Source organism: Bradyrhizobium sp. SZCCHNGR1005, assembly GCF_032489995.1.
GTDB lineage: Bacteria > Pseudomonadota > Alphaproteobacteria > Rhizobiales > Xanthobacteraceae > Bradyrhizobium.
Map to the genome: position 1 here is coordinate 1,197,405 of NZ_JAUEZC010000002.1, position 115,343 is coordinate 1,312,747.

Annotated in this window: 96 protein-coding genes and 1 riboswitch (2 of these 97 cut by a window edge); of the genes, 60 read left to right on the plus strand and 36 right to left on the minus strand. The window is 64.8% G+C overall.

The window, feature by feature from the left end; all coding sequences use genetic code 11:
• Positions 1-1,294, plus strand: the 3' portion of a protein-coding gene (locus tag QXZ85_RS11615; protein ID WP_316174143.1) for a methyl-accepting chemotaxis protein. Its footprint begins 641 nt before the window's first position; only the last 1,294 of its 1,935 coding nucleotides appear in the window; its start codon lies beyond the left edge, outside the window; the stop codon is at positions 1,292-1,294.
• A gap of 89 nt (positions 1,295-1,383) precedes the next feature.
• Here QXZ85_RS11615 and QXZ85_RS11620 read toward each other — a convergent pair whose 3' ends face one another.
• A complete protein-coding gene (locus QXZ85_RS11620) occupies positions 1,384-3,285 on the minus strand; it encodes an alkaline phosphatase family protein (RefSeq protein WP_315728910.1) in 1,902 nt (633 codons plus the stop codon).
• Between the two features lie 309 nt (positions 3,286-3,594).
• Here QXZ85_RS11620 and QXZ85_RS11625 point away from each other — a divergent pair, with 309 nt between their 5' ends.
• From QXZ85_RS11625 to glgA, 10 genes are all read left to right on the plus strand, one after another.
• Positions 3,595-4,545 (plus strand): sugar-binding transcriptional regulator, encoded by a 951-nt coding sequence (locus QXZ85_RS11625; RefSeq protein ID WP_316174145.1) that lies wholly within the window; start codon positions 3,595-3,597, stop codon positions 4,543-4,545.
• 281 nt (positions 4,546-4,826) lie between these two features.
• Positions 4,827-6,158, plus strand: coding sequence for a sugar ABC transporter substrate-binding protein (locus tag QXZ85_RS11630; protein WP_316174147.1), 1,332 nt, complete (start codon positions 4,827-4,829; stop codon positions 6,156-6,158).
• A gap of 342 nt (positions 6,159-6,500) precedes the next feature.
• Positions 6,501-7,373, plus strand: a complete 873-nt coding sequence (locus QXZ85_RS11635; RefSeq protein ID WP_316174149.1) for a sugar ABC transporter permease — start codon at positions 6,501-6,503, stop codon at positions 7,371-7,373.
• 3 nt (positions 7,374-7,376) lie between these two features.
• Positions 7,377-8,207 (plus strand): carbohydrate ABC transporter permease, encoded by an 831-nt coding sequence (locus QXZ85_RS11640; RefSeq protein ID WP_315701726.1) that lies wholly within the window; start codon positions 7,377-7,379, stop codon positions 8,205-8,207.
• A 14-nt stretch (positions 8,208-8,221) separates the two neighbouring features.
• Complete coding sequence (locus QXZ85_RS11645; RefSeq protein ID WP_315701725.1) at positions 8,222-9,226, plus strand: ABC transporter ATP-binding protein; 1,005 nt, start codon at positions 8,222-8,224, stop codon at positions 9,224-9,226.
• A 47-nt stretch (positions 9,227-9,273) separates the two neighbouring features.
• Positions 9,274-10,047, plus strand: a complete 774-nt coding sequence (locus QXZ85_RS11650) for an SDR family NAD(P)-dependent oxidoreductase (RefSeq protein ID WP_315742445.1) — start codon at positions 9,274-9,276, stop codon at positions 10,045-10,047.
• Positions 10,048-10,078: 31 nt separating this feature from the next.
• Entirely contained in the window at positions 10,079-11,731 is a 1,653-nt protein-coding gene (locus QXZ85_RS11655; protein ID WP_316174152.1) for an FGGY-family carbohydrate kinase, read from the plus strand.
• Positions 11,728-12,675 (plus strand): carbohydrate kinase, encoded by a 948-nt coding sequence (locus QXZ85_RS11660; protein ID WP_315701722.1) that lies wholly within the window; start codon positions 11,728-11,730, stop codon positions 12,673-12,675. Before QXZ85_RS11655 ends, QXZ85_RS11660 begins: the two co-directional genes overlap by 4 nt.
• Before the next feature lie 152 nt (positions 12,676-12,827).
• The gene (gene glgC, locus QXZ85_RS11665) at positions 12,828-14,090 is read left to right on the plus strand and encodes a glucose-1-phosphate adenylyltransferase (protein ID WP_315742448.1); all 1,263 of its coding nucleotides are present in this window, start codon (positions 12,828-12,830) and stop codon (positions 14,088-14,090) included.
• Positions 14,087-15,547, plus strand: a complete 1,461-nt coding sequence (gene glgA / locus QXZ85_RS11670; RefSeq protein WP_315767538.1) for a glycogen synthase GlgA — start codon at positions 14,087-14,089, stop codon at positions 15,545-15,547. Before glgC ends, glgA begins: the two co-directional genes overlap by 4 nt.
• An 18-nt stretch (positions 15,548-15,565) precedes the next feature.
• On the opposite strand, the gene QXZ85_RS11675 is transcribed toward glgA, so the two are convergent.
• From QXZ85_RS11675 to QXZ85_RS11685, 3 genes are all read right to left on the minus strand, one after another.
• Positions 15,566-16,870 carry an MFS transporter gene (locus tag QXZ85_RS11675; protein ID WP_315767537.1) on the minus strand — a complete coding sequence of 435 codons (1,305 nt, stop codon included), beginning with the start codon at positions 16,868-16,870 and terminating at the stop codon, positions 15,566-15,568.
• 179 nt (positions 16,871-17,049) lie between these two features.
• Entirely contained in the window at positions 17,050-17,841 is a 792-nt protein-coding gene (locus QXZ85_RS11680) for a protein-L-isoaspartate O-methyltransferase family protein (protein ID WP_315703110.1), read from the minus strand.
• Positions 17,838-21,308, minus strand: a complete 3,471-nt coding sequence (locus QXZ85_RS11685; protein ID WP_315767536.1) for an adenylate/guanylate cyclase domain-containing protein — start codon at positions 21,306-21,308, stop codon at positions 17,838-17,840. Before QXZ85_RS11685 ends, QXZ85_RS11680 begins: the two co-directional genes overlap by 4 nt.
• Before the next feature lie 213 nt (positions 21,309-21,521).
• Between QXZ85_RS11685 and QXZ85_RS11690 the strand changes: the two genes are divergently transcribed.
• The 3 genes from QXZ85_RS11690 (at position 21,522) to QXZ85_RS11700 (ending at position 29,869) form a co-directional block, all read left to right on the plus strand.
• Complete coding sequence (locus tag QXZ85_RS11690) at positions 21,522-27,899, plus strand: non-ribosomal peptide synthetase (RefSeq protein WP_316174156.1); 6,378 nt, start codon at positions 21,522-21,524, stop codon at positions 27,897-27,899.
• Positions 27,900-27,959: 60 nt separating this feature from the next.
• Positions 27,960-28,223, plus strand: coding sequence for a hypothetical protein (locus QXZ85_RS11695; RefSeq protein ID WP_315701716.1), 264 nt, complete (start codon positions 27,960-27,962; stop codon positions 28,221-28,223).
• A 167-nt stretch (positions 28,224-28,390) separates the two neighbouring features.
• Complete coding sequence (locus tag QXZ85_RS11700; protein WP_315701715.1) at positions 28,391-29,869, plus strand: D-aminoacylase; 1,479 nt, start codon at positions 28,391-28,393, stop codon at positions 29,867-29,869.
• A gap of 12 nt (positions 29,870-29,881) precedes the next feature.
• Here QXZ85_RS11700 and QXZ85_RS11705 read toward each other — a convergent pair whose 3' ends face one another.
• Positions 29,882-30,949 carry a LacI family DNA-binding transcriptional regulator gene (locus QXZ85_RS11705; RefSeq protein WP_315701714.1) on the minus strand — a complete coding sequence of 356 codons (1,068 nt, stop codon included), beginning with the start codon at positions 30,947-30,949 and terminating at the stop codon, positions 29,882-29,884.
• Between the two features lie 116 nt (positions 30,950-31,065).
• Between QXZ85_RS11705 and QXZ85_RS11710 the strand changes: the two genes are divergently transcribed.
• Together QXZ85_RS11710 and QXZ85_RS11715 are read left to right on the plus strand one after the other, a co-directional pair.
• Positions 31,066-32,367, plus strand: coding sequence for a Xaa-Pro peptidase family protein (locus tag QXZ85_RS11710; RefSeq protein ID WP_315701713.1), 1,302 nt, complete (start codon positions 31,066-31,068; stop codon positions 32,365-32,367).
• A 153-nt stretch (positions 32,368-32,520) separates the two neighbouring features.
• A complete protein-coding gene (locus QXZ85_RS11715) occupies positions 32,521-33,486 on the plus strand; it encodes an NAD(P)-dependent oxidoreductase (protein ID WP_315701712.1) in 966 nt (321 codons plus the stop codon).
• A gap of 7 nt (positions 33,487-33,493) precedes the next feature.
• Here the strand turns inward: QXZ85_RS11715 and QXZ85_RS11720 are convergent, their stop codons facing one another.
• The 3 genes from QXZ85_RS11720 to QXZ85_RS11730 form a co-directional block, all read right to left on the minus strand.
• Positions 33,494-34,807, minus strand: a complete 1,314-nt coding sequence (locus tag QXZ85_RS11720; RefSeq protein ID WP_315767534.1) for a tetratricopeptide repeat protein — start codon at positions 34,805-34,807, stop codon at positions 33,494-33,496.
• A 1-nt stretch (position 34,808) separates the two neighbouring features.
• Complete coding sequence (locus QXZ85_RS11725) at positions 34,809-35,819, minus strand: aldo/keto reductase (RefSeq protein WP_315763165.1); 1,011 nt, start codon at positions 35,817-35,819, stop codon at positions 34,809-34,811.
• Between the two features lie 199 nt (positions 35,820-36,018).
• Positions 36,019-36,441 carry a PaaI family thioesterase gene (locus QXZ85_RS11730; RefSeq protein WP_315701709.1) on the minus strand — a complete coding sequence of 141 codons (423 nt, stop codon included), beginning with the start codon at positions 36,439-36,441 and terminating at the stop codon, positions 36,019-36,021.
• A 135-nt stretch (positions 36,442-36,576) separates the two neighbouring features.
• Between QXZ85_RS11730 and QXZ85_RS11735 the strand changes: the two genes are divergently transcribed.
• Positions 36,577-37,764 carry a hypothetical protein gene (locus tag QXZ85_RS11735; protein ID WP_315763163.1) on the plus strand — a complete coding sequence of 396 codons (1,188 nt, stop codon included), beginning with the start codon at positions 36,577-36,579 and terminating at the stop codon, positions 37,762-37,764.
• Positions 37,765-37,890: 126 nt separating this feature from the next.
• Here the strand turns inward: QXZ85_RS11735 and QXZ85_RS11740 are convergent, their stop codons facing one another.
• Positions 37,891-38,199, minus strand: coding sequence for a hypothetical protein (locus QXZ85_RS11740; protein WP_315701707.1), 309 nt, complete (start codon positions 38,197-38,199; stop codon positions 37,891-37,893).
• Between the two features lie 202 nt (positions 38,200-38,401).
• On the opposite strand from QXZ85_RS11740, the gene QXZ85_RS11745 reads away from it, so the two are divergent.
• The 9 genes from QXZ85_RS11745 (at position 38,402) to QXZ85_RS11785 (ending at position 47,854) form a co-directional block, all read left to right on the plus strand.
• Positions 38,402-38,875: a hypothetical protein gene (locus tag QXZ85_RS11745; protein ID WP_315701706.1), complete on the plus strand. Its 474-nt coding sequence runs from the start codon at positions 38,402-38,404 to the stop codon at positions 38,873-38,875.
• Between the two features lie 160 nt (positions 38,876-39,035).
• Positions 39,036-39,986: a TAXI family TRAP transporter solute-binding subunit gene (locus tag QXZ85_RS11750; RefSeq protein WP_316174159.1), complete on the plus strand. Its 951-nt coding sequence runs from the start codon at positions 39,036-39,038 to the stop codon at positions 39,984-39,986.
• 169 nt (positions 39,987-40,155) lie between these two features.
• The gene (locus QXZ85_RS11755; protein WP_315703109.1) at positions 40,156-42,249 is read left to right on the plus strand and encodes a TRAP transporter permease; all 2,094 of its coding nucleotides are present in this window, start codon (positions 40,156-40,158) and stop codon (positions 42,247-42,249) included.
• Positions 42,246-42,620: a DUF1850 domain-containing protein gene (locus QXZ85_RS11760; RefSeq protein WP_315703108.1), complete on the plus strand. Its 375-nt coding sequence runs from the start codon at positions 42,246-42,248 to the stop codon at positions 42,618-42,620. The genes QXZ85_RS11755 and QXZ85_RS11760 overlap by 4 nt, the downstream gene beginning before the upstream one ends.
• Positions 42,621-42,638: 18 nt before the next feature.
• The gene (locus QXZ85_RS11765; RefSeq protein WP_315767532.1) at positions 42,639-43,439 is read left to right on the plus strand and encodes an SDR family oxidoreductase; all 801 of its coding nucleotides are present in this window, start codon (positions 42,639-42,641) and stop codon (positions 43,437-43,439) included.
• Between the two features lie 237 nt (positions 43,440-43,676).
• Positions 43,677-44,462, plus strand: a complete 786-nt coding sequence (locus QXZ85_RS11770) for a tetratricopeptide repeat protein (protein WP_315701703.1) — start codon at positions 43,677-43,679, stop codon at positions 44,460-44,462.
• Between the two features lie 159 nt (positions 44,463-44,621).
• Positions 44,622-46,532, plus strand: a complete 1,911-nt coding sequence (locus QXZ85_RS11775) for a propionyl-CoA synthetase (protein ID WP_315701702.1) — start codon at positions 44,622-44,624, stop codon at positions 46,530-46,532.
• 103 nt (positions 46,533-46,635) lie between these two features.
• Complete coding sequence (locus QXZ85_RS11780; RefSeq protein ID WP_315701701.1) at positions 46,636-46,908, plus strand: hypothetical protein; 273 nt, start codon at positions 46,636-46,638, stop codon at positions 46,906-46,908.
• Between the two features lie 196 nt (positions 46,909-47,104).
• A complete protein-coding gene (locus QXZ85_RS11785) occupies positions 47,105-47,854 on the plus strand; it encodes an OmpW/AlkL family protein (protein ID WP_315701700.1) in 750 nt (249 codons plus the stop codon).
• A gap of 93 nt (positions 47,855-47,947) precedes the next feature.
• On the opposite strand, the gene QXZ85_RS11790 is transcribed toward QXZ85_RS11785, so the two are convergent.
• On the minus strand, positions 47,948-48,640 hold the full coding sequence (locus QXZ85_RS11790; RefSeq protein WP_315701699.1) for a DUF1013 domain-containing protein: 693 nt from the start codon (positions 48,638-48,640) through the stop codon (positions 47,948-47,950).
• Between the two features lie 240 nt (positions 48,641-48,880).
• Between QXZ85_RS11790 and ispH the strand changes: the two genes are divergently transcribed.
• Genes ispH through rnhA form a run of 3 tightly spaced genes read left to right on the plus strand, consistent with a single transcriptional unit; the run spans position 48,881 to position 51,297 of the window.
• Entirely contained in the window at positions 48,881-49,849 is a 969-nt protein-coding gene (gene ispH, locus QXZ85_RS11795) for a 4-hydroxy-3-methylbut-2-enyl diphosphate reductase (RefSeq protein ID WP_315701698.1), read from the plus strand.
• Between the two features lie 6 nt (positions 49,850-49,855).
• Positions 49,856-50,836, plus strand: coding sequence for a homoserine kinase (locus QXZ85_RS11800; RefSeq protein ID WP_315701697.1), 981 nt, complete (start codon positions 49,856-49,858; stop codon positions 50,834-50,836).
• A complete protein-coding gene (gene rnhA / locus QXZ85_RS11805) occupies positions 50,833-51,297 on the plus strand; it encodes a ribonuclease HI (RefSeq protein WP_315701696.1) in 465 nt (154 codons plus the stop codon). Before QXZ85_RS11800 ends, rnhA begins: the two co-directional genes overlap by 4 nt.
• 182 nt (positions 51,298-51,479) lie before the next feature.
• Here rnhA and QXZ85_RS11810 read toward each other — a convergent pair whose 3' ends face one another.
• The 5 genes from QXZ85_RS11810 to QXZ85_RS11830 all read right to left on the minus strand — a co-directional run bounded on the left by QXZ85_RS11810 (position 51,480) and on the right by QXZ85_RS11830 (position 58,554).
• On the minus strand, positions 51,480-51,965 hold the full coding sequence (locus QXZ85_RS11810) for a peroxiredoxin (protein WP_315701695.1): 486 nt from the start codon (positions 51,963-51,965) through the stop codon (positions 51,480-51,482).
• 124 nt (positions 51,966-52,089) lie between these two features.
• Complete coding sequence (locus QXZ85_RS11815; RefSeq protein ID WP_315701694.1) at positions 52,090-53,778, minus strand: long-chain fatty acid--CoA ligase; 1,689 nt, start codon at positions 53,776-53,778, stop codon at positions 52,090-52,092.
• 172 nt (positions 53,779-53,950) lie between these two features.
• Positions 53,951-55,444, minus strand: coding sequence for a D-alanyl-D-alanine carboxypeptidase family protein (locus QXZ85_RS11820; protein WP_315701693.1), 1,494 nt, complete (start codon positions 55,442-55,444; stop codon positions 53,951-53,953).
• A gap of 173 nt (positions 55,445-55,617) precedes the next feature.
• Positions 55,618-57,408 carry a glucan ABC transporter ATP-binding protein/ permease gene (locus tag QXZ85_RS11825; protein WP_316174162.1) on the minus strand — a complete coding sequence of 597 codons (1,791 nt, stop codon included), beginning with the start codon at positions 57,406-57,408 and terminating at the stop codon, positions 55,618-55,620.
• 96 nt (positions 57,409-57,504) lie between these two features.
• Positions 57,505-58,554, minus strand: a complete 1,050-nt coding sequence (locus QXZ85_RS11830) for an ABC transporter substrate-binding protein (RefSeq protein ID WP_315701691.1) — start codon at positions 58,552-58,554, stop codon at positions 57,505-57,507.
• A 244-nt stretch (positions 58,555-58,798) separates the two neighbouring features.
• On the opposite strand from QXZ85_RS11830, the gene QXZ85_RS11835 reads away from it, so the two are divergent.
• The 5 genes from QXZ85_RS11835 (at position 58,799) to QXZ85_RS11855 (ending at position 62,202) form a co-directional block, all read left to right on the plus strand.
• Positions 58,799-59,194, plus strand: coding sequence for a hypothetical protein (locus QXZ85_RS11835; RefSeq protein WP_316174164.1), 396 nt, complete (start codon positions 58,799-58,801; stop codon positions 59,192-59,194).
• Positions 59,195-59,299: 105 nt separating this feature from the next.
• A complete protein-coding gene (gene hisE, locus QXZ85_RS11840) occupies positions 59,300-59,701 on the plus strand; it encodes a phosphoribosyl-ATP diphosphatase (protein ID WP_315767741.1) in 402 nt (133 codons plus the stop codon).
• A gap of 87 nt (positions 59,702-59,788) precedes the next feature.
• The gene (locus QXZ85_RS11845; protein WP_315701689.1) at positions 59,789-60,370 is read left to right on the plus strand and encodes a YqaA family protein; all 582 of its coding nucleotides are present in this window, start codon (positions 59,789-59,791) and stop codon (positions 60,368-60,370) included.
• A 64-nt stretch (positions 60,371-60,434) separates the two neighbouring features.
• Positions 60,435-61,067: a hypothetical protein gene (locus QXZ85_RS11850; protein WP_315742464.1), complete on the plus strand. Its 633-nt coding sequence runs from the start codon at positions 60,435-60,437 to the stop codon at positions 61,065-61,067.
• Positions 61,068-61,233: 166 nt separating this feature from the next.
• On the plus strand, positions 61,234-62,202 hold the full coding sequence (locus tag QXZ85_RS11855) for a nitronate monooxygenase family protein (RefSeq protein ID WP_315701687.1): 969 nt from the start codon (positions 61,234-61,236) through the stop codon (positions 62,200-62,202).
• 80 nt (positions 62,203-62,282) lie between these two features.
• On the opposite strand, the gene QXZ85_RS11860 is transcribed toward QXZ85_RS11855, so the two are convergent.
• The 3 genes from QXZ85_RS11860 to QXZ85_RS11870 form a co-directional block, all read right to left on the minus strand.
• On the minus strand, positions 62,283-63,854 hold the full coding sequence (locus QXZ85_RS11860; RefSeq protein ID WP_315701686.1) for an ABC transporter substrate-binding protein: 1,572 nt from the start codon (positions 63,852-63,854) through the stop codon (positions 62,283-62,285).
• A 653-nt stretch (positions 63,855-64,507) separates the two neighbouring features.
• Positions 64,508-66,118, minus strand: coding sequence for an ABC transporter substrate-binding protein (locus tag QXZ85_RS11865; RefSeq protein WP_315703106.1), 1,611 nt, complete (start codon positions 66,116-66,118; stop codon positions 64,508-64,510).
• A gap of 217 nt (positions 66,119-66,335) precedes the next feature.
• Positions 66,336-66,986 (minus strand): hypothetical protein, encoded by a 651-nt coding sequence (locus tag QXZ85_RS11870; RefSeq protein WP_315701685.1) that lies wholly within the window; start codon positions 66,984-66,986, stop codon positions 66,336-66,338.
• Between the two features lie 529 nt (positions 66,987-67,515).
• Between QXZ85_RS11870 and minC the strand changes: the two genes are divergently transcribed.
• From minC to QXZ85_RS11945, 15 genes are all read left to right on the plus strand, one after another.
• Positions 67,516-68,205, plus strand: a complete 690-nt coding sequence (gene minC / locus QXZ85_RS11875) for a septum site-determining protein MinC (RefSeq protein ID WP_315701684.1) — start codon at positions 67,516-67,518, stop codon at positions 68,203-68,205.
• A 20-nt stretch (positions 68,206-68,225) separates the two neighbouring features.
• On the plus strand, positions 68,226-69,041 hold the full coding sequence (gene minD, locus QXZ85_RS11880) for a septum site-determining protein MinD (protein ID WP_315701683.1): 816 nt from the start codon (positions 68,226-68,228) through the stop codon (positions 69,039-69,041).
• Complete coding sequence (gene minE / locus QXZ85_RS11885; RefSeq protein ID WP_315701682.1) at positions 69,038-69,313, plus strand: cell division topological specificity factor MinE; 276 nt, start codon at positions 69,038-69,040, stop codon at positions 69,311-69,313. Before minD ends, minE begins: the two co-directional genes overlap by 4 nt.
• Before the next feature lie 74 nt (positions 69,314-69,387).
• Positions 69,388-70,161 carry a thioesterase family protein gene (locus QXZ85_RS11890; RefSeq protein WP_315742466.1) on the plus strand — a complete coding sequence of 258 codons (774 nt, stop codon included), beginning with the start codon at positions 69,388-69,390 and terminating at the stop codon, positions 70,159-70,161.
• Positions 70,162-70,291: 130 nt separating this feature from the next.
• The gene (locus QXZ85_RS11895; RefSeq protein WP_316174167.1) at positions 70,292-70,948 is read left to right on the plus strand and encodes a hypothetical protein; all 657 of its coding nucleotides are present in this window, start codon (positions 70,292-70,294) and stop codon (positions 70,946-70,948) included.
• 180 nt (positions 70,949-71,128) lie between these two features.
• The gene (locus QXZ85_RS11900) at positions 71,129-71,377 is read left to right on the plus strand and encodes a hypothetical protein (RefSeq protein WP_316174169.1); all 249 of its coding nucleotides are present in this window, start codon (positions 71,129-71,131) and stop codon (positions 71,375-71,377) included.
• 125 nt (positions 71,378-71,502) lie between these two features.
• Positions 71,503-72,195: a hypothetical protein gene (locus QXZ85_RS11905; protein ID WP_316174171.1), complete on the plus strand. Its 693-nt coding sequence runs from the start codon at positions 71,503-71,505 to the stop codon at positions 72,193-72,195.
• Between the two features lie 23 nt (positions 72,196-72,218).
• Complete coding sequence (locus QXZ85_RS11910; RefSeq protein WP_316174173.1) at positions 72,219-72,476, plus strand: hypothetical protein; 258 nt, start codon at positions 72,219-72,221, stop codon at positions 72,474-72,476.
• A gap of 88 nt (positions 72,477-72,564) precedes the next feature.
• A riboswitch (cobalamin riboswitch) is annotated at positions 72,565-72,783 on the plus strand.
• Between the two features lie 222 nt (positions 72,784-73,005).
• On the plus strand, positions 73,006-75,015 hold the full coding sequence (locus QXZ85_RS11915; protein WP_315767526.1) for a TonB-dependent receptor plug domain-containing protein: 2,010 nt from the start codon (positions 73,006-73,008) through the stop codon (positions 75,013-75,015).
• 94 nt (positions 75,016-75,109) lie between these two features.
• The gene (locus QXZ85_RS11920; RefSeq protein ID WP_315767525.1) at positions 75,110-75,688 is read left to right on the plus strand and encodes a hypothetical protein; all 579 of its coding nucleotides are present in this window, start codon (positions 75,110-75,112) and stop codon (positions 75,686-75,688) included.
• Between the two features lie 228 nt (positions 75,689-75,916).
• Positions 75,917-77,710, plus strand: coding sequence for a peptide ABC transporter substrate-binding protein (locus tag QXZ85_RS11925; protein ID WP_316174176.1), 1,794 nt, complete (start codon positions 75,917-75,919; stop codon positions 77,708-77,710).
• Between the two features lie 50 nt (positions 77,711-77,760).
• On the plus strand, positions 77,761-78,720 hold the full coding sequence (locus tag QXZ85_RS11930; RefSeq protein WP_315701673.1) for an ABC transporter permease: 960 nt from the start codon (positions 77,761-77,763) through the stop codon (positions 78,718-78,720).
• Positions 78,686-79,627, plus strand: a complete 942-nt coding sequence (locus QXZ85_RS11935; RefSeq protein ID WP_316174178.1) for an ABC transporter permease — start codon at positions 78,686-78,688, stop codon at positions 79,625-79,627. The genes QXZ85_RS11930 and QXZ85_RS11935 overlap by 35 nt, the downstream gene beginning before the upstream one ends.
• Positions 79,627-80,628 (plus strand): ABC transporter ATP-binding protein, encoded by a 1,002-nt coding sequence (locus QXZ85_RS11940; RefSeq protein WP_315767739.1) that lies wholly within the window; start codon positions 79,627-79,629, stop codon positions 80,626-80,628. Before QXZ85_RS11935 ends, QXZ85_RS11940 begins: the two co-directional genes overlap by 1 nt.
• Entirely contained in the window at positions 80,625-81,623 is a 999-nt protein-coding gene (locus QXZ85_RS11945) for a dipeptide ABC transporter ATP-binding protein (RefSeq protein WP_316174180.1), read from the plus strand. The genes QXZ85_RS11940 and QXZ85_RS11945 overlap by 4 nt, the downstream gene beginning before the upstream one ends.
• 27 nt (positions 81,624-81,650) lie before the next feature.
• Here QXZ85_RS11945 and QXZ85_RS11950 read toward each other — a convergent pair whose 3' ends face one another.
• Entirely contained in the window at positions 81,651-83,510 is a 1,860-nt protein-coding gene (locus QXZ85_RS11950) for a feruloyl-CoA synthase (RefSeq protein ID WP_315701670.1), read from the minus strand.
• A 233-nt stretch (positions 83,511-83,743) separates the two neighbouring features.
• Between QXZ85_RS11950 and QXZ85_RS11955 the strand changes: the two genes are divergently transcribed.
• Positions 83,744-84,229 (plus strand): MarR family winged helix-turn-helix transcriptional regulator, encoded by a 486-nt coding sequence (locus QXZ85_RS11955; RefSeq protein WP_315742477.1) that lies wholly within the window; start codon positions 83,744-83,746, stop codon positions 84,227-84,229.
• A gap of 23 nt (positions 84,230-84,252) precedes the next feature.
• Here the strand turns inward: QXZ85_RS11955 and QXZ85_RS11960 are convergent, their stop codons facing one another.
• The 3 genes from QXZ85_RS11960 to QXZ85_RS11970 all read right to left on the minus strand — a co-directional run bounded on the left by QXZ85_RS11960 (position 84,253) and on the right by QXZ85_RS11970 (position 91,174).
• Positions 84,253-86,238, minus strand: a complete 1,986-nt coding sequence (locus QXZ85_RS11960; protein WP_315767520.1) for a cache domain-containing protein — start codon at positions 86,236-86,238, stop codon at positions 84,253-84,255.
• Positions 86,239-87,142: 904 nt separating this feature from the next.
• Complete coding sequence (locus QXZ85_RS11965) at positions 87,143-90,019, minus strand: EAL domain-containing protein (RefSeq protein WP_315701667.1); 2,877 nt, start codon at positions 90,017-90,019, stop codon at positions 87,143-87,145.
• A gap of 156 nt (positions 90,020-90,175) precedes the next feature.
• Positions 90,176-91,174, minus strand: coding sequence for an NAD(P)H-quinone oxidoreductase (locus tag QXZ85_RS11970; RefSeq protein WP_315767519.1), 999 nt, complete (start codon positions 91,172-91,174; stop codon positions 90,176-90,178).
• Between the two features lie 86 nt (positions 91,175-91,260).
• Between QXZ85_RS11970 and QXZ85_RS11975 the strand changes: the two genes are divergently transcribed.
• The gene (locus QXZ85_RS11975) at positions 91,261-91,452 is read left to right on the plus strand and encodes a DUF1192 domain-containing protein (protein ID WP_315701665.1); all 192 of its coding nucleotides are present in this window, start codon (positions 91,261-91,263) and stop codon (positions 91,450-91,452) included.
• Positions 91,453-91,840: 388 nt separating this feature from the next.
• Positions 91,841-92,350 (plus strand): DUF1465 family protein, encoded by a 510-nt coding sequence (locus QXZ85_RS11980; RefSeq protein ID WP_315701664.1) that lies wholly within the window; start codon positions 91,841-91,843, stop codon positions 92,348-92,350.
• A 126-nt stretch (positions 92,351-92,476) separates the two neighbouring features.
• On the opposite strand, the gene rpmE is transcribed toward QXZ85_RS11980, so the two are convergent.
• Complete coding sequence (gene rpmE, locus QXZ85_RS11985) at positions 92,477-92,704, minus strand: 50S ribosomal protein L31 (protein ID WP_315701663.1); 228 nt, start codon at positions 92,702-92,704, stop codon at positions 92,477-92,479.
• Positions 92,705-92,961: 257 nt separating this feature from the next.
• On the opposite strand from rpmE, the gene QXZ85_RS11990 reads away from it, so the two are divergent.
• A complete protein-coding gene (locus tag QXZ85_RS11990; protein WP_316174182.1) occupies positions 92,962-94,815 on the plus strand; it encodes an ABC transporter transmembrane domain-containing protein in 1,854 nt (617 codons plus the stop codon).
• Positions 94,816-94,903: 88 nt separating this feature from the next.
• Here QXZ85_RS11990 and QXZ85_RS11995 read toward each other — a convergent pair whose 3' ends face one another.
• From QXZ85_RS11995 to QXZ85_RS12005, 3 genes are all read right to left on the minus strand, one after another.
• Positions 94,904-95,353: a GNAT family N-acetyltransferase gene (locus tag QXZ85_RS11995; protein ID WP_315767518.1), complete on the minus strand. Its 450-nt coding sequence runs from the start codon at positions 95,351-95,353 to the stop codon at positions 94,904-94,906.
• Complete coding sequence (locus QXZ85_RS12000; RefSeq protein ID WP_315701660.1) at positions 95,350-96,375, minus strand: peptidoglycan -binding protein; 1,026 nt, start codon at positions 96,373-96,375, stop codon at positions 95,350-95,352. The genes QXZ85_RS11995 and QXZ85_RS12000 overlap by 4 nt, the downstream gene beginning before the upstream one ends.
• 79 nt (positions 96,376-96,454) lie before the next feature.
• Positions 96,455-97,441: a flagellar motor protein MotA gene (locus tag QXZ85_RS12005; protein ID WP_315701659.1), complete on the minus strand. Its 987-nt coding sequence runs from the start codon at positions 97,439-97,441 to the stop codon at positions 96,455-96,457.
• A 175-nt stretch (positions 97,442-97,616) separates the two neighbouring features.
• Between QXZ85_RS12005 and QXZ85_RS12010 the strand changes: the two genes are divergently transcribed.
• From QXZ85_RS12010 to QXZ85_RS12025, 4 genes are all read left to right on the plus strand, one after another.
• Positions 97,617-98,432, plus strand: coding sequence for a DUF1295 domain-containing protein (locus QXZ85_RS12010; protein WP_315701658.1), 816 nt, complete (start codon positions 97,617-97,619; stop codon positions 98,430-98,432).
• A gap of 275 nt (positions 98,433-98,707) precedes the next feature.
• The gene (locus QXZ85_RS12015; RefSeq protein ID WP_315742481.1) at positions 98,708-99,907 is read left to right on the plus strand and encodes an efflux RND transporter periplasmic adaptor subunit; all 1,200 of its coding nucleotides are present in this window, start codon (positions 98,708-98,710) and stop codon (positions 99,905-99,907) included.
• A gap of 4 nt (positions 99,908-99,911) precedes the next feature.
• The gene (locus tag QXZ85_RS12020; protein ID WP_316174184.1) at positions 99,912-103,061 is read left to right on the plus strand and encodes an efflux RND transporter permease subunit; all 3,150 of its coding nucleotides are present in this window, start codon (positions 99,912-99,914) and stop codon (positions 103,059-103,061) included.
• Between the two features lie 196 nt (positions 103,062-103,257).
• Complete coding sequence (locus QXZ85_RS12025) at positions 103,258-103,833, plus strand: hypothetical protein (RefSeq protein ID WP_315789500.1); 576 nt, start codon at positions 103,258-103,260, stop codon at positions 103,831-103,833.
• A gap of 67 nt (positions 103,834-103,900) precedes the next feature.
• Here QXZ85_RS12025 and QXZ85_RS12030 read toward each other — a convergent pair whose 3' ends face one another.
• The 8 genes from QXZ85_RS12030 to tkt all read right to left on the minus strand — a co-directional run bounded on the left by QXZ85_RS12030 (position 103,901) and on the right by tkt (position 113,464).
• Positions 103,901-104,692, minus strand: a complete 792-nt coding sequence (locus QXZ85_RS12030; RefSeq protein ID WP_315701654.1) for an inositol monophosphatase family protein — start codon at positions 104,690-104,692, stop codon at positions 103,901-103,903.
• Positions 104,693-104,810: 118 nt separating this feature from the next.
• Positions 104,811-105,896, minus strand: a complete 1,086-nt coding sequence (locus QXZ85_RS12035; RefSeq protein WP_315767517.1) for a tetratricopeptide repeat protein — start codon at positions 105,894-105,896, stop codon at positions 104,811-104,813.
• 16 nt (positions 105,897-105,912) lie between these two features.
• Positions 105,913-106,584 (minus strand): thiamine phosphate synthase, encoded by a 672-nt coding sequence (locus QXZ85_RS12040; RefSeq protein ID WP_315701652.1) that lies wholly within the window; start codon positions 106,582-106,584, stop codon positions 105,913-105,915.
• A 1-nt stretch (position 106,585) separates the two neighbouring features.
• Positions 106,586-107,608: a class I fructose-bisphosphate aldolase gene (locus QXZ85_RS12045; protein ID WP_315767516.1), complete on the minus strand. Its 1,023-nt coding sequence runs from the start codon at positions 107,606-107,608 to the stop codon at positions 106,586-106,588.
• Between the two features lie 198 nt (positions 107,609-107,806).
• Complete coding sequence (gene fba, locus QXZ85_RS12050) at positions 107,807-108,874, minus strand: class II fructose-bisphosphate aldolase (protein WP_315701650.1); 1,068 nt, start codon at positions 108,872-108,874, stop codon at positions 107,807-107,809.
• A 60-nt stretch (positions 108,875-108,934) separates the two neighbouring features.
• Positions 108,935-110,128 (minus strand): phosphoglycerate kinase, encoded by a 1,194-nt coding sequence (locus QXZ85_RS12055; RefSeq protein ID WP_315767514.1) that lies wholly within the window; start codon positions 110,126-110,128, stop codon positions 108,935-108,937.
• A gap of 103 nt (positions 110,129-110,231) precedes the next feature.
• Positions 110,232-111,239 (minus strand): type I glyceraldehyde-3-phosphate dehydrogenase, encoded by a 1,008-nt coding sequence (gene gap, locus QXZ85_RS12060; RefSeq protein WP_315701648.1) that lies wholly within the window; start codon positions 111,237-111,239, stop codon positions 110,232-110,234.
• 239 nt (positions 111,240-111,478) lie between these two features.
• On the minus strand, positions 111,479-113,464 hold the full coding sequence (gene tkt / locus QXZ85_RS12065) for a transketolase (protein ID WP_315701647.1): 1,986 nt from the start codon (positions 113,462-113,464) through the stop codon (positions 111,479-111,481).
• A 325-nt stretch (positions 113,465-113,789) separates the two neighbouring features.
• Between tkt and QXZ85_RS12070 the strand changes: the two genes are divergently transcribed.
• Together QXZ85_RS12070 and QXZ85_RS12075 are read left to right on the plus strand one after the other, a co-directional pair.
• Positions 113,790-114,128: a DUF4164 domain-containing protein gene (locus QXZ85_RS12070; protein ID WP_315703104.1), complete on the plus strand. Its 339-nt coding sequence runs from the start codon at positions 113,790-113,792 to the stop codon at positions 114,126-114,128.
• Positions 114,125-114,508, plus strand: coding sequence for a cell division protein ZapA (locus QXZ85_RS12075; protein ID WP_315701646.1), 384 nt, complete (start codon positions 114,125-114,127; stop codon positions 114,506-114,508). The genes QXZ85_RS12070 and QXZ85_RS12075 overlap by 4 nt, the downstream gene beginning before the upstream one ends.
• A 54-nt stretch (positions 114,509-114,562) precedes the next feature.
• On the opposite strand, the gene QXZ85_RS12080 is transcribed toward QXZ85_RS12075, so the two are convergent.
• Positions 114,563-114,766, minus strand: coding sequence for a hypothetical protein (locus tag QXZ85_RS12080; protein ID WP_315701645.1), 204 nt, complete (start codon positions 114,764-114,766; stop codon positions 114,563-114,565).
• Between the two features lie 72 nt (positions 114,767-114,838).
• Entirely contained in the window at positions 114,839-115,114 is a 276-nt protein-coding gene (locus tag QXZ85_RS12085; RefSeq protein WP_315701644.1) for a DUF3551 domain-containing protein, read from the minus strand.
• Positions 115,115-115,233: 119 nt separating this feature from the next.
• Here QXZ85_RS12085 and QXZ85_RS12090 point away from each other — a divergent pair, with 119 nt between their 5' ends.
• Positions 115,234-115,343, plus strand: partial view of a LysR family transcriptional regulator gene (locus QXZ85_RS12090; RefSeq protein ID WP_315742488.1) — the beginning only. It continues 799 nt past the right edge of the window; 110 of the gene's 909 nt are visible here — the first part of the coding sequence; it begins with the start codon at positions 115,234-115,236; its stop codon lies off the right edge, out of view.

Consider the following 115,343-nt stretch of genomic DNA (forward strand, 5'->3'; position numbering starts at 1 on the left):
CGCCGTGAACCTTGCCAATGCGGTCGCAATCGGCGACCTCGGCCAGACCATTGAGGCCTCCAGCGACGACGAGGTCGGCGACCTGATCAAGGCGTTGACCGCGATGACTGCCAACCTCAACGCGACCGCCGCCGTGGCCGGCGAGGTCGCGCAGGGCAATCTGGATGTCGTGGCCAGGCCGCTCTCCGACAAGGACACGCTGGGCCTTGCGTTGCAGAAGATGCTGGCGAGCCTCAACGCCACCGCCGCGGTCGCCGATGAGATCGCGCAGGGCAATCTCACCGTCGAGGCCAAACGCATCACCGACAAGGATAAGCTCGGCATCGCGCTGGAGCGCATGGTCGAAAAGCTCCGCCAGGTGGTGTCCGAAGCGCTGACCGCGGCGCAGAACGTCTCCGCCGGCAGCCAGGAGCTTTCGGCCTCCGCCGAGCAGCTCTCGCAGGGCGCGACCGAGCAGGCGTCCTCCGCCGAAGAGGCTTCGTCCTCGATGGAGGAGATGGCGGCGAACGTGAAGCAGAACGCCGAGAACGCCAGCCAGACCGAGAAGATCGCCGCGCAATCCGCCAAGGACGCGGAGGCGAGCGGCGCCGCCGTCGGCCGCGCGGTGCAGGCGATGCAGACCATCGCCGAGAAGATCACCATCGTGCAGGAGATCGCGCGGCAGACTGATCTGCTCGCGCTCAACGCGGCGGTCGAAGCCGCCCGCGCCGGCGAGCACGGCAAGGGCTTCGCGGTGGTCGCCTCCGAAGTGCGCAAGCTCGCCGAGCGCAGCCAGGCGGCCGCGGCGGAGATCGGCACGCTCTCGACCGACACCGTGAAGGTGGCGCAGGAGGCCGGCTCCATGCTGGCCAAGCTGGTGCCAGATATCAAGAAGACGGCCGAGCTGGTCGAGGAGATCACCGCCGCCTGCCGCGAGCAGGATGTCGGTTCGGCGCAGATCAACCAGGCGATCCAGCAGCTCGACAAGGTCGGCCAGCAGAATGCCAGCGCCTCCGAGCAGGTGTCCTCCACCTCGGAAGAGCTGGCCTCGCAGGCCGAGCAGCTGCAGGCGACGATCTCCTACTTCCGTATCGAGCAGGGCCACGACCGCGCCTACGCGCCGGTCGATCACGCCGTCGAGCAGCTCCGCGCCAAGGCGTCCGCGATGGGTTCAAGCCCGGCCGCCGGCCGCGGCGCGCGCAAGCCGATCCCACCGGCAAAGCCGATGCGCGCGGCGAAGGTCGCGGCGGGCGGCGGCTTCGCCTTCGACATGAATGGCGGCGGCGATCAACGCGATGCTGATTTCGAGCGCTAGGCGCCCGACCGATCAACATCGACCGCAATGAGAAAGCCCGCAGCGGGTGACCGCTGCGGGCTCTTTGTTGTTGACGGCTGCTTTCGCGATCAGTCGCGCCAGCCCCAGTTCCAGGCCTGGTGGCCGCCGAAGACGCCGTGCTCGTTCCAGCCGTGATGATCGTCACCGTCATGATCGCCGTCGTCGTCGCGATCGCCGAAGGTGAAGAGGTTCATCAGGTCGCCGATCGCCGGACGGTTGAGCGGCTTGTAGCGGTGCTCGGACCGGTCGTGGATCGGGTTCGGCAGGTGGTCGCGGCTGAGCGAGGAGATCTTCGGCAGGCGCCAGTTGCGCTCGATGAATTTCAGCACCGAGACGTGATCATAATAGGTGTGATCGACATAACCCTGCTTGGCATAGGGCGACACCACGATGAAGGGGATGCGAGTGCCGTCGCCGAAGAAGTCGACCGGCTGCACATAGCCGGAGTCGTAGTAGCCGCCGCCTTCGTCGGTGGTGATGATGATCGCGGTCTTGGCCCACAGCTGCGGATTGGCCTTGACGCGATTGATCAGCTCCCCGAGGAACTTCTCATAGAGGTCGGTCGTGGAGTCGGCCGGATGCCCGGCCAGCGCCTCGAACGGACGCACGAACGACACCGCCGGCAGCGTGTTGTTCTGGACGTCGTTGAGGAAGGCGCCGTAGTTCTGCAGCTTGGCTTCCTCAGTCGGGTTCTTCATGATGCTGAGATAACCCGTCAGCGGATCGCAGATGCCGCAATAGGAGTGGAACAGCAGCGACACGCCGTCGACCGAGCTCGCGAAGGTGGTCGGATCGTTGCCGCGGTCGGCGCTGTAATACTTCCAGGAGATGCCGTGCTTGGTCATCACGTCGGCGATGGTCGGCGCCGACTGCGGCGGCAGCGTGAACTGGTCCGAGCCCAGCTTGCGCGTCGCGCTGGAGGTCTGGTTCCAGTACATGTTGTAGTTATTGACGAGGTAATAGGTATTCGACGCGCACTTGCCGTCGGCGACGCCGTGCTTGTAGAGCTGCTCGTTGACGGACGAGACGCCCGGCGCGCTCGGATCCGAGCAGTTGACGTAGGAGCCGCCGCTATAGCCGTCCTGCGTGTAGTAGTTGTTGGTGCCGGAAACCGGATCGGGATTCTCGATCTGGTTGGCGTAAGGCACCGCGGCCGAGCCGTCGAGCTTGTCCGGATTGGTGAAGAAGGCGGCGTGACCGTTCACCAGCGCCTGGAAGTTGGCGCCCGTGCCGCCCATGATCGCCTGGTGATAATTGTCGCTCATCGCATAGGTGTCGGCGAGCTGCTTGAAGAACGGCGCATCGCCGCTCTGCGCCTTGCCGGACGCGTCCGTGTAGGGATTCATGTTGTAGAATCCCATCGAGATCGCGCCTTCTTTCGGGTTGAAGCCGCCGGCGGGATAGGGCGCGCCGTTCGAGCCGGTGCCGATGGTCTGTTCGACCCAGACGAACTTGTCGTGCTTGCCGCCGTCGATGTCCTGCCACATCTGGAAGAAGCGGTGCACGGGGTCGCCGGAATAGGCGGCGTAAGGCACGTATTTGGAGATCTGGTACGGGCCGTTGGGCAGGTTGGCCGGGAAGCGGGTGTCCGGCACGTTCTGCGGCAGGCCGATGCCGTAGGTCGTGTAGGGCTGCGGCAGCGTCGTGTAGGCGCCGGTCGATGCGGTCTCGGCGTTGTAGCGGACCTCGTCGCGGCCGATGCGCTGCTCGGCCTTCTTGAAGTGCGGCCCCGGCGTGCCGTCCTCGTTGACGATCCCCTTGCTCAGGAGGTTGTCGATGGTCTGGCCGGCCTTCGGCTTGTAGGTGCCGAACAGGTTGTCGAACGTGTGGTTCTCGCCGACGATGATGATGACATGCTCGATCGGCGTGGTGGTCGCCGCGCCGGCAAAGGCCGGCATGACGCTCGTGGCGGTGAAGAGCACGGATGTGGCGAGGCAGAGCGCCTTGAACCGCCCTGTGGGCACTTTCATGAATCGTCTCCAATTGGGAAAGCTGAGGCGCGACGAAACGTCGCGAAGGTCCTCGCCGCCCTTATCGTGTCCCCACATTTCCGTGCGTTGTCAGTTGCGAGTCGGTTTGATGAAACCAATGTGACGCGGCGGTCATGAGCGCTCTTGCAACGCAATCGCAAATAGCCGCTGCCGTGCATGGCGGAGGACGCGGAGCGGCCGATCGGACGGGACAACGCGGTCGCCTCGCGGCGCGAGCTATTGCCCATATGAAGATCATATGTTCTGGTGCGCCGATGCCCGCCCCAGAGAGGGATTTTTAACGGCGCCATGGCCGCCAACGACAGCGACAAGTCCCGTCTCGACGACGCCGCGCGCGCCGGCTGGCTCTATTTCATCGCCGGCCATACCCAGGACGAGATCGCCAAGATGCTGCAGGTGTCGCGCGCCTCGGCGCAGCGGCTGGTCTCGCTCTGCCTCGCCGAGCGTCTCATCACCTTCCGGCTCGAACATCCCATCGCATCCTGCATGGAGCTCGCGGCGCAGCTCAAGAGCCGGTTCGATCTCGTGCATTGCGAGGTGGTGCCCACCGATCCGGCCGCGCCGGCAGCGGCTGCCGGCATCGCCGAGCGTTGCGCCAACCTTTTGGAATTGACCCTGCGCGCGGAGACGCCGGTCATCATCGCGCTCGGCACCGGGCGCGCGGTGCGCGCCGCGGTCGAGCGCGTTTCCCCGATCGATCGGCCCGAGCATCAGATCGTCTCGCTGGTCGGCAACATCCTGGCCGACGGCTCGGCAAGCTTCTTCGATACCGTCGGCCGGCTCGCGGACCGCACCGGCGCGCGGCACTACCCGATGCCGCTGCCGTTCCTGATGGCTTCCGAAGACGAGCGCGACCGCATGGTCCGGCTCGATGCGATCACCAAGGTCAAGGCGGTGGCCGACAAGGCGGACCTGAAGCTGATCGGCATCGGCCAGATAGACCAGAAGGCGCAGATGTATGTCGATGGCTTCGTCACCCGTGACGAGCTCACCGAGATGATGCGGCTGGGCGCGGTCGGCGAGATCACCGGCTGGGCCTATGATGCCAAGGGCCGGCTGATCCAGGGCGGCACCAACCGCCGCCTGACCAGCATTCCGCCGGACGTGCCGGCGAAAGCAATGACCATCGCCGCGGCGCTTGGGCCGGCAAAAATTCCGGCGATCCGCGCCGCGCTTGCCGGGCGCCTGATCAACGGCCTGATCACCGACGAGGCGACCGCGCGCGCCATTCTTGCGTGACGTGCTGCGACTGAGACCGCCGCGGCCGGTTGCGGACTGGCTGCAACCTCACTCCGCCAGGTGAGGGAACGCATCGCACTCGTCTTTGACCTGCCCGCACCCGCACAGCAGCAATCTTCCGCATTGCGCAACTACAAGGCGCCGGGCTGTCCTTGACAAAACCTGACTGCTGTAGTGAACATCAGCTCAACGCGTGAGCATATATTCAAAATGCGCGGGTAAGGGAGGATGCTGTGAGGAACGATGCTGCAAGGCACGCTGCTGTAAGGCACAGTTACAGTTTGAGGACCGGCTTCACTGCGACACGACTTCTGGGCGGCCTGTTCGGCGCCGCGGCGTTGCTCCTGGCAATGCCGGCGAAGGCCGAGACCACCCTGACCATCGCCACGGTCAATAACGGCGACATGATCCGCATGCAGGGTCTGACCGGCGAATTCACCAAGGCCAACCCCGATATCTCGGTCAAATGGGTGACGTTGGAGGAGAACGTGCTGCGCCAGCGCGTCACCACCGACATCGCCACCAAGGGCGGCCAGTTCGACATCCTCACCATCGGCACCTACGAGGTGCCGATCTGGGCCAAGAAGACCTGGCTGGTGCCGCTCGACAAGCTCGGTCCCGACTACGACGCCGGCGATCTGCTGCCGAAGATCAAGGATGCGGTCTCCGTCGACGGCAAGCTCTATGCCGCGCCGTTCTACGGCGAGAGCTCGATGACGATGTATCGCACCGACCTGTTCGACAAGGCCGGGCTGAAAATGCCGGAGAGCCCGACCTGGGACTTCGTGGTCGATGCCGCCAAGAAGCTGACCGACAAGCAGGCCGGTGTGTTCGGCATCTGCCTGCGCGGCAAGGCTGGCTGGGGCGAGAACATGGCCTTCCTGACCGCGATGTCGAATTCGTTCGGCGCGCGCTGGTTCGACGAAAAATGGCAGCCGCAGTTCAACACGCCGGAATGGAAGAAGACGCTGACGACTTACGTCGAGCTGATGAAGGAGGCTGGCCCTCCCGGCGCGAGCTCGAACGGCTTCAATGAAAATCTGGCGCTGTTCGACGCCGGCAAATGCGCGATGTGGATCGACGCCACCGTCGCTGCATCCTTCGTCACCAACCCGAAGGACTCCAAGGTCGCCGACAAGGTCGGCTTCGCGATGGCTCCGAATACCGGGCTCGGTAAGAGCGCGAACTGGCTCTGGGCTTGGAGCCTCGCAATCCCCGCGGGCTCGAAGAAGGTCGATGCGGCCGAGAAGTTCATCGCCTGGGCCACCGGCAAGGACTATCTCAAGCTGGTCGCCGCCAAGGAAGGCTGGGCCAACGTGCCGCCGGGCACCCGCACCTCGCTCTATCAGAACCCGGATTATCTGAAGGTCGCTCCGTTTGCGAAGCCGACGCTGGCCTCGATCAATGCCGCCGATCCGAACCATCCAACGGTGAAGCCGGTGCCTTACGTCGGCGTGCAATATGCGGCGATTCCGGAATTCCAGGGTATCGGTACGGCGGTCGGCCAGCAGTTCTCGTCGGCGCTCGCCGGCTCGACCACGGTCGATGCAGCGCTCGCCGCGGCGCAGTCGGCGACCGAACGGGAAATGAAGCGGGCCGGCTACATCAAATAGGCCGCGGTTTGTGTCAGCTCGTCAAAATTCCTCCCGAGCTGATCCTTGCGGCCATCCCTCGTACAGCTTGGGATGGCCGCCTTTTTTCTCTCTCTCTCTCTTCGTAGGCTGTCGTGCAGGGCGTAGGGTGGGCAAAGCGAAGCGTGCCCATCGAGAGATGATCAACTCGAACTGACGTGGGCACGGCGCACCGCGCCTTTGCCCAACCGACGCAAGCCATCGGTTCGTCATTGCGAGGAGCCGAAGGCGACGAAGCAATCCAGGATCTTTCCGTTCGACGATACTGGATTGCTTCGCTCCGCTCGCAATGACGACCTCTCATCGCGCGCAAGGAACGACGCTATGGCCACCAGACAGACGCAATTGCTGGCGCGGGCGCTGATGTCTCCGGCGGTGCTGCTGCTGTTCATCTGGATGATCGTGCCGCTGGCTCTGACGATCTACTTCTCGACCTTGCATTACAGCCTGCTCGATCCCGGCTCGGAAAGCTTCGTCGGGCTGGAGAATTACACCTACTTCCTCACCGATCCCGCCTTCCTTGCCTCGCTGCAGAACACGCTGGTGCTGGTCGGCTCGGTGCTGGCGCTGACGATCGGACTCGGCATCCCGCTGGCGATCCTGCTCGATCAGCCCGTGATCGGCCGCAATTTCGTGCGGCTGATGGTGATCGCACCGTTCTTCGTGATGCCCACGGTCAGCGCGCTGGTCTGGAAGAACCTGTTGATGCACCCGGTGTCCGGCCTGTTCGCCTGGATCGCGACCTCGCTGGGGTTGACGCCGATCGACTGGTTCACCGACGCGCCGCTTCTCGCCATCATCTTCATCGTCGCTTGGCAGTGGCTGCCCTTTGCCACGCTGATCCTGCTCACCGCGCTGCAGTCGCTCGACGAGGAGCAGAAGGAGGCGGCGGAGATGGACGGCGCCAGCGCGTCGTCGCGCTTCATCTATCTGACGCTGCCGCATCTGGCGCGTCCGATCACGGTGGTGATCCTGATCGAGACCATCTTCCTGCTTACGGTCTTCGCCGAGATCTTCGTCACGACGGGTGGCGGGCCGGGCCTGCAGACCACCAATATCGCCTTCCTGGTCTATTCGCAGGCGCTGATCCAGTTCGATGTCGGCAGCGCGTCGGCCGGCGGCCTGATCGCGGTCGTCATCGCCAATATCGTCGCCTTCTTCCTGGTGCGGATCGTCGGCCGCAATCTGGAGGCTTGATAAATGGCGCGCAAGGTCACCGGACGACACGTTGCGATCTCGACCATCGCCGCCTGGCTGGTCGGCTTCCTGATCTTCTTCCCGATCCTGTGGATGGTGCTGGCGAGCTTCAAGACCGAACTCGAAGCCTTCGCGACCCCGCCGTCCTTCCTGTTCTTCCACTGGACCACCGAGAACTATGCCACCGTGCAGGAGCGCAGTGACTATCTGCACCACGCGCTCAATTCGATCATCATCGCCGGCGGCTCGACGCTCATCGCGCTGTTGATCGCGATTCCCGCGGCGTGGTCGATGGCCTTCTCGCCGACCAAACGCACCAAGGACATCCTGCTCTGGATGCTCTCGACCAAGATGATGCCGCCCGTCGGCGTGCTGGTGCCGATCTATCTGATCTACAAGAATGCCGGGCTGCTCGACACCCGTGCCGGCCTCGTCTTCATCCTCTGCCTTGGCAATCTGCCGATCGTGATCTGGATGCTGTTCACCTATTTCAAGGAAATCCCGAAGGACATCCTGGAAGCGGCGCGGATGGACGGCGCCACGATCGGCCGCGAGCTGATCTATGTGTTGACGCCGATGGCGATCCCGGGGCTCGCCTCGACCCTCCTGCTCAACCTGATTCTCGCCTGGAACGAGGCATTCTGGACCTTGAACCTGTCCACCTCGGAGGCGGCGCCGCTGACCACCTTCATCGCCTCCTATTCAAGTCCGGAAGGCCTGTTCTGGGCGCGGCTGTCGGCGGCGTCCACGCTCGCGATTGCGCCGATCCTCATCATCGGCTGGTTCAGCCAGAAGCAGCTCGTGCGCGGGCTGACGTTCGGCGCAGTGAAATAACGAAAGGCCGGATCATGGGACGGATCACGTTGGAAGGAGTCCAGAAGTCGTTCGGGCCGGTCCACATCATCAAGGGCGCCGATCTCGACGTCGCCGACGGCTCGTTCGTCGTGTTCGTCGGGCCGTCCGGCTGCGGCAAGACCACGCTGCTCAGGCTGATTGCCGGCCTCGAAGACGTTTCGGACGGCAAGATCCTGATCGACGGCAAGAACGTCGTGAATGTGCCGCCGGCCAAGCGCGGGCTCTCGATGGTGTTCCAGTCCTACGCGCTCTATCCGCATATGAGCGTGCGCGGCAACATCGCCTTCGGCCTCAAGATGGCGGGCCTGCCGAAGGACGAGATCAACCGCAAGGTGGAGGCGGCCGCCGCCACCTTGAACCTGACGCCGTATCTCGACCGCAAGCCGCGCGAGCTTTCCGGCGGTCAGCGTCAGCGCGTCGCGATCGGCCGCGCCATCGTGCGCGAGCCGAAGGCGTTCCTGTTCGACGAGCCGCTGTCGAATCTCGATGCCGCGTTGCGGGTGCAGATGCGGCTCGAAGTGACGCGGCTGCAGAAGCAACTCGGCACCACGGCGATCTATGTCACTCACGACCAGGTCGAGGCCATGACCATGGCCGACAAGATCGTGGTGCTGAACGCCGGCAAGATCGAGCAATATGGCTCGCCGATCGAGCTGTACCAGAAGCCGGCCAACCTGTTCGTCGCCGGCTTCATCGGCTCCCCGAAGATGAATTTCATCACCGGCGCGGAAGCCGCTATGCGCGGTGCCGCCACCATCGGCGTGCGGCCGGAGCATTTCAACATCGTCAGCGACGGGCAGGGCTGGCCGGGCAAGGTCTTGGTGGCCGAGCATCTCGGCAGCGACACTTTTCTTTATGTCGACGCCGGAGCGCTCGGCACCTTGACCGTGCGCTGCGTCGGCGAGAAGAGCCTCAAGCCCGGCGACCAGATCGCGCTGCAGCCCGACCCCAATCGGATCTACCGCTTCGACGACAACGGCAACGCGATTGTTGCGTGAGAGGTGACGTCCCCTTTGGGCGTCAATGAGAAAGACGGACGACGACCATGTATCTGGAAAAATTCAGGCTCAACGGACAGATCGCGCTGGTGACCGGAGGCGGGCAGGGCATCGGGCTCGCCTGTGTCGAGGCGCTGGCGGAAGCCGGCGCCAAGGTCGTCATCGCCGACCGCGATCCCAAGGTTGCCATTGCGGCGCAGGCCGAGATGAAGGGCAAGGGCTTTGACACCGAAACCGTGATCATGGACGTGACCGACTCGGCGCGCGTCACCGAGGTTGCCGATGAACTGGCGGCGCGGTTCGGCAAGGTCGACGTTCTCGTCAACAATGCCGGCATCGCCCGGAGCGAGACGCCGGCGGAGACCGTCACCGATGAGCATTGGCTCAACGTGCTGGACGTGAACCTGAACGGCACCTTCTGGTGCTGCCGCGCGTTCGGCAAGCACATGTTGGCGGCGAAATCCGGCAACATCGTCAATATCGGCTCGATGTCCGGCTTCATCGTCAACAAGCCGCAGGAGCAGTGCTTCTACAACGCCTCCAAGGCTGCAGTGCACCATCTGACCAAGTCGCTGGCAGCCGAATGGGGTGCGCGCGGCGTACGCGTCAATGCGGTCGCGCCGACCTATATCGAGACGCCGCTGAACGCCTTCGTGAAGAACAATCCGCGCATGTATGATGCCTGGATTGGCGGCACGCCGATGGCGCGGATGGGGCGGGTCGACGAGATCGCGTCGGTCGTTTTGTTCCTCGCCTCCGAGGCGGCCAGCCTGATGACCGGCAGCGTCGTCGTGGTCGATGGCGGCTACACTTGCTGGTAAGCTCGCGTCAAATCATTGGCGGGAGTGGAACATGCGGCAGGCCTTTATCGGCGTCGATGTCGGAACGTCGAGCACACGCGCAGGGATATTCGACGAGGCCGGCCACCTGCTCGCGGCGGCGCGGCACCCGATCAGACTGTGGCAGGAGGCTGGCGACATCGTCGAGCAGTCGTCCGACGACATCTGGAGCGCTTGCTGCATCGCGGTGCGGGCGGCGCTGGCGGAGGCCGGCGTCACCCCTGATGCGGTCAAAGGCCTTGGCTTCGATGCGACCTGCTCGCTGGTGGTGCTGAACAAGCAGGGCGGGCCGCTCACCGTCAGCACATCGGGCGATCACGCGCGCAACGTGATCGTCTGGATGGATCACCGCGCCGTCCCGGAAGCGCGCGACATCAACACCGCTGGGCACGAGGTGCTGCGCTACGTTGGCGGGGTGATCTCGCCGGAAATGGAGATGCCGAAGCTGCTGTGGCTGAAACGGCATCTGCGCCAGAGCTTCGATGAAGCCGGTCATTTCTTCGATCTCGCCGATTATCTCACCTTTCGCGCGACCGGTTCGCCGGCGCGCTCCATGTGCACCGTCACCTGCAAGTGGAACTACCTCGCGCATGACGGGCGCTGGAGCGCCGACTATTTCCGGCGGATCGGGTTGCAAGACTTCGTCGAGGAGAACTATGCGCGGATCGGCACCGACATCGTGGCGCCAGGCACGCCGCTTGGCGCGGGGCTTTCGCGCGCCGCGGCGCAGGATCTCGGCCTCACTCCCGGCACGCCGGTCGGAGCTTCGCTGATCGACGCCCATGCCGGCGGCGTCGGCGCGATCGGCGGCCGCGAGGCCGATGGTGCCGAGGTCAATGTCTGCGAACGGCTCGCTTACATCATGGGGACGTCGGCCTGCATCATGGCAACCACGGTCGAGCCGTGCTTCGTGCCAGGTGTGTGGGGGCCTTATTACCAGGGCATGGTGCCGGGCTTCTGGCTCAACGAGGGCGGTCAATCGGCGGCGGGTGCGGCGATCGATCATCTGCTCCGTTCGCATCCCTGCTATGGGGAGGCCAGCGCCGCCGCGCGGGCTCAGGGCATCGACGTCATCGACTATCTGGAGCGGCGGATCATCGCGCGCGTGAAAGCTCCGGGTGCGGCCGCACTCCTTGCACGCGACATTCATGTCCTTCCCGAGTTTCTGGGCAATCGCTCACCTTACGCTGATCCGGATTCACGCGCGGTGATCGCCGGCCTCGACCTCGCGTCCGACATCGGCGCGATGGAGCGGCTGTTCGTCGCCGCCCTTTGCGGCCTCGCCTATGGTCTCGCCGACGTCATCGATGCGTTCGCAGCGAACGATGTGAAAAGCCGCATCGTGGTGATGGCGGGCGGCGCGTCGCGCAGTCCGCTGGTGCGACAGATCATGGCCGACACCACGGGGCTCGTGGTGGCGCTGCCGCGCACCCAGGAGCCGGTGCTGCTGGGGGCGTCCATGCTCGGTGCGGTCGCGAGCGGCACCTTCCGCTCGATCGGCGACACGATGGCGGCGATGTCGGCACTCGGGCGTTCGAGCGACCCGACCAACCCGAAGCTTGTCGCCTTTCATCGCAGGAAGCGTGAGGTGCACGGGCTGATGCGCAGGCTCGATCGCGACAGTCGCGCGATGATGCGCGACATCGTAACGGAGGGACGCGCATGATCCTGAGTTGTGGCGATGCGCTGATCGATTTCGTGCCGGCGGCTACGGCGGACGGACGGGCCGCTCTGCGGCCGGTCGTCGGTGGCTCCTGTCTCAATGTCGCGGTCGGGCTGGCACGGCTGGAGGTGCCGACCGGCTTTGTCGGCGGCATCTCGACCGACATGTTCGGCCGCATGATCGCCGAGCACGCGCAGAGTTCGCAGGTCGACCTGCGTTATGCGACCCGCAGCGCCGACCAGGCCACGCTCGCCTTCGTGCAGCACATCGCCGGCGAGGCGCAATATGCGTTCTATGACGCCGAGACCGCGGCGCGGAAGTGGACCTATCGGCCGGGCAGCATCCCGTTCGATACGGTGGAAGCGCTGCATGTCGGCTCGACCACCCTGGTCCACGACCACGGCGCGGCCGAGACGCGTGCGTTGATCGACGCGGCCCGTCATCATGCGACGATCTCGTTCGATCCGAACTGCCGGCCGAACCTGGTCACGGACAAGGCGGCCTATCGGGTGCGGATGGACGAATTCGCCAACCTGGCTGGCATGATCAAGATGTCGGATGTCGATTTCGAATACCTCTATGGCGGCGACGATTATGCCGCACGCGCCGAGATCCTGCTGAGAGGTGGCTGTCATCTTTTCGTCGTGACCTGCGGGCCGAAGGGGGCTTTGGCCTGGCACCGCAAGGCCGGTGCGGTCGAGGTCATGGCGCCCGCAATCGAGGTCGTTGACACGATCGGAGCCGGCGACAGCTTCCAGGCCGGCCTGTTGTTTGCACTGCGCGCATTGGGCCGAGTCGGGCGGGATGATCTGGCCGCGCTCAGTGCGGCGGAGCTCCGCCGGACGCTCTCCTTTGCTGCCGCCTGCGCGGCAGTGACCTGCACCCGGCCGGGGGCGGACCCGCCACGATGGCCTGAGATGGTGGCGACCTGGCATCGGCTCGGCTGACCGCGGCCTTGCACAGCGCAACGGGCATTGCATAGCGCAAACGGAACTGGTTGGCTGTTCCTCAGTCATATTAAGGTGGGCAACGGCCCGGTTGCATGCCGGTTCGGCATGCGGGCGGACCGATCGCACTGCCGACGCAAAAGGAGGAAACCATGGCACCCGCCGGAACTGAGCCGCTATCACGCCACGCGCTCGCCTTCGTGCTGGCAGGGGGACGCGGCAGCCGGCTCCTGGAGCTGACCGACCGCCGCGCCAAGCCCGCGGTCCATTTCGGCGGCAAGTCGCGCATCATCGATTTCGCGCTGTCAAACGCGGTCAATTCCGGCATCCGCCGCATCGCGGTCGCCACCCAATACAAGGCGCACAGCCTGATCCGCCATCTGCAGATGGGCTGGAATTTCTTCCGTCCCGAGCGCAACGAAAGCTTCGACATTCTCCCGGCAAGCCAACGTGTGTCCGAGACCATGTGGTACGTCGGCACGGCTGACGCAGTCTATCAGAACATCGACATTCTCGAGACCTACAACAGCAAGTACATCGTCGTGCTCGCCGGCGACCACGTCTACAAGATGGATTACGAACTGATGCTGCAGCAGCATGTCGACCAGCGCGCCGATGTCACTGTCGGTTGCCTGGAGACGCCGCGCGCGGAATCCTCGGGCTTCGGCATCATTCACATGAACGAGGATGAAACCATCCGCGATTTCATCGAGAAGCCGAAAGATCCGCCGCCGATCCCGGGTAAGCCCGACATGTCGCTCGCCAGCATGGGTATCTACGTGTTCGACGCGAAGTTCCTGTTCGACGAGCTCAAGCGCGATGCGGCCGATCCCAACTCGAACCATGATTTCGGCAGGGACATCATTCCCTATCTTGTCAAGAACGGCCGTGCGGTCGCACATCAGTTCAACCGCTCCTGCGTGCGCACCGACCACGATCCGCGCAGCTACTGGCGCGACGTCGGCACGGTCGACGCCTATTGGGCGGCCAATCTCGACCTGACCGACGTGACGCCCGAACTGGACCTTTATGACCGCACCTGGCCGATCTGGACCTATTCCGAGATCACGCCGCCGGCGAAATTCGTCCATGACGAGGATGGCCGCCGCGGTGAGGCGACCTGTTCGCTGGTGTCCGGCGGCTGCATCGTCTCCGGCGCCTGCGTGCAACGCTCGCTGTTGTTCACGGGCGTGCACCTGCACTCCTACTCCAGGCTGCACAATTCGGTGCTGCTGCCTTACGTCAATGTCGGCCGCCATGCACGGCTGCAGAACGTGGTGGTCGATCGCGGCGTGCAGATTCCGGAAGGATTGGTCGTGGGCGAAGACCCCGAATTCGACGCCAAGCGTTTCCGGACAACCGAGAACGGCGTCACTCTCATCACCCAGCCGATGATTGACGGGCTCAATCGATGACGCCCATGCGCGTGTTGTCGGTCGCGTCGGAGATCTATCCGATCGTGAAGACCGGCGGGCTTGCCGATGTGGCCGGTGCGCTGCCGATTGCGCTCAGGACCGAAGGCGTCGAGATGCGCACGCTGGTGCCGGGCTATCCTGCGGTGATGAAGGCGCTGGAGCAGACCAGCGAGATCAGCTCGCTGCCGAATTTCTTCGGCGGCAACGCGCGGCTGCTCGGCGGCTCGCATGGCGAGCTCGATCTGTTCGTGCTCGATGCGCCGCATCTCTACGCGCGCGAGGGCAATCCTTACGTCCAATCTGACGGCACGGACTGGCCGGACAATGCGTTCCGCTTTGCCGCGCTGGCGCGCGCCGCGGCCTATATCGGGCTTGGCTCCGCGCCCGGCTTCGTGCCGGATGTGGTCCACGGCCACGACTGGCAGGCCGGGCTGATGCCGGCCTATCTGCTCTACAGCCATCAGCCGCATCCGGTCACGGTCATGACCGTGCACAACATGGCGTTCCAGGGCCGCTTTCCCCGCGACCTGCTGGGCCCCCTTGGGCTGCCGCCGGAATCGTTCTCGATCTATGGGGTCGAATATTACGGCGACATCAGTTTCCTGAAGGCGGGCCTCCAGTTCGCCGATCGCATCACCACGGTGTCGCCGACCTACGCCGTCGAGATCCAGAGCGACGAATACGGCATGGGGCTGGCTGGTCTGCTGCGCCAGCGCGCGGGCGATCTGTCCGGCATCCTCAATGGCATCGACACGGCGGTATGGGATCCCGCGACCGATTCCGCGCTTCCCGCGAACTACAGCGTCGAGCGGCTCGAAGCGCGCGCCGCCAACAAGGCGGCGCTGCAAAGGCGCATGGGGCTCGAGGTCTCGCCGGATGCCTTCCTGCTCGGTGTGGTCAGCCGGCTGTCCTGGCAGAAGGGGCTCGATCTGTTGCTGGCGTGCCTGCCGACATTCGCGAGCGGCGGCATGCAGCTGGCGCTGCTTGGCGACGGCGATGCGGACCTGCGCGATGCGTTTCGCGCTGCCGCTGCCGGCGATCCCGGCCATATCGGCGTCGTCACCGGTTATGACGAAAAGCTGGCGCATCTGATCCAGGCCGGTTGCGACGCGCTGGTGGTGCCGTCGCGTTTCGAGCCCTGCGGCCTGACCCAGCTCTGTGCGCTCCGCTATGGCGCGATCCCGATCGTCGCGGCGGTCGGTGGCCTCGCCGACACCGTGCGCGACGAGAGCGCGGCAGGTCCGGATGCCACCGGATTCACCTTCAGCCCGGTGACGGCTGAAAACCTCGACCAGGCGGTGCGGCGCGCTGCGGCGGCGTTCTTCGCCTCACGCAGCCATGCCTCGAACTGGCCGCGCATGCAGCTCAACGGCATGCTGACCGACGTTTCGTGGCGGCACCGCGCCGGCAGATATGCCGAGCTCTATCGCAGCCTCGTCGCCCAGCACGGCGGCTGATTGTGGCGGCCGCGAGACTCAGCTCTTCAGCGGCAGCCGCGCCGTCTCCGGCGTCGCCAGCACGGCCAGCGCGCTGATCACCGACAGTGCGATGATGTAGAGCGAGATCGCCCAGGACGCGCCGGCCCAGACCAGCAGTGCGGTGGCGATCATCGGCGAGAATCCGCCGCTGAGTGCCGCCGCGACATTGGCGCCGAGCGAGGCGCCGCTATAGCGCACGCGTGTACCGAACAACTCCGGCATGAAGGCGGCCTTCGGCCCGAACAGCAGCGCGTGTGTCATCGTCATGGTGACGATCATCGCGACCGTGATGATGGTCGGATCCTTGGTGTCGAGCAGCCAGAACAGCGGGAAGGCGAGCACGATCGTGGTCAACGCGCCGGTCAGGTACAGCGCCTTGCGGCCGTAGATGTCGGAGAGCCAGCCCGCCAGCGGCAAGGTGATGAATTCGACGAGAGCGGCATAGACCACCGCGTTGAGCACGACCTCGCGCGGCAGCGCCAGCCTGCTGTTGGCATAGGTGATCACGAACACCGTCAGGATGTAGGCGAGGCCGACCTCGGAGACGGTGATCCCGACAGCCAGCAGAAAGCTCCACCAGTCGCGCCTGATGACCTCCACCACGGGCTGAGCGACCCGCTCCCGACGCGCGACCAGTTCCTGAAATGCAGGCGTTTCGGCCAACCGGAAGCGGACGAACAGGCCGATCGCGACCATGATGATGCTCGCGAGAAACGGCACGCGCCAGCCCCAGCTCAGGAAGCTCGCCTCGGGAAGCGCGCTCATTACGCTGAAGATCGCGGTGGAGGCGGCGACGCCGGCCGGAAATCCGACCTGCACCAGGCTGCCCCAGAAGCCGCGGCGATCGCCGGCATGTTCGGCCACCATGATGACCGCGCCGCTCCACTCGCCGCCGAGCCCGATGCCCTGCACGAAGCGCAGCGCGACCAGGAGGATCGGCGCCCAGATGCCGATCTGCTGGTACGTCGGCAGGCAGCCGATCAGGAACGTGCCGGCGCCCATGATCAGCAGCGTTGCCATCAGCATCGTCTTGCGGCCGAGCCGATCGCCGAAATGGCCGATAATGGCACCGCCGATCGGCCGGGCCACGAAGCCCACGGCATAGGTGCCGAACGCTGCGATCGTCCCCATCAACGGATCGAAGGCCGGGAAAAACAGTTTGTTGAACACCAGCGCGGCAGCCGTGCCGTAGATCAGGAAATCGTACCATTCGATCGCGGTGCCCAGCACGCTGGCGCTCACCACATGGGCGATCGGCGAAGCCGTGGTGCGGTCGGATAGGGTTTCGGTCGCCATCGTCATCGTGCAATCCCTTTTGATGCAATCCACCAGGCTGGCATTCAGTAACAGCCAGGCCTCGATCAAAATGCAGGCTCAGTCGTCAGCATGTGTCATGCTACCGCCGTTTGCGGAAGCCAACCAGAACGCGGCGTGAGCCGTCCACGCAAAACAAGAGCGAGCTGAGCGCGCCACCGCCACGCTCAGCCGCATGGCAGCCCGTGCTCGATCCGACGGAAGCGCACGGGCGCGATCGCCGCCGCGCGCTCCCACCACTCGACCACACGTTGGTCGAGCGCGCTGCCGCCGCGGCCCTGGCCGGGAAATATCGCGATGCGCCGGATCGCCTCCGCCTGATAGCCTTTGTCCAGCCGCCGGATCCTGATCACGGTGCCTTCGCGCGAGGGGCCGGTGAGCGGCAGCAGCAGCCGTCCTCCGGGCCGCAGCGCGTTGATCCATGCCGGATGCGGCTGCGTGAAGCCGGCATGGACGATGATCACGTCGGCCTTGCCGCCGATGTCCCGGCAGCCGTCGCCGCAGACGACCTCGACATTCCCGTAGCTGCGCAGGTTGGCCCCGGCGCGCGCGGCGAACGCCGCGTCGCATTCGATGGCGCGGACGTTACCTTTGGGGCCGACGATCTCGGACAGGATCGCGGAGTAATAGCCGAGGCCGCAGCCGATCTGCACCACGCGCTCGCCCTCCGCGACGTCGAGCACGTCGATGAAATGAGCCCAGAGACTCGGCAATCCGGTGTCCAGGCGCCGGCGCGCATCGATCGCAACCAGCACGTTGTCGTAGAGATGGACCGGATCGGCGCTTTCGGTCTTGTAGTAACTGCGTGAGAATTCGCTTCTGATCCGCCAAGGGCCCTTGCGCAGGAAGGCTTCCCGCGGCACGGCTTCGAGTGCTGCAAGCAGCCGCGCGGAGGCGATGTGCTCCCGGCCCGCAATGCGCGCGACGTAATGCTGCCGCGCGGCTGCGAGCTCGTTCAATCCGTCGGCTCGCTCCATGGCTGATCCTTGCTGTCCAGGCCGAGCTCGTCCATCAGCTGGATCGCGTCCTTCATGTCGGGCGTCTCAAACCCTTCGGTGAATTTGCGGCACACCGGCAGGATGAGCTCCGCGGCCTGCTGCTGCCGTCCGGTGTCGCGCAGCAGGCGGGTGAGGCTGACGGAGCTGCGCAGCTCCCACGACAACGCGCTCTGCTCGCGGGCAATTTCGAGCGATTGGCGAAACAGCTCCTCGGCATCAGGCGCAGCGGTCAGGCCGCCTTGCATCAGGGTGATGTCTCCCTGCAGGCGGTAGATCTCGGCCAGGAAGAAATGGTCGCCGGTGCGCTTGGCCATGGCGAGCGCACCGTCCAGCGCGCGAAGCGCCGCGTCGGGCATGCCGGCGCGGACATAGGCGCAGGCAAGCATGCTTCTGAACCAGGAGCTGGCGAGCCAGGAGTCCGTACCCTCATAGGCATCGAGGCCGGCCTGCAATTGCTTCAGACCGTCATCGATGTCGCCAAGCTCGGCGGCGGCCCAGCCTTTGAGGATGCTGGCCTGATATTTGTAATGCAGAAAGCCGTGTTCGGACGAGATCGCGAAGGCGCGCTCGGCGTGCCGCATGGTGCCCTCGACATCGCGCAGATGCTGGCACAGATAGGCACCGAACTCGCACGCAAAGGCCAAGGTGAACGGATGGCGCAGCGTGCCAGCGATCGAAATTGCCCGTTCGCTGTATTCGCGCGCCATGTCGGGATGGCCGAGAAACCAGAGCAGATAGCCGAGATAGGACAGCGACACGACGCCGGAATCGATGCCATGGCGCTCACGCAGGTCGTCATAAAGATCGCTGCCGTAGAGATTGATGCAGCGCTGCAGATGGTGATGTGAGGCGGTGAACCGGCCGCGATACAGCATGGTCATCGCGATCGCCCGGTGCGCCTCGATCAGATATTCCTTCCTGTGATGCGCCACCTGCTGCGTTTGATTGGCGCGATCGCGCTTGGCGAATTTCAGCAGCTCCACGCTGAGATCGTGAGCCTTCTTGAGATCGGCGCGGATGAAGTGGCAGACCCAAAGCCCGCGCATCGCGGCGAACACCTTGGCCTCGTCGTCGAGGCGCTGACCCAGCTCGAGCGCGCGCGCGAAATTCTCCTCGACCTCCTGCACCGCATAACCTTTGGCGGCGATCAGCGCGGTCCCGAGTGCGAGCCGGAGCTCGAGCTCCATCTCGTCGCACCGTGGCATGTGCGGATTGCCCTGGACGACGCCAAGCCCGCGCCGCAGATGGCCGATGGCTTCGAGATTGGCGCCGGTCTGAGCCGCCTGCCGGCCGGCTTTGAGCCAGAAGCCCGCAGCCGGTTCGCTCTGGCCGGATTCGGTCAGGTGATAGGCAAGCAGTTCCGGCTCCCGCTCGGCCTTGTCGGGATATTGGCTCGCCAGCACCTGCGCGATCCTGGCGTGCAGCTTGCGCCGGTCGCTGTGCAGCAGGCTTGCATGCGCGGCATTCTGGATCATCACATGCTTGAAGGTGTAGGCCGCCTCCGGCGGATAGCCGCGGCAGACGATCAGCCCTGCCTCCTCGAGATGATCGAGGGCCGCTTCGATATGGTCCGGCGTGGCGTCGGCCACCGCGTTCAGGATCTTGTAGGAGAATTCCCGTCCGATGGTGGCGCCGACCTGGGCGATCTTCTTGAACGGCCCGGTGCGGTCGATGCGCGCCATCAGCGAGTCCGTCAGCGTTGCCGGGATCGCGAGCTGCCGCCAGGGTCCCGCGAACACATAGCGTCCCTGCTTTTCGGTCAGCATGTTGGATTCGATCACCGCCTTGGTCAGCTCTTCCAGGAACAGCGGTACGCCGTCGGTCTTGACGATGATCTCCTCGATCACCTCGCGGGGCAGCTCGGTGCGGCCGGCGACACGTTCGACCAGGGTCGTCCGCAGCTCGCGGTTGAGCCGGCTCAAGGTCAGCATCGCCATATGGTGATCGGCCTTCCAGCTGGGCTGAAATTCCGGACGGCAGGTGATCACCAGGAGAATGCCCGCGTTCTGGACCTTCTCCACCAGCAGATCGAGCACCTCGAGCGAAGACGGATCGATCCAGTGCACGTCCTCAAAGCCGACCAGCAAGGGCCGGTCGCTGGCCAGGCCGATCAGGTGGTTGACCAGCGCCACCACCATTGCGTCCTTCTGCTGTTGCGGAGAGAGGTCGAGGCGGGCGTAGCGGTCGGCGGTCGGTATCGACAGCAACGCCGCAAACAGCGGCGCCACGCGCTCCGCATCGCCCTTGGCCGCGGCGACCGTCGCCTCGAGTCCCGACAGCGACGGCGCGCCGGGACTGTCATAGTCGAGGCCGAGGGCGAATTTGAGCTGTTCGACAAAGGGGTGAAACGGGGTGCTGACATAGTAAGGAGAGCACTGGAACGACACATGGCCATGCGGCTCACCCGCGACCCTCTCGCGGATCTCCTGCACGATGCGCGACTTTCCGATGCCGGGATCGCCGGACAGCAGCACGACCTGGCCCTTGCCTTCCTTGGCCTGCAGCCAGCGGCTCATCAGCACCGTTAGCTCTTCGTCGCGATTGACGAGCCGGGTCAGTCGCGGTCCCATCGCGGCGAAACGGGTTTCGACCCGAGACGGGCGGACCACGCGCCATGCCTGGATCTTTTCGGTGATCCCTTTGAGCGCGTGCATGCCGAGATCTTGGTAGTCGAACTTGCCCTTGAGCAGGGACTGCGTCGACTGCGCAATGACGAGGCCGTTGGCCGGCGCAAGCCCCTGCAGCCGCGCGGCGAGATTCAGCGTCTCGCCGACGGCGGAGTCGCGCTCCTCCGTGCTCTGGCCGATGAGGTCGCCGACCACGGCGAGTCCCGTCGCAATGCCGATCCGAACCGCGGGTGTGTGGCTCGGCTTGCCGGCGGGCTTGTCGTCCCGCGCCATCGACAGCGTTCGCACGATCTCAAGGCCGGCGCGCACCGCACGCTCGGCATCGTCTTCATGCGCGTTCGGATACCCGAAATAGACCAGAATGCCATCGCCGACATAGCGGGCCGCGAAGCCTTCGTAGCAGCGCACCACCCGCACGCAGGTCTCGCGGAAGCTTGCGATGATCTCGCGGACGTCCTCCGGATCGAACTGTTCGGACAGCGAAGTCGAATCCACCATGTCGCAGAACATGACGGTGAGCTGTCGCCGCTCGGCCAGCACGGTCGTGCGTGGCGCGGCGCTCTTTGAGTTCTCTTGAGTCTCGGGAGCCGCCGCGCGTAGCGAGGCTGCCGCGCGTTGCAGCCGCTTGCGATCGCCGAGCGGGATGCCGAGTTCGGCGAAATTGGCCTCATTCAGATCGGGGATGACGTCGAGATCGATGCGATGAAGAACGAACAGGTCGTGATATTGGCCAAGTCCGAAATCTTCGAGCCAGCGCGCTAAACCTTCTCCGCGTCCGGAGCTCAGCTCTTGTTTCGGCATAACGACCTGTCTGGCTTAAGCGTCGCCGCAAACGTACCGTCTCCGCATTATTAGATAAATTGGGGACTCCGCTCTACGTTGGGCTGGACACGCTCTCAAAGGTTTAAAACAATAGCCTACACTTTCAGAAAAGGCACCAATTTGCCAGATATTGATTTTCAGTCGTCCCCAGGATCAGCCGCCGAGCCATTCTTCTCGAGCATCGGGGCACTTTTGCAATGTCATGCAGCAGCGAGTCCCGATCGCGCAGCCATTATTGGTCCAACGGGCGCCGCGGTTAGCTATGCGGAGCTCTGGGCGCTCACGTCCGAGCTCTTGCGCGATCTCCGCGCGCTGGGCATCGGCCCCGCCGACCGGCTCGCAGTCATGCTGCCGCGCGGCTCGGAGAACGCGATCGTTTTGACTGCTGTCGCTGCAAGTGCGGTCTGCGTTCCCGTCAATCCGGATTTCACCGCGGATGAGCTGCTGCGCTATTTCAGTGATCTCCGCCTTTCCGCCCTGGTGACGCGTGCAGACATGTCGTCCGCCAGTCGTGGCGTCGCGCACACGCTCGGCATTCCCGTCATCGAGATCGCGCCGAGAGAGCGTGCAGGTTTCGTGTTGACCGGCCGTCCGATCCGGCCCGCCGTGGCAGCGGGTGTGGCGACGTCAGCGGACGACGCTTTCATCTTGCTGACGTCGGGGACGGCCTCGCGGCCGAAAATGGTGCCGCTCACGCAGGCGAGTGTCTGTCGTTCGGCCTACAATGCGGGTGCGGTGTTGCGGCTGACGGGCGAAGACCGTCTGCTCAATGTGCTGCCTTTGTTCCATGCCCATGGTCTGATCTCCGGCGTGCTCACGGCGCTGAGCGCCGGATCGAGCGTGATCTGCACGTCGGGCTTTGATGCGCAGGGCTTCTTCGCCTGCCTGCGCGAGTTGCGGCCGAGTTGGTACACCGCGGTGCCTGCGATCCATCGCGCGCTGCTGTCCGCGTCGGAAGCGCAGGCCGATTCGGTTTCCGACTGTTCGCTGCGCGTGATTCGCTCTGCCTCGTCATCCCTGGCGCCGGCCGTCCTCGAAGGCCTGGAGGCGCTGTTCGGCGTGCCGGTCATCGAGACCTATGGCATGACCGAAGGCGCATCGCAGATCGCGGCCAATCCGATCGAGCTCCGCAAGGTCGGGTCGGTCGGGCGGTCGGCCGGTCCTGAGATCGCGATCATGGACGAGCAGGGCGGGGTGCTCCCGGTGGGCGCCCGCGGCGAGATCATGCTGCGCGGCCCGACCATCACGCGCGGCTATTGCGATGATCCCGCCGCAACCGCAGCCGCGTTTCGTGACGGCTGGTTCAGGACGGGCGATCTCGGCTATCTCGACGCGGATGGCTATCTCTTCATCGCCGGGCGGATCAAGGACATCATCAATCGCGGCGGGCAGAAGGTGTCGCCGGAGGAGGTCGAGCAGGTCCTGCTTCGTCACCCTGACGTGCTGGAAGCGGCCGCTTTTGCGATGCCGCATCCACGGCTTGGCGAGGCGGTCGCAGCCGCGATCGTCCCGAAGCCAAAAGCGAGGTTGGATGCGGACCAACTGCGACAGTTCGCCGGGACGCAGCTCGCCGGATATAAAGTCCCCAGCGTGATCCATCTCGCGACGGCGCTGCCGAAAGGAGCGAGCGGCAAGATCAAGCGGAGCGCTCTCGCAGAGACGTTTGCGGCGCCTGTCAACGCGCCGGCGGCGGGCGCGTCGGCACCGCGGACCGAGGCGGAAATGCAGCTCGCCGGGATCTGGGCTGGACTGCTCGAGTGCAGCGAGATCGGTGTCGATCAGGACGTGTTCGCGCTCGGTGCCGACTCGATCCTGGTGACGCAGTTCCTCTCCCGCGTGCGCGACCAGCTTCGGGTCACGCTGTCATTTCGGGATGTGTTCGACGCACCGACGGTGGCGGCCCTCGCCGCGCGGCTGCAGGCAACCTCGCGCAGGCGGGCAATCGCCGCACCAGGCTGGCGCGCCCCGGCCGCCTATGAGGTCGCAGCACCGCTCTCCTTCCAGCAGCAGCGAATCCATTTTCTGGCCGATCTCGATCCGACAGGCTGTCATTATAATGTCGTGGAAGCCGTGCGGCTCACAGGTCCGCTCGACGTTGCGGCTCTCGACGCCAGCATTGCCGAGATCAGCCGGCGTCATGACACCCTGCGCAGCACCTTCTCCGAGCGGCGCGGCAGGCGGGTTCAAATCGCTCAGCCAGCGCCGGCCAAGCTGCATCGGATCGACCTGGGCGACACTCCGGCCGCCGACCGGGAAGGGGGGGTGCGCAACGAAGTGCTGCAGATCATGCGGTCGAGGGCCGACCTTGCGCAGCAGCCGCCGTTCCAGGCTTGGCTGTTTCATTTCGCCGACGACGATCATGCACTCGTCGTCCGCATTCACCATGTGGCGACGGACGGCTGGTCGCAGCGGCTGTTTTGGGAGGAGCTGGGCGCCCATTACGGGCGCCATTGCGGCCTTTCGGCGGATCGGCTGCCGCCGCCTTTGATCCAGTATCGCCAGTTTGTCGCCTGGCAGCAGGGCTGGTTACGCACCCAGGCCGCCAAGCAACAGCTGGCCTATTGGCATGCGCAGCTCGAGGGCCTCACGGTGTTGCCGTTGCGGACCGATCGTCCGCGCCCGGTGAGCTTGAGCGGCCGCGGTGCCCGCCATGCTCTGGCGTTCACGCCCGTTTTGTCTGAGCGAATCCGAGCATTCTGCCGCGCCGAAGGCGTCACACCGTTCATGACGCTGCTCGCGGCGTTCCAGGGCCTTCTCTATCGCGTCACCGGCCACGCCGACGTCGCGGTTGGCTCGCTGATCGCCAACCGCAACCAGGTCGAGATCGAGCGGCTGATCGGCATGTTCGCCAATACGATCGTGCTGCGCACCGATTTATCGGGCGATCCGAGTTTCCGTGCGCTGCTCGCGCGCGTCCGCACCGTCACCATCGATGCCTATCGCAACCAGGATCTGCCGATCGAGGAGGTGCTGCGGACCGCGCCGCTGTTGCGCGGCCAGGATGCAGCGCCGCTGTTTCGGGTCATGTTCATTCTGCAGAATGCCACGACCACGACGCCGACGCTTCCAGGATTGTCGGTCGATCTCATCGACGTCGATCCGGGACTCGCGCGCTTCGATCTGACGCTGGAGCTCAACGATTCCGGCGAGGCCTATGCCGGCTTCTTCGAATACAGCACTGACCTGTTCGAAGCCGGCACGATTGCGCGAATGGCGGCGCATCTCGACACGCTACTTCAGGCTGCCCTCGACGATCCGGGCGCGCCGATAACGCAGTTGGAGATGCTGCCCGCCTCGGAGCGGCGTGAGGTTCTGAAGCTGGCGGCGGGCTCGCGGATCGATTTCGGATCGCAGGGCGATGTGCTGGCGGGCCTCGCCGCGCAGGTCGCGCGCATGCCGGAGGCGATCGCGGTGTCCGATGCCGGGCATCGCATCAGCTATCGTGAACTCGATGCGTCCAGCGCAGCGATTGCCGGCCGGCTGATCAGCGAGGGTCTAGGGCCGGAAGCGGTGGTCGCCCTATGGGGCGCGCGCTCGCCGCATCTGCTGGCGGCTATGGTCGGCGTGCATCGTGCCGGCGCCGCGTTCCTCTGTCTCGATCCTGCGCAGCCGGCGGCGCGCCTCGTCCATATGCTCAAGGACAGCGGCGCAGCCTTCATTCTGGCGTCGGAGGGCGAGGTCGCGGCGCTGCAGCCGGTCATGGATCAATTTGCGACCGAGGTTCAGCCGAGGATTGCTCTGATCGACGAACTGGTCACGACGCCTCCGTCCGGTGGCGCTGCGTTGCCGAGCGTCGCAGAGACTGGTCTCGCCTATGTCATCTACACGTCGGGCTCGTCGGGTTGGCCGAAGGGTACGCTGATCGAACGGCGCGGGCTGGCAAATCACCTTGCCTCGGTGGTTGCCGCGTTCGGACTTGGCCCTGGCGACGTAGTCGCGCAGACTGCGCCGCAAAGTTTCGTCATCGCGGTGTGGCAGTGCCTGGCTGGACTAACGGTCGGCGCCCGCATTCATGTCTGCGCCGCCGAGGTGGTGAGGGATCCCATCCTGCTGGCGCAGGAGATCGGCGCGCACGGCATCACTGTGCTGCAGATCGTACCGTCGCTGCTGCGCGCGCTGCTGGAGCAGGTCGAGGACCAAGCCATCACGCGCGCGCTGTCCGGCCTGCGCATCGTCATTGCAACCGGCGAGCCGCTGACCGTGGATCTTTGCCGCAGCTGGTTGACGCACTTTCCGGATATCCCGTTGGTCAATGCCTATGGCGCATCGGAATGCTCCGATGACGTCACCTTGCATCGCATGACCTCTGCACCGGAGCCGGGCGGCGTGGTTTCGATCGGCCAATCATTGCCGAACACGCAGGTCTATGTGCTGGACGGACAGTTTCAGCCGGTGCCGATCGGCGTGGTCGGCGAAATCTGCGTCGGCGGCGCCGGCGTGGCCCGTGGCTACCTCAATGACCCGGCTCGGACAGCTGAGCGGTTTGTGCCCGATCCCTTCTCGGCCATCGCCGGTGCGCGGCTCTATCGCACCGGCGATCTCGGTCGCCGGCGTGCGGACGGGGCGCTCGAATGCCTCGGGCGCATGGATCGCCAGCTGAAAATTCGTGGCCACAGAATCGAGCTGCAGGAAATCGAGCAGGTTCTGCTCGATCACCCGCTGGTCCGCCACGCGATCGTCGAACCGCATGGCCTCGCTGGCCGCGACATCCGGCTGATCGCCCATGTGGTGCCGGCCTCTGGCGGTCGGCTGACCGCGAGCGAGCTACGCAGCTTTATCAAGGCGAAGCTGCCGGGCCATATGATCCCCTCGGCCTTCCTGTTTCTCGACCGGCTGCCATTGAATGCACATGGCAAGGTGGATCGCGCGGTCCTGAGGGTAAGCCCGATCGCGGATGTCACGGAGGGGCCGGAGCCGATTGCGCCCGAGAACGCGATCGAGACGCTCGTCTGCGAGATCTGGGCCGAGGTGCTGAAGCGACGCCGCATTGGCGCCACCGACAATTTCTTCGAGCTTGGCGGCCACTCCCTGCTGGCGGGCCAAGTCATGGCTCGCCTCGCCGCAGCGTTGCAGCTGTCTCTGCCGATGAAGGTTCTGTTCGAGGCGCCGACCGTGACGGCGTTCGCGCAACGGATCGATCAGGCCCGGGCCCAGCAGCTCCAGCCAATGCAGCTCATTCCGGCGATCGCACGGGGGGCTGGGCCGCAGGCCTCAATGGCGCAGGCGCAGATGATCAGGATGGAGCATGCGCTGCCTGGGCTGCCGCAGTTCAATCTGCCCTTCGCATTCCGGCTTGTCGGCCCCATCAAGATCGACGCGCTCGCGCGAGGTCTTTCCGATGTAGTGAGACGTCATGACGTCCTGCGCACCGGGTTCGGCAGGGGTGACGACGAGCCTCACGCGGTCGTGATCGCTCCCGATCAGGTACCCGGAATCCTGTCGGTGGAGGATCTGGCCGATGGTGTTGCTGACGACGATGATCGGCCCAGCCAACGTTTGCGCCTGAGGGCTGCGAAGCTGATCGCACAGCAGGAGGCCTGGACACCGTTCGATGTCAGTCATGCTCCGCTGCTTCGCGCGCGGCTGTTGCGGCTCGCCGCCGACGATTATGTCCTGCTGATCACCTTCCATCATGCCGTCGTCGATGGCTGGTCGATCGGGCTGCTGCTCGAGGAGATCTCGCAAACCTGCTCGTCGTTGCCCGCACCCGAGCCGCTGCTTCCGCCCCAGGGCAAGCTGACCTTCTCCGATGTCGCCCGATGGCAGCGTGCGTGGTGTACGACCGCCGCCGCGGATGGGCAGATGTGTTATTGGCGCGAGGTTCTGCATGCGGCGACGCCGGTGTTTGGTCCTGGGGGGCGCGGCGTCGCAGCGCGGCTTGGCGCACGCACTGGCCACGAGCCCGTCCAGCTTACGCGCAGCCTGATCAAACGGTTGGACGCGTTCGCGAAATCGCAGAACGGGACGCTGTTCATGGGTCTGCTGACCGCGCTCAACGCGGTGCTCATGAAGCGGACCGGACAGCAGGATATTTGTATCGCGACCTCGATGGCCAATCGCGTCCAGCCGGCGACCGAGCGCGTGGTCGGGCCGTTGGAAAACACGGTCATCATTCGCACCCGACTCACGCCGGAACTGTCGTTTGCTGAAGCCTTCGATCGGGTGCGCCGCGCGGTGCTCGATGCGCATGCCCGGCAGGAACTGCCCTTCAACGTTCTGGCCGAGCAGCTGGCCGAAAAGGACGGCATCGATCCCGCCGGTCTGATCCAGGTGTATTTCACTTTGCAGAATCCGCTGCGCCAACCGTTGAGGCTGCCGGGCATCGCTGTGAAGCCGTTCGGAGATGTGTCCCGCGAAGGCCAGCCGGTGCTCCCGGTCAATCAGACCTGGCTGAGCCTGATGCTCAAGGAGCGTCCGACCGGCGTCACCGGCACGCTGGGCTACAAGGCCGATCTGTTCGCGTTCGACGACATGGCGACATGGGTGGCGGATTTCAGAGCGATCCTCGAGATGGCCATCGCCGGCTCTCGAACGTCATTGGCCGAACTGCTCGATCGCCAGGCGGCTTGAACCGGTTGACGACGCCGAACTCGGATGTTCGGCCTGTGAGTAGCGCTGGATCGATCTTGATTGTTCGCTGGCGCCGGGCAACAGTGCGCCCCGTTGCAATCGGCAACCGCGAGCCGAAAGGAAGGGGTTACTATGGGCTTTGTCAAATATATTGATTTCAGCGCCTTGTCCGATGAAGAGCGGGAAGCTCTGCAGAAGATGCTCGAAAGCCAGAAAGAAGAATTGATGGAGGCCCTGAAGAACGCAAATCAGGGTCTTTCCGCACTGAAGAAGCAGGCCAAGAAGTCTGCGAAGAAGGCCAAGCCCAAGAAGGGCAAGAAGTAAACGGGCCTTGCGCCGGCGCCTTGTCCATTCGATGAGTTCGCCAATTGCCGCCCATTCGTACTCGCCAATGTCCGAAGTTCGCCGGAGTCCGGGGGGCAAGATATCGTGCCGATGTCTGCGAATGCTGAGTTGCGAACTTCGGCAAGAAGGTGCTGGCGCGAGGCATTATGACTGAGCAGACCCCGGGCTTCGATCTCCTTATCCGCGGCGGCGTCGTGATCGACGGAACCAAGGCGCCGCGATTTGCTGCCGATGTCGGCATTCGCGACGGCCGTATCGCCGCGATCGGCGATCTCGCTGGCCAGTCTGCTCACCGGACGATCGATGCAGACGGCAAGATCGTCGCGCCGGGCTTTATCGATTCCCATACCCATGATGACGGCGCGGTGCTGCTCGACCGGCAGATGGTCTGCAAGATCTCGCAAGGTGTGACCACCGTCGTCACCGGCAATTGCGGCGTCAGCATCGCCCCGCTCAAGCCGGGAACGCCGCGGCCGATGCCGCTGGGTCTGCTTGCCGCCGGCGACGGCCGCAAGGCCGAGTTCGCCACCTTCGCCGCCTATATGGCTGCGCTGCGTGCGGCGCCGGCTTCCGTCAACGTTGCGCCGATGGTCGGGCACACCGCGCTGCGCGCGTCCGTCATGAGCGACCTCGGCCGTGCGGCAACGGATGCAGAGGTGGCCGAAATGCGCGCCTTGGTGCAGGAGGCGCTGGATGCCGGCGCGCTGGGCATCTCCACGGGCACCTATTACCCGCCGGCGGAAGCGGCGCCGACCGAAGAGATCATCGAGGTCTGCCGTCCCTTGACGGGGACAGGCGCGGTCTATGCAACGCATATGCGTAATGAGGCGGATCGCTGTGCCGAGTCGCTCGAGGAGAGCTTTGCGATCGGCCGGGCACTCGACGTGCAGGTGGTGATCTCACATCACAAGCTGGCGGGGCCGGCGAATTTCGGCAAATCCAAGCTCACCCTGCCGATGATCCGTGGCGCGATGCAGTGCCAATGCGTCGCGCTCGACTGCTATCCCTACAACGCCTCCTCGACGATGCTGCACCTCGATCCTGCCAAGCTGCAGGTGAAGGTGGTCGTCGCGGCCTCCAAGCCGCATCCGGAGATGGCCGGCCGCGATCTCTCGGACATCGCCGCCGAGTGGGGCGTCGACCGGCTCGAAGCCGCGAAGCGGCTGCAGCCGGCCTCGGCGATCTACTTCTCGATGGATGAGGCCGACGTGCAGAACATCCTGGCGTTCGAGCCGACCATGATCGGCTCCGACGGGCTGCCGTTCGGCGAGCGGCCGCATCCGCGGCTCTGGGGCACGTTCCCGCGCGTGCTCGGCTATTACTGCCGCGAGCTCAATCTGTTCTCGCTGGAAACCGCGGTGTGGAAGATGAGCGGGCTGACTGCGGCGAATTTCGGCATCCGGGAGCGCGGGACCATCGCGGTCGGCAACCGCGCCGACATCACGATCTTCGACCCGGCCACGGTGCGAGACACCGCGACCTATGACGAGCCCTGCGTGCCCGCCGCTGGCATCGAGGCCGTCATCGTCAACGGCGCGCTCACTTGGTCACAGGGTGTACATCAGGGCGCCAACGCCGGACAGGTGATCACGCGCGCCATGCCGGACGGCAAAGCGCTCCAATAACATCCGTTACCGTCAGCGCTGCGCAGGTCCCGACGTCGAGCCGCGCACGATCAGGCTCGGCGCCAGCACGACATGCTCGCGTTTCGCCGCCGGACTTGCAATGCGGTCGAGCAGGAGCCGGGCTGCCGCTTCGCCCATCTGACGTTGCGCGATGCGCACCGTGGTCAGAGGCGGCGAGACCATATCCACGAAGGGCATGTCGTTGTGGCCGACCACTGAGATGTCCTGCGGGCACTTGAGCCCGCGTGCGGCGAGCGCGTCGTAGACGCCGAGCGCCAGCAGGTCATTGGCCGCGACGACCGCGCTGGGGCGCGCCTTGCGGTCGAGCAGCCTTAGCGCCGCAGCTCGCCCGGCCTCGCGTGTATAGGCTGCGGCAGTCTCCACCATGATGCCGTCCGCAGTTAGTCCGAGCTGCTTGGCGCTGGCCTCGAAGCCGGCGCGGCGCCGCGCGCCGGTCGAGACGTTTGCCGGCCCGGCGACGTGAGCGATGCGCCGATGGCCGAGACCGACGAGATGATCGACCGCAAGCCGCATGCCTGTTTCGTCGTCGCTGGCCGCTGAAGGCAGCCGCGCGCCGGCATCGACCCGGTTGACCAGCACGACCGGCAGTGCCGCATCCAGGCAATGCTTTACGATTCCGTCGCGCAAGCCGACGGTGGCGAGTACGAGGCCGTCGACGCCGCGGGCGATCAGGCGATCGATCAACTCCTGCTGCGAGCCGTTTGCTCCGACGTCGACGACGATGGTCGCATAGCCGGCGGCCTCGAGCTGCTCGGCAATGCCGGACAGGATCGGCGGGAAGCCGGGGTCGGCGATATCGGGCGCGAGCACGCCGATCAGGCCGCTGCGCCCGGTGCGCAGGCCCTGGGCCGCCGTGTTCAGGCGATAGCCAAGGGCGTTTGCGATCCGCTGAACGCGCTGCGCGACATCGTCCGCCACGAGATGCCTCATGGCCGGGCTCAGCGCGCGCGACACGGTCGAGGGATGCACGCCGCAGCGCTCGGCGATGTCCTTGATGGTCGGGCGCGCCGAGAAATTTGTTGCGCGCTTGCGCGGCGATGGCAGCGGGTTCCGTTTCATCTGCGTGATCTTCATGCCGCGTCGCAGCGACGTTTGAACGTCCGTCCGCCTTGACAGCTTTCGGCCATCTGCAATAAACCCGCATTTGCAATCGATTGCAAGCCGGAGATCCGCAGATGACTGCCAGCGCTCTCAAGCCGCATCTTGTCAGTCCCGAGCATCTCGATCCGCATTGGCGTTGGAACCGCGCCATTCCTTCGCATGGCCACGTCTCGGTCGATTTCGAACGCCGTGTCGATTTCGACCGGCTGCGGCGCTACCGGCTGGCGCGCGCGCGTGCGGCGCTGAAGGCGTCGGGCTGCGGCGCGCTGCTGCTGTTCGACGTGAACAACATCCGCTACGTCTCCGGCACCAAGATCGGCGAATGGGAGCGCGACAAGCTCTGCCGCTTCGCGCTGCTGGCGGGCGATGGCGAGCCGATCGTGTGGGATTTCGGCTCGGCGGCCGTGCATCACCGGATCTTCTGCGACTGGCTTGCGCCGGAGAATTGCCGCGCCGGCATGCTCGGCATGCGCGGCACCGTGCCGCCTGCGGTCGGGCTGATGAAGGCGCATGCCGAGGAGGTGATGAGCCTGCTGCGCTCCGCCGGCGTCGCCGACATGCCCGTCGGCGTCGACCTCGCCGAGACCGCGATGTTCTTCGAGCTCCAGAAGGCCGGCATCAAGGTCGTCGATGGCCAGCAGGTGATGCTGGACGCGCGCGAGATCAAGAACATCGACGAGATCATGCTGTTGAACCAGGCCGCGGCCATGGTCGACGGCGTCTATCATTCGATCTACGAGCATCTGAAGCCGGGTGTGCGCGAGAACGACATCGTCGCGCTCGCCAACAAGCTGCTCTACGAGATGGGCTCCGACGACGTCGAGGCGATCAACGCCATCTCCGGCGAGCGCTGCAATCCGCATCCGCACAATTTCACCGACCGGATCCTGCGGCCCGGCGACCAGGCCTTCTTCGACATCCTGCAGTCCTACCAGGGCTACCGCACCTGCTACTACCGCACCTTCAATGTCGGCCGCGCCACGCCGGTGCAGCACGATGCCTACAAGCAGTGCCGCGAATGGCTCGACAACGCGATCGCGCTGATCAAGCCGGGCGTCTCGACCGATACGGTCGCCAAGGTCTGGCCGAAGGCGGAGGAGTTCGGCTTTCCATCCGAGATGGCCGCGTTCGGCCTGCAATTCGGCCACGGTCTCGGCCTTGCGCTGCATGAGCGTCCGATCATCTCCCGCCTGGTCTCACTGGAGAATCCGATGGAGATCAAGACCGGCATGGTGTTCGCGCTGGAGACCTATTGTCCCGCCGCCGACGGTTACTCCGCGGCGCGTATCGAGGAAGAGGTCGTGGTCACCGACAAGGGCTGCCAGGTGATCACGCTATTCCCGGCGGAAGAGCTGCCGATCGCCAACCGCTATTGAGCAAAAGGACTTGGCGACCAATAAAGTTGTTGTTTTGGCGCTTTCGTCATTGCGAGCGAAGCGATCCAGGGCGGTGGACATGACTCTGGTTTGCTTCGTCGCTTCGCTCCTCGCAATGACGGAAGCCGTCGTAAGTAGGACGGAGAGATGACAATGACGGCGACGCACACGCTGGGCTGGATCGGCATGGGCCGGATGGGCTTTCCGATGGCCGAACGGCTGTTGAAGGCCGGCCACAAGGTCTCGATCTTCAACCGCACCCGCGCCAAGGCAGAGCCGCTCGCCGCCAAGGGCGGCGTGATCGTCGATCGCCCGAGCGATCTTTCCGCTTGCGACATCGTGTTCTCGATGGTCTCCACGGCCAAGGATCTCGAGCAGGTATATTTCGGCGAGCATGGCCTGGTCTCCGCCAGCTCTGGCACGCGGCCCAAGATCCTGGTCGATTGCTCCTCGATCGGCGTCGAACAATCCGAGGCGATCGCGGCCCGGTTGAAGGAGAAAGGCTGTGAGTTCGTGCGCGCGCCGGTCTCCGGCAACGGCAAATGCGTCAAGGCCGGCAAGCTGTCGTCCGTGGTGTCGGGATCGAAGGCGGCGTTCGATCAGGTCGCGCCGTATCTGGCGAAGATCGCGGCTTCCGGCGTGTCCTATGTCGGCGACGGCGAGCTCGCGCGCATCTGCAAGATCGCGCACAACGTCTTCCTTGGCGTCGTCATCCAGAATCTCGCCGAGATCACGATCCTGGCGCAGAAGGCCGGCGTGCCGCGCCATGCCTTCCTCGACTTCATGAATGCGAGCGTGATGGGCTCGACCTTCACCAAGTACAAGAGCAATGCGCTGGTCAATCTCGACTGGACCACGACCTTCACGCCGGCGCTGCTGCGCAAGGATCTCGACCTCGGACTTTCGGCGGCGCGTCAGCTCGATGTGGCGATGCCAGTGACGGCGGCCACGCGCGAGGCGCTGCAGGCCCATGTCGGCGCCGCCAGCTTGCAGCCCGATCCCGCCGGCTATCTGGAAAAGGACTTTGCCGCGCTGCTCGAGACCGTCGCGCTCGCCGCTGGCATCAAATTGCAGCCTGAGAACGTGCCGATGCCGACGGGGCTGGAGACGGAAGGATAGTCGAGGCCTACGCGCTCGCCAATGCCCGCCACCGCGTGTCGCGTGCCGAGGGGCGGCGGTGCAGGCGAGCATCGAGCACGGCACGCGCCCGCGCGAGCTTGCCACTGCGGATCAGTGCCAGAATGTAGGTGTCCTCGATCACCTCGCGCTGGGCATGGCTGCCGCCGATCCTGGCGAGATCGCCGATGACGGGGGTGAGCTGATCGACGCAGGCGCGCCAGTTGCTCTCGGCGAACGCGCGCAGCGCGCGCACCATGTGCGGAACGATGCGACCGGCCGCGAGCTTGCCCTCGGCCAAGCGTCGTTCGATCGCAGCGAGCCGTCCGCTCAGCGCGGCGCGATCATGCGTCGCTGCTGCGATCAGCGTCAGGTGCATCTCGACGAACGGCAGGCTCGACCCCGCGAAGCGGTTGTGTGCATAGCTGGATAGATCGGTCCAGGCGCCGGGCGGTACGGATTGTCCGTTTGCCGCGAGCCGCCACAGCAGCGAGGCGCAGTCGGAGAGCGCGTTGAGCGGCGGCGCGGAGACCATGGCCGGCGCGAGCACGTCGGAGTAGAGGGCAAGCGCCTTGGCGGAGTCGCCCTGGTCCAGTGCACCGAGCGCCTGATGCCAGCGGATATGGCCGTGCAGCATGCCGGTCCGGTCGTAGTCGTCGATCCAGTCGGTCACGAGCGCGTCGGCCTCGCCGATCGAACCCTCCTCGAACATCGCATGCAGCAGCGCGTGTACGACATAGGCGTTCTGGCGACGCAGCGCAAAGCTGCGCTCGGTGATGGCGCGCCCTCGCGTGAGCTCGCCGGCCTCGGTCAGCGCCCAGCCATGGTTGGACTTGAACCACCAGTCATCGCCATAGGCGTCTGCGTAGCTGTCGCACAGCTCGCGCCGGGCGGCGTCATGATCGGCACGGCCGGAGAATGCCAGCAGGCCGAACGCCCCGAGCGGCAGTGCCATCACCATCGCGTCGCGCGGCCAGCTCGCAAGATGCGACAACGTCGCGGTCAGCGCCTCCGCGCTGCGGCCCTGGATGGCGAGCGATAGCGTCGCGACATGGCTCCGCTCGCGTGCGGTGCCGTGCCGTTCGACCAGTTCGCGCGCGCGTCCGATGGTCTGCAGGGCAGGCTCGCGCTGCTGATAGATGGCGTGGACCCGAGCGCGGGCGGCATGGGCCAGCGCGAATTCCGGATCGCGCATGATCGCCCGCTCGAATGCTTCGGCAGCACCGGGCCAGAATGCGAGCAGGAGATCGACGCCCTCGCGATAGGCCGTAGCGGCCTCGGCGGAGGTGGTCGACAGTGGCAGCCCGTAACGATCCTCGTCCATATCAGCCCACCAGCGGCCTGCGGCCTTCGATCGGATAGGCCGGATCGTTGTAGCCCGGCGTCGAGGCGTGGCCGGTGACGACGAGGCGATCGATCAATGCCTCGTCATCGGCCGCGAAGGGGTAGTCGAGCGCGCGGAGGTAATCATCCCATTGCGCCTCGGTGCGAGGGCCGGCGATCACCGAGCTCACAAAGGATGAGTTCAGCACCCAGGCGACCGCGAACTGGCCGGCGGTGAAGCCTTTGGCCTCGGCGTGGCGCTTGATCTCCTGGGCGAGCCGTAGGGACTCCGGCCGCCATTCGGTCTGCATCATCCTGGTGTCGTTGCGTCCGGCGCGGCTGTTCTCGGCCGGCGGCGCATCGGGGCTGTATTTGCCGGTCAGCACGCCGCGCGCCAGCGGGCTATAGGGCACCACACCGAGACCGTAGTAGCCGCAGGCCGGCAGATGCTCGACTTCCGGCATGCGGTTCATCGCGTTGTAATAGGGCTGGCTGACCACCGGACGGTCGATGCCGAGCCGGTCGCAGATGTTGCAGATCTCGGCCAAGCGCCAGGCGCGATAGTTGGAGACGCCGAAATAGCGGATCTTGCCGGCCCGCATGAGGTCGCCGATCGCGCGTACTGTCTCGTCCAGCGGCGTCGCGTGATCCTCCTTGTGCAGATAGTAGATGTCGATGTGGTCGGTGCCCAATCGCGCCAGGCTTTCATCTGCCGCCTGCAGCACCCAGCGCCGCGACAGCCCGGCGCGATTGGGATCGTCGCCCATCGGATTGGCAAGCTTCGTGGCAAGGACCCAGCTGTGGCGGTCATTCGCAATGGCGCGCCCCACCACCTGCTCGGAGAGACCCTTGTTGTACGCGTCCGCGGTGTCGATGAAGTTGATGCCGGCGTCGTGAGCCCCGGCGATGATGCGGGCCGAGGTTGCCTCGTCGGTCGGGCCGCCGAACATCATGGTGCCCAGGCAGATCGGCGATACTTTCAGGCCGCTGCGGCCAAGCTGGCGGTAGTGCATGGGGTGAGCCTTGTCCTGCTTTATCTTGCCGCGTACGCGGAGATCGGATGGAAACATAGATCTCTCGGCGCGTCATTGCGAGCGCAAGCGGGTGGACGCGTCATTCCGGGGCGATGCGAAGCATCGAACCCGGAATCTCGAGATTCCGGGTTCGCTCGTTTCACTCGCGCCCCGGAATGACGAAGTGAAGGCCAAGCCATCACTCGCTCTTCAGGATCTTGAACACGCCGCTCGCCATCGCGATCACGCGGTGCTCGACGGTGATCTCGGTCGTGATGAAGACCAGGCTGCGCGTGGTGCGCACCACATGCGGCCGTGAGATCAGGATTTCGCCGATCTTGCCGGCTTCGACGAAATGGGTGTCGAACTGCACGGTGGCCATGTGCGGCTTGCCGGCGACGTGGCGCGCGGTCATGCCGCAGCTGCGATCGGCCAGCGTCATGATCACGCCGCCCTGGACCAGGCCCCGGCGATTGTGATGCTTGTCCTCGGTCACCAGTGCGTGTTCGAGAGCACCCTCGACCTGACGCTGCCACAGCGGCCCGATCAGGTGCAGGAAGCCCGTGGTGTCTACGATCTCCCAGCCGTCGGAAATCATCCTGGTTGCGACCTTCTGACTCATCGGCGGCGGTTCCATCCCTGCTACGGCTGCTCGAAAGACGTCATCGCCGGCGGTTCCTGCAGCGTCAAGTTCCCGGAAGCTGCCATCGGCCGGTCTCCGTCTGGAAGTCGCCGCGGTTTCGGCTACAACCGAGCCATGCTCCATCGTCCGATTCGCGCATCCCTGTTGATACTTGCCTGCGGGCTGTCGCTCGCAGCCCTGCCGGCGCTCGCCGTGGGGCCGAACGCGTCATTGCGGGCGGCTGCGGACGCCATGGCGCAAGCCGCTTCGCCGGAGGCGATCGCCGATTATCGCCGCAAGCTTGCCGAATATCAGGAGGCGAGGGCCGCGTTCGAGCAGGAGGCTGGCGCCTATTGGAAGGCCATCGCAGAGAAGCGGCGCGGTCGAAATGCCAAGCGGCGCGAACACCAGCCGATCGCGCTGGACGACTACGTCCTGGAGCAGCCGCCGGTTTATACCGGGCCGAAGCGGCCGGTGAATCCGGAGCCCGAGCAGGAACCGCCGCCGCGCGAGCGCAAATACATCCCTGTCGTCGCCGATCTCGTGAAGGCGGCACGGGAGCAATTCCAATGGCAGCCGCAGCAACCGGCCAATGACATCGATTTCAAGCGTGCCTATGCCCGCTTCGCCGCCGCGAGCGGGCTGACGCGCGAGCAGGCGGTGCGGGTCTATGCGTTCGAGACCGGCGGCAACGGCCGGCACGACTCGCAGTCCGGTTTCAAGGCCAATCGTGCGATCTCGACCGCGGTCGGCTACAATCAGCTGCTCACCACCAACAGCGTCGAGCTTCTGGCGGAGCAGGGACCGCTGTTCATCCGGTTGTTGGGGGAGCGCGTCGCCCAGGCGTCCGGCCCGGCTCGGGCGGCGATGGAGCGCAAGCTCTCGGTCCTGAAGAAGATGGTCGCGATCGCGCGCTCGGTGCCGGACGATTGGTCGGCGCACGAGAAGATCGGCGACACCGAGCAGGGCTGGGCCATGCATGCGATGGTGCTCGACATCGATGTCGGCCCGATGCTGCAAACTCATAAACTCCTCACCTCGGTGCTGTTCGCGCGCGCCAAGGGCTACACGCGTCCGCTGACCGCGGCCGAGCTCGAGATGATGAACCTGACCGGAGACGGCACCGGCTTCGACATGGTCACCATGCCGCTGGCGATGCGCGACCAGGTGCCGACCACCAACTTCTTCCAGCGCTCAGGCTATGAGCGCAATCCGGTCGCGGTCCGCCATAACACCGTGGCGAAGCTGCTCGCGGTCACTGACGCCAGGATGGATTCGCTCAGCAACCTGCCGGGCGCGAAGGAATTGGCCGCGGCATTTTAGCGCGGCCAACAGGACGAGTTGGACGAAAGCGCCGGCGCAAATGCGCTGGCTCACCTCCTTCTTCCACGTGGGATTGGGTGAGCACCGCTACCGAGTCCGGAGGTCGCTCGCGCCAGCGACGAAGCTCTATTCGTCTGCGCCGAAGGAGAAGCTGCCGTCCCCCTCCAGATAGGGGCCGGTGCGCATATAGAGCTGGCCGTTCTCGCCGAGGAAGAACAACGTACCCTTGGGGACCTTCCTGGCCCCCTTGAACAGCATGCCGGCGTTCCTGGTCCCCATCTTATAGGCGAGCGTCTTGCCGTCCTTGCCATAGGCATAGCCCATGTTCGGCTTGAGCTCCCACGGAACAGGCGCGGCGGGCGCCGCAAAGGCCGTGACCGCCACCAGGCCGAAGAGGCCGGCCGTCACAAATGTCTTTGATATTAAACTCGTCATCTGATCCTCCCACAGCCCCGTCGGCCGCTATCCCCGTCGAACAAATCACGAACGTCATCTGCCCCGCCAATGCAGGTTAGCGGCGAGTTTGTCGCACCGCCTAGCGATTCATTTTACGACTTTTCACCCGGGATCTCGCGACTATGTTGGTGCCATCGTCTAGAAATGAACCGCAAAGCAAATGCGTGCAGGGATGATTCGAATGAACCTCGTCACGAAGATCGGTTTGGGGTTGGCATTGGTGGCGCTGGTTCCGGCAGCGCAGGCCGATCAATTCAAGCTATCCAGCAACCAGCGGATCGCCTGCAGCCGCGGCCTGTCTGCCGGCAAGCTCAACACGGCAACCTGCAAATCCTACAGCTATGTCTTCAACGTCAAGACTTCAGAATATTACCGCTGCCAGATGTCGCTGTCGCTGACGCGCGACAACAAGGAGGTCATCAACGTGCAAGCCGATGGCGGCTGCGCCCAGAAGCCGCGCGTCTTCGACACCGACTCCAACTACGAATTCGATGCCACCGAAACCGAGCCGGCGAACACCAACTCCTTCTTCGGCAACGGCGGCTATTCGATCTGGGTGGCTGACACCACCCAGCAGAAGGTCCGCGGCTGCATTACCATCTCCTCCGGGTTGGGCTCTGATATTTCGAAATGCCTGGACATGACGTTCCGGTGAGACCGGGGAGCAGTATTTATCGGCCGACATCCGGCGACGATCCTCGCCAGCACAAAATCAGGCGGTGCGGCGAGCCGGTCCGGCCTGCAGTCCTTCGGATGGGTTGACCGGAGCTGCACATCCGGCCAATTTGCCGGCAAAATCAAAATAGGGAGGAACGATGCGTTCTATCAAAATCGTAGGCTTGGCACTTTTTGTCGCAGGCTTGGCCTACAGCCCCGTTGCCAAGGCGCAGAGCTTCATCAACGTGCTGACCGGCGGTACCTCGGGCGTTTACTATCCACTCGGCGTTGCGATCGGAAAGATCTACAGCGACAAGATCCCGAACGTGAAGACCCAGGTCCAGGCCACCAAGGCCTCGGTGGAGAACCTGATCCTGCTGCAGCAGGGCCGCGGCGAGCTCGCCTTTGCGCTCGGCGACTCCCTGAAATCGGCCTGGAACGGCGAGGAGGAGGCGGGCTTCAAGAGCAAGCTCGACAAGCTGCGCACGATCGGCGCGATCTATCCCAACCATATACAGATCGTGGCCACCGGCGATTCCGGCATCAAGACATTAGCGGACCTCAAGGGCAAGAGCCTGTCGGTCGGTGCGCCGAAATCGGGCACCGAGCTGAATTCGCGAGCGATCCTGGCCGCCGCGGGCATGAGCTACAAGGATCTGGGCAAGGTCGAATATCTGCCGTTCGCCGAATCCGTCGATCTGATGAAGAACCGCCAATTGAACGCGACGCTGCAGTCGGCCGGTCTCGGCGTCGCCTCGCTGAAGGACCTGTCGACCTCCAGCGAGATCACCGTCGTGGCGGTGCCGAAGGAGGTCGTGGAGAAGATCGGACCGCCGTTCGTGGCAACCGTCATCCCGGCCGGCACCTATAAGGGACAGGACAAGGATGTGCCGACCGCCGCCGTGATCAACTACCTGGTCACGAACGCGACCGTATCGGACGATCTCGCCTATCAGATGACCAAGCTGATCTACGAATCGCTGCCAGAACTCGCGAATGCGCACGCAGCCGGCAAGGAGATCAAGCTGGAGAGCGCCGTGCAGGGCAGTCCGGTGCCGCTGCATCCGGGCGCTATCCGCTACTACAAGGAGAAAGGCCTGATGAAGTAGCGGCTGCATCGCAGTCGTCCTCTCGGCGTTGCCTGATGTCGAACAGGCTGGAATGAGACGCGCACATGGCGATCTGCGATCGTAAATCACTTGAGCTCGGACGAGGCGGCCATCCGGCAGCCCCGCCCGCGCAGGCGCTGGGGGAAGCATGACGTTAGAAGCAGTCAGCATGGAAACGCCGGTCAAGGTCGAGTTCGACAATTTCGAACACGGCTTTCCGGAGGGATTTGGTCCCGGCCGCTGGGGCCATCTGGCGTATGGGATCGGCATCGTCTTCGCCGCCTTCCAGCTCTATGTCGCAGCCTTCAACTATCTGCCGAGCCAGGTGGTCCGCGGCGTCCATGTCGGTTTCCTGCTGCTGCTGACCTTTGGCCTGATCGGAAATTTCACGGCCAAGAGCAATGCCGGCCGCGCGGCGGCCTGGCTGATCGGTGCAGCCGGATTCCTGTGCGGCCTCTACCAATGGATCTTCTATGCCGACTTGATCGCGCGTGACGGCGATCCCACCTATGGCGACCTCGCGGTCGGGACGCTGCTTGCGGTCCTGATCTTCGAGGGCACGCGCCGGCTGATGGGTCTGGCGCTACCTTTGATGTGCGGGGCCTGCCTGCTTTATTGGTTCTTCGGGCAGTATCTGCCGGCGCCGCTCAACCATCGCGGCTACGATTTCGATCAGGTCATCACGCATCTGTCCTTCGGCACCGAAGGCTTCTATGGCGTGCCGATCTATGTCTCGGCGACCTACATCTTCCTGTTCATCCTGTTCGGCTCGTTCCTCGAACACGCGGGCATGATCCAGCTGTTCACCGACGTCTCGCTCGGCCTGTTCGGACGCACCCGCGGCGGCCCCGCCAAGGTCGCCGTGTTCGCCTCGGGCATGATGGGCACGATCTCGGGCTCCGGGGTCGCCAACGTCGTCACCGTCGGCCAGTTCACGATTCCGCTGATGATCAGGTTCGGCTATCGCCGCGCCTTCGCTGCCGGTGTCGAGGCGACGGCATCGATGGGCGGCCAGATCATGCCGCCGGTGATGGGCGCGGTCGCTTTCATCATGGCTGAGACGCTCGGCGTCGACTATTCCGTGATCGTCAAGGCGGCGGTCATTCCTGCCATCCTCTACTTCGCGTCGGCCTTTTGGATGGTGCATCTGGAGGCCGGCAAGCATGGCCTGACCGGCATGAAGGCCTCCGAGATCCCGAGTGCTTGGCACGCGCTGGTGGCGCGCTGGTACCTGGTCCTGCCGCTCGCCGCGCTGGTCTACATGCTGTTCGAAGGCTTCACGCCGCTTTATGCCGGTTCGATGGGCCTCGCGCTGACGGTGGCCCTGATCCTCGGCACCTGCATCACCATGGGCGTTTCGAATCAGGTGCTGCGTTACGTCTTCTGGATCGGCCTGGCGCTGATCGTCGGCGCGCTCTCGCGCAATGGCCTGCAGATCCTGCCTGTCGCCTCCGTCGTCGCTGGCCTCGTCGTGATCACCGCCTTCGTGCGCGGCGGCATGGGCACGCTGCACGCCTGCAGGGATTCTCTCGCCGAGAGCGCCAAGTCGGCGCTGACCGTCGGCATGGCCTGCGCCATCGTCGGTGTCATCATCGGCATGATGACCCAGACCGGCGTCGGCTCGATCTTCGGCAGCTGGGTGATCGGACTCGGGCAGACGAGTCTGTTCGGCGCGCTGATCATGACCATGCTGCTCTCCATCCTGCTCGGCACCGGCATCCCGACCATCCCGACCTACATCATCACCGCGGCGCTCGCCGCCCCCGCTTTGGCCAAGCTCGGCGTGCCCCTGATCGCGAGCCACATGTTCGCGTTCTATTACGGCATCATGGCCGACCTCTCGCCGCCGGTGGCGCTGGCCGCGCTGGCGGCTGCGCCGATCGCCAAGGAGAACCCTGACAAGATCGGCTGGGAGGCGATGCGGATCGCGCTTGCGGGCTACGTGATCCCCTTCATCTTCGTCTATTCGCCGGCCTTGATGCTGCAGCCTGGCGATCCGATGGCGGCCGAACTCGGCTTTGCCGGTGCCGTGGTGTTTGCCACCGTCAAGGCGCTGATCGCGATCGGCCTGTTCGGCATGGTTGCCATCGGCTTCCTGTTTGCCCGGATGAGCGTGATCGAGCGCATTGCCGCGCTGGCCGCGTCGATCTGCCTGCTCGGCGAATTCGCCTACAGCGACGCCGTCGGCTTCGTGATCGCGCTTGGGGTGGTGCTGTGGCAATGGCGGCAACGGCCGTCGCGCGCGGCGGTTGCCGCCGCGTGAGTCTCTGCCTTGCGTCCGCGGGCGTGGTGAAAACGCTGTCGATCGCGGCGTTCACCCTTGCGTGGACTCATTCGGTCGAGAAGACCGCCTGGCAGGAGGACTGGCAGACGACCCCGCGCGGGCTCGAACTGGTGCGGGCGCGGGTGAAGGGTTCCGGTGCCGGCATGGAGCCGCCGCCCGAGGCGCGGCTGGTCGAGGGCTGGTTTCAGTGGAGCCCGCAGCGGGCGCCGCTGGCCGAGGTCGTGCTCGGCAATTCCGGCGCGGCTGGGGAATGGCGGATCTGTTCGGACGGACGATGCCGGACCTTCTCCGATATTTTCGGTCATGATATCGGCTCGGCGACGATCACCATGAGCGTCTGCAACAAATAACAACAGATGGAGGAAACGATGGAGCGTCTCGAGGGCAAGGTGGCCATGGTGGTCGGGGCCGGCTCGATCGGTCCCGGCTGGGGCAATGGCAAGGCGACCGCAGTCACCTTCGCCCGTCACGGCGCGCAGGTGTTCTGCGTCGACCGCAACCGGGATGCCGCGCAGGAGACGGTCCGCCTCATCGAGGGCGAGGGCGGTAGCGCCACGGCCTTCACCGCCGACGTGTCGCGCGGGGCTGAAGTTGCGGTGATGGTGCAGGCTTGCCTTGCGACCTATGGCCGGATCGATGTGCTGGACAACAATGTCGGCATCGCCGAGACGGGCAGCGTCGTCGAGGTCGAGGAGACGGAGTGGGACCGCGTCTTCGCGGTCAACCTGAAGAGCGCCTATCTCGCGATGAAGCATGTGGTGCCGGTCATGATCGCCCAAGGCGGCGGCTCGATCGTCAACATCTCTTCGGTCGCCTCGATCAGCCATGTCGGCATTTCCTATGTCAGCTACGGCGCCAGCAAGGCGGCGATGAACCAGATGACGCGGACCTCCGCCGTGGAGTTCGCGCCGCATCATGTGCGGGTGAATGCCATTCTGCCCGGATTGATGAAGACGCCGATGGTCGAGCACTCCGCCGGACTGGCGGCGAGCTACGCCAAGGGTGATGTCGAGGAGATGTGGAGGAAGCGCGATGCCCAGGTCCCGATGGGACACATGGGCGACGCGTTCGACGTCGCCAATACGGCGCTGTTCCTGGCCTCCGACGAATCGCGCTACGTTACCGGGATCACCTTGGTGGTCGATGGCGGGCTGACATGTCGGAGTTGACATGGTTGGCCGCCGGCCGACGTGCGAAGGCGACGGCGGCCATCGTCGCGGCGATTGCAGGACTGTCCTAAATGACAGGCTGATGATCCATTCGTGTGTCGTCAAACGAAACGACCTGCGCTAGGGTGCTCGTCGTCCCCAGCGCAGCATCCAAAACATACGTCGGGATCGGTGCCGCAAATTGCTCCTTCAGCTCGGCTGCGCCCACTCATCCTTGCTCACCGTCGCGAACTCTTGATGCGTAAGCCTTCGAATGCCCGTACCGTCGGTGTCCTTTACGTGATGGTGGGCGCCGCCATGTTGTCGCTCGCGGCCCAGGCGCATGCAGTCGGCGCCGCCGATCCGGCCAAGGAGCTGCCGGTCGATCCCGCGGCCTGCGTCACCGCTTCCCAGGCCAGCGATGCGGACAAGGTGCTGAGCGAATGCAGCGCGCTGATCGACAATCCCAAGGCGACCAAGACCGACCGCATCAATGCGCTGATCGCGCGGGCGTCCGTCCTGATCAGCAGAGGACAGACCGATCGCGCGATTGCCGATTACGACGTCGTGCTGCAGCTCGATCCCACCTTTGCCGACATTTTCAATGCGCGTGGCGAGCTGCAGCGCAAGCGCGGCGACCGGCCGAAGGCGCTCGCTGATTTCGCAGCCGCGCTCAAGCTCAATCCCACGCATGCCAGCGCGCGGAGCAATTATCGTTCATTGGCCCAGGAGATCGAACGGCTCGGCGCGCGAATGGCGGTCGCGGGTCGGCCGAGCTTCAACTGCGACACGGCCCGCCGGCCGGTCGAGAAGGCGATCTGTGCCGATCCGGAATTGGCCGATCTCGATCGTGAAATCTCGGTCGTCAACGGCTGGGTCGTCCGCGAGGCCTCCAAGGTCGATGCCCGCGCGGCGCGATTGCGCCAGCGCGAGCAGGAGGCCTATCTCTCCCGCCGCAACGCCGATTTCGGCCGTCCCGGCTACGACTTGAAAAAGGCGATGCGCGACCGGCTGCAGCAGCTGCAGGGTGCGGACGGATATTAGCCGGATGGCGGGGCCGCGCGAGCCGCACTTTCCGGCTTGAAATGCGCCCGCTTCGCGGGACAATGCCGCCAAATCGTCGTTGGAATTGATCCGGATCATGGCTGGGGCGGCCGCCCTGATCCACTCGATCCCACCAGAAAAACATGCCGGAGGTAGCCCATGAACGTTCAGGGACAGAGCCGATATTTCGAGGTCCATGCCCGGTCGCTGCAGGACCCTGAGGGTTTCTGGGCAGAGGCGGCGCGGGCGATCGACTGGATCGAGCCGGCCAAGAAGGTCTTCGACCCCACAATGGGCGCCTATGGCCGCTGGTTCGCCGGCGGCGTCGTCAACACCTGCTACAACGCGCTCGACCGCCATGTCGCCTCCGGCCGCGGCGATCAGCCGGCGCTGATCCACGACTCGCCGCTGACCAATTCAGTGACGACCTTCACCTATGCCGAGATGCTGAAGGAGGTCGAGACGCTCGCGGCCATCATGCAGGACTTTGGCGTCGTCAAGGGCGACCGCGTCATCCTCTATATGCCGATGGTGCCGGAGGCGATGGTGGCGATGCTGGCCTGCGCACGGATCGGCGCGGTGCATTCGGTCGTGTTCGGCGGCTTCGCGGCGAAGGAGCTCGCCACCCGGATCGACGATGCCGCGCCGAAGCTGATCCTCTCCGCAAGCTGCGGCATCGAGCCCGGGCGCATCGTGCACTACAAGCCGCTGCTCGACGAGGCGATCAAGCTCGCAGACAAGAGGCCGCAGGCCTGCATCATCCTGCAGCGGCCGCAGCACGTCTGCGAGCTCATGCCCGGGCGCGACTATGATTGGGCCGCCTTGCGTAAATCCGCTCTCGTCAACGGCAAGCGCGCGCCCTGCGTCCCCGTGCTCGCGACCGATCCGCTCTACATCCTCTACACCTCGGGCACGACCGGCAAGCCGAAGGGCGTGGTGCGCGACAATGGCGGCCATCTCGTTGCGCTGAAATGGTCGATGGAGAATCTGTACGGCATCAAGCCGGGCGAGGTCTGGTGGTGTGCCTCAGATATCGGCTGGGTGGTCGGCCACAGCTACATCATCTACGGGCCGCTGATCCACGGCGCGACCTCGATCATGTATGAAGGCAAGCCCGTCGGCACGCCCGACGCCGGCGCGTTCTGGCGCGTGATCAACCAGCACAAGGCCGTGGCATTGTTCACGGCGCCCACGGCCTTCCGCGCCATCCGCAAGGACGATCCGGACGGCAAGCTGCTGGGCCAATACGACCTGTCGCAATTCCGCACGCTGTTCCTGGCCGGAGAGCGCGCCGATCCGCCGACGGTGGAATGGGCGGAGCAGCAGCTCAAGGTGCCGGTGATCGACCATTGGTGGCAGACCGAGACCGGCTGGTGCATCGCCGGCAATCCGGTTGGGCTCGGGCTGTTGCCGGTCAAGCACGGTTCGCCGACCGTGCCGATGCCGGGCTATCAGGTCGATGTGGTGGACGAGGCCGCCAAGCCGGTGCCGGCCAACACGATGGGCTCGATCGTGATCAAGCTGCCGATGCCGCCGGGCTGCTTGCCGACGCTGTGGCAGCAGGATGTGCGTTTCAAGGAGTCCTATCTCAGTGAGTTCCCCGGCTACTACAAGACCTCCGATGCCGGCTTCAAGGACGAGGATGGCTATATCTTCGTGATGGGGCGCACCGACGACATCATCAATGTCGCAGGCCACCGGCTGTCGACCGGCGGCATGGAGGAGATCCTCGCCTCCCATCCCGATGTCGCCGAATGCGCGGTGCTCGGCATCAAGGACGCGATCAAGGGCGAGGTGCCCTGCGGCTTCATCGTGCTCAAGGCCGGCGTGGCGCGCAAGCCTTCGGAGATCGAGAAGGAGATCGTGGCGCTGGTGCGCGACAAGCTCGGTCCGGTGGCGGCGTTCAAGCTCGCGATCACGGTCGGCCGGCTGCCGAAGACCCGTTCCGGCAAGATCCTGCGCGGCACCATCAAGAAGATCGCCGATGGCGAGGAATGGACCATGCCGGCTACCATCGAGGATCCCAAGGTGCTGGACGAGATCGGCGAGGCGCTGAAGAGCCGGGTATAACGGGGCGGGTTCCGGGCCGGCGCGCGGGCGCGAGCCCGGCGCAGGCCACTTACAAACCCCGCATTTTCGGCTAAACAGGGCGCCCATTCAGGCTGTGAGTCCGATGCGCCCGATCCGTCCGCTCCTCGTCGTCCCGTTCTGTTTTGCCTTGGTCCTCGCCGGCTGCGCCGCTCGGCACCAGGGGCCTGCCGCCGCAGCAGGCAATGACGACGATGATTCGTTCTGCCAGGCCGGGGGAACCGTGGCGCCCGGCTCGGCGCAATACGTCGCCTGCCGCAGGGACCGCGACGTGCAGAGGCAGCGGGCCGAAGCCCGCGCCGACCGCAGGCAGCGGGATCTGGGCGAATACATGCTCAACCATCCCGACCGGCCATGAAATACCAGGACGGCGCGGCGGCGTAGTTGCGATCTGCTGTCGCGTTCCGTGGCCTCCCGGCCACAGTTGCATGACATTGCCGCCACAACGGCCGCGATTGATCTAGATCAAATCGGGTAGGTTCCCCTCTCTGCCACATCTTCGCCCGTAACGCGCGGCTTGGCCCGCGCTGAAGTGTGGCGATGGGGACTTTCTGATGAACAAAATCCAAAAACTCACGTCGTCGCTGCTGGTGGCGGCGGCGTCGATCTGCGGGGCGGTGGGCTTCGCGCAAGCGGCCGATCTGCAGGCGGCGCCGGTCTACAAAAAGGCGCCTCCGGTGGTGGAGACCTGGAGCCCGTGGCAGATCCGCCTTCGCGCCCTCGGCGTGCTGCCGGATTCGGGCGGCAGCTCGGTCAATGTGCTGGGCATCCCGGCGCTGTCGTCGCCGAATTCCGGCCTCAAGATCGGCGACTCGGTCGTCCCTGAGCTCGATATCAGCTACTACTTCACCCCGAACATCGCGGCCGAACTGATCCTCGGCGTGACCCGGAACAAGATCAGCGGCACCGGATCTCTGGACGGCCTCAGCATCGGCAAGACCACGCTGCTGCCGCCGACCCTGACCTTGCAATACCACTTCACCAATTTCGGCGCGTTCCAGCCCTATATCGGCGCCGGCGTGAACTACACCGTGTTCTTCAACAATAGCGCCAGCAACACCACCTCGATCATTGGCGGTCTGCCGCTCACGGTCACCAATCTGCATGTCAGCAACCAGTGGGGCGGCGCAGTGCAGTTCGGCTTCGACTACATGATCGACCGGCACTGGGGTCTCAACCTCGACGTCAAGAAGCTGTGGCTGCGGCCGAACTATTCGGCCACCGTCAACGGCGTGATCCCGGTCACCGGCAGCGCCCATATCGATCCCTGGCTGATCGGCGGCGGCGTGACCTACCGGTTCTGAGCCGGACGGCTTCTGAATCGTTCCTGAAAAACGAAGGCGCCGGAAACCCTCCGGCGCCTTTTTTCTGTCCTGAGTTGAGGCGGCTTGCCGCGCCTACTCGTCGTCCTCGGCCTTCTTGCCGCCGAGCGTCTTCAGCTTGGCGAACACGGCGTCGACGTTGAGGTCGTCCTGGTCGCGGTCGGCGTGCTCGAATTCATCCTTGCGGGTGGTCTCCGAGGCCGGCAGCAGGGTGGCCCCGCTGTACTGGGCGTCGATCGGCCGCTCCTTGGCGGCACGCTGCACCTCGAAATCGAGCTCGATCTGCGAGCACAGGCCGAGGGTCACCGGATCCATCGGGGTGAGCGTCTGCGCGTTCCAATGGGTGCGGTCGCGGACGCTGGCGATCGTGCTCTTGGTCGTTCCGACCAGGCGCATGATCTGGGCATCCTTCAGCTCGGGATGGTTGCGGAGCAGCCAGAGGATGGCGCTGGGGCGCTCGTGGCGGCGCGACACCGGGGTATAGCGCGGACCCTTGCGCTTGCCCTGCGCGGGCAGCACGACCTTGCTTTCCTGCAGCCTCAGGCGGTAGTTCGGGTCGCGCTCGCCCTTTTCGATCTCCTCGCGGGTGAGCTGGCCGGTGGAGATCGGGTCCATGCCCTTGATGCCCTGGGCGGCGTCCCCGTCGGCAATGGCGCGCACCTCGAGCGGGTGCATCTTGGTGAAATCGGCGACCTGGTCGAAGGTCAGCGCGGTATTGTCAACCAGCCACACGGCAGTTGCCTTCGGCATCAGCGGGGCGTTGCTCATGGCAAATCTCCTTTGTGCTCCGCCCCCTGCCTCGGAGGCGAAACTGCGGTCATCGACGATGACGGGAATTGCCTCCTATATAATCTGTCCGGGGGCTCTGGCGCAATGGCCTCAAGAACAGCCTTGACAGGGCCGGAAACCGGTCCCAAGTCGTGTCTGGACGCGCATTTGCAACGACCGCCCCTGCTTGCCGGCCCGGGGATGTTCGGTCGCCGAAATCAGCCCGCACAGATCAGCTTCATGGCAGCCAAACCAGACCTTAAAATCGTGCTTTGCTCGCCGCGCGGCTTCTGCGCCGGCGTGGTTCGGGCCATCGATACCGTGGAACGGGCGCTCACCATCTATGGCGCGCCGGTCTATGTCCGCCACGAGATCGTCCATAATAAATACGTCGTGGACAGCTTGAAGAAAAAAGGCGCGATTTTCGTCGAGGAACTGGCGGAAATTCCCGACAGCACCAATGCCCCGGTGGTATTTTCGGCGCATGGCGTGCCGAAGTCGGTTCCGGCCGAGGCCCAGGCACGCAATTTCTTCTCGCTGGACGCCACCTGTCCGCTGGTGACGAAGGTGCACCGGGAGGCCGCCATCCACTTCAAGCGCGGCCGCGAGATCCTGCTGATCGGCCATTCGCATCATCCCGAGGTGGTCGGTACCGTCGGCCAGCTGCCCGTCGGGGCGGTGACGCTGATCGAGACCGCCGAGGATGCCGAGACCTTCACTCCGAAGGACCCGAACAACCTCGCCTTCGTCACCCAGACCACCCTGTCGATCGACGACACCAAGGATATCGTCGCGATTCTCAAGGGGCGCTTCCCGAACATCTCGGGCCCGCACAAGGAAGACATCTGTTACGCCACCACCAACCGTCAGCTCGCGGTGAAGAAGGTGGCGCCGGTGGTCGATGCGCTGATCGTGGTGGGCGCGCCGAACTCGTCGAATTCGCAGCGGCTACGCGAGGTCGCCGAACGCGAGGGCTGCCCGATTGCAGTCTTGGCTCAACGTGCCTCGGAGATCGACTGGACGCGCTTCGAGGGTATCAAGAGCCTCGGCATCACCGCCGGCGCCTCGGCGCCCGAGGTGATCGTCGAGGAGATCATGAGCGCCTTCGCCGAGCGCTTTACGCTGCATGTGGAGACGGTGTCGGCGGCGGAAGAGAATGAGTTCTTCCCACTGCCGCGTTCGCTCAGGCCCGAAGCGGCGGCGGAATAAGCTTACATGGCGGTCTATACCGACGTCGCCGCCGATGAGCTCGCGGAATTCCTGAAACAATACGACATCGGCGATCTCCTCTCTTACAAGGGCATCGCCGAGGGCGTCGAAAACTCCAACTTCCTGCTGCACACCAGCAAGGGCTCGTTCTTCCTGACGCTCTATGAGAAGCGCGTCGCGAGGGGCGATCTGCCGTTCTTTCTCGGGCTGATGGCGCATCTGGCCGGGCACGGCATCGTCTGCCCGCAGCCGGTCAGGATGAGGAGCGGCGAGACGCTGTCGAGCCTCTGCGGACGGCCGGCTGCAATCATCGACTTCCTCGAAGGGGTATGGCCACGCAAGCCGCATGCGAGCCATTGCGCTGCGATCGGTCAGGCGCTGGCGAAGCTGCACCTCGCCGGCCGTGATTTCCCGATGCACCGCGCCAATGCGCTCTCGGTCGCCGGCTGGCGGCCCTTGTTTGCGCAAGCCGCACCGCGCGCCGACGGCGTGCAGGCCGGGCTTGCCGCCTTCCTCGCGGCCGAGCTCGATCATCTCGAAAAATCCTGGCCGACCGCGCTGCCCGCCGGCGTCATCCATGCCGATCTGTTTCCGGACAACGCGCTGTTCCTCGGCGACCAATTGTCCGGCTTGATCGATTTCTACTTCGCCTGCAACGACATCCTGGCCTACGACGTCGCGATCTGCCTCAATGCCTGGTGCTTCGAGGCCGATCATTCCTTCAACGTCACCAAGGCGCGCGCCTTCCTTAATGCCTATGGCCGCGAGCGTACGCTGTCCGAGGCCGAGCAGGAGGCGTTGCCGCTGCTGGCGCGGGGGGCGGCGATCCGCTTCCTGCTGACGCGGCTGGTCGATTGGCTCAACGTGCCGCCCGGCGCGCTGGTCAAGCCGAAGGACCCGCTCGAATATGTCCGCAAGCTGCGCTTCCACCAGAGCGTGGCGAGTATTCGCGACTACGGGCTCGGCGTATCCGGAGCCATGGCGTGAGCGGTCTTCCCCTGGTCATCGTCCATACCGACGGCGCTTGTTCGGGCAATCCCGGCCCGGGCGGCTGGGGCGCGATCCTGAAGTTCGGCGACAAGGAAAAAGAGCTGAAGGGCGGCGAGCCGCACACCACCAACAACCGGATGGAGCTGATGGCCGCGATCTCGGCGCTGGAGGCTCTGAAGAAGTCGTGTCAGGTCGAGCTCTATACCGACAGCCAGTACGTCCGGCAGGGCATCACGGGGTGGATTCACGGCTGGAAGCGGAACGGCTGGAAGACCGCGGACAAGAAGCCGGTCAAGAATGCCGAACTGTGGCAGCGGCTCGATGCGTCGCTGAAGCCGCACCAGGTGAACTGGCATTGGGTCAAGGGCCATGCCGGCCACGCCGAGAACGAGCGCGCCGACCAGCTGGCGCGCGATGGCGTCGCGATGGCAAGGCTGCAGAAGAATGTGAGAGGGTAGTAACCGAGCGAAGCTCGAAGCTCCTATCTCGCCGTCATCGCCCGGCTTGACCGGGCGATCCAGTATTCCAGAGACGGCAGTGATCGATCGAGAAGCCGCGGCGTACTGGATTCCCCGCTTCCGCGGGGAACGACAGCTGTTATGTGGAGGCCGTATGCCTCAAGCTTGCTTGGCTGCGCGCTTCACAGCTGCCCAAGCAGCGTGTCGCCGCCTGAGACCTCGACCTTGCCCGGGGCGGGCTCGAGGTTGAGCTTCTTCACGACGCCATCCTCGACCAGCATCGAATAGCGCTTGGAGCGGATGCCGAGGCCGGCGCCGGAGGCATCGAGCTCCATGCCGATCGCCTTGGTGAAGTCGGCATTGCCGTCGGCGAGGAAGATCGCTTCGTCCCGCTGGTCGGTGTCGCGCTTCCACGCATTCATCACGAAGGCATCGTTGACCGAGACGATCGCGATGGTGTCGACGCCCTTGTTCTTCATGGCGTAGGCGTTGAGGAAGATGCTCGGCAGATGCATCTTGTGGCAGGTGCCGGTATAGGCGCCGGGCACGGCGAACAGCGCGACCTTCTTGCCCTTGAAGATGTCGTCGGTGCTCCTGACCTGGGGGCCTTCTTCAGTCATGACCCTGAACTGGGCCTGCGGTAGCTTGTCGCCTACTTGGATCGTCATCCTCAATCTCCCTCGGAGCATTCATTCATGCGTGGCGCGTGTACCTTATTCGCGGCTAAGAAAACGGCAACGGCGGCCCGCGTTCACGTGTCCGTCATCGCCGCTCATGCGGCGGCGATGATCATCAAGCGGCTGCAGGCGGCTTCTTCTCGTCCCGCAGCTGTCGGCGCAGGATCTTGCCGACATTGGTCTTCGGCAACTCCGTCCTGAACTCGACCTGTTTTGGAACCTTATAGTTGGTGAGCTGCTCGTGGCAGTATTTGACGATGTCGTCGGCCGTCAGATCCGGGTCTTTCTTGACCACGAAGGCCTTCACCACTTCGCCTGATTTCTCGTCCGGCAGGCCGATGACGGCGGTTTCCAGCACGCCCGGATGGGTCGCGATGACTTCCTCGACTTCGTTCGGATAGACGTTGAAGCCCGAGACCAGGATCATGTCCTTCTTGCGGTCGACGATCCGGATATATCCGTCGTCCGACATCACCCCGATGTCGCCGGTGCGGAAAAAGCCGTCGGCGGTCATCACCTTTGCGGTCTCGTCCGGGCGATTCCAATAGCCCACCATGACCTGCGGTCCCTTGGCGCAGATCTCGCCGGGCTGGCCGAGCGGCACTTCGTTGCCCTCGTCGTCACGGATCGAAATCCAGGTCGACGGCACGGGAATGCCGATGGTGCCGTTGAATTCGGTAGCGGTCGGCGGATTGCAGGTCAAAGTCGGTGACGTTTCCGACAGCCCGTAACCTTCTGCGATGCTGCAGCCGGTGATCTTCTGCCACTGCTCCGCGACCGGACGCTGGACGGCCATGCCGCCGCCATTGCAGATCTTGAGCTTGGAGAAATCGATGTTCTTGAAGTCGGGATGATGCATCAGCCCGTTGTAGAGCGTGTTGACGGCCGGGAAGTTGTTGACCTGATACTTCATCAGCTCCTTGATGAAGCCGCCGATATCGCGCGGGTTCGGGATCAGGAGGTTGGTCCCGCCGGCGCGCACGCCGAGCAGGAAGCAGGCGGTCAACGCAAAGATGTGATAGAGCGGCAGCGCGCAGACGATCAGCAGTTGATCGACGTGCGGCGGCTTCTCCAGGGCCGGCTGCAGCCAGGCATCGTTCTGCAGCACGTTGGCGACGATGTTGCGATGGACCAGCGTGGCGCCCTTGGAAACGCCGGTGGTGCCGCCAGTATATTGCAGGAACGCGACGTCGTCGGGACCGATCGAAGGCTTGGTGAAGCGCTTGGTGCGGCCATTCGCAAGCGCCTCATTGAACCGAACGGCACCCGGGAGCGAGTAGGCTGGAACCATCTTCTTCAGCCGACGGACCACCAGGTTCACGATCACGCCCTTGAAGCCGAGCAGGTCGCCCATGCTGGCCACCACGACGTGCTTCACCTGCGTGTGGCTCAACACATGCTCGACGGTATGCGCGAAATTCTCCAGCACGATGATGGCCTCCGCGCCGGAGTCCTTGAGCTGATGCTCGAGCTCGCGGGGTGTATACAGCGGATTGACGTTGACGACGGCAAAGCCCGCGCGCAGCACGGCCGAGATCGCGACCGGATATTGCAGCACGTTCGGCATCATCAGTGCGACGCGTGCGCCTTTGGCCAGACCTAAGCCCTGGAAATAGGCGGCGAGCGCGACCGACATCTCGTCGAGCTCGCGATAGCTGATCGCCTTGTCCATGCAGATGAAGGCACGGCGATCGGCGAACCTTGCGAAGCATTCTTCCAGCAGTTCGACCAGCGAGGAATATCGGCCCGGATCGATATCGGCGGGAACGCCGGCCGGATATTGCTTGAGCCAGATGCGCTCCATGGTCTTCCTCTCTCGTTTCTCGTGTTCGCCGCGTGTGGCGAGGCTCTTGGCGGCCAATATCGAATGTCCAGCCGCTCAAGGCAAGCAGCCGGGAACCGTCGTGGCGACGAGGATTAACGCCAACAGGGGCTCGGCCGAGCGCGCGGCCGCGGATGTTCCTCTCGCTCTCGGGTCAGCCGTTCTTCGGCGCTGGCTTGGCGTCGGTGCTGCCGGTCCCGGCCCCGCTCTTCGGCTTGGCCGCGGCTTTTGGCTTGGCTGGCTTGGCGGAGGCGCTGTCGGAGCTTGCCTTGTCCGCCGGCTTATTCGCCGATTTGCCTGCCGGGTCCGGCTTGGCATTGGCATGGCGCGACGGCGCCTGCTTGGCGTCCGGCTTTGCCGCCTTGCCAGGCTTGACGTCGATCTTCATTTCGGTCCGGGTCGCCGTCTTGGAGCCTTTGTTGGGGCCTTTGGCGTCGGCTTTGCTGTCGGCCGCGTCGACCCCACCTTTCCTGGCAGCGATGCGCGCCTTTTTGCCGCGGTGCTTTGGCGGTGTCTGGGCGTCGGCATCGGCGGCTATGGCAGCGATCAGCGCCGCGCCGGTGCGGGTCGGGCCGGTATAGACCGGGATCGGTTCGGACGGTTGGGGCGCCGCAGCCAGCAGTTCCGACGGCTTGAGCGCAGGCGGCTGCAGGCCAGCGAGCACGGTGCTGCCGCCATTGTCGCTGCCTGCACTGGCCACCGTATCCTCGTCTTCGTCGCTGGCGGGTTTGTGGCGCTTGCCGCCGCACATCTCGTCGCGAAGATTGGGTGGCGGGGCATCGACCGGCACCAGGCTATCCACCGTGCCGAGCGACGGCTTCAGCCAGGCGAGCTGGTTGCCGTTGAAGCCGCGCTCCAACAATTGGGCAGCGCGCACCGCGCGCATCTGTCCCGAGGAAGCGCCGAGCACGACCGCAATCAGGCGGCGGCCGTTGCGCGTCGCGGAGGCCACCAGATTGTAGCCGGAGGCACAGATGAAGCCGGTTTTGAAGCCGTCGGCGCCGGGATAGCGGCCGATCAGTTTGTTGAAGTTCTGGGTAATCCGCTTGCCATAACGGATCGAGGGAATGTGGACGAAATACTCGTATTCCGGCAGATCGCGGATGATCGCGCGCGCCAGGATCGCAAGATCGCGGGCGGAGGTGATCTGGCCGTCGGCCGGCAGACCGTTCGGATTGACGTAGCTCGTCTGGGTCATGCCGAGCTTCTGCGCGGTCTCGTTCATCATCGTGGAGAAGCCGTCGATCGAGCCGCCCACGCCTTCCGCCAGCACCACCGCCATGTCGTTGGCGGACTTCACCAGCATCATCTTCAGCGCGTTGTCGACCGTGACCTGGGTGCCGGGGCGGAAGCCCATCTTCGAGGGCGATTGGGAAGCCGCGGTCGGCGACACCGTGAACAGCGTGTCGAGCGTGATCTTGCCGTCCTTCACCGCCTTCAAGGTCACATAGGCCGTCATCAGCTTGGAGAGCGAGGCGGGGTACCAGGGATTAGTCGGGTTCTGCGCCTCCAGCACCTTGCCGCTGTCGGCTTCGACGAGCAGCAGCGCTTCGGCCAGCGCGAGGCGCGGTGCTAACAGCGTCACCAAGGCAGCGACGATGAGAGATTTGAAGGGCGACTTGCGGAGCAACGGACGACGAGGCTGCACTATTCGATTCCGGTCCTTTGAGAACCCGCCTCTGTCGGGAGAGGAGGGCAAGTGTGTCTCGGGTTTCAAGCGTATCCGGTGCCGATGGTTGCGGCAGGGCCGCAAACCTATACCGGCTCGGCAGTCCGGGGTAGGGGCCAACTCATCAATTCCACGATGAAGGCGTGTGACGTCTAACGGGTGACGGCAGGGCTGTCCTTGGCCGGCTTCGCAAGGCTGGCTTGCAGGTCGCTGTGCACCATGAATTGAGCTTTGGCGAGTTCCGCGAAATGGCCGCCTTTGGCGACAAGTTCGTCGAATGTTCCGCTTTCGATCACGCGGCCTGCTTCGAACACCAGGATCCTGGTGGCATTGCGGATGGTGGAGAGCCGATGCGCAATCACAAAAGTGGTGCGGTCCTTCATCACCTCGTCGAGCGCCGCATTGAGCTTGGCCTCGGTCACCGCATCCAGCGCGCTGGTGGCCTCGTCGAGAATCAGGATCGGCGGATCCTTGAGCAGCGCACGCGCGATCGACAGCCGCTGGCGCTCGCCGCCGGACAGCATGCGCCCACGCTCGCCGGCATTGGAGTCGAAGCCCCGCTCGGAACGCTCGATGAAATCGAGCGCCTGCGCCCGGGCTGCCGCCGTGCGCAACTCGTTCTCGGTTGCATCGGGCTTGCCGACCAAAAGATTCTCCCGGATCGAGCGGTTGAACAGCAGCGCTTCCTGGAACACGACGCCGATGTTGCGCCGAAGCGCCGACAGCTTCAGCCCGCGCACATCCATGCCGTCGATCTTGATGAAGCCGGATTGCGGATCGAAGGCGCGATGCAACAGCGCGATCGCCGTCGATTTGCCGGCGCCGGTCGGGCCGACCAGCGCAATGGTCTGGCCCGGCAGCGCGGTGAAGGTGAGATCCTCCACGGCCGGCCGCTTGCCGTCATAGGAGAACGACACGTCACAGAATTCGATGAGGCCCGACAGCCGCCCGATGTCGATCGCATCGGGCCGCTCGCGCACCGCCGGAACCGCATCAAGCACGGTGAAGAATTCGGCCAGCCGCGGCGCCTCCATGAACACGTTGTTGATGAAGGCGACCACCTGTTCCAGCTTCTGGATCAGCATGGTCGCGAAGGAGACGAACATCACGATCTCGCCGACCGACGACAGTCCGGCCTGATGCAGCGCGATGCCGAGCGTGAAGATGGCGAGCACCGTGATCGTGGTCGAGGCGCGGGTGATGACGGAGACCACCGCCCACCAGCCCAGCACCGGCATCTGCACCGAGAGCAATTGGCTCGCGACGTGGCGCAGGCCCTGCACCTCGGCATCGATGCGCACGAAGCTCTGCACCAGCGCGACGTTGCCGAGCGCGTCCGAGGCGCGCGCCGAAAGATTGCTGGCATGCTCCTCGACCTCGCTCTGCATGCCATAGGTCTTGCGCACGATCAGCGTCGTCATCGTCGTGAACACGACGCAGAGCACGAACAGCAGGATCGCGAGCCGCCAATTGAGATAGAGCGACAGCGGCAGCAGCACGATGACCGACATGATCGCGGCGAAATGCTCGCGGAAGAACGACAGCCAGAGCCGCCACAACGCGTCGGTGCCGTTCAGCATCACCTTCATCAGGCGTCCCGAATGGGTGCCGGAATGGAAGGTCAGCGGCAATTGCAGGACGTGCTCGAAATAGCTGCTCAAGACCGCCTGGCGCTGCCGGTGCGCCAGCCGGTCCGCGTGCAATGCGACCGCGGCGCCCGCCAGAATCGTGAACAGGCCGAACCCGGCCCAGGCGGCGAGCAGCGGCCAGGCCGCCGCTCCGGATGCATTGCCGGACAACGCATCGATGATACGGCCGAACAGCACCGGCTCGGCGAATTGCGCGCCGGCGAGCGCCAGGTTGGCGAATGCGAGAATCCAGCCGAGCCGGGCCTCCTTGCCGAGCAGGCGAAGCACGCGGACATAGAGGCGGAGCAGGGACATGGCGAGAAGCTTGCATTGGCGGAACGAGCCAGCGAGAGTGCGGGCGCGCTATTTAACCCGGGATGGTGACGGAGCGACAGCGCTTAATTGGAGCGCTCAATCGATCAGGCGACTGTCGACCGGCGGCAGAAAGCTGTCGTCGAAGATGTCGGTCGCCTTGGGCCGCGTGTGGAATTGATAGTCCTCGGCGATCTGGTCGATCGCGCGCTCCAGCCGGGCGGGATCGATTCCGCCGATCCCGTTACGCCGCACCTCCGGCGTGAGCACGTTGTCGGCCAGCACAGTCTCCAGCCGGCTGAGTTCAAGCTCGCGGGAGCCGTCATCCATCCGGCTGACCACCTCGGCCGCGGCGACCGGCGGGTCCTTGATCGCGAGGTGCAAGCCGCCCACCAGGGCGCGCAGGAATCCTTTCACCGCGGCCGGCTGCGCCGCGGCGAAAGCCGGGCTGACGATGATCGCCTGCCCATAGGCTTCGCAGCCGTAATCGGCAAAGCGTAGCACTGCGAGGTCCGCCGCCGGCACGCCGCGGTCGCGCAGGTTCACGGCGGAGAGATAGGAAAAGCCGCTGACGGCATCGACCTGACCGGCGGAGAGAATCGGCTCGCGCACCGCGGCTCCGATGCGCGACAGTTTGACGGCGGAGGTCTTGATGTCGTTCTGCCGCGCCAGCGCCGGCCACAGCCGGATCGAGAGATCGCCTTCGGTCACGCCGAGCGTCTTGCCCTCGAGATCCGCGAGGGCATGAATGCCGCGGCTCTTGCGCGCGATGATGGCGTAGGGCGCCCGGTTGAACAGCACGAACACCGCTTTGACCGGCGGGTTCGCGGTATTGTCACGGTAGCGGATCAACTCATTGATGTCGGCGACTGCAAGCTCGCTCTCGCCGGATGCGACGCGCGCAATTGCATCCGCCGATCCCTTCGCGATCGTCGTTGTCACCGCCACGCCTTCGCCGCCGAACAGCCCGTGGCTGGTTGCCAGCACGACCGGCGCCATGCTGGCCTCCAGCGGCCGCTCGAGCGCGAGTTGGATGGCGACCTGCCGTTTCGTCTCCTCCGCCAAGGCTGCACATGCACCAAGCCCGGCCAGTACGACTGCTGCCAGCAGCACCGGACGCCAGAGGAGGGGGGATCGTTGCACGCGCATCTGATGACGCCGGGCGCCCGGGGGGACGCGCTTTCGAATTTTGAGACCTGCCCGCCGGCTGTATGTCAGCTTTGTGACGGACGGCGCGGCCCAGGCCGACGCACCTTATCGTGCTTGATCGAAGCTGAACGGTTCATGAGCGCACCTGCGGCGATTTGCTCCGGAAGCGCCGGTTTCAATGTGGGAACCCACTCTCCATATTGATCGTTGACTACCCGGACCAAGAGCATTGGAGGTTTTGGAGATGATCACGACCCATGGAGGACGTGCCCGTACCGGTCGCGCCGCGGTGCTGGCGACGGTTGCGGCCGTGGCGCTCACCGCTGTCCAGCCGACCCTCGCTTTCGCCGGCGCCGCGCCGTCGGCTCGTCCATCGGCGGCGGCGGCCAAGGATACCGGTCCGACCGATATCAGCGCCCGCCGGCGTCACCATCATTATCGCGGCAATGGCGGTGCTGCGGCTGCGGCGGCCTTTGCCGGCATCGTCGGCACCGGGCTTGCCATCGCGGCCGAGCAGAACCGGCGCTCCTATTATGAGGATCATTACGGGTACGGGTATTACGGGCGCCCGGCCTATTACGGCCCGGGCCCCTATTACTACGGCGGTGGCCCGTATTACGGTTATGAGCAGGGCTGGTGATCCAGTTCTGCTTCGCCTGAATCCGCCGGCCTCGCGCCGGCGGATTTTTTGATTTTCGACACAGGCGTTAACGTGCCTGCCATGGCCTTTAACTATTCTGCCGTCATGGGTGATTCGATCGAGCGGCTCTATCTCGCGGTGCTGGCGGCCAGAGACCTGGATCCTGCCCGCTCGCGCACGGCCAAGCTGTTGCAGCAGGGCACGCCCAAAATGGCCAAGAAGCTCACCGAGGAGGCCGTCGAGGTCGCCATCGATGCGGTCAGGGGCGACGCCCAAGCGGTGGTGCGCGAAAGCGCCGACCTGATCTACAATCTCGCGGTGCTGTGGGCCGAGATCGGCGTGCGGCCGGATGACGTCTGGCGCGAGATGGCGCGGCGCGAGCTTTTGCTGGGCATCGCCGAGAAGCTGCCGAAATCGCCGGTAAAGGTCCCCAAACCGGCGCAGGCTCGGCTGGCCCGGCGGCCAATTGTCGCGACCGAAGGGCGCGCTTTGCGCAAGCGGCACTAATCCGGCTGCCATCCGGAGCGGGGGCGAAGCTCGCCTTGAACAAATGGGCCGTGGACAAATGGGCCGCGGTTTGCTTCATCGCGGACCATGCTCAGACGGATCTACGATTGGTGTCTCGACGCCGCCCACAAGCCGCATGCCCTCTGGATCATGGCTGCGGTTGCCTTCGCCGAGAGTTCCTTCTTCCCGATCCCCCCGGATGTGATGCTGATCCCGATGTCGCTGGCGAAGCCGCAGCGGGCCTGGCTGTTCGCCGGCGTCTGCACGCTGGCGTCGGTCGCGGGTGGAATGCTCGGCTATGCGATCGGCGCGCTGCTCTACGACTCGCTCGGACATTACCTGATCCAGCTGTACGGGCTCGGCGGCAAAGTCGAGGCTTTCAGAGCCTCCTATGCCGAATGGGGCGCGGTCATCATCCTGCTCAAAGGTCTGACGCCGATCCCCTACAAGCTCGTGACCATCACCTCGGGCTTTGCCGGCTACAATCTGCTGCTGTTTGTCTTGTGCTCGATCGTGGCCCGCGGCGCCCGCTTCTTCATCGCCGCCGTTCTGCTCAACCGCTACGGTGACTGGATCAGGGTTCGGATCGAAAAGCATCTCGGGCTGTGGGTTGCGCTTGGCGCTGCGGTCTTGGTTCTCGGCTTCGTCATCGCATTCAAGATGATCTGATGGGGTCTTTGCTGGAGAGTTCTCTGTGCTTTGCGAGGCCTCTCACGCGGTCTAGATTGCGGCAATGACCCTCCGATCCGGCGCGCCCTTCTCCAGCCTGCAATATTCGGCAGTCACCGCGTCGATCCTGGTTGCACTCTGGCTGATTGGGGCCGGCGCAGCATGGGCGCAGTCTCAGCCATCCCTCGGCCTGCGGGAGCAGCCACCGGCCACGCCAGCACCGCCCAATGCGGGAGAGGCGCCGGCGCATTCCGACGGCTCGGGGATCGTCGACGAGCTCGGCAAGCTGTTCGAGAAGATGTCGATCCTGCCGCTCAAGAGCGCAGGCGAGACGGGCGGCGACAAAAATGCGGCCCCTGCCGAGCCGGCAAAGGATGCGGCGAGCATCCCGGGCAAGGACGGCGACGGCGAAACGGTCAAGGACGCGCTCAAGCAGAGCGGTGAGACCCTGTCGCGGCTCGCCAAGCCGTCGAGCATGGTCTCGGGCCGCTCGGTCTGTCCCCTCGCCGCGAACGGCACGCCGGATTGCAAGCTCGGCGCGAACAAGCTCTGCCAAGGCAAGGGCTACAAGGAAGGCAAGAGCCTCAACACCGATGCGGCCGAGTCCTGCTCGGCCAAGGTCTTGATTCCCGGACGCCAGCGCAAACCGGGTGATTGCCGCACCGATACCTACGTGACTTCGGCGCTCTGCCAATAGCCGCGCACGGCGATGGACACGCAACGCGCGGCAGCATGTCCACGCAAGACCCCGTCAGCAATCTCCTGATCGGTTCCCTTCCGTTTGCGTTGCGGTCATGATGTCTGGCATCGTCGGCGCTGCCCGTTGATCCCCGAAGAAGAGTGAAAAAGAGGAAATCCCGTCCATGTCCATGCCTGCCTTGTTCAAGGGCCGCCTGTCGATACCCGTGATCGGGTCGCCGCTGTTCATCATCTCCGTGCCCGATCTCGTGATCGCCCAGTGCAAGGCCGGCGTGGTGGGCGCGTTTCCGGCGCTCAATGCCCGTCCGCCGGAATTGCTGGACGAATGGCTGGCCCGGATTACCGAGGAGCTGGCGGCCTATGACAGGGCGCATCCGGAACGTCCGTCGGCGCCGTTCGCGGTCAACCAGATCGTGCATCGCTCCAACAACCGGCTCGAGCACGATCTCGCACTGTGCGAGAAATACAAGGTGCCGATGATCATCACCTCGCTCGGCGCCCGCGAAGAGCTCAATCAGGCCGCGCATCGCTGGGGCGGCATCGTCTTCCACGACGTGATCAACCAGACCTTTGCGCACAAGGCGGTCGAGAAGGGCGCCGACGGGCTGATCCTGGTCGCGGCCGGAGCCGGCGGTCACGCCGGCACCATCTCGCCGTTCGCCTTCGTGGCGGAGACCCGGGCCTGGTTCGACGGCCCGATCGCGCTGTCAGGCGCGATTGCCAACGGCCGCGCGATCCGCGCGGCGCGGATCCTGGGCGCCGATTTCGCCTATGTCGGTTCGGCCTTCATCGCCACCGAGGAGGCCAACGCGGTCGAGGCCTACAAGGCTATGATCACCGCTTCGGGCGCCGACGACATCGTGTATTCGAATTTGTTCACCGGCGTGCACGGCAATTATCTGAAGCCGTCGGTCGTCGCGGCCGGTCTCGATCCCGACAACCTGCCGACCTCCGATCCATCCAAGATGAGCTTCGGCACCGATGCGTCCGGCGAGCGCGCCAAGCCGAAGGCCTGGAAGGAGATATGGGGAAGCGGGCAGGGCATCGGCGCGATCAAGAAGGTGGTGCCGGCGGCCGAACTGATCGCCCGCTTTAAGAAGGAATATGACGAGGCGGTCGACCCGCCGCTCTGACGCAAAGATGCGCAAAGCAAAGCGCGGCAGTTTTGGCTGCCGCGCTTGCGAGATCAGGCGTATCGGTCCGGGGATCAAGCCTATTCCAGCTCGATCGCCTGGTACTTGCCGCGCTCGTCGAGCGCCGTACCCCAGATCTTGTGCGAGGCCTGGTGCTCCGCGCGACCGAAACCGAGCTTCGCGCCGAGGCCGAGATCGACGTCGCGCATGTTCTCCAGCGTGTCGATCAGCGCTTCGGTGTCGAGCTGCGGGCCGACGCGCTTCAACGCCTGGATCAGGACGTTGGCCGAGACGTAGCCTTCGAACGAAACGTAGGACGGCGCTTCGCCGGGGAAATACTTCTCCAGCGCGGTCTTGTATTCGAGCACGGCGCTGGAATAGCCGCCGACCGCCGGCACCACCTGGGTGACGATGACGCCGCTGGCATAGCGCGGGCCGAGCAGCATCAATTCATCCGACAGCTCGGTCGAGCCCACGAACGACACGTTGGTGTAGATCATGTTCGGATACAGGTCGCGCGTCCGCTCGATGAACTTGGCTGCCGCGCGATAGGTCGCCACCATGACGATGGCCTTGGGCGGGTTCTTCATTGCCCGCATTTGGTTGACAGCCTCCTCGACGTCGACGGTATTGCGCTTGTAGTTCAACCGCAGGATGGCCGAATCGGGCAGGCCGAGCGCGCGGAACGCCTTGGACACGCCGGCGAAGCCGGCGTCGCCATAGGAGTCCTGCTGTGCGAAGACGGCGATGTCCTTCGGCTGCAGCCGGCGGATCTTCAGCAGATAATGCACGACCGAGTTGGTTTCTTCGGCGTAGCTTGCACGATAGTTGAAGACATAGCGGTCCGGCGGATCGTTGCGCAGGATATTGGCGCCGGTGAATGCGCCGTAGAACAGCGCCCGGTGCTGCAGCGCGTAGGGCATCGCGACGGCGGCGGTCGGCGTACCGACGTTGCCGACGAAGCCGAACACCTTGTCCTTTTCGTAGAGCTGCCGCATCGCTTCGAGCGTGCGCGCGGGCTCGTAACCGTCGTCGGCGGCAAACAGGCGCAGCGACCGGCCGGCGATGCCGCCGGCGTCGTTGGCGCGGTTGAATGCTGCCTCGATGCCGAGCTTCATCTGCCGGCCGAGCTCACGCGAGGCGCCGGAGAACGGGCCGCAGATGCCGAAGCGGATCTCGTTGGCGGTGACGCCCTGGACGTTGCTGGTGAGTGTCGCCGGCAGGGTCGCGGTCGGCGCCGTGGCCGCCGCGGCCGGGGTCGCCCCGATGACGCCGCCGAAGCCGGAGCTGGACTGGCTGGGGGCGGCCTGGCCGAGCGAGCGCTCCAACTCGGCGAGCTGGCGGCCCGCCGTGGTGCAGTCGGTCTGCGATGCGCCCACCCGGTTGCGCCCGTCGGCGACAAAGCCGTTGAAGACGCGGGTGAGCTCGTCGCGGTCGGAAGCGCCCGCGGAGGCTTCGCGGATCACCTCGCGAAACTTGTCGACGATGGCCTGAACCCGGCCCTGGTCGATCGCCTGGCACGCGGAAGCTGCGCCTACGATCGGTCCGACCCGGCTCGCGAGATTGCGCACCACGTCAGCGCTGGTGCCAGCGGCGTTAGCTGCTCCTGCAAGCAGGGTCGCCACCAAGAATACGCTTACACGAAAGATCATTTTGCCACTATCCCACTTTGGACCCCATCCAGGTCTTCGCCTGGTGATTGACGCCTGGGCGTGATGACGGGAGGTTGGAAACATCATCGCGCACATCCTAGCATTTTCGAAGAGCATGACCTTTTCGGTAATACGCCGTGCTTTTTTTGATCATGCTTTAGGATTAGCTAATACGTCACGTCGCCAGAGCGTCCTCCTCTCTGAGCAACACGATTGCAGTTACGTAGTCTGAACTTGCGTAGCTGTGATACGTCACAGCGCGAGAGCGCATGACCTTCGGCCATGTCCCGGTTGAAGTTGTGGGTCGGCGAGGGAAGTCGAGGTTAGCGGATGCTTGTCGGACTTCGCGGAATTTAGCGACGATCATATCGAAAGAGTGCACGACTTCACGGCATCGTGCGGCCCATCCGGGCATCAGCCCACCGCGGCTTGCCGAGCTGCGCAGAATGCCGACGGGAGCGAATGCGGAGCCGGCGGCCGCCGCAAGGAATGTCCCGGTCAACAACGCAGACCCGCTTAGGAACATCGTCATATCCGCATATTCTAGGTCAAGGGCCTCGTGATATCAGCCATACGTCGGCATTGCGAACCAATTGGGTTTCCCCACCCCATTTTAGCGTGCCCGCCGGCGTTTCCGTCGGCCAAGCAGTATCCTATTCGAGCTCAATCGCCTGGTACGTCCCGGTTTCGTCGAGCGCCGTGCCCCAGATCTTGTGCGAGGCCTGATGCTCGGCGCGGCCGTAGCCGAGCTGCGCGCCAAGCCCGAGATCGAGATTGCGGATGTTCTCGAGCGTGTCGACGAGCCGCTCCGTATCGAAGGTCGGGCCGACCCGCTTGAGGGCTTCGATCAGGATGCTGGCGGAAACGTAGCCTTCGAGCGAGGTGTAGTCCGGTGCCTCGCCGGGGAAGTACTTGGCCAGTGCGTTCTTGTAGTCGAGCACCAGGCTCGAATAGCCTGACACGCCGGGCACCACCTGGGTGACGATCACACCGTTTGTATAGCGCGGGCCGAGCAGCGTCAGTTCGCTGGCGAGCGAGGAGGCTCCGACCGCCGACAGGTTGGCGAAGATCAGGCCCGGAAGCTGCTCCTGCGCCTTCTCGATGAACTTGGCCGCGGCGCGTGTCGTCGCGACCATGATGACGGCGCGGATCGGGATCCTCTGCGCCTTCAGCTGGCTGACCGCAGGCTCCACGTCGACCGTGTTGCGCGTATAGTTGACGCGGAGAATGGCGTTGTCGTTGGCGCCCAGCGTCCGGAATGCTTTCGCCACGCCGGCATAGCCGGCGTCGCCATAGGCGTCGTCCTGGGCGAATACGGCGATCTGCCGCGGCTGCAGGTGACGCATCTTCACGAGATAATGCACCAGAGCTTCGGTCTCTTCGGCATAGCTCGGGCGGTAATTGAAGACGTAGCGGTCGGGCGGGTCGTGCCGCACCACATTGGCGCCGGTGTAGGCGCCGAAGAACAGGGTGCGCCGCTCCAGCGCATAGGGGATGGCCATGGCCGCATTGGCCGTTCCGAAATTGCCGATGAAGCCGAAAACCTGTTCCTTCTCGTAGAGCTGCTTCATCGCATCGAGGGTGCGATTGGGGTCGTAGCCGTCGTCGGCGGCGACCAGCTTCAGCATGCGGCCATTGATGCCGCCGCTCTCGTTGGCGCGATCGAATGCAGCTTCGATGCCGAGCTTCATCAGCCGGCCGGTCTCCCTCACCGGACCCGAGAACGGGATGACGATGCCGAACTTGATCTCGCTCTGGGTGACGCCGCGCACGTTCATCGGCGGCGGCAGGGTTTGCGTCGGCGCGATCGCCGCCATCGCAGCCGGCGGTCCAAACCTCACTTCCGGCAAGCCCGATGTGGTCTGCGGCGGACTTGCGATCGACTTTTCCAGATCGGCAAGCTGGCGATCGGCGGCGCGGCAATCGATCCGTCCGCTCGTCACCATGCTGCGGCCTTCGGCGACATAGCGATCCAACAGGCGTGTCACCTCATCGCGATCGGCCTCCAGCGTGGAGGCCTCGCGGATGACACCCTGAAATTTCTCGATGATGAGCTGGATGCGGGGCCGGGCGATGTCGCGGCAGGCCAGCGCGGAGCCGACGATCGGACCGACCTTGCTGCTGAGTTCGCGCACCACCTTGAGATTGTCGCCGGGCGCCGCGTGGACAGTCCCGGCGAATAGCGCGCCGAACAGCAAGGCAGCCAGACGAACGGAGATACGCACGTCTCGCACCGCGGCCACACGGGGCCAGAGGTCAGACATAATAGTCATGGTGATGCCGTTTCAGCTCGCTTGACGCCTAGTGCCCCTGTCGTACTCCGAATTCCGAAGTTCGCATCATGTCGCGCACCCTCGTTTGCGAACTTCGGAATTCGGAGAGCACTGCAAAACCTTTGGTTCTGGTGCGGCGTCGAACTTGAAGTTCCGATCAGGGCTGCGAGACGCCGATCGAAACTTCAATTCGCCGCACCAGAGCGAATCATTGGGCTCTGTCGGATTGGCTCGCTCTCTGATTCCACTGCATGAATTGCTGCAGCAGCGGCTTTTCCGAGCTGGCGCTCTGGCCTTGCGCATCCGACGGCAGCAGCGACTGGAATTGCGACAACGCGGACGTCGTCTTGACGTCTGTCTTGTCCACCTGCGTGTCGTCCAGTTCGGCCTTGATATCCTTCGCTTCCACTGCGGCCGGGGGCGGCGGCAGCGTTGTCTTCATCGCCTGGACCGCCGCCACGAACGACGAGCTGGCGTCCTGCTGTCGGGACGAGGGGACGATATTGACGAAGAAGAGCGCAACCACGGCAGCGACTCCGGCCGCGGCGGCCAGGCGGCCTGCGATCTTGAACGTCACGGAGCGACGGTCGCGTTCGCGTGTGAACTCAGGCGGCTCGCGCATCACCTGCGGGTCGAGCGAGTGGCGCAGCGATTCGAATACTGCACTCTCAAGCCGCGATTCGATGGTGGTTTGCCCGGCGGGCGCTCGCTCGCTGCGTTCGCCCGTCTGGGGCTTCTCTCGGGTTTCTTCGACGAGAGAAAGTCGGGAGGCCTCTGGTCTTTCGCGGACCCAGCGCGGTGCATAATGCAAAGGATCCTGCGGGTTGGTCGTCGGATTCTGCTCACTCAAGGAACTCATACGCTACTCCTCTAACGCTCAACTCCGGTATACGTACGCCACTGCCCTCGCCGCAGGCGACAAAGGTGCTAATGGAAAAAGGGGGCGCGTGAACGGTCGCATGCGACCCCATCGAGCCGGAATATCTGCAGCGACCGAAGCAAAGCGCCGGCGCGCCTCTGTGCGCGCAGCCTCGTCCCCTGCATCGCGCTACGAGCTCTCATTTGCGCTCGCAACGCTTCCATCGATCCCATGCCCCGCCCCCTGACGAGTGTCAATCTTCGAACAGGCCGGTCCTCCGCAGGACCATCGTTATATGAACCTTAAGGTTATCAGCTGGATGTGATTAAAATGAGGCGCGTAATGCCTTGACTTGGGAGTGCCGGCACTCGGCCACGATTCTGCTGCGAAAGGGACGCGGTTCGGTCGCGTTCCACGTACGGCCGTACCGCCGGCAGTTTAATTCAAGTCGATGACGTGTTCTTAACTCTCCATTAACCAACGCCGTCCGACAGTTAACCAATCGCTAAGAAAGGCTGGTCGGATGGTCATGAACGTCAAGATGGAGCAGACACGTCAGTTCATTCGTCTACGCGGCCGTTCCTATGTCGCCTTCGTGTTTTCTCCCGTTGTGCCTATTGCCGGTTGGCTTGCGGAGCTTGATGCAACGCTGGCGGGTTCTCCGGGCTTTTTCGTCGGCAAGCCAGTGGTTCTCGACCTCTCCGCGGTGGATCTGAGCCCGCTTGCGATCACGCATCTCATCAAGAGCATCGAGGCGCGCAACATCCGTGTGTTGGGCCTCGAGGGCGTCGAGCCCGGCCGCCTTGCGATCGGCATGCCGCCGCTGCTCACCGGCGGGCGTCAATGCGCCGTGCTCGAGGTGGAGCCTGACAAGCCGGCGTTGCAGCCTTTGAAATCGATGCTGCTCGAACATCCGGTACGCTCGGGGCAATCGATCGTCTTTCCCGACGGCGACGTCACTGTGCTTGGAGCCGTTTCGTCCGGCGCCGAAATCGTCGCCGGCGGCTCGATCCATGTGTATGGCGCGCTCCGCGGCCGCGCGATGGCCGGCGTCAACGGAAACGCGGCGGCGCGCATCTATTGCCAGAAGATCGAGGCCGAGCTGCTCGCCATCGACGGCTACTACCAGACAGCGGAGCAAATCGACGTCGCATTGCGCGGCAAGCCCGCCCAAGCCCGGCTGGAGGGCAACTCCATGAAAATCACGCCGTTGAACTGAACGACAGGAGACAATCAAAAATGGCAAAGGTGCTCGTTGTGACCTCGGGCAAGGGCGGCGTCGGCAAGACCACGACGACGGCCGCCATCGGGGCGGCGCTGGCGCAGGCCGGCCAGAAGGTCGTGGTGGTGGATTTCGATGTGGGCCTGCGCAATCTCGATCTCGTCATGGGCGCCGAGCGGCGCGTCGTGTTCGATCTGATCAACGTGGTGCAGGGCGTCGCCAAGCTGCCGCAGGCCTTGATCCGCGACAAGCGGCTGGAGAATCTGTGGCTGTTGCCCGCCTCCCAGACCAAGGACAAGGACGCGCTGACCGAAGAGGGCGTGGGCCGCGTCATTGCGGAATTGCGCAAGATGTTCGACTGGGTGTTGTGCGACAGCCCCGCCGGCATCGAGCGCGGCGCCATGCTCGCGATGCGCTTTGCGGATGAAGCGATCATCGTCACCAATCCGGAAGTCTCCTCGGTGCGCGATTCCGATCGCATCATCGGCATGCTCGATTCCAAGACGGTGCGCGCCGAGCACGGCGAGCGGGTGGAGAAGCACATCCTGATCACGCGCTACGATCCGGCACGTGCCGCGCGCGGCGAGATGCTCTCGATCGACGACGTGTTGGAGATCCTGGCCACGCCGCTGCTCGGCATCGTGCCGGAGAGCCAGGACGTGCTGCGCGCCTCCAATGTCGGCTGCCCGGTCACCTTGAACAGTCCGGCCAGCACGCCGGCGCGCGCCTATCTCGACGCCATGCGTCGGCTGCTGGGCGAGCATATCGAGATGATGGTGCCTGCCGAGCGCAAGGGCCTCATGAACCGGCTGTTGGGACGGAGGGCTGCATGAGCATGCTGCGGCTATTCTCCGGGCGCACGGCCTCCGCGCCGATCGCGCGGGAGCGGCTGCAGATCCTGCTCGCGCATGAGCGCAGCCTGCGCAGCCAGCCGGATCTGCTGATGCAACTGCGCGAGGAAATCCTCGCGGTGGTTTCGCGCCATGTGGTACTCGATCCCGACAAGGTCATCGTGCGGATGGATCGGGGAAAGCATGTCTCGACGCTTGAGGTCGATATCGAACTGCCCAATGGCGCCGATCGCGCTCTTGCCACCGCCGGCTGAGGCGCGGCGACGGCGCTTGCCCGCAACGAGACGCGCGAGCAGGGGCGCGCATTGCGGGGCGCGGTATTGAGTTGATGCAGCCGATTTTTCGTGTCGAGGACAATCGCGTCATCGTCAGTCCGGACGCGGCCGGTCCGTGGGATCCGAGCATGCAGCACGGCTCGCCGCCGGCGTCGCTCGTGGTCTGGGCCGCCGAGCGCATGCCGACCAAGGCGCCGATGCGCATCGCCCGTCTCACCATCGATCTGATGCGGCCGGTGCCGCTCTCCGAACTCACGATCGAGACCGAGGTGCTGCGCGAAGGCCGCAAGATCCAGCTCTGTGCGATCAGATTGCGCGCGGCCGGCGTGGTCGTTGCCGCCGCGACCGTGCTGAAGGTGCGGCAGGAATCCGTCCCGCTGCCGGGCGACATCGCCGATCTGCCGGTCGATTATCCGGCGCCCGATGCCTCGCGTCCGGAGCCGGTGGATTTTTCGTCAAGTCCGTTCGTCACGGGCATGTCGCTGCGCGCCGCGCGCGGCCGTTTCGGCGTGAAGGGCAAGGGTGCGATCTGGTATCGCGTCGATTGGCCGCTGGTCGACGGTCACGCGGTCTCACAAGCGATGCGCGCCGCGGTCGCTGCCGACTTCTGCAACGGCACCTCGCCGGCGCTGGATTTCAATCTCTATACGTTCCTCAATGCCGATCTCACGCTCAGCATGGCGCGCGAGCCGGTCGGCGACTGGATCCTGCTCGATGCCGACAGCTGGATCGGTCCGGACGGGACAGGGCTCGCGATGGCGCGGCTCGGCGATGCCAGGGGCTATTTTGGTCGCGTGGTGCAGAGCCTCGTGATCGAGAAGCGGTGAGGGCGGACGCTCTCTCTGCGCAATTCCTCGCCATCTTCCTCCTGTCATCTGCGCCCCCAACGCTCATTGGGCTTGGCCGGAACATCGCCGCCGTGAGGGCGTTGCCCGGCCAACCATAAGGAGCGGGATCATGCGCAACTCGACAGCCTATTTTGCGGGTGCGGGAACCGTCGCCATTGCGATCGCGGTGGGTCTCGGCGGCGGACTCGTGATCGCGGAGAAGATGAATCCGAAGACACCGCCGTTGGAATCCACCAAGCTGGAGCGACGCGCACCGGAGCCTTCGCCCTTGCCCAGCGCATCGCCGAGTTCCTATCTCGCTGCGACGCAGGCCGCGACGACGGCACCCATCGTGGTGACGCCGACCGCGGCGAAGGCCGCCGATCAGCCGCAGCCTGCTGCGGATCAGGGGACGCCGCAGCCTGCGCCGTCGCCGGTGAACTCGGCGTCCAATGCGCCCGCCGCGCAGTCCTCCCCGTCGCCGTCGATCCCGCCAGCTCCGCAGCAGCAGGCGAAAGCGCCGGAGCAAGCGAAGGCCCCCGAAAACGCGATGGCCAAGGCGGACGATGCCGATCTGAAGTCGCGCGACAGCCAACGCAAACACAGCGATCGGCGCCGTGCCGAACGGCACCAGCAATGGTCCGAGCGCCGGCATTGGACTCGGCGCCGCGAACCGGATCTGAGCGACGTCGAACAGGCGGTGCGGGAGGACAGCGCGCCGCGCGCCTATGTGGCGGAGCCGGTCGACATGCCGACGCCGCGCTTCAGCCTGTTTGGCGACGATTGAGCGCCGCGTCTGGGGGCAGGTCGCATCCTGCCCGGAAAACCGCGCATTCCCGCAGGACCCCAGATCCCATCCGGTTGCAACTTTAACGCGGCATTAACCATCCCAGGCCGACAATCCGTGCGTGGCGGTATCCCGTTCACCGCGGGAGACTCGCAAGGCTCGAATCACGAGGGATGCGCGATGGGCTTCGGGACGCTGATGGACAAGACGCCGGCGACGCTGGAGGAAATCAGGGTCCGCGTCGGTCACGCGCTGCAGCGGCACCCGCTATGCCGTACCGTGCGCTTCGATATTGTCAGCGTTCCGCGCACCGCCCGCGGCGGCAACTGGACCATCAGCCTGCGTTCGGTGGAACCCGCGGCCTTGTGGGAAGCCTCCGATATCGTTGCCGATATTCAGGCGGCCTACGACCTGCACGCGGCTGCATAAGGGCGCCCTCAGAGCGCAATTGAGCCGGTCAGTGAGGCCCTCCGGCAACAATGGAAACCGAAAGCCTTAATTTGCTCCCAGTTTTCGGCAAAGTGCGGCGTACCGCCGGGGATACGGAGATGTGCGTGACGAAATCGATCACCCTTGTGGCTTTGGTGTGCGTGCTCGTGGCAGGGGCAGCTGCGACCAGCATCCTGTTCCGCGACAGCGTGCCGTCCGCCGGTATTGAAATGCCGGCCGTAGTGGCAAAGAGCCCTGTCTCCAACCGGCAGGCCAAGGGCGACCGCCTCACTGTCGCTCACTTTTCATCGCTGACCGAGGACATCCAACCGGCCGCTGCGCCGAGCGAGCCGGTGCGCCAGGCCTTTGCCTATGCCGCCGCCGACGCTGAGATGCCGAAGCCGGCTACGCCAGCGCAGATCACCGGCGCCATCGTGGCGTCCGCACAAGTTGCCGAGCCGGCCGCGCCCAGGCAGAAGCCATTGGTGGCGCTGCGGCCCGAGGTGCAGAAGGCCTATGCCCTGCTCAGCGATGGCCAGATCGCCGGCATCAAGGAGCGCCTGAAGCTATCGCCCGATCAGGAATATTACTGGCCTGCGGTGGAGACCGCGCTGCGCGCGGTCGCCCGCAAGATCCACGCCACGCGTCAGGGCAATCCGAAACCCGGCAGCATGCCGATCGACCCCGATTCCGACGAGGTGCAGCAGCTGAAATCGGCGGCGATGCCGCTGCTCTGGCAGCTTCGCGACGACCAGAAGGACGAGGTGCGCAAGCTTGCGCGCATCATCGGTTTGGATAAGGTCGCCGCCGCGATCTAAACGCGGCCGACGACGAGGATTTGGTGTCCGACTACGACTCCTTACGCGATTTTCTGAAGCAGCAGACGCTTCCCGAACTTGTGCTCAGCTTCGATCAGATCGAGGAGCTCATCGGCGCGAGCCTGCCGCGTGCGGCGCAGCGCGCCTCGTGGTGGGACAGCCTGCGCAGTCCGCAGGAGCGGATGCCGCAGCGTGAGGCTTGCCTGGACGCCGGCTATGTCGCCACCCGGCTGCCGGACGGCAAGAGCGTCCGCTTCAAGAAGATGAAGCGCGACAGATGAGGCAGAGCGCCCCGCGGCTGCCGTTTTCGGACCTCTGCTGACTATTCTGCGTCGCGCCGGGCCGGCATTGACACCGTCACATCCCTCCTTCTATGTGCCTCCCGACGGTTCCCCTTCGCCGGGGATCAAAAGGGAATGCGGTGCCGGGAGATCTTCCGCGATGGAGATCGCAAGAAGGCCGCAGCTGCCCCCGCAACTGTAAGCGGCGAATCTCGCGTCAGATGCCACTGGGAATCTCGGTCCTGGGAAGGCGGCGCAAGGTGACGACCCGCGAGCCAGGAGACCTGCCGTCAGCCGTGGTCACACGCGAGGATGTCGGTCGGGGAGTACAGACATCGTTTCACCCGAGGCGCGTTGCCGCGTCCTGGCGTGAGACCTCGTTCGCGGTGACGTGCCACTGCCGTCCCGCCGAGGTCTTCGACCCATGTCTCCGCCATTCTTGTCTCACTGTTGCATCCGTCTTCCTCTCCTCGCCGCTGCGCGCTTGCGCGCCGGCCCTGTCGCGTCTCGTGTTGTCGCTGCCATCGTCATGGCCGGTCCGCTCGCCGCCGAAGCGCAGCAGTCGGCCTCACCCGATCTGCTGCCTCCGGTCGAGGTGGCGGCGCCCAAACCCAGACCTAAACCCAAGTCGCAGCCGAAGCGTGCGCGACCTTCAGCTTTCCATGCGCCAGCGGATGCGCGGACGCAGTCGCCTACGCCTGCAGCATCGACGTCCGCGAATGCCGTATCTGTCGCCGTCAGTCCGACCGGCATCGTGAGCCCGGCGGCCCAGGCGGCAAGCTCGATCAGCATCGTCACCGCCAAGGACATCCAGACTCAGCAATACCGGACCGTGCCCGACCTGCTGAGCACCATTCCCGGGTTGAATGTGGTCCAGGCCGGCGGTCCTGGCGGACAGGCCTCGGTGTTCGTGCGCGGCACCAATTCCAACCACACCAAAGTGCTGATCGACGGCATCGAGCTCGGCAATCCCGCCACACCGAACGGCGCCTTCGACTACGCGCATCTGCTCACCGCCGACATCCAGCAGCTCGAAGTGTTGCGCGGTCCGCAAAGCGGTCTCTATGGCTCGGATGCGATCGGGGGCGTGGTCTCGATCGTCACCCGCAAGGGCGAGGGTCCCGCCCGCGCCGTTGCGTCGGTTGAAGCGGGCTCGTTCAATACGTTCAACCAGACCGCGGGCGTCAGCGGATCGCAGGACAATTTCAACTACGCAGTCAACGTCGCGCACCTTCATGCCGGCGATGTGCCGGTGACGCCGTTGCAGCTGCTGCCGCCCGGACAGCAGGCGATCGGCAACAGCTACGACAACATGACGTATTCCTCGAAGCTCGGCCTTGCGCTGAACGACGAGTGGACCGTCAATTCGGTGGTCCGCTACACTGATGCGACTTTGTTGTTCACCGGCGACGGCGGCTTTCCCAGCGTGCCGAATGCCGCGCAGAGCCGGCACAATGTGCACCAGCTCGCAACGCGCCAGGAGGCGGTGTGGTCGCTGCCCGGCGGCCGCATCACCAATTATTTCGGCGTCAACTACACCAGTGATAGGAGCTCCGATCTCGCACCCGGAGATCTCTCCTCCACCGTGGGGCAAGGCGAACGGCTCAGATACGACTGGCACGCGGTCACCCGGATTGCGCCGGGAAACGACGTCATCGTCGGTGCGGAGCAGCAGGCTGAACGCCTGACCACGGCGGCGCTCTCGGCGGAAAACGGCAACAAAGCGGGCTTCATCGAACTGCAGTCGTCATTCGCCGAGCGATTTTTCCTGGTCGCGAATGTGCGCGATGATCTCAACGACGCATTCGGCTCGCATGCGACCTATCGGATCGCGCCGGCCGTGATCGTGCCGCTCACCGAGACCAAGCTGAAGGCAAGTTACGGCACCGGCTTCAAGGCGCCGACGCTCAGCCAGCTCTACCAGGATTTTCCGGCGTTCAATTTCTTCGGCAATCCCAACCTGCGGCCGGAGGAAAGCACTGGCTATGATCTCGGCTTCGAGCAGCCGCTGTTTGCCAACCGCATCCGGTTCGGCACGACCTATTTCCACAACAGCATCACCAATCTGATCGCGACCAACGACACGTTCACCTCCTACGCCAATGTCGGTTTGGCCAGGACGGAGGGAACCGAGAGCTTTGTCGCGGCCGATGTCACCGGCCGGCTGGCGGTCCGCGCCGACTACACCTTCACCCGCGCGATCGACGCCATCACTGGCCAGCAATTGCTGCGCAGGCCCAAGCAGAAGTGGAGCGCCACCGCGATCTGGCGGCCGGTCGATCCGCTCACCGTGTCGGCCACCGTGCTGCATGTCTCCGATTGGCGCGACGTGAGCCGTGACGGCCTGGTCTCCGGCCTGACCGCGCCCGGCTATACCATCGTCAATCTGCGCGGCGATTATGCGCTCAGCGACCAGGTGAAGCTGTTCGCCCGCGTCGATAATCTCTTCAACAGGCACTACCAGAACCCGACCGGTTTCCTGGCGCCGGGGCTCGGCGTGTTCGGCGGCATCCGGGTCGCCAGCTATGGCGTGCAATGAGACGTCTCCCGGGCGCGGCCGCTCCGAGGCGGATCGTGCGGCCTATCGCCATCCGACAGAAAAGTTTAGACTTAGCAACCGAAGGAGAATTGTCATGGCTCTTGATCGTCAGTTCCGCCCCGCGATGGGCATTTCGCTCGCACCGGTCGCGCCGCGATATCAGCCATTGTTCGCATTTGCTCTGTTGTCCGCCGCGAGTTGCCTCGCCAGTCTCGCGCTCGCCTGTGCGACGCCGTTCGCGGCGTTCGCCGTGGTGGCGGCTGCGACGCTGCCGCTGGGCTCGGCGCTCGCGGTGATCGCCGGCGCATGGCTCGTCAATCAGGGCATCGGCTTCTGCGCGCTGGGCTATCCGATCGACACCACCACATTGGCGTGGGGCTTTGTCATCGGCGCGGCCGCGCTGGCCGCAACCCTGCTCGCATCGGCGGCGTTGCGCGTCTTGCCGCGGCTTGTTCCAGCGCCGCTCGCGCTCACCGCCACGCTGCTCTTCGCCTACGCCGCTTATGAGTTCGTTCTGCTGGCCGCGACGCCGGTGCTCGGCGGCGCGGCGGCTTTCGAGCCCGCGATCGTGCTGCGCATCGGTCTCACCAGCATGGCATGGTTGATCGGATTGGTCGCGGTTTGCGAGGCCGTTCGCTTGCTGGGCTCGTTCCGCGCCGAGCGCGCCTTGTGATTGTGATGCGGCCTGCCGGTAGTTCCATTTTCCGGTATCGTCCTGGAATGATCCTGCCGCAGCTGCGAAGCGAATCCCGCGGCAGGTCATCTAACGAAGGTCGAATCAAAGGTTGGCCCGGAATCTGCTTTGACAGTTGCTCCGAACGCTGATCCAATTTCACGCCGCTCCAGGCATCTGCATGGAGGCGTAACGTTTTCTTGGATGAGCATCAGCTGGAGCTGTTGAATGTACGAGCGCGACCTTCGAAACCAGATCACCGATGTCAAAGCCGGGCGCCTGTCCCGCCGAGAATTTGTGCAACGGATGATCGCCGTTGGGCTGAGCGCACCGATGGCCGGTGCGATGCTGGCCCATTCTGGGGTCGCAATCGCCGCGGAGGAAATCGTCTATAAGCCGACCAAGGCCGGCGGCGGCGGTCCGCTGAAGCTGCTGTTCTGGCAGGCACCGACCCTGCTCAATCCGCATTTCGCGATCGGCACCAAGGATCAGGAAGCCTGCCGGCTGTTCTATGAGCCGCTTGCCGGCTGGGACGCCGACGGCAATCTCGTACCTATCCTCGCGGCCGAGATTCCGACCAAGGAGAACGGCAGTCTCGCCGCCGACTACACCTGGGTGATCTGGAAGCTGAAGCAGGGCGTGAAATGGCATGATGGTCAGCCGTTCACGGCCGACGACGTCATCTTCAACTGGCAGTATGCTGTCAATCCCGACACGGCTGCGGTCTCGATCGGCAGCTATAAGAGCCTGAAGTCGGTCGAAAAGATCGACGATCACACCGTGAAGCTGACGTTCGTTCAGCCCACCCCGTTCTGGGCCGATCCCTTTGTCGCGGCCTTCGGTCAGATCATCCCCAAGCATGTCTTTGCCGATTACATCGGCGGCAAATCGCGCGAGGCGCCGGCCAATCTGAAGCCGATCGGCACCGGCCCCTATATGTACGTCGATTTCAAGCCCGGCGATTCGATCGCCGGCAAGCGCTTCCCGGACTATCACCAGCCGAACCGGCCTTATTTCGACACGGTCGAGGCCAAGGGCGGCGGCGATGCCGTGTCCGCAGCGCGCGCTGTGCTGCAGACCGGTGAATACGACTATGCTTATCTTCTCCAGGTCGAGGACGAGATCCTGATGAAGCTGGAGGCGGGCGGCCAGGGCAAGGCCCAGCAGACGGTGACGGGCTATATCGAATACATCGCCCTCAACGTCACCGATCCCTGGACCGAAGTCGACGGCGAGCGCGCCAGCATCAAGACCAAGCATCCGTTGTTCTCGGATCCGGCCGTGCGCAAGGCGATGAACCTGCTGATCGACCGCGCCTCGGTGCAGAAATTCATCTATGGTCGCGCCGGCGTCGCCACCGCGAACTTCCTCAACAACCCCGAACGCTTCCGCTCGCCGAACAACAAGTTCGAGTTCAACATCGAGAAGGCCAACCAGATTCTCGAGGAGGCCGGCTGGAAGAAGAATTCGTCCGGAATCCGCGAGAAGGACGGCAAGCAGCTCAAGGTCGTGTTCCAGACCTCGATCAATGCGCCGCGCCAGAAGAACCAGGCCATCATCAAGCAGGCCTGTCAGAAGGCGGGCATCGAGGTCGAGCTCAAATCCGTGGTCGCCTCGGTATTTTTCTCCTCGGACGCTGCCAACCCGGACACCTACACGCATTTCTACTGCGACATGGAGATGTATCAGACCACCATGCCGCAGGCCGACCCGCAATTCTTCATGAACCAGTTTGTCTCGTGGGAGATCGCGAACAAGGAGAACAAGTGGCAGGGGCGCAACGTCTCGCGCTGGCAGAACAAGGAATATGACGAGACCTACCGCCAGGCGCAGAGCGAGCTGGACCCGGTCAAGCGCGCGGCGATGTTCATCAAACTCAACGATCTCGTCGTTCAGGACAACTACATCCTGCCCGAGATCAACCGCAAGAATTGCATCGGGTTGAAGAACGGCATGGTGGTGAACAAGAGCGGCTGGGACAACGATCTCTGGCAGATCGCCAACTGGTATCGCGAGACTTGACGCGCATCACGCCACCCCGATGATCACCGCAACTTTGTAAGGCGGGAGCGATGGGAAATTACCTTCTCAGGCGCCTTATCGTCGCTGTGCCGAGCCTGCTCGGCATCAGCCTCATCCTGTTCGTGCTGCTGGCGCTCGCCCCGGGCGATCCGTTCGGCGAGCTCGCGAGCAATCCGAACATCCCTCCCGAGGTACGCGAGGCGCTGCGCCTCAAGTTCGGGATGGATGATCCAATCATGGTGCGCTACCTGCATTGGCTGATCGCCATGCTGCATGGCGATTGGGGCTTCTCCTTTGCCAGCCGCGTCAACGTCGACACGCTGATCATGCAGCGGATTCCGGCTACGCTCTACGTGGTCGGCACCGCGCAGCTTCTGGCGCTGGCGGTGGCGCTGCCGATCGGCGTGCTGGCGGCGATGCGGCCTTATTCGGTGTTCGACCAGATCGCCAATACCTTCGCCTTCATCGGCTTCTCGCTGCCGACCTTCTTCACCGGCCTGCTGCTGATCCTGATCTTCAGCGTCAATCTCGGCTGGCTGCCGTTCGTCTATCGCACCGACATCCACGCCACCGGCTGGCTCTGGTACTGGGAGAACATCAAGCAGGCGATCATGCCGGTGGCGGTGCTCGGCCTGTACCAGGCCGCGTCCTATACCCGTTACATCCGTTCCGCCGTGCTCGACGTCATCAAGCTCGATTACGTCACCACGGCACGCGCCAAGGGTCTCAACGAGAAGAAGGTGATCGTCAAGCACGTGGTGCGCAACGCATTGATCCCAGTGGTAACGTTGGTCGCGCTGCAGATGCCGACCGTATTCGGCGGTGCCATCGTCACCGAGCAGATCTTCCGCATTCCCGGCATCGGCTCGCTCCTCATCAGCGCGATCCTCGCCAACGACACGCCCGTGATCATGGCGGTGACCTTCGTGTTCGCCTGTCTGGTCGTCCTGTTCAACCTCATCGCCGATATCCTGTATGGCTGGCTTGACCCACGTATCTCCTTCCGTTGAGACGGTCGTCGCGCGGGTGGTGCGCAAACGCCGTTTCTCGCCCGGCCGCGACGCGGTTCGGCGCTTTCTCCGCCATCGCCTCGCGGCGGTCAGCGTCCTTGTGCTGGCGCTGCTGGCGTTGTCGATCCTGATCGGGCCTTGGCTGTGGCGCGTGCCGATCAACGAGATCGATTTCACCGCGCGCCTCGCGGCGCCGTCCTGGGATCATCCGTTCGGGACCGACGATCTCGGCCAGGATCTGCTCTCGCGCATGATCTATGGCGGCCGCATCTCGCTTGCGGTCGGCTTTGCGGCGATGGCGGTCGGCCTGTGTTTCGGCATCATCGTCGGCGCCATTGCCGGCGCCTCGAGGGGCGTCGTCGATGCCGCGCTGATGTGGCTGACCGACCTGTTCCTGTCGTTGCCGCAACTTCCGCTGCTGCTGCTCGTCATCTATCTGTTCCGTGATTTCCTCAAGGGCTGGCTGGGGCCGGAGGGCGGCGTGTTCGTCCTGATCGTGCTCGTCATCGGCGGCTTCCGCTGGATGCCGGTGGCGCGCCTGGTGCGGGCGCAATTCCTCTCTCTGCGTGAGAAGGAGTTCGTCGAGGCGGCCCGTGCGCTCGGCGCCTCCAACCTGCGTCTCACGGTGCGTCACATCCTGCCCAACGCACTCGGCCCCGTGATCGTCGCCGGTACCATCGACGTGGCGGCCGCGATTATTGCCGAGTCGACCCTGTCGTTTCTCGGCCTCGGTTTTCCGCCTGACATCCCGACCTGGGGCCGCCTGCTCTATGATGCCAAGGACTATCTCGACATCGCGCCGCATTGGGCGCTGTTCGCCGGCGGGGCGATCTTCCTCACCGTCATCGCGATCAATTTCATCGGCGACGGCCTGCGCGACGCGCTCGATCCACGGAAGGTGATGTGATGGATGCGCGCGTGACGCCGCTGCTCGAGATCAAGGGGCTCAAGACCTATTTCGACAGCGATGAAGGCAAGGTGCAGGCGGTCGACGGCGTCGACATCTCGATCGGTCGCGGCGAGACCTTGTGCGTGGTCGGCGAGTCCGGCTCCGGCAAGACCGTGACCGCCATGTCGGTGCTGAAGTTGATCGCGATGCCCCCCGGCCGCATCGTCGGCGGCCAGATCCTGTGGCAGGGCCGCGATCTGGTGCCGCTCGGCTCGTCCGAGATGAACAAGATCCGCGCCAGCGAGATCGCGATCGTGTTCCAGGAGCCGATGACCTCGCTCAACCCGGTCTACACGATCGGCGAGCAGATCACCGAAGTGATCCGGCTGCATCAGGGCCTTTCGAAGCGCGCAGCGCTGGAGCGCGCGGTCGAGATGCTGGCTTTGGTGCAGCTCCCTAATCCGCAACGTCGCGTGCATGATTATCCGCATCATTTTTCGGGCGGTCAGCGCCAGCGCGTGATGATCGCAATGGCGCTGTCCTGCAATCCGAAGCTCCTGATCGCCGACGAGCCGACCACCGCGCTGGACGTGACGATCCAGGCCCAGATCCTGGACCTGCTGCTCGACATGAAGGAGCGGTTGGGGATGTCGATCATGCTGATAACGCATGCGATGGGCGTGGTCGCCGAGGTCGCCCAGCGTGTCGTCGTCATGTATGCGGGGCGCGTGGCGGAGGAGGCGCCGGTCGATCGCCTGTTCGCCAATCCGCGCCATCCCTATACCCAGGGCCTGATCCGCTCGATCCCGCGCATCGACCTCGATGCGGTGCGCAAGACGCGGCTCGAGAGTATCGCTGGCACCGTGCCCAAACTGGTTAACCCGCCGGAAGGCTGCCGCTTCGCCTCGCGCTGCCGTTTCGCGCTTCCGGACTGCAAGCGCGCCCAGCCGGAACTGCGTGAGATCGAGCCGGGCCACAAGGTCGCCTGCATCCGCGCCGAGGAGAGCTTGCTGCAATGAGCGCGCTTGCTGAAGCCACACCCGCCGCTGCCGCGCCGCTGCTCAGCGTCCGCGATCTGACCAAGGCGTTTCCGATCCGCGGCGGCCTCTTGAAGCGCCAGATCGGCAGCGTGCGCGCGGTCGACGGCGTCAATTTCGATATCGGCGCGAGCGAGACGTTCGGCCTCGTCGGCGAGTCCGGTTGCGGAAAATCGACCACCGGCCGCTGCGTGCTGCGTCTGATCGAGCCGAGTTCGGGCGAACTCCGCTTCGAGGGCAAGGACGTGATGTCGCTGTCGGGCGACCGCTTGCGCGCGCTCCGGCGCGACATCCAGATCATCTTCCAGGATCCTTATGCCTCGCTCAACCCGCGCATGACGGTCGGCGCCATCATCGGCGAGGCGCTCACGATTCACGGGCTGGCGGCGACGCGGCAGCAATACGAAGCGCGCATCGTCCATCTGCTCGAGACCGTCGGCCTGCAGGCCGACCACATGACACGCTATCCGCATGAATTCTCCGGCGGCCAGCGCCAGCGCATCGGCATCGCGCGGGCGCTCGCGGTCGAGCCGAAGCTGATCATCTGCGACGAGCCGGTGTCCGCACTCGACGTCTCGATCCAGGCGCAGGTGATAAATCTGCTGGAGGACCTGCAGCAGAAATTCGGCATCGCCTATCTGTTCGTCGCGCACGATCTTTCGGTGGTCGAGCATATCAGCCGCCGTGTCGCGGTGATGTATCTCGGCCGCATCGTCGAGACCGCGGCCGCGCGGCAGCTCTATTCGACGCCCAAACATCCCTACACCGAAGCGCTGCTGTCGGCGGTGCCGATCCCGGACCCGTCGGTCAAGCGCAAGCGCATCCGCCTGAAGGGCGAGGTGCCGAGCCCGATCAACCCGCCGCCCGGCTGCCATTTTCACACCCGCTGTCCCCTGGCGAAGGACATCTGCAGCAAGGAAGTACCGGCGCTGAAGGCGAGCGCTCCGGGGCACCTCGTGGCGTGTCACTTCAGATAGGCAAGGGGCGGCCGCAGATCGTCGGGATCACCGCGGCGCCAGCTCGATCACGCCGGGGGCCGCATCGGTCCGAAGCATCGCGATCAGCTCCGCCCGTCGTGCCAGCACGGCGCGCTGGTTGATGTAGCCTTTGTCGGTGATCTCGCCGGCATCGAGCGATGGTGGCTCGGCCATCAGCAACGCGCGCGTTGCAAAGCGCGACGAGCCGACTGCGTCGGCGCGCAGCTTCGCAAGACCTCGCGCGACCGCCTCCCGCACGGCCTGATGCGCCAGGACCTCGGTGACCGGAGCTGTATCAGGCAGTCCGGCCGTGACCCGGCAGGCGGGCAGGCTGGGAACAATGAGGAAATGAACCTCATCGGTGCCGTGACCTGCGATCACAATGTCCTGCGCGAGCGGCGCCAGTGCCGCAATTCCCGCGATGCGCAGCGCCCCGACATTCACCCAGGTGCCGGAGCTGAGCTTGAAATCCTCGGTGATGCGGCCGTCGAAGAACAGCCCGCGCTCCGGACGGTCAGGGTCGGCAAATTTGACGGCGTCGCCGATCTTGTAGAAGCCTTCCTCGTCGAATGCCGCCGCGGTGAGCTCGGGCGCCCGCCAGTAGCCTGGCGTCACGTTGGGTCCGCGCACCCGGATCTCCAGCTTCTCGCCGGCAGGCACCAGCTTCAGCTCGGTGCCAGGTATCGGCACGCCGATATTGCCGGCGCGCTCGGCAAAGAAGTGGCAGTCCGTGGCAAGCGGAGACGTCTCGGTCGCGCCCCAGGCCGAGATCAGCGGTGCCGGCCGGCCGGTCGTTGCCTGACACAGCTCGTTCAGCGCATCCCACAGGTTCTGCGGCAGGGCCGCGGCTGCGTAGAAGATGCATTTCACGCCCGAGAAGAAATTCTGCCGAAGCTGGGCATCGGATTTCAACGCACCTACCAGCATGTCGAAGCCGCGGGGCACGTTGAAATAGACGGTCGGCACCACGCTGCGCAGGTTGGCCAGCGACGTCTCGAACAGGCCCGGTGCCGGCTTGCCTGCATCGATGTAGAGCGAGCCGCCCTGGCTCAGCACGAGATTGAAGTTGTGGTTGGCGCCGAACGTGTGACTCCAGGGCAGCCAGTCGACGATGACCGGGCCGCCCTCGATCTCGCCGAGAAATGTCCAGAGCTGGGCCTTGGCCTGCTGGCTCGTCGTCAGCATGCGCTGGGTGTTGATGACCGCTTTGGGTTGGCCGGTCGATCCCGAGGTGAACAGAAGCTTGGCTACCGTATCCGGCGTCACCGCGGCGAAGGCGCTGTCGACCTCCGTGCCGGCGCGCGTCGCGATCACCGATTGCAGCGGCACTGACGTGGCCGCATCGCCATCCCCGGCGATGATCGCCGCATCGTGATGTCCGTCGATCGCCGCCAGCGCCCGGGTAAACGGTTCTCGCTGCGCGACGAAGATCGCGCCGGGGTCGAGCAGCCGCATCATCGCGCGCAGCTTCTCATGGTCGGTCGACATCAGAGAGTAGGCCGGCGAGATCGCGCTGACGGGTACGCCGACATACTGCGCGGCGAGTGACAGCATCGCATGCGCGATGCTGTTGTCCGAGAGAATCGCGAGCGGGCGGGCGGGCCCGAGACCTTGCGATAGCATCCAGGCTGCGGCAGCGCGAACCTGAGCCAGCGCTTCGCGATAGCTGAGCCTGGTCCATGTTTCGCCGCAGCGCTCGGCGAGGAAAGTCCGCTCCGGAGCCTCCCGTGCCCAGTGTTCGAGCCATTCGCCCGTGCACCGCGCCGACGCCGTCAGCGGCATGGGCGAGCGCAGGAGGATGATGCCGTCGTTGCGCCTGGTTGCTTCGACCGAGGGTTCAGCGAACATGGCGTCCTCGGCGGTCATGACGCGCTCGGCGAAGCGCATGGGGCGCCTTCAAGAATGCGCAACCTGCTTCGTTGCGCCGCGGCATTTCGGTCGCGCCGCATCCGGCCGCTGCCTCACGGGCTGACATGGCTCCTCCCCTCATCTTCTTTATTGGAACAGATAGTAGCAGAATAGTTGCACTTTGCAATTATTGTCGATGCAACCGATCGGGCCGGCTTGCTCGCGGCAAGGACCCGGTCTACGGGGATCATCGTGCGGGATCGCGAGTCAGCATGTCCAAGAACGGGGACGCCGCCGCATCGGCGCAACAGGAAACAGGCAGGACACAAGCCAAGATTGGCCTCGGGGAGCTCGAGAGCCATCTCGGCTATTTCGTGCGACGGGTCCAGCATTGGATTTTCCGCGACGTCAATGCGACCTTGGCTGACATCGATCTCGACGTCATCCGCTATTCGATCCTGGAGACCATCGCTGCGAATGGTGGCATCACTCAGGTCGCGGCCGCGGGCGCGTTGGGCATCGAGCGAGCCCGCATGGTGGGTCTGCTCGATGATCTGCAGCGGGCGGGGGTCATCGTCCGGCAGCGCTCGGAGCTGGACCGGCGGGCGCATGCACTGCATCTAACGCCGCGCGGCCGCGTGACCTTGAAGAAGGCCAATGCGTTGGTTGCCGCGCACGAGAAGAGGGTGGAGCGGCGGCTTGGCGCCGACAATTACCGGCGCGCGCTGTCCGCGCTGGCGCGGTTCAATCAGGATTAGCCTTGGGACGATCGCTGCGCCGTTTACGCCGCCTCGCGATCGGAGATCACGTTGATCAGCTTTCCAGCCTGCTCGTGGCTAAGCGAAAACTGCAGCAATGCGGTGTGATCGTTCACCCGCATCGCCGTTCCCGGCAGCTCCGATGTCATGTCGGTCACCGTGAGGGTGACCGGCGTATTGGCCGTCAGCGCGATCGGGATTGCTTCGATCAGCGCACCACCGAGCGCGATGTTGCGAACCCTGACCGGAACGCTCTGGCCGTCGACCTGCAAGATGCCGGGGCGGTTGATGTTGAGCCGCGAGGACAGTCGGCGGTCCACCTCGGACGTCGAGGTCCGGATCACGTGCACCAGATCGGTCCGCAGCTCCTGAACCTTGCGCGCGATCTGGGCGGAGCCGTCGCGGATGTCGGTCGAGTGCCGTCCGGCCTGGCTCGCCTCCCGGGAGACGGAGGCGATCTGCGTCGCCACCTCGTGCGCCGCGCTTGAGGTCTCCGCGACGGTGCGCGAGATCTCGACGGTCACGTTGTTCTGCGCCTCGATCGCATCGGCGATTTCCGATGAGACGGTCTCGACATTGCGGATCACCTCGCCGATGACGCCGATCGCGCCGACCGAGGCGCGCGTGGAGTCCTGGATCTCCGCGATCTGTTGGGCGATCTCGCTGGTGGCCTTCGCAGTCTGCTCGGCGAGGGATTTGACCTCGGAGGCGACCACGGCAAAGCCGCGGCCGGCATCTCCGGCGCGCGCGGCTTCGATCGTCGCATTCAACGCCAGCAGATTGGTTTGCCCGGCGATCTCGCTGATCAGGCTGGTCACGGCGCCGACCTTGTCGGCGGCTTCCGAGAGCTTGGCGATGGTCGATTGCGCTTCGCTCGAAACCGAAACGGCCTTGCGGGTCAGCTCGCGCGATGAGCTGACTTGGGATGCAATTTGGGCGATCGAGGCCGCGAGCTGCGAGGACGCCTTGGCGACCGTCTGCGTGTTGGCCAGCGCCTGTTCAGCGGCCGCGGCGACGCTGCTGGAATTCTGCTCGACGCTCAGTGCACTCTCGGTCATGGACCTCGCATTGTCGGCCATGTGGCCGGTGCCGTCGGCGACCTCGCCCACGGCGAAGCTTGCCGCGCGCTCGACCGCCTCCGCCATATCCTTGAGCGCCATGCTCTTGATCCGATCGGCGAGTTGGCGTTGCTCATCTTCCAACAGCGCGGTCTGGTGCGCCTTCTCCTCGATTTTCTGCCTGAACTGTTCGATCGAACGGGCCATGTCGCCGAGTTCGTCGCTGCGTTTCAGGCCGGGCAAGGTGATGTCGAAGTTGCCGAAGCCGAGCTGGGTCAGCGCGCCGCGCATCGAGGCCAGCGCAGCGGACATGGAGCGCGCGATGAGCAGCGTGATGGTGCCGAGCAGGAGAATGATCGCCGCCGCTGCAATCACGACGTTGCGCTTGCTGTCCCACATCTGCGCTTCGAGATCGTCGACGTAGACGCCGGTGCCGATGACCCAGCCCCACGGCTCGAAGCTGGCGACATAGGACAGCTTGGGCTGGGGAGCGTCCTTGCCGGGCTTCGGCCACATGTACTCGACGACACCAGCGCCATCGCGCCTGACGACGTCGACCATCTCGGTGAACAGGTGTTTGCCGGTCGGGTCCTTGTTGTCGGCGAGCATCTGGCCGTTCAGTTCGGGCTTGATCGGATGCATCACCATCCGCGGGCCCATATCGTTGATCCAGAAATAGTCGCCATTGCCGTAGCGCAGTCCGCCGATCCGCGCCGCAGCCCGCTTTTGCGCAAGCTCCGGCGTGACCTTGTCGCGGGCGACCGTCTCGTACTCCTCGCGGGCGATGCTGAGCGCGGTCTGGGTGAGATGGATGAGCTCATTCCGGCGCTGCTCTTTGAGCGCGGTCGCCAAGTTTGAGCTCTGCGTGACGGCAAGTCCGACCAGCCCGCAGAAGGACAGGCCGATGATCGCGTAGATGCGGAGAGCGAGCGAAAGTCGCGGTCGGGTCATCGAGAATATCCGGGAAAGTGCGAAGCGTTGTTGTTTGCACGAAATACTAGCCGGGCGCTGTTGATGCGGCGTTAAGCCGATCCTTACAGAGCAGGCATCCGTCAACGTCTGGGCGGTATTCTGTTGCTGCTAATAGTAATGCAGCGCTTGTTTGTTCGTTTCCGCGGCAATGAGCTCACTGCGCCGATCGCGAACGGCTGGTGCGCTGACACCGGGGAATGTCGCGGTGCTTGGACACGTCAGCCATGCCCAAATTGCCCGTCGTGCCACTCTGTCGCAGGCCGCGCGGCTTGCCGTGTCGGGCAAATCAGAAGCACATTTGTCCGCGTCTCGGCCCGCAAGAGGGACGCTTCGCGATCGTCACGAGTGTCGGGCCGGGATGCGATGGACGCGATGATATCGCAGTGTGCGTGAGCATACCGACGAACGATATCGCCGCGTACGGTCAAGCCGCATGGTCCTGGCATCCCGACGCTGATGCCCCGCGCAACGCGCGTTCCGCGCGTTGTCGCGATCGCGACGAGGCTTTGCCTCGCGCGGCGGTGACCAACAAGCCCGGCGCACCGGGGAGAATGCGGAGCAGCCGTTAAGACCGTCGCGCAGGGAAGGCCGGATCATCCGGCTGAGCCTGTGGTTCCTGCCCCGTGCATTTTTATCGCACGGGGGCCGCGGGTATCAGTCGATGCCCGGCCTTCCCTGCGCCTCTCTTCTCGAAGAGGGACGATGAATTGCAAAGCTCGGGCGCGGAAAGCGTCGCGAGAACGGGAATGCATGTCGTGGGACCGTCATTGCGAGCGAAGCGAAGCAATCCAGAGCTGCGGCCTGATTCTGGATTGCTTCGTCGCTCACGCTCCTCGCAATGACGGAACAGAAACAGCGCCGCATCTGTCCGGCACAGGTCGCCTTAGCTCGCCGCTTCGAGCCGCTCTTCCGTCAGCAGCCGCATCGCGGCGTCGGCGTCCATCGGTTCACCGAAGGCGTAGCCTTGGGCGAATTCACAGCCGAGGTGGTAGAGCTCGACCGCATCCGAATCCGTCTCTGCGCCTTCGGCGACAACATCCATGCCGAGATCATGCGCCAGCGCGATGATCGATTTGAGGATGACGGGACGGGTGCCGCGCGCCGTGGTGCGCACGAAGGACTGGTCGATCTTCAGCGTGTCGAACGGGAAGCGCTGCAGATAGGCCAGCGACGAATGGCCGGTGCCGAAATCGTCGATCGAGAGACCCACGCCGAGCTCGCGGATGCGGGTCAGCATCTGCGCCGCGTGCTCCGGGTTCTCCATCACCAGCGATTCCGTCAATTCCAGCTTCAGCGAGCCGCGTGCGACCGAGGAGCGCGCCAGCACCGAACGGATGTCGTGGATCAGGTCGTGACGCAGCAGCTGCCGCGAGGAGACGTTGACGCTGGCGAAGATCGGCTCGCGCGCGCGCATCGCGCGCTGCCAGATGGTGAGCTGCCGCGCGGTCTGGTCGAGCACAAACGTACCGAGGTCGACGATGAGTCCGATCTCCTCGGCGATGGTGATGAACTCGATCGGCGACATCCGCCCCAGCTTCGGATGGTCCCAGCGCGCCAGTGCTTCGAAGCCGGCGACCGAGCGATCCTCGAGCCGCACGATCGGCTGGTAGAGGATCGTGATCTCCTGGCGCTCGATCGAGCGGCGCAGCTCGCTCTCGAGCGTGAGGCGGTCGTTCTTGCGCGCGCGCATCGCAGGCTTGTAGACGTCGATGCGATCGCCGCCGATCCGCTTGGAGTGATACATCGCCAGCTCGGCGTCCTTGATGATGTCCTCCGAGAGCTGGACTTGCGGGTCGGAGAGCGCGAGCCCGATCGAGGCGGTGAGGAAGATCTCGCGCTCGTTGAAGGCGATCGGCGCGCGGATCGTCTTGCGGATGGTCTCGGCAAAGGCGGTGATGCGCGGGGGATCCTGTTCGGAGAGCAGGATCAGGCCGAACTGATCGCCGGCGAGCCGCGCCAGGGTGTCCTGCGGTTTCAGGATGCGGGAGAGCCGCCGGGCCAGCGTGAGCAGGATGGAATCGCCGACCGCGATGCCGACGGAATCGTTGACCTGCTTGAAGCGGTCGAGGTCGATCACCATCAGCGTCGGCCTGAGATTCGGCATCGACTTGCCGAAATTGGCCACCGCGGCGAGACGGTCGATGAACAGCTTGCGGTTGGGCAGGCCGGTCAGATTGTCATGCACGGAGTCGTGGAGCAGGCGCTCCTCGGCATTCTTGAACTCCGTCACGTCGGTCAGCGTGCCGACCACGCGCGAGACCTCGCCGTCCGAGCCGACCACCGGGCGCGCCTTCAGCGCGAACCACATGAAGTGGCCGTCCGGGGTGCGCAGGCGGAAATCCTGCACCAGGCGGCCGCGACGCTGGTCGAGCACGCTGTCGAGCGCGGCACGGAAGCGGTCCTGGTCCAGCGGGTGCAGCACTTCCAGCCACTTCGCCGCCGGTCCTTCGAGCGTGCCGCGCTTCAGCCCGAGCAGGTGCTCGGTCTCAGGGCTGGTGAACACCTTGTCGGCGGAGACGTCCCAGTCCCAGATCAGATCGCCCGAGCCGGTCAGCGCGAGCGCGCGGCGCTCGACATCGGAAACGATGCCCGTGGTGGCGCCGCCGCCGGCAAAGGCGTGCTGCATGACGGTGAAGCCGATCAGCATCACGATCAGAACGAGACCGCCGAGCAGGGCCGGGCCGACGATGTCGTTGGTGACCGAGCCGGCAACCGTCAGGCCAGCGGCGCCGACCCAGACCGTCAGCAGGAACCAGGTCGGGATCAACAGCACCGCGCGATCGAACCCGTGGCTGGAGAGATAGACGATCAGCGCGAAGCCGGCGACCGCGATCAGGAGCAGCGACATCCGCGCGATGCCGGAGGCCACGGCCGGATCGAACAGCGCAACGGCGACCAGGGAGCCCAGGAAGAACAGCCAGCCCACGGTGATGTGGGAATATCGGACATGCCAGCGCGACAGGTTCAGATAGGCGAACAGGAAGACCAGCAGGGTGGCGGCCAGGATCGCCTCGCCCGACGCGCGCCAGACGCGCTCGGCGTTGTTCGACATGTCCAGGACCTTGGCCCAGAAGCCGAAGTCGACGCCGATATAGACCAGCACCGCCCAGGCCAGCGCGGCCGCCGCCGGGAACATGATGCTGCCCTTGACCACGAACAGAATGGTGAGCACGAGGGCAAGGAGGCCGGAGATGCCGATCACGATGCCCTGGTACAGCGTGAACGAGTTGACCTTGTCCTTGTAGGCCTCCGGCTCCCACAGATAGAGCTGCGGCAGCTTGTCGGTGCGCAGTTCGGCTACGAACGTGACCACCGAGCCGGGATCCAGGGTGACACGGAAGACGTCGGCGGTCGGGCTATCCTGCCGATCCGGCAGGTCGCCGACCGAGGGCGTGATGGTGGCGATGCGGGACAGGCCGAGGTCCGGCCAGAACACGCCGGAGCCGACCACGCGGTAATGCGGCGCCACGATCAGGCGATCGAGCTGGTCGTCGGTATTGTTGGCGAGCGCGAACACCACCCAGTTCTGGCCCCCCTCGCGCGCGCGCACCTCGATGCGGCGGACGATGCCGTCGGTGCCGGGCGCGGTGGAGACCTGGATGCGGTCGCCTTCGCTCTTCTGATGCTCAAGGATGCCGGTGAGGTCGATCGCAGGCGCATCGCTGCGGACGCTGACCGCGTCGACGGCATGCGCAGGGGCTGCGGCAACACAAATCACGAGGCCCAGCGCAAGCGACGCGAGGCACCTGATCAGATGCAATGTCAAATCTCCGCGTTCGACGCCAATCCAAAGCGAAACAGGTCAAACCGAAAGCCGCAGCCAGAAGGGGATGGCAATGTCATAGGATTGCGCGATCATTGCCACGAAAGCGTGGAAAATCAAAGGGTTTCCAAACACACTCTGTTTAGAGCGTGCCTAGATCTCCAACACAATTTTGCCAATATGTTGGCTGGTCTCCATGCGTGCGTGCGCTTTGGCGGCGTCCGCCAGCGGAAAGGTCGAGTCCATCAGCGGCTTGATGCGGCCCTCGCGCAGGAACGGCATCACTTTCTGCTCGATCGCCGCGACCATCGCGGCCTTGTCCGCGTTACTACGGGGGCGCAGAGTCGAGCCGGTGTGGATCAGCCGCTTCACCATCAGCTTGGTGAAATTGACGGTCGCCCTGGGGCCGCCCAGGAAGGCGATCTGGACGATGCGGCCGTCGGGCGCCGCGGCGTCATAATTGCGCTCGACATAGTCGCCCCCGACCATGTCGAGAATCACGTCGGCGCCTTTGCCACCGGTTGCGGCCTTGGTCGCGGCGACGAAGTCGTCGGTCTTGTAGTTGATGGCGTGATCGGCGCCGAGCTTGAGGCAGGCTTCGGCCTTGTCGGAAGCGCCGACGGTGACGATCACCTTGGCGCCGAAGGCCTTGCCGAGCTGGATCGCCATGGTGCCGATTCCCGACGAGCCGCCATGGATGAGCAGCGTCTCCCCGGCCTTCAACGCGCCGCGTTCGAACACGTTGTGCCAGACCGTCATCAGGGTCTCCGGCAGCGCGCCGGCTTGCAGGATCGAGAGCGATGGTGGCACCGCCATCGCCTGGGCGTCCTGGGCGATGCAATATTCGGCGTAGCCCCCGCCGGCCACCAGCGACATCACGATATCGCCGAGCTTGTGCCTGACCGCACCTTCGCCGCGCGCCACCACTTCGCCGGCGACCTCGAGGCCGGGCAGGTCGCTGGCACCGGGCGGCGGCGGGTAGCTGCCGGAGCGCTGCGCGACGTCCGGGCGGTTGACGCCCGCGGCCTTGACCTTGATCAGGATCTCGCCAGGACCAGGCTTCGGCACGGGGCGGGTTTCGGGCTTGAGCACCTCCGGCCCGCCGGGCTTGCTGATGCCGATCACGGTCATTTGCGCGGGCAGCTGTTCCATGAGATGTCCTTCGGGAAAATCGGAGGCTTGCTTGCTAAGCTGCTTAGCCAGCCGGGCTGCGGCTGGCAACCGGGAGGAGGTCGGGAATGGCAGGCGAAGACGATGATCGGCCGCGCAAGGCGGCCTCGCACGAAATCGGTCAGGATCTGTCGATGCTGTCGGTCGAGGAGCTCACCGGGCGCATCGACCTGCTGCGCGGCGAGATCGCGCGGCTGGAGCAGGCGGTTGCAAAGAAGCGCGCTTCGCGTGACGCGGCGGCCAGCATTTTCAAGTCGTGATGTTCGGAGCGGGGCGGCAGCCGGCCGGCTCGGCCAATGGCCGACATGGCTAACGAAGGCTGAATTTTTTCCGCTATTTACGGTTGATTAAGCTTTCGCCTTTATAACCGGAGCCGTCCTCGTTTGGACACCGAGTGGCTCCTGTCCACTCTGTTTGACGCCTCCCTGTTATCAACTTTAAAAGCCGCCGGAAACGGCGGCTCTTTTTTGTTTTTGCACGGTTGTGGCCGTCCTGCGGCGTCCGCACGCTGCACAGCAATAGCTCCCACTTCGCGGAAACCATATTCGGTCTTGCTGCTGGACTCTCGTAACATCCCGCGCAATGATTTGTTCATCATACCGGCGAGGCAAGCCGGCTTCGTAAACAGTCGCGTAAGAGGCGTTAACCATGTCGGACCGTTTGCAGGGCGATGGTGCTCTTGTTCAGTTCAACGAGCGGCTCACCAATTCCGCTGCATTCGGGGCCTTGTTTCGGGAAGGCATGGATCTGGTCGAGGAGACTGCCGCTTATCTCGATGGCGCCGGCCGTACCGAGGCCAAGGCGCTCGACCGCGCCGTGAGCCTGACCTACGCGACCGAAAGCATGCGGCTCACCACCCGCCTGATGCAGCTCGCCTCCTGGTTGCTGCTGCACCGCGCGGTGAAGGAAGGCGAGATGACCTTGAGCCAGGCCAATCGCGAGAAGACCAAGGTGAAGCTGACGGCCGCCGATCCGGGGCCAGCCGACCTCCTGGAGAAGCTGCCGCAGCAGCTGCAGGACCTGATTACACGCTCGATGAGCCTGCAGGCCCGTGTCCGCCGGCTCGATACCTCGATCCACACCCCGCCGGACCAGACGGCGATCGGTAATCCGCTGGTGCCGCAACTTAACCGGCTCAAGGCCGCCTTCGAGCAGTAAGGCCCGCCCGCGCCGGGGCCGCGCGCCGAACGATCAACGCCAAACAAAAACGCCCCCGAATTCGGGGGCGTTTTGCGATCTGGGCCAAGATTAAGAACGGGTGCCGCATGCAGCACCCGGCAGGGATCAATCCTTCTTGAGGAAACCCTGGAACTTCTTCTGGAAGCGGGAGACGCGGCCGCCGCGATCCATGATCTGCTGGGTGCCACCGGTCCAGGCGGGGTGCGACTTCGGGTCGATATCGAGGTTGAGCTTATCGCCCTCTTTGCCCCAGGTCGAACGGGTCTGGTATTCGGTTCCGTCGGTCATCACGACCGTAATCATATGATATTTCGGATGAATGTCGGCTTTCATGGCATATCCTACGGCACGGTGAGGCGCGACCGCGCCTGTTCCTGTCATCACTGAAGGGGGACAATTGCGGCGCTCTATAGCCGAAGGTGGCGGCCAAAACAAGCTCATGCTCCGAATCTGGCGGCGGTGACAGTCCCGGAGTCAGGTTCGCCACCAATTCTGCCGCACTTGCCCCCTTGGTATATTTCCGGATTTGCCAAGCCGCGGGGCCGAGGCCTATCAGGACTGGCAGAGTTTTGAAGCATTTCAGGTGATCCATGAGCGCAGTCGAGCGGCTTGACGACAGGCAGGACGAGACCGGTCCCGATCCGGTGGGAGACGCCGCGGCGGTTGTCGAGGCGCTGACCGAGGAGGCTGCCCCTGGGCGTCGCTCCAAGCTGCGTCCGCTCCTCGCGCTATCGCCCTATATCGTCCGCTATCGCGGCCGCGCCATTCTGGCGCTGATCGCACTGACCGTCGCCGCCTTGACCACGCTGCTGGTGCCGGTGGCCGTGCGTCGGATGATCGATTTCGGCTTCACGCCCCGCGGTATCTCGCTCATCAATGATTATTTCAGCGTCATGATTGCGGTGGTGGCCGTGCTCGCGCTGGCAAGCGCGTCGCGATACTACCTGGTCATGACGATCGGCGAACGTATCGTTGCCGACCTCCGGCGCGACGTGTTCGCGCATCTGATGTCGCTGTCGCCGGCCTTCTTCGATTCCGCGCGCAGTGGCGAGTTGATCTCGCGGCTCACGGCCGACACGACCCAGATCAAGTCGGCGGCCGGCGCCTCGGTCTCGATCGCGCTGCGGAACGTGCTGATGTTCGTCGGCGCCACCGCGATGATGGTGATCACCAGTCCGAAACTATCCGGCTTCGTGCTGCTCGCCATTCCGCTGATCGTGCTGCCGCTCGTCGCATTCGGCCGCTGGGTGCGGCGACTGTCGCGGAATGCGCAGGATACGTTGGCGGAGGCGTCGGCCTATGCGTCCGAACTCGTCGGCGCGATCAGGACGGTGCAGGCCTATACCAGCGAGCGGCTCGCCGGCGACCGTTTCGGACGAGAGGTCGAACAGGCCTATGAAGCGGCGCGGGTCTCGACCAAGGCGCGCTCGGTCCTGACCGCGATCATCATCTTCATCGTGTTCTCGAGCGTCGTGGCGATCCTCTGGATCGGTTCGCATGACGTGCTCGCAGGCCATATCAGCGCCGGCCGTCTCGGCCAGTTCGTGCTCTATGCGGCGTTCGCCGCGGCAGGTCTTGGGCAACTCAGCGAGGTCTGGGGCGAAGTTTCGGCAGCCTCGGGCGCTGCCGAGCGGCTATTCGAACTGTTGCATGTGCGGCCGGAGATCGCGGCACCCGCTGCGCCTCGCGCGCTGCCGGAGCCGCCGCGCGGCGATCTCAGCTTCAATCATGTCAGCTTTGCCTATCCGGCGCGGCCCGATGTTCGTGCCATCAATGACGTGTCGTTTGAAATCAAGGCCGGCGAGAAGGTCGCCATCGTCGGCCCGTCGGGTGCCGGCAAGAGCACGCTGTTTCATTTGCTGCTGCGCTTCTACGATCCGGTGTCCGGTCGGATTGCGCTCGACAGCGTGCCGGTCCGCGATGCCGATCCGCGCAAGGTGCGCGAGCGCATTGCGCTGGTGCCGCAGGAGCCGGCCGTGTTTGCCGCGAGCGCACGCGAGAACATCCGCTTTGGCCGGCCCGAGGCCAGCGATGCCGAGGTCGAGCGCGCGGCTGAGCTGGCTCATGCGAGCGAATTCATCCGCCGCCTGCCGGAAGGCTTCGAGACGCCGCTCGGTGAGCGCGGCGTAACCTTGTCAGGCGGGCAGCGTCAGCGCATCGCGATCGCACGCGCGATCCTGCGCAACGCGCCGCTGCTGCTGCTCGACGAGGCGACGTCCGCGCTGGATGCCGAAAGCGAGACGCTGGTGCAGACCGCGCTGGAGGAACTGATGCGCGGCCGCACCACGCTGGTGATCGCCCATCGCCTTGCCACGGTGCTGTCATGCGACCGCATCCTGGTGATGGAGCAGGGGCGCATCGTCGAGCAGGGCACCCATGCCTCGCTGGTTGCTGCCAACGGACTCTATGCGCGGCTTGCGCGCCTGCAGTTTGAAGGCGCGTGATCGCGCCATCAATTTCGGCTCTGTTCCCTGCAACCTTTTTCGGTGCTTGGTCGTTCCGGGCGCTGTTCCGCGGCGCATAGCGCGACCGCTACGGCTTCCACGCCATGCGCAGCACTGGCCGGCCGGAGGTCGGATTGACGTCCTCGCCGTCGTCGACGAAGCCGTTGCGCCGATAGAAGCGGATTGCGCGCGCATTGTCCTTGTTGACCAGCAAGGTGACGCCTGACGGCGCGTGCTCCTTTGCGGCATCGACCAGCACCGTCGCGAGCGGCGAGCCCCAGTGCTCCGGTGCGACCACGAGCTGATCGAGATAACCCGATGCGTCGATGGTCACGAAGCCGATCAGCTGCTGGTCCTGCTCGGCGACGATGATGGCCGCGTTCGGCACGAGCTCATCGCGCCAGCGGGCCCGCCACCAATCCACGCGCGCAGCGAAATCGATCGCTGGATAGGCCTGTTGCCACGTCCGCTGCCACAGGGCGATCGCGGCGTCTTCGTCGGCTGCGCAATAGCGGCGCAAGGTGAATGTGCTCGTCACCGTTCCGTCAGCTTCAGCTCGATGCGACGATTGCGGCGGAAGGCATCTTCGTTGTTGCCGGGATCGAGCGGCTGGAATTCGGCAAAGCCGGCGGCGACCAGACGCTGCGGAGGAACACCGAGCGAGATCAGATATTGCACCACGGAGATCGCGCGCGCCGAGGACAACTCCCAGTTCGACTTGAAGATCGGGCTGTTGATCGGGCGCATGTCGGTATGGCCATCGACACGCAGCACCCAGGCGATCTCGCTTGGGATTTGCTTGTCCAGATCGATCAGCGCCGATCCCACGGAGTTCAGCTCCTGCTGGCCTTCGGGCAGCAGCGTCGCCTGGCCGGTATCGAAGAATACCTCGGACTGGAAGACGAAGCGGTCGCCGACGATGCGGATGTCAGGACGGTTGCCGAGAATGGCGCGCAGTCGGCCGAAGAATTCGGAGCGATAGCGTGACAGCTCCTGCACGCGTTGCGCCAGCGCGACGTTGAGGCGCTGGCCGAGATCAGCGATGCGACTCTGCGATTCCTTGTCGCGCTTCTCCGAAGCATCGAGCGCCTCTTCCAGCGCGGCGAGCTGGCGGCGCAGCGCGCTGATCTGCTGGTTCAAGACCTCGATCTGCGCGAGTGCACGCGCGGAGGTCTGCTTCTCCGAATCCAGCGCCTTGTTCAGCTCGTTGGCGCGGCCGTTGGCATCGTTGCCGGCGTTGGCGAGCCCGTCGTACAGGCTCTTGACCCGATCGCGCTCGGCTTCCGCCGAGGCGAGGCCAGCGCGCAGCTGCGACACCTGGTCGTCGAGGCTCATCTTGCCGAGCTTCTCCAGGGACAGCATCTCGTTGAGCTGGGCGATCTTGGCGTTGAGCTGCTCGAGCGCCTTGTCCTTGCCGGTCACCTCTTGCGAGAGGAAGAATTGGACGACCAGGAAGACGGTGAGCAGGAACACGATCGAGAGGACCAGCGTCGACAGGGCGTCGACGAAGCCTGGCCAGTAGTTCATGCCGGACTCTCGGCGGGTACGGGCAAGGGCCATTCAATAGTCTCCGCGATTTGGTTTTGCTCCGAGCGTCCCTCCTCGTGGGAGAAGCCGGCGGACGCGCCGGGTCAGGGAGCTAACTCTTCTCAGTTTGCCGCGCGAGGCGCTCGAGCAGCCGCTTGATCTCGCGGTTCTGTTCGCCCTGGCCGTCGGCCCATTCGCGGATCATCTGCTGCTCGGTCCGCATATGCGCGACCAGGCCCTGGATCGCCTCGGCGAGATTGGCCATCGCAGCGGTCGCCCCGCGGTTGGAGCCTTCCTCCATGGCAGAGCGCAGCCGCTCGATCGCGCCCGATAGGTCGCCGCCCTCGACATCGCCCGTCCCATATTCGCGGACCGTGCCGGCCAGCCAGTCTTCGAGGTCGGTATAGAAGCGGTTCTGGGCCTGGCTGGATTGCAGGTCGAGGAAGCCGAGGATCAACGAGCCGGCGAGACCGAAGAGTGACGACGAGAACGAGATGCCCATGCCGCCCAGTGGCGCGGCGAGCCCGCCTTTCAGGGTGTCAAACAACGCGCCGGCGTCGCCGCCGACCTTCAGCCCGTCGATCACCTTGCCGACCGAGCCGACTGTCTCGATCAGGCCCCAGAAGGTGCCGAGCAGGCCGAGGAAGACCAGCAGACCGGTCATGTAGCGGGAGATGTCGCGGGCTTCATCGAGTCGGGTAGCGATGGAATCCAGCAGGTGCCGCATCGTCTGTTGCGAGATCGTCATCCGCCCGGTGCGCTCGCGGCCGAGGATCGCCGCCATCGGCGCCAGCAAGGTCGGATAGCGAGCCACGGCGAGGCCCGGGTCGGCGATGCGGAAATTGTTGACCCAGGACACCTCCGGGTAGAGTCGGATGACCTGGCGGAACGACAGGATGATCCCGATGAACAGCACCGCACCGATCAGCGCATTCAGCCCGGGATTGGCGAAAAACGCCTGAACGATCTGCTTGTAGAGCACGACCCCGACCAGGGCGCAGAGCACCAGGAAGACCAGCATTCGCACCAGAAAAATCCGGGGCGAGGACAGTTTGGTCAGTTCGTCCATCGCGGAACGGGAAGGGGAGCCTTGAGCCATTGTCGATGACTTCCGTTACGGGGAACCGGTCCTGGGGCACACTATGGCATAGCAGCGGCGGGAAAGAAGCTGCGATTGCTGCAATCCCGCACTCTGCATGGAATCGTGTCCCGAAACCGGTCAGCGGTCGGTGCGTATTTCAGTTGATATTTAGCGGGAACGCCCGGCATTTGTCATGACCATCCTTGGATATTTGGCAGCCGTGCTGCTGATTGGCCTCTCGCTCTCCATCCTCATGGCGTTGGCCTGGGCGGTGCAGCAGGGCACCGGCAATTCCGGCTGGGTCGATACCATCTGGACGTTTTCGGTCGGGCTGGTTGGTGCCGCCGGCGCCTTGTGGCCGTTGACCGGGACGGCGCCGAACGCCCGGCAATGGCTTGTCGCCATCCTGGTTACGATCTGGTCGCTGCGGCTAGGCACACATGTCGCCCTGCGCACCGCCAAGAGCGGTGATGACCCCCGCTATGCCGAGTTCGCCAAGCAATGGGGATTGGCCGCTCCCCGTCGGATGTTCCTGTTCCTGCAGCAGCAGGCCTGGGGCTCCATCCCGCTCGCCTTCGCCATTTTCGTTGCAGCCCATGCACCAGCGAGAGATCTGCGCGCACAAGATGGCCTGGGCGCGCTGATCCTGCTGCTCGGCATCGCAGGGGAAGCCCTCGCCGATGGTCAATTGAGGTCCTTCCGCTCCGATCCGGCCAACCGCGGAAAAGTCTGCGATGTCGGACTCTGGCGATGGTCGCGGCATCCCAACTACTTTTTCGAATGGGTGTGCTGGCTGTCGTATCCCGTGATCGCGCTATCGCCGGATCATCCCTGGGGAGCAGCCGGCCTGCTGGCGCCGCTGGTCATGTACTGGATCCTGGTGCATGTGACCGGCATTCCGCCGCTGGAACAGCAGATGCTGCGCTCGCGCGGCGCCTGCTATCAGGCTTATCAGGCGCGCACCAGCGCCTTCTTCCCGCTGCCGCCCCGCAGGGAAACTGCGGCATGAGTGCCTGCGAGATTCTGTCGCTGCCATCGGACCAAGAGTCGCGATCGGCGCTGCGGGAACCCTGAGTTCCGCTCGATCTCGGCCGGCTCACAATCCGGTGAATCGAAAATCGCGTTGTTTCTTCAGGCACATACCTCCGTGTGACATCAAGCCGCCGCAATCCGCATTGCGCTGCACCAGCTCACTTCTATGTTGGCGTCGGCAGCGCCAGAACAGCGCAAGGTCATCCCGTCGCATAGTCAGCCGTTACTCCAACTATCAGGAGCTCATCTTTCATGTCTCGTCTTCGCGCGTCATTGGTTTGCAGCGCATTGCTGCTCGCAGTCGTCGCGCCACTTCTCGCCGCCTGCGACGATGCCACCACGGCCCAAGCCTCATCGACTAATCAGGTTGATATTCCCGAAGTCGGGATCATTACCGTCGAGCAGCAGGCCCGCGCCATCGTTCGCGAGCTGCCGGGCCGCATCGCGCCGACGCGGGTGTCGGACGTGCGGCCTCGGATCTCCGGCATCGTGGTCGAGCGGCTGTTCCGCCAGGGCAGCGAGGTGAAGGCAGGCGATCCGCTCTACCGGATCGACCCCAAGCCGTTCGAGGTCGAGGTGTTGTCCGCCAAGGCTGCGCTGGCCAAGGCCGAAGCGGTGCACGAGCGTGCCGTCCAGCAGGCGCGGCGGATCGCTCTGCTGTTCAAGGAACGCGCCACGCCTGAAGTCGAAAACGAGAAGGCGATCGCCGGCGAGCGCGAAGCGGCTGCTGACGTCGAAGCCCGCAAGGCGGATCTGGCCCGCGCTCATCTCAATCTCGATTACGCGACGGTGCGTGCGCCGATCGATGGCATCGTGGGCGCGGCCCAGGTCAGCGAGGGCGCGCTCGCGGTGCAGAACGAGACCTCGATGGTGACCATCCAGCAGCTCGACCCGATCTATGCCGACTTCACCCAGTCGGTCACCGAAATGCACCGCCTCCGGCGCGCGTTCGAATCCGGCGATCTCGAGCGCATCGTGCACGATGCGATCAAGGTCCGGCTGCTGCTGGACGACGGCACGCTTTATCCGGTCGCGGGCAAGCTGCTGTTCTCTGAAGCCAAGGTCGATGCCGCAACCGGCCAGGTCACCTTGCGCGGCGAGTTCGCCAATCCGAAGCGGGAGCTCTTGCCCGGCATGTATGTCCGGGTGCGGATCGAGCAGGGTATCGACAGCGACTCCGTCGGGGTGCCGCAGCAGGCGGTTCAGCGCACTGTGGGCGGCGGCAGCGAGATCTTCGTGGTCCGGGACGACAACCGCGTCGTGGCGCAGCCGATCCGCACCGGACCGATCCAGGACGGCCTGGTGCTGGTCACCGAAGGTCTGAAGGCGGGCGACAAGGTCGTGGTCGAAGGCTTCCAGAAGTTCGCCGCGGGCGACAAGGTCGCGCCGCAAGCCTGGACCGAGGTTTCCTCGGCCGAGGCCGTCTCGGTGCAATCGTCGGCGACGAGGTAAGCTCATGCCGAGCTTCTTCATCGACAGGCCGATCTTCGCCTGGGTCGTCGCGCTGTTCATCTGCTTGATCGGCGCGATCTCGATTCCGCTGCTGCCGATCGCGCAATATCCGATCATCGCGCCGCCCTCGATCTCGATCTCGACCAGCTATCCCGGCGCCTCGCCCGAGAACCTCTACAACAGCGTCACGCGGCTGATCGAGGAGGAACTCAACGGCGCCTCCGGCATCCTGAACTTCGAATCCACCAGCGACTCGCTGGGCCAGGTCGAGATCACGGCCAATTTCGTGCCGGGCACCTCGACCAACGACGCCTCCGTGGAGGTGCAGAACCGCCTCAAGCGCGTCGAGGCGCGGCTGCCGCGCGCGGTGATCCAGCAGGGCATCCTGGTGGAGGAAGCGTCCAGCGCGGTGCTGCAGATCATCACGCTGCGCTCGACCGACGGCAGCCTCGACGAGGTCGGGCTCGGCGACTTCATGATCCGCAACGTGCTCGGCGAAATCAGGCGCATTCCGGGCGTCGGTCGCGCCACGCTGTATTCGACCGAGCGCTCGCTGCGGGTCTGGCTCGATCCGGCCAAGCTGATGGGCTATGGCCTCACCGCCGATGACGCGACGAAGGCCATCAGTGCGCAAAACGCGCAGGTGGCCTCGGGCTCGATCGGCGCCGAGCCGGCCACATCGGGCCAACGCACCTCGGCGCTGGTGCTGGTCAAGGGCCAGCTCGACTCGCCCGATGAGTTCGGCTCGATCATCCTGCGTGCCAATGCCGACGGCTCGACGGTGCGGCTGCGCGACGTCGCCCGCATCGAGATCGGCGGCCTGAGCTATCAGTTCAACACCCGCCTCAACGGCAAGCCGACCGCCGGCCTGTCGGTGCTGATGTCGCCGACCGGCAACGCCCTGGCGACCGCGAGCGCGGTAGAGGCCAAGATGAAGGAGCTGTCGCGCTTCTTCCCCGCCAACATCACTTACGAAATTCCCTACAACATCACGCCGGTGGTCGAGGCATCGATCGAGAAGGTGCTGCATACGCTGCTTGAGGCGGTGGGGCTGGTCTTCGTCGTGATGTTCGTGTTCCTGCAGAACCTCCGCTACACCATCATTCCGACCATCGTCGTGCCCGTCGCGCTCCTAGGCGCCTGCTCCACGTTGATGCTGCTCGGCTACTCGATCAACATGCTCACCATGTTCGGCATGGTGCTGGCGGTCGGCATCCTCGTCGATGACGCCATCGTCGTGGTCGAGAATGTCGAGCGCATCATGTCCGAGGAGGGGCTGCCGCCGAAGGAGGCGACGCGCAAGGCGATGTCGCAGATCACGGGCGCCATCATCGGCATCACCCTGGTGCTGATGGCCGTGTTCGTGCCGATGGCGTTCTTCCCGGGCTCGGTCGGCATCATCTACCGGCAGTTCTCCGTGACCATGGTGGCGGCGATCGGCTTCTCGGCGCTGCTCGCGATGTCGCTGACGCCGGCATTGTGCGCGACCTTGCTGAAGCCGGTGCAGGCGGGGCACGGCCACGCCAAGAAAGGCGTGTTCGGCTGGTTCAACCGCTTCATGGATCTGAGCCGCAATCGCTACGGCGGTGTCGTGAGAGGCGCACTGGGGCGCACCGGCCGGCTGATGCTGATCTACGCGATCCTGCTCGGCGGATTGACCTTTGCCTTCGTCAGGATGCCCGGCGGCTTCCTGCCGGTCGACGACCAGGGCTTCATCACCACCGACGTGCAGACGCCGGCCGATTCCTCCTATGCACGGACGCTGGGAGCAATTGAGCGGGTCGAGAAATATCTGTCGGAGCGGGCCGGCATCGACAACGTCACCTTCCTGACCGGCTTCAGCTATGCCGGGCAGGGCATCAACACGGCGCAGGCCTTCATCTCGCTGAAGGACTGGTCGGAGCGCGGTGCGAAGGACAGTGCGGCCGCGATCGTTGCCGACATCAACCGCGACCTCGCCTCGATCCGCGACGCCAAGATCACTGCGCTGCAGCCGCCGCCGATCGACAATCTCGGCAACTCCTCAGGCTTCAGCTTCCGCCTGCAGGACCGCGGCCAGAAGGGCTATGCGGCGCTGACGGCAGCCGCCGACCGTCTGATCGCGGACGCCAATGCGAGTCCCGTGCTGCAGAAGGTGTATATCGAAGGCCTGCCGCAGGGCCCGCAAGTGAACTTGACGATCGATCGCGAGAAGGCCGGCGCCTTCGGCGTCACCTTCGAGGATATCAACAATACGATCTCGACCAATCTCGGCTCGAACTATGTGAACGATTTCCCGAATCGCGGCCGCATGCAGCGCGTGGTGGTGCAGGCGGATCGGCTGAGCCGCATGAATGCGGACGACATCCTGAACTACAGCGTCAAGAATGCGAGGGGCCAGCTGGTGCCGCTCTCCTCCTTCGCTTCGGTCGAATGGGCGAAAGGACCGATGCAGATCGCCGGCTTCAACTATTATCCCGCAGTGCGTATTTCGGGCGAAGCCAAGCCGGGCTACACCTCGGGCGACGCGATCGAAGAGATGGAGCGGTTGGCGTCCAAGCTGCCGCGCGGCTTCGGTTATGAATGGACCGGACAATCGCTGCAGGAAAAGCTGTCGGGTTCGCAGGCGCCGTTCCTGCTGGCGCTGTCGGCCTTCGTGGTGTTCCTGTGTCTGGCCGCGCTCTATGAGAGCTGGACCATTCCGCTCGCGGTGCTGCTCACGGTGCCGCTCGGCATTCTCGGCGCCGTCGTAGCGGCAAGCCTGCGCGGCTTGCCCAACGATGTCTATTTTACGGTCGGCCTGATCACGATCATCGGCCTCGCTGCCAAGGACGCGATCCTGATCATCGAGTTCGCCAAGGACCTGCGCGCCCATGGCAAGCCGCTGGTCGAGGCGACGATCGAGGCGTGCTCCCTGCGCTTCCGTCCGATCGTGATGACGGGCCTTGCCTTCGTCTGCGGCGTGCTGCCGATGTCGATTGCATCAGGCGCCGGCGGTGCCAGCCAGCAGGCGCTCGGCACCAGCGTCATGGGCGGCATGATCGCGGTGGTGATCCTGGCGCTTCTGATGGTGCCGGTGTTCTTCGTCTCGGTGCAGCGCGTGCTCGCGGGCGACCGCGAGAGCGTCGCGCCGCAGGACGAGGTCTATGGTCCGCCGTCGCCGGTGAACTTGTAGGTGGTGTCTCCACAAAGCCGCCATCCGGCTGACCAAGGGTCCGATCATGTGGCTGACGATGGACAACGCCTGACGTCGATCACTCCGTGGTCGGCGCATCGTCCTGCGCTCGAGGCCGCCACTGGCATTCTCGGCGCCGTAAGCGTATAATCCGGCATCACATGACGGTAACGAAATGTCGAACTTCGCAGGCAGATTGAGTCTCGCGCTGGCCTTGGCTGCGCTCTCGCTGGGCTGGCCGACGGCGCATGCCCAGATGGCTCCAATTCAGTATTGGGTTCCTGGCTGGCCCGTCGACCTGGGGAGCGCCGGTGAGAGCCTGGACAGTTACGGAAACTTCCCAAGCTTCGATGCAAGCGGCCGGGACAGCGGCTTCTTTACGCGGCGCTACAGTTACTCGAACAACTGGTCCGCCTTGAACAGCACGGGCCTGAGCATGCAGGGGCTGAACGCGTATGGCTCGCTCGGCTCTCTGACGGCAGAAGGCTCGCAGTTCGGTTACAGGTTCAAGAGCGGTGTCGCGCTGTATGGCGGTTTCGACACTTTGAAAGTCGACCGCGGCAGCAGCGCTTTCGCCGCCTTCGATTCCAATTCCGCGACTCTGCCCGCCTATCGCGCGAATGCGGGCATCGAGTTTCAGCCAGCGCCAAATGTCAGCTTGTCGTTCGGTCTCAGCTATACCGGACAGCAGTCGGATCGTCTCGACAGCGACATCAGATCACCGCTGTTGCCCGGCGAGACGCCGTCCGCCTTCACCAGCGGTCGCCGCTGACGTAACTCCAGAGTGTAGGGTGGGCAAAGCGCTGTCGCAATGCGCCTTTGCCCATCCTACGTCAGCCTTACGCCGCCGCCTTGAGCACCTTCACCAGCTCGCGGTGAATGACCTCGTTGCCGCAGACGACGTGACCGGTGGTGAGAGCATCGTCCTTGCCGTCGATGCCGGAGACGGTGCCCCCGGCTTCGCGCACCATGATCGTGCCTGCCGCGATATCCCAGGGCGAGAGGTCCCGTTCCCAATAGCCGTCGAGCCGGCCGGCCGCCACGAAAGCGAGGTCGAGCGAAGCTGCCCCGAAGCGGCGCAGACCCGCAACCTTGGTCTGCAGCGCGGTCATCTCGCGCATGAACAGCGCGTGATCGCCGCGTCCGATATGGGGCAGGCCGCACGCGATCACGCACTCGTGGAGCTGGCGCCGCGCGGCCACGCGCAGTCGCTGATCGTTGAGGAATGCGCCCTTGCCACGCTCGGCGATATAGAGCTCGTCATTGGCGGGATTGTAGATGACGCCCGCGATCACGGCGTCCTCGCGCTGGAGCGCGATCGAGATCGCGAATTGCGGAATGCCGTGCAGGAAGTTGGTGGTCCCGTCCAAGGGATCGACGATCCAGGTGTGCGACTTGTCGCTGCCCTCGCGCACGCCGCCTTCCTCACCGATGAAGCCGTAGCCCGGCCGCGCCTTGGCGAGATCTTCATAGATCATCTCTTCGGCCCGCTTGTCGGCGCGCGAGACGAAATTCGCAGGTCCCTTCAGCGACACCTGCAGGTGCTCGATCTCGCCGAGATCGCGCTTGAGGCTGCGGCCGGCGCGGCGCGCGGCCTTGACCATGACGTTCATGAGGGCGGAATGGATCATGAGCTCGATACGGCTGGCTGACCGCGCCTTGCGGCGCGCGTCTCTCCCGGACAGGGAGAGGAGGATGGACGAATGAGAGCTGTGGGTGCCCTGTACGGGGCGCGGCGTCAAGGGCGGATCATTTGGCCCCAATCCAGCGCTTGGCGGCTTCTTCGCCCTTGGCGCGCTCCTCCGGGCTCAGTTCGGCGAACTTCTCGTCCAGCTTGGGATCGCCCTTGCCGGCGGTCTTGGCGACCAGATGCCATTTGTACGCCTCGACCCTGTCCATCGGCGTGCCGCCGGCACCGTAGAATAGCACCCAGGCCAGCCGATTCTGCGCGATCGGGCTGTTCTGCTTCGCGGCCTTCCGCAGCAGTGCCACGGCGCCTGCTTCGTTCTTGGGGGTCCCGCTGCCGTTGAAGAGGGCGATCGCGTATTCGACCTCGGCATCGACATTGTCGGCGAGCGCTGCGGCCTGCAACAGCCGTGCGGCCTTCTCCGGATCCTTCTGAACCGCTGTTCCCTCCTTGTAGAAGGTTGCCAGCGCATATTGTGCTTCGGGGTTGCCGGCGTCCGCCGCCATCTGCAGCAGCTCGGCCGAACGCTTCAGATCCTGGGGCAGGGTCTGGCCGTCAAGATAGAGCAGAGCGAGATTGTAGGCCGCCTTGGGCTCGCCCAGCTTGGCGGCGGAGGCGAGCAGCTTCACCGCCTCCTGCTTGTCCGTCGGGCCGCCACGGCCGGCCAGCCGCATCATCGCCAGCGCAAACATCGCCTCGCGGTCCCCGGCCTCCGAGGCACGCTTGTACCACGTCGCCGCCTTGTCGAAGTCGCGCCGGACGCCCATGCCATTTTCATAGAGCTGGCCCAGCATCGTCATGGCCTTGGCATCGCCGGTCTGCACACGCGCCGTGGCGAGGTCGAACGCGGTCTTGTACTGGCCGCGCTGATAGGCGCCATAGACCAGGTCGACATTGGGGTCGTTCGCGGTCGGGAGCGCGTTGGCGGAGGGCTGGCTCGCGGGCGGAGCGGCCGGCGTGGGCGGCTTGGCGGAAGCGCCCGGTGCAGGCACAGGCTTTTTCGCCGGCGGCTTCGGCTTTTCGACGGCCTTGGGCTTTTCGGCGGGCGGCTGCTGAATGCCGGGCGGGGTCAGCGAGATCTGCGCAAGCGCGCTGGTCGAAGCGAGCAGCAAAACCGTGAGAACGGATGTCAGGCGCAGCATCGGCATCTTAATGGCGTTACCCTTATCCGGCTCGCGCCGCGGGGATCGCCATATAGGCCTGCTTGATGGCGCTGTCGATATCGGAAAGGGCCGCAGCGGGGCCGCGCGCATCGTTCCAGATGAGGTCATCGACCAGGACGAAATCGGCGCCGGCGGCCACGAATTCGATCGCCTCCTCGCGCGTTGCGGCATAGCCGACGCAAGGCGGCTCGAACAGCTCGGCCCACCATGACAGCCGTTCTGCAATAGCGTCGACGGACGGCCGCTTGCCGTCCGCATCCTTTTCGCCGAACAGCACATAATCGGCGCTGCGCTCGCCGGCCGTCATCGAATCGTGCCGGGTGGCGAGCCCGCCGACGCCGGCGATGCGGTCCGGTTTCAGGCTCGGCAGGGCCTCGTCGAGCGCAGCGAGGCCCGTCAGATGCGCGCCGTCGGCGCCGGCGCGCGCCACGATGTCGGCATGCCCTTCGATCAACAGCGCAGCGCCCGCATCCTGAATTGCGGGCGCCAGCGCTTTCACGTTTCTGATCATGCTGCGCGGATCGCTCTCTTTCAGCCGCACCAGCACGGCGGCGACATCGCCGCTGCGGAGAATGCCTGGCAGGCTCGCGGCCAGCGGCGCCGGGTCTGCGACCACGGGCGTTGCAAGATAAAGCCGCGGCGCCGGCCGCTGTGGGGTGGTTTTGCCCGACACGTTATGCCGCCTTCCGTTCCAATTCGGCTGCCCATTGGCCGAGGCTGGCGAGCCCGTTCATATGGGCGCGATGCGCGAATGCGCGCTGGCCGGCCGCCAAGTTCTCCGCCTTGCCGGACCATGCCTTTTGCGGCGCCGCCTGCAGGGCCCGGCCGTATGAAAAGGTCAGACGCCACGGCAGATGGCCGATGCGGTTCATTGCATCGAGATGCGCGGTGGCCTCCTCGTCGGACTGACCGCCGGAGAGGAAGGCAATGCCGGGAACGGCCGCGGGGACGCATTCCTTGAGCAAACGAACCGTCTTCTCCGCCACCTCCTGCACCGAGGCTTGTTTCATGGATTTCTTCCCCGGCACGACCATGTTGGGCTTCAGGATCATGCCCTCGAGCGCAACGCGCTGGACGCGGAGTTCGCGGAAGACCTCGTTGAGCACGCGCCGCGTGACCTCGTAGCAGCGGTCGATGTTGTGATCGCCGTCCATCAGCACTTCCGGCTCGACGATGGGCACGATCTGCGCCTCCTGGCACAGCGCGGCATAACGCGCCAGCGCATGCGCATTGACATGGATCGCGGTCATGGAGGGGATGTCGTTGCCGATGTCGATCACGGCGCGCCATTTGGCGAAGCGCGCGCCCTGCGCATAGTACTTCGTCAAGCGATCCGCCAGCCTGTCGAGGCCGGCCGTGATCGTCTCGCCGGGGCAGAAGGGAAGGGGATGGGTGCCCTCATCGACCTTGATGCCGGGAATACTGCCGGCCTGCTCGATCAGCTTGATCAGCGGCGTTCCGTCCTTGCCGTGCTGCCAGATGGTCTCGTCATAGAGAATGACGCCGGAGATGTAGCTCATTCCCTCGGCGCTGCGAAACAGCATCTCGCGATAGTCACGCCGGCTCTCCTCGGTCGACTCCACCTTGATCGCATCAAACCGCTTCTTGATCGTGCCGGTGGATTCGTCGGCGGCCAGGATGCCCTTGCCCGGCGTCACCATGGCAACCGCGACGTCGTTGAGATCGGAGAGGTTCATGACGGCATGCTCCAGAGTGCACCTGCCCTGCTCGCCAAAATAGACCGTTCTCGGGCGGATGCCGAGAAAACATTGTTGTGGGCGGGGCAGGGTTCCCGGAGGCGTGAAGGCCGAAGTGGCTATTGGAGAAGCGCGCGCCAGGCGCTGGTCAGGTGGCCTCGCCCCGCAAGCGGGGCGAGGAGACAGCGCGGGACATGCTTAGGCGACCGTCGGGTCGAGCTCGCCCTTGGCGTAGCGCTTGGCCATCTCGGCGGTGGTCAGCACGCGCTTGATCTTGGAGGCTTGGCCCGCGGTGTTGAATTCCTGGAGCCGCTGCTTGCACAGCTTGGTCATCGCCTCCATCGCCGGCTTCAGATACTTGCGCGGGTCGAACTCTTCCGGGTGCTCCTGCAGGATCTTGCGGATCTGGCCGGTCATCGCCATGCGGTTGTCGGTGTCGATGTTGATCTTGCGCACGCCGTTCTTGATGCCGCGCTGGATCTCGGCGACCGGTACGCCCCAGGTCGGCTTCATCTTGCCGCCATAGGTGTTGATGATGTCCTGCAGCTCCTGCGGCACCGACGAGGAGCCGTGCATGACCAGATGCATGTTCGGCAGCTTGCGGTGGATCTCCTCGATCACGCCCATGGCGAGGATGTCGCCGTCGGGCTTGCGGGTGAACTTGTAGGCGCCATGCGAGGTGCCCATCGCGATCGCGAGCGCATCGACCTTGGTCTCGCGCACGAACTTCACGGCCTCGTCCGGATTGGTCAGCAGCTGATCGTGGGACAGCTTGCCCTCGGCGCCGTGGCCGTCTTCCTTGTCGCCCATGCCGGTCTCGAGCGAGCCGAGCACGCCGAGCTCGCCCTCGACCGAGATGCCGCCGAGATGCGCCATCGTGGTCACGGTCTTGGTGACGTTGACGTTGTAGTCCCAGTCGCCCGGGGTCTTGCCGTCGGCCTTCAACGAGCCGTCCATCATGACGGAGGTGAAGCCGGACTGGATCGCCGTCATGCAGGTCGCGGGCTCGTTGCCATGGTCGAGATGCACGCACACCGGGATGTGCGGATAGATCTCGGTCAACGCATCCATCATGTGCTTGAGCATGACGTCATTGGCATAGGCACGGGCGCCGCGCGAGGCCTGGATGATGACCGGCGCATCGACGGCGTTGGCCGCCTCCATGATCGCCAGCGCCTGCTCCATATTGTTGATGTTGAAGGCCGGGACGCCGTAATCGTTCTCCGCCGCGTGGTCGAGCAGTTGACGCAACGTGATGCGAGCCATCGATCCTGTTCTCCGTTGTGGGCCCGGTGCGAGCAAGCCTCGAGCCTCGTATGTCCAAAGTCAGCGATTTTTTAAAACTTCCACGCCCGGCAGCGGTTTCCCTTCCATCCATTCCAGGAAGGCGCCACCGGCCGTCGAAACATAGGTGAAATCATGCGCGACGCCGGCCTGGTTGAGCGCCGCCACGGTGTCGCCGCCGCCGGCGACCGAAATCAGCTTCTTGGCCTTGGTGCGCTCGGCCGCATGCTTGGCCGCGACCATGGTGCCGCGGTCGAACGGCGCAATCTCGAACGCGCCGAGCGGGCCGTTCCAGACCAGCGTCGCTGCATCGTCGATCGCGGCATGGATGCGGGCGGTCGATTGCGGGCCGACGTCGAGGATCATGCTGTCGGGCGGAATGGCATCGAGCCCATAGGCGAATGAGGGCGAATTGGCTTGGAAATGATAGGCCACTGTCGCGTCCACGGGGAGGATGATCGCGCAGTTCGCGGCTTCCGCCTTCTCCAGGATCTTCAGCGCGGTCGGCGCCAGGTCCTTCTCGGCCAGCGACTTGCCGATCTGCACGCCCTGCGCATGCAGGAAGGTGTTGGCCATGCCGCCGCCGATGACGAGCGCGTCGACCTTGGTGACGAGGTTTTCGAGCAGGTCGATCTTGGTCGAGACCTTGGCGCCACCGACGATCGCGATCACCGGTTTGGCCGGCCGTCCCAGCGCCTTATCGAGGGCGTCGAGTTCGGCCTGCATGGTGCGCCCGGCATAGGCCGGCAGCTTGTGGCCGAGACCTTCGGTCGAAGCGTGGGCGCGATGCGCGGCGGAGAAGGCGTCGTTGACCCAGATGTCGCCGAGCTTGGCGAGCTCCGCGACGAAGGCCGGATCGTTCTTCTCTTCCTCTTTGTGGAAGCGGGTGTTCTCCAGGCACAGGATGTCGCCATCCTTCATCGCGGCGATCGCTTTTGCGGCCGCCTCGCCGATACAGTCGTCGGCGAAGCCGACCGGACGCTTCACGACCTCCGCCAGAGCGGCTGCGACCGGCTTCAGCGACTCCTTCTCGTCGCGGCCCTTGGGGCGGCCGAAATGCGCGAGCAGAATCACCTTGCCACCTTTGTCGGAGAGCTCGGTGATGGTCGGTACGACGCGCTCCAGCCGCGTGGCGTCGCTGACGTGACCGTTGTCCATGGGAACGTTGAGGTCGACGCGCAGCAGCACGCGTTTGCCCTTCACGTCGACGTCGTCGAGGGTGCGGAATAGTTTCATGTCGAACATCTCCGTCCGTCTTGACCCGGCCATCCACGTCTTGCTTGCCTTGTGGCCAAGACGTGGATGCCCGGCACAAGGCCGGGCATGACGGTGAATGTGGTTACAGCAGCTTGCCCATCGCGACGGCGGTGTCGGCCATGCGGTTGGAGAAGCCCCACTCGTTGTCGTACCAGGACATCACGCGCACGAAGTTGCCGTTCTGCACCTTGGTCTGGTCCATGTGGAAGGTCGAGGAGTGCGGATCGTGGTTGAAGTCGATCGAGACGTTTGGCGCAGTGGTGTAGCCGAGAACGCCCTTCAGCTCCTGCTCGCTGGCGCGCTTCATCGCCTCGTTGATCTCCTTCGGATCGGTGTTGCGCTTGGCGACGATCTTCAGGTCGATCACGGAGACGTTCGGCGTCGGCACGCGCACCGAGACGCCGTCGAGCTTGCCTTTCAGCTCAGGGAGCACGAGGCCGATCGCCTTGGCGGCGCCGGTAGAGGTCGGGATCATCGACATCGCTGCGGCGCGGGCGCGGTAGAGGTCCTTGTGCAGCGTGTCGAGGGTCGGCTGGTCGCCGGTATAGGCGTGGATCGTGGTCATGAAGCCGGTCTCGATGCCGACGGTGTCGTTCAGCACCTTGGCGACCGGGGCGAGGCAGTTCGTGGTGCAGGAGCCGTTGGAGACGACCAGATGATCCTTGGTCAGGCTTTCATGATTGACGCCGTAGACGATGGTGGCGTCGGCGCCATCGGCCGGCGCCGAGACCAGCACGCGCTTGGCGCCGGCGGTCAGATGCGCGGAGGCCTTCTCCTTGGCGGTGAAGATGCCGGTGCATTCCAGCGCGATGTCGACGCCGAGCTCCTTCCAGGGCAGCTTGGTGGGATCGCGCTCGGCGCTGACCTTGATCTTGCCGTTGCCGAGGCTGATCGAGTCGCCCTCGACGGTCACGGTGCCCGGGAAGCGGCCGTGCACGGAGTCGTAACGGAGCAGATGGGCATTGGTCTCGACCGGGCCGAGGTCGTTGATCCCGACCACTTCGATGTCCTTGCGGCCGGATTCTGCGATAGCGCGCAGGATATTACGGCCGATGCGGCCAAACCCGTTGATTGCGACCCGGACTGCCATCTTCGTCTCCTTCAATGACGTTTCTCACCCCTGCGAGAGGACCCATGCAGGCCCCACCAGGGTGTTTCGCGGTGTTAACGCCCGGTTCTGCCGGACGGGAGCGGATAGTATGGCTCTTTCGTAGTCCTTTTTTTGCGATCGCTCAACCGCCCCTTGCGGCCAATCTGGCCTTCCCCGGCTGGCGTGCCAGGGAACGTGGTGAACCGCGCCGAGATCCCGCTCGGCGCGCCCCCCTTTTTTTACGACAACCGCTTCACCGCGGCTTCGACCGCGGCCTCGGCGGTGATGCCGAAATGCTTGTAGAGCTCCTTGTAGGGGCCGCTTTCGCCGAACGAATGCATCCCGATGAATTCGCCGTCCTTGCCGATCACGGCATCCCAGCCCCAGCGCACCGCGGCCTCGATCGCGATCTTCACCGGTGCGTTACCGATGACGGCAGCGCGGGCTTCGGCCGGCTGCTCCAGCAGCAGTTCCAGCGAGGGCACCGAGACCACCCGCGCCGGAATGCCGCGCTCGGCGAGCTGCTTCTGGGCGGCGACCGCGATCTCGACCTCGGAGCCGGACGCGAACAGCGAGACCTTGGCTTCGCCCTGAGCCGCTACCAGCTCATAGCCGCCACGGCCGCACGGGTTGTCCGCCGGCGCATTGGTCCGCAGCTGCGGCAGGTTCTGCCGCGTCAGCGCCAGCACGGTCGGACCGTTGGTGCGGTTGAGCGCGAGCTCCCAGCATTCGGCGGTCTCGATCGCGTCGCAGGGCCGGAACACGCGCATGTTCGGGATCGCCCGCAGCGCCGCCAGATGCTCCACCGGCTGGTGCGTCGGGCCGTCCTCGCCGAGACCGATGGAGTCGTGGGTCATCACATAGACCACGCCCGCGCCCATCAGCGCCGCCAGCCGCATCGCCGGCCGCGCGTAGTCCGAGAACACCAGGAAGGTGGCGCCGTTCGGCGCGAAGCCGCCATGCAGGAAGATGCCGTTCATGCACGCGGCCATGCCGTGCTCGCGGATGCCGTAATGGATGAAGCGGCCTTTCGGCGTCTTGGCCGAGAACGAGGTCGCCGACTTCGCCTTGTTGTTGTTGGAGCCGGTGAGGTCGGCACTGCCTGCGAGGAACTCCATCGGCATCGCGGCGGCGATCACCTCGATCGCGGCTTCCGAGGATTTGCGGGTGGCGATGTTGAGCGGATTTTCCAACAGCGCCTTCTTGTGGTCCTTCAGCGCCTTCGCCAGCGAAGCGGGGCGCTCGTGGCGCAGCCGGCGCTCGAACTCGGCGCGCTTGCGCGGGCCCATCTCGGCGAGCCGCCCGTCCCATTCGGCGCGCGCAGCGGCGCCGCGGGACCCGGCCTCGCGCCAAGCCTTCAGCACGTCCTCCGGTACGAAGAAAGCTTCCTGCGAGATGCCGAGCTTCTCCTTGGCGCCCTTCAGCTCCTCAGGCCCGAGCGCCTCGCCATGCACCTTGGAGGTGCCGGCCTTGGTCGGCGCGCCGAAGCCGATCGTGGTCTTGCAGGCGATCAGCGACGGCTTGCTCGATTTCTGCGCGCGTTCGATCGCGGTTGCGATCGCAGCGGGATCATGGCCGTCGATCAGTTCGGCAGCCCAGCCGGCCGATTTGAAGCGCTTCACCTGGTCGACGGAATCGGCGATCGAGGTCGGTCCGTCGATCGAGATGCCGTTGTCATCATAGAGCACGATCAGCTTGTTCAGCTTCCAGTGCCCGGCCATCGCGATCGCTTCCTGCGAGATGCCTTCCATCAGATCGCCGTCGGAAGCCAGCACGTAGGTGTGGTGATCGACGATCTTCTTGCCGTATTCGGCCTGCAGCATCTTTTCGGCGAGCGCCATGCCGACCGCCGTGGAAATGCCCTGGCCGAGCGGGCCGGTGGTGGTCTCGATGCCCTTGGTGCGGAAATTCTCCGGATGGCCCGGCGTCAGCGAATCGACCTGGCGGAACCGCTTGATCTGATCGAGCGTCATCTCCTCGTTGCCGGTCAGATAGAGCAGCGCGTAGAGCAGCATCGAGCCGTGGCCGGCGGAGAGCACGAAGCGGTCGCGGTCGGGCCAGGCCGGCGCCGCCGCATCGTATTTCAGGAAGCGCGTGAACAGCACTGTGGCGACGTCGGCCGCGCCCATCGGCAGGCCGGGATGGCCCGATTTGGCCTTCTCGACGGCATCCATCGCGAGCGCGCGGATGGCATTGGCCATGCGGGAATGATCGACCTGCGTCATGATGGAGATCCGTCTTGAAATGAGATGCCGTGTACGAGGAGCCCGCCGGTAACGGCGGATGGTGCGAGATTCCGGGCTGGATAGCACCTCGGTTCCGGGAGTGAAAGGCAATCAAACGCGGAAACCCGCGTCCCGGTTCCGTGGTGCGGCAGGCGCTATCCGGACAAATACGGGAAATCCGCTTAGCAGTGCATAGTTTTGCCGCAGCGTTGCGCTTTCCTCGCCCGGCACGTAAGTTTCTGCCCGTAAGCGCTTGCCGGACGGCGGCTTTTGACCCGCGGCGGGCGCTTCTCGAAGGGCCCGCGTCCGACCCATGAGTGATCATCTGAGTGATCATGCCGCCACGCTTCCCGGCCAGGCGGAACCTGCCGCTTTCGAGCTGGAAGCGGCGACCCGTCGCCTGATGGCGGCGCTGGACGCGCTGGAGAGTGCGGTGGAACGGCGCCGCGAGGCCGATCGCGATGAAGACGAGCTGGCGACACGGATCCAGGCGCTCGGCGCCGATCGTTCGCGGCTCGCCGATGAGCTCGACGGCTCCCTGATGAAGTCGCGCAAGCTCGAGCGCGCCAATCGCGAGATCGCCGAGCGGCTCGACACTGCGATCGGCACCATTCGCGCGGTGCTCAACGGTGGCGGAAGTCACGACGAGGATGCCGAGGAATGAGCCACATCAACGTCACCATCAACGGCCGCCAATATCGCATGGCGTGCGAGGAAGGCCAGGAACTGCGGCTGCTGAAGCTCGCCGAGAGCCTGGAAGCGCGCATCACCAATCTGCGCGGCAAGTTCGGCGAGATCGGCGACGCCCGGCTGACGGTGATGGCGGCGCTCACCGTGTGTGACGAACTGATCGACTCCAATCAGCGCGTGCGCGCGCTGGAGGAGGAGGTCGAAGGCCTGCGCAGCGTGCGCAACCAGGCTACCGACCGCGCCCGCGCGACCCAGACGGCCGTGGCGAAAGCGCTCAACGCCGCCGCCGAGCGCATCGAGAAAACGACGCAGGTTTTGAACCGCACCATCGGCGGCGGCGTCGCGATCGGGTGAGAGCCCGACGCGTACTAACAGGTGTCTAGCGCGACAGCGGTGTTATTTGCTCCGTCATTGCGAGCGAAGCAATCCAGGGTTACGCGAAGAATCTGGATTGCTTCGCTTCGCTAGCAATGACGCCGCAAAATCGAACTGGCACCAGGGGGCGGCCAGCTCGCCGAGGCTCAGCCCGACGAAGCCGAGCACGAACGCGCCGCCGATGCCGTGACGGCTGAAGCCGGAGTTCGCGCCGATCGCCGTGCCGAGGATCAGCATGCAGCCGGTTCGTGCCGCGTCGCGCCGCGGTTCCGTTGTGCCGCAGCGAAGGCGATCGCAACGCGAGGGCAATCAGTCGTGACGGCGGGTCTTGTGTCGCGCCGTCGACTGGGCCATCGCATTGCTTGCGTTGGCGCTGCTGCCGAACGGGTTGGGATCGCAATAGCCCGAGGCGCCCGAGGCCCGGGCCTGGCACTGCGCGAGGCTGGTGTAGCCGCAACCGCGCATGCCGCTGGTGCTCATCAGGCAGTAATCGTCGGCACGTGCGGCCGGCGCTGTGGCAGTGACGGATATGGCGGCGCAGGCGGCCGCGGCGGAGAGACGGATCGACCGGGAGATGATGGTCATGTGTGTACCCAGTGTTGGAGGAGGGGCATCGGGCGATGCTCCATGAGTCCAACTTGCCGGCGATCTGTTATTTTGATAATTCCGATGAAATCAAATAGCTTATTTGAAAAGGCCAAATAATGAGCCGCTTGGAGATCGGCGAGCTCGCTGCCTTCGCTGCGGTGGCGGAATCGCTCAGCTTCACCCGCGCTGCGACTCAGCTCGGACTCTCGCCGCCGACCGTGAGCCA

Excerpts from the sequence above, each read along its gene's own strand:
- QXZ85_RS11960 (WP_315767520.1), bottom strand. The coding sequence starts at position 86,238 with ATGACCCGACCGCGACTTTCGCTCGCTCTCCGCATCTACGCGATCATC.
- QXZ85_RS11935 (WP_316174178.1), top strand. The coding sequence starts at position 78,686 with ATGGCTGGCTTGACCCACGTATCTCCTTCCGTTGAGACGGTCGTCGCG.
- QXZ85_RS11920 (WP_315767525.1), top strand. The coding sequence starts at position 75,110 with ATGGCTCTTGATCGTCAGTTCCGCCCCGCGATGGGCATTTCGCTCGCA.
- QXZ85_RS11900 (WP_316174169.1), top strand. The coding sequence starts at position 71,129 with ATGGGCTTCGGGACGCTGATGGACAAGACGCCGGCGACGCTGGAGGAA.
- QXZ85_RS12005 (WP_315701659.1), bottom strand. The coding sequence starts at position 97,441 with ATGGCTCAAGGCTCCCCTTCCCGTTCCGCGATGGACGAACTGACCAAA.
- QXZ85_RS11750 (WP_316174159.1), top strand. The coding sequence starts at position 39,036 with ATGCGTTCTATCAAAATCGTAGGCTTGGCACTTTTTGTCGCAGGCTTG.
- QXZ85_RS11685 (WP_315767536.1), bottom strand. The coding sequence starts at position 21,308 with ATGCCGAAACAAGAGCTGAGCTCCGGACGCGGAGAAGGTTTAGCGCGC.
- rpmE (WP_315701663.1), bottom strand. The coding sequence starts at position 92,704 with ATGAAAGCCGACATTCATCCGAAATATCATATGATTACGGTCGTGATG.
- QXZ85_RS11700 (WP_315701715.1), top strand. The coding sequence starts at position 28,391 with ATGACTGAGCAGACCCCGGGCTTCGATCTCCTTATCCGCGGCGGCGTC.
- QXZ85_RS11755 (WP_315703109.1), top strand. The coding sequence starts at position 40,156 with ATGGAAACGCCGGTCAAGGTCGAGTTCGACAATTTCGAACACGGCTTT.
- minD (WP_315701683.1), top strand. The coding sequence starts at position 68,226 with ATGGCAAAGGTGCTCGTTGTGACCTCGGGCAAGGGCGGCGTCGGCAAG.
- QXZ85_RS11945 (WP_316174180.1), top strand. The coding sequence starts at position 80,625 with ATGAGCGCGCTTGCTGAAGCCACACCCGCCGCTGCCGCGCCGCTGCTC.
- minC (WP_315701684.1), top strand. The coding sequence starts at position 67,516 with ATGAACGTCAAGATGGAGCAGACACGTCAGTTCATTCGTCTACGCGGC.
- QXZ85_RS11720 (WP_315767534.1), bottom strand. The coding sequence starts at position 34,807 with ATGGACGAGGATCGTTACGGGCTGCCACTGTCGACCACCTCCGCCGAG.
- QXZ85_RS11780 (WP_315701701.1), top strand. The coding sequence starts at position 46,636 with ATGCGCCCGATCCGTCCGCTCCTCGTCGTCCCGTTCTGTTTTGCCTTG.
- QXZ85_RS11640 (WP_315701726.1), top strand. The coding sequence starts at position 7,377 with ATGGCGCGCAAGGTCACCGGACGACACGTTGCGATCTCGACCATCGCC.
- QXZ85_RS11870 (WP_315701685.1), bottom strand. The coding sequence starts at position 66,986 with ATGAGTTCCTTGAGTGAGCAGAATCCGACGACCAACCCGCAGGATCCT.
- QXZ85_RS11810 (WP_315701695.1), bottom strand. The coding sequence starts at position 51,965 with ATGACGATCCAAGTAGGCGACAAGCTACCGCAGGCCCAGTTCAGGGTC.
- fba (WP_315701650.1), bottom strand. The coding sequence starts at position 108,874 with ATGGCTCGCATCACGTTGCGTCAACTGCTCGACCACGCGGCGGAGAAC.
- QXZ85_RS12035 (WP_315767517.1), bottom strand. The coding sequence starts at position 105,896 with ATGCCGATGCTGCGCCTGACATCCGTTCTCACGGTTTTGCTGCTCGCT.
- QXZ85_RS11860 (WP_315701686.1), bottom strand. The coding sequence starts at position 63,854 with ATGATCTTTCGTGTAAGCGTATTCTTGGTGGCGACCCTGCTTGCAGGA.
- QXZ85_RS11645 (WP_315701725.1), top strand. The coding sequence starts at position 8,222 with ATGGGACGGATCACGTTGGAAGGAGTCCAGAAGTCGTTCGGGCCGGTC.
- QXZ85_RS11620 (WP_315728910.1), bottom strand. The coding sequence starts at position 3,285 with ATGAAAGTGCCCACAGGGCGGTTCAAGGCGCTCTGCCTCGCCACATCC.
- QXZ85_RS11890 (WP_315742466.1), top strand. The coding sequence starts at position 69,388 with ATGCAGCCGATTTTTCGTGTCGAGGACAATCGCGTCATCGTCAGTCCG.
- QXZ85_RS11775 (WP_315701702.1), top strand. The coding sequence starts at position 44,622 with ATGAACGTTCAGGGACAGAGCCGATATTTCGAGGTCCATGCCCGGTCG.
- QXZ85_RS11970 (WP_315767519.1), bottom strand. The coding sequence starts at position 91,174 with ATGGAACAGCTGCCCGCGCAAATGACCGTGATCGGCATCAGCAAGCCC.
- QXZ85_RS12000 (WP_315701660.1), bottom strand. The coding sequence starts at position 96,375 with ATGGCCCTTGCCCGTACCCGCCGAGAGTCCGGCATGAACTACTGGCCA.
- QXZ85_RS11800 (WP_315701697.1), top strand. The coding sequence starts at position 49,856 with ATGGCGGTCTATACCGACGTCGCCGCCGATGAGCTCGCGGAATTCCTG.
- QXZ85_RS12020 (WP_316174184.1), top strand. The coding sequence starts at position 99,912 with ATGCCGAGCTTCTTCATCGACAGGCCGATCTTCGCCTGGGTCGTCGCG.
- QXZ85_RS12085 (WP_315701644.1), bottom strand. The coding sequence starts at position 115,114 with ATGACCATCATCTCCCGGTCGATCCGTCTCTCCGCCGCGGCCGCCTGC.
- QXZ85_RS11725 (WP_315763165.1), bottom strand. The coding sequence starts at position 35,819 with ATGCACTACCGCCAGCTTGGCCGCAGCGGCCTGAAAGTATCGCCGATC.
- QXZ85_RS12045 (WP_315767516.1), bottom strand. The coding sequence starts at position 107,608 with ATGAACCTCTCCGATCTCAACGACGTCGCGGTTGCCATGGTGACGCCG.
- QXZ85_RS11990 (WP_316174182.1), top strand. The coding sequence starts at position 92,962 with ATGAGCGCAGTCGAGCGGCTTGACGACAGGCAGGACGAGACCGGTCCC.
- QXZ85_RS11855 (WP_315701687.1), top strand. The coding sequence starts at position 61,234 with ATGTCCATGCCTGCCTTGTTCAAGGGCCGCCTGTCGATACCCGTGATC.
- QXZ85_RS11850 (WP_315742464.1), top strand. The coding sequence starts at position 60,435 with ATGACCCTCCGATCCGGCGCGCCCTTCTCCAGCCTGCAATATTCGGCA.
- QXZ85_RS11675 (WP_315767537.1), bottom strand. The coding sequence starts at position 16,870 with ATGACGATGGCGACCGAAACCCTATCCGACCGCACCACGGCTTCGCCG.
- QXZ85_RS11940 (WP_315767739.1), top strand. The coding sequence starts at position 79,627 with ATGGATGCGCGCGTGACGCCGCTGCTCGAGATCAAGGGGCTCAAGACC.
- QXZ85_RS11790 (WP_315701699.1), bottom strand. The coding sequence starts at position 48,640 with ATGAGCAACGCCCCGCTGATGCCGAAGGCAACTGCCGTGTGGCTGGTT.
- QXZ85_RS11710 (WP_315701713.1), top strand. The coding sequence starts at position 31,066 with ATGACTGCCAGCGCTCTCAAGCCGCATCTTGTCAGTCCCGAGCATCTC.
- QXZ85_RS12075 (WP_315701646.1), top strand. The coding sequence starts at position 114,125 with ATGAGCCACATCAACGTCACCATCAACGGCCGCCAATATCGCATGGCG.
- glgC (WP_315742448.1), top strand. The coding sequence starts at position 12,828 with ATGGCACCCGCCGGAACTGAGCCGCTATCACGCCACGCGCTCGCCTTC.
- QXZ85_RS11915 (WP_315767526.1), top strand. The coding sequence starts at position 73,006 with ATGGCCGGTCCGCTCGCCGCCGAAGCGCAGCAGTCGGCCTCACCCGAT.
- QXZ85_RS11765 (WP_315767532.1), top strand. The coding sequence starts at position 42,639 with ATGGAGCGTCTCGAGGGCAAGGTGGCCATGGTGGTCGGGGCCGGCTCG.
- QXZ85_RS11955 (WP_315742477.1), top strand. The coding sequence starts at position 83,744 with ATGTCCAAGAACGGGGACGCCGCCGCATCGGCGCAACAGGAAACAGGC.
- QXZ85_RS11930 (WP_315701673.1), top strand. The coding sequence starts at position 77,761 with ATGGGAAATTACCTTCTCAGGCGCCTTATCGTCGCTGTGCCGAGCCTG.
- QXZ85_RS11835 (WP_316174164.1), top strand. The coding sequence starts at position 58,799 with ATGATCACGACCCATGGAGGACGTGCCCGTACCGGTCGCGCCGCGGTG.
- QXZ85_RS11730 (WP_315701709.1), bottom strand. The coding sequence starts at position 36,441 with ATGAGTCAGAAGGTCGCAACCAGGATGATTTCCGACGGCTGGGAGATC.
- QXZ85_RS11925 (WP_316174176.1), top strand. The coding sequence starts at position 75,917 with ATGTACGAGCGCGACCTTCGAAACCAGATCACCGATGTCAAAGCCGGG.
- QXZ85_RS11625 (WP_316174145.1), top strand. The coding sequence starts at position 3,595 with ATGGCCGCCAACGACAGCGACAAGTCCCGTCTCGACGACGCCGCGCGC.
- QXZ85_RS12015 (WP_315742481.1), top strand. The coding sequence starts at position 98,708 with ATGTCTCGTCTTCGCGCGTCATTGGTTTGCAGCGCATTGCTGCTCGCA.
- QXZ85_RS12030 (WP_315701654.1), bottom strand. The coding sequence starts at position 104,692 with ATGATCCATTCCGCCCTCATGAACGTCATGGTCAAGGCCGCGCGCCGC.
- QXZ85_RS11740 (WP_315701707.1), bottom strand. The coding sequence starts at position 38,199 with ATGACGAGTTTAATATCAAAGACATTTGTGACGGCCGGCCTCTTCGGC.
- hisE (WP_315767741.1), top strand. The coding sequence starts at position 59,300 with ATGGGTGATTCGATCGAGCGGCTCTATCTCGCGGTGCTGGCGGCCAGA.
- QXZ85_RS12010 (WP_315701658.1), top strand. The coding sequence starts at position 97,617 with ATGACCATCCTTGGATATTTGGCAGCCGTGCTGCTGATTGGCCTCTCG.
- QXZ85_RS11895 (WP_316174167.1), top strand. The coding sequence starts at position 70,292 with ATGCGCAACTCGACAGCCTATTTTGCGGGTGCGGGAACCGTCGCCATT.
- QXZ85_RS11660 (WP_315701722.1), top strand. The coding sequence starts at position 11,728 with ATGATCCTGAGTTGTGGCGATGCGCTGATCGATTTCGTGCCGGCGGCT.
- ispH (WP_315701698.1), top strand. The coding sequence starts at position 48,881 with ATGGCAGCCAAACCAGACCTTAAAATCGTGCTTTGCTCGCCGCGCGGC.
- QXZ85_RS11635 (WP_316174149.1), top strand. The coding sequence starts at position 6,501 with ATGGCCACCAGACAGACGCAATTGCTGGCGCGGGCGCTGATGTCTCCG.
- QXZ85_RS11745 (WP_315701706.1), top strand. The coding sequence starts at position 38,402 with ATGAACCTCGTCACGAAGATCGGTTTGGGGTTGGCATTGGTGGCGCTG.
- QXZ85_RS11950 (WP_315701670.1), bottom strand. The coding sequence starts at position 83,510 with ATGCGCTTCGCCGAGCGCGTCATGACCGCCGAGGACGCCATGTTCGCT.
- QXZ85_RS11650 (WP_315742445.1), top strand. The coding sequence starts at position 9,274 with ATGTATCTGGAAAAATTCAGGCTCAACGGACAGATCGCGCTGGTGACC.
- QXZ85_RS11865 (WP_315703106.1), bottom strand. The coding sequence starts at position 66,118 with ATGTCTGACCTCTGGCCCCGTGTGGCCGCGGTGCGAGACGTGCGTATC.
- QXZ85_RS11825 (WP_316174162.1), bottom strand. The coding sequence starts at position 57,408 with ATGTCCCTGCTCCGCCTCTATGTCCGCGTGCTTCGCCTGCTCGGCAAG.
- minE (WP_315701682.1), top strand. The coding sequence starts at position 69,038 with ATGAGCATGCTGCGGCTATTCTCCGGGCGCACGGCCTCCGCGCCGATC.
- QXZ85_RS11735 (WP_315763163.1), top strand. The coding sequence starts at position 36,577 with ATGCTCCATCGTCCGATTCGCGCATCCCTGTTGATACTTGCCTGCGGG.
- QXZ85_RS11705 (WP_315701714.1), bottom strand. The coding sequence starts at position 30,949 with ATGAAACGGAACCCGCTGCCATCGCCGCGCAAGCGCGCAACAAATTTC.
- QXZ85_RS12055 (WP_315767514.1), bottom strand. The coding sequence starts at position 110,128 with ATGAAACTATTCCGCACCCTCGACGACGTCGACGTGAAGGGCAAACGC.
- QXZ85_RS11815 (WP_315701694.1), bottom strand. The coding sequence starts at position 53,778 with ATGGAGCGCATCTGGCTCAAGCAATATCCGGCCGGCGTTCCCGCCGAT.
- glgA (WP_315767538.1), top strand. The coding sequence starts at position 14,087 with ATGACGCCCATGCGCGTGTTGTCGGTCGCGTCGGAGATCTATCCGATC.
- QXZ85_RS11980 (WP_315701664.1), top strand. The coding sequence starts at position 91,841 with ATGTCGGACCGTTTGCAGGGCGATGGTGCTCTTGTTCAGTTCAACGAG.
- QXZ85_RS11770 (WP_315701703.1), top strand. The coding sequence starts at position 43,677 with ATGCGTAAGCCTTCGAATGCCCGTACCGTCGGTGTCCTTTACGTGATG.
- QXZ85_RS11975 (WP_315701665.1), top strand. The coding sequence starts at position 91,261 with ATGGCAGGCGAAGACGATGATCGGCCGCGCAAGGCGGCCTCGCACGAA.
- QXZ85_RS11845 (WP_315701689.1), top strand. The coding sequence starts at position 59,789 with ATGCTCAGACGGATCTACGATTGGTGTCTCGACGCCGCCCACAAGCCG.
- QXZ85_RS11785 (WP_315701700.1), top strand. The coding sequence starts at position 47,105 with ATGAACAAAATCCAAAAACTCACGTCGTCGCTGCTGGTGGCGGCGGCG.
- QXZ85_RS11830 (WP_315701691.1), bottom strand. The coding sequence starts at position 58,554 with ATGCGCGTGCAACGATCCCCCCTCCTCTGGCGTCCGGTGCTGCTGGCA.
- QXZ85_RS11655 (WP_316174152.1), top strand. The coding sequence starts at position 10,079 with ATGCGGCAGGCCTTTATCGGCGTCGATGTCGGAACGTCGAGCACACGC.
- QXZ85_RS11715 (WP_315701712.1), top strand. The coding sequence starts at position 32,521 with ATGACGGCGACGCACACGCTGGGCTGGATCGGCATGGGCCGGATGGGC.
- gap (WP_315701648.1), bottom strand. The coding sequence starts at position 111,239 with ATGGCAGTCCGGGTCGCAATCAACGGGTTTGGCCGCATCGGCCGTAAT.
- QXZ85_RS12080 (WP_315701645.1), bottom strand. The coding sequence starts at position 114,766 with ATGCTGATCCTCGGCACGGCGATCGGCGCGAACTCCGGCTTCAGCCGT.
- tkt (WP_315701647.1), bottom strand. The coding sequence starts at position 113,464 with ATGACGCAGGTCGATCATTCCCGCATGGCCAATGCCATCCGCGCGCTC.